We start from the raw sequence: 115343 nt of genomic DNA on the forward strand, positions 1-115343 counted from the left end.
CGCCGCATGAGCGTCATCGCCTCGGCCGCCGCCGTCGCCTCGTCCAGCAGGCTGGCGTTGGCCGTGGGCACGCCCGTGAGGTCGGCCACCATGGTCTGAAAGTTCAGCAAAGCCTCAAGCCGGCCCTGCGAGATCTCCGGTTGGTACGGGGTGTAGGCCGTATACCAGCCCGGGTTCTCCAGGACCCGGCGGATCACCACCGGCGGCGTGACGGTGTCGTGATAGCCGAGACCGATCATCTGGGTTTGGTCCTTGTTGCGCCGCGATAGCTGACGCAGCTCCTCCAGTGTCTCGATCTCGGTCGACGCCTCCGGAAGGTCGAGGCCGCTCAGCGTCCGGATCGTCTCGGGCACCGCCGCGTCGGTCAGGTCGTCGAGCGACTCGTAACCGACAGTCGCCAGCATCGTGGCGATCTCGTCATCGCGCGGTCCGACGTGCCGCGCGACGAACGGCGCGGCTGCAGACGTCTCCGAAAGGGGCTGATAGTGCGGCAACGTCGACATGTGTGGAGCTCCTCGGTCGGTCGTTCATCGATTCGCTCCCCCTCTGTCGCGCCGCCCGCGCCGTCCACGGGTACCCGTCGGCGCTCCAGAGTTGCCTGTCCCGACCGGTCCCTGGTGCCTGAGAGGTTGACGGGGAAGTTGCCCCTTCGGCGCTTCGCGACGCCGGTGACGCGAAGACTCTCCCGGCCGGGGTCGACGGCATCTGCCGACCAGCATAGCTCGACACGGGTGCCGAGCGGGACCCGGCATCTCAGGATGGAAGCATCCGACCTGCGCATCTCGGACATGACTACCGGCGAATTCCGCATTGTGACATCCGCGTGTCCGTCGCATTGCATGTGCGGTGTAGCGGTGTAATCTCGCGCGAGTGCACGGGGACCACTTGGGGCGCCACGATGGCTGGCTGGCCAGGCTGAGCCGGCGGCGGCCACATTTCACCCATCCGACTCAAGCGATCGTCGCCGGCTTCGCGGCCATGATCATTGTCGGAACCATCATCCTGATGCTGCCTATCTCCAGCACCGATCCGGATGGCGCCACGTTCGTGGAGGCGCTGTTCACCGCCACGTCGGCCGTGTGCATCGTCGGGCTCATCGTCGTCGACACGCCGGAGTTCTGGACGACGTTCGGCGAGGTCGCGATCATGGTCATGTTCCAGGTCGGCGGATTCGGCATCATGACGATGGGATCGCTGTTCGTCGTCCTCATCTCGCGCCGGATCAAGCTCAGCTCGCGGTTGACGGCGGCTGCCGAGACCAAGAGCCTGGGCCTCGGGGACGTACGCCGGGTCGTGACCGGCGTCGCCAAGGTGAGCTTCCTGTTCGAGTCCGCCACCTTCGTCATCCTCACCTTGCGGCTGGTGATCGGCTACGACGAGCCACTTGGCCGCGCGGCGTATGTGGGCCTGTTTCACGCCGTCTCGGCGTTCAACAACTCCGGGTTCTCGCTGTACTCGAACAGCCTCGAGGACTTCGTTGTGGACCCGTGGATCACCCTGCCCGTGGCCATCGCCGCGATCTGCGGTGGCATCGGCTTTCCCGTCCTGCTCGAACTGCGCCGCCAGATTGGCAACCCGCGTAACTGGAGCCTGCACACCAAGCTCACCGTGTCGATGACGCTCCTCCTGCTCCCGCTCGGCTCGGGCTTCATGATGCTCAGCGAGTGGAACAATGACGCCACCATGGGCACGCTGGACGTCCCCGGCAAGATCCTGTCCGGTTTCTTCCACGGCGCCATGCCCCGATCCACCGGGTTCAACAGCCTCGACGTCGAGCAGATGAACGAGGCCACCTGGCTCGGCACCGACGTGCTGATGTTCATCGGGGCCGGCAGCGCGGGCACGGGCGGTGGCATCAAGGTGACGACGTTCGCGTTACTCTTCTTCGTCATCTACGCCGAGATCCGCGGTGAGCCACGCGTCAACATCTTTGACCGGCAGGTCAGCCCGCGCGTGCAGCGCCAGGGGCTCACGATCGCCCTGCTCACGATCGCTCTGTGCGTCGGTCCCACCGTCTTCATCCTGCTCGTCGAGGATGCCTTTCCGCTCGACCGAGTATTATTCGAAGTGATCTCAGCGGCATGCACGGTCGGCCTGTCGACCGGGATCACCAGCGAATTGCACGGCGGTATCCAGGTGCTGCTCGTCGTGCTGATGTTCATTGGCCGGCTCGGCCCCGCGGTCGTGGCCACGGCGCTGGCGCTGCGCCAGCACACGCGCTTGTACGAACTTCCCGAAGGGAGACCGATCATTGGCTAGGAAGCGGCGCGACAGCAACGTCGTGGTCGTCTGCGGGCTCGGCCGATTCGGCAAATCGCTCGCACTCGAGCTGATGAAGGAGGACACCGAGGTCCTGGGCATCGACGCGGACGCCGACCGGGTGCAATCGGTGTCGGGCCGGCTGACGCACGCCGTGGTGGCCGACACCACCAAGGAAGAGGCGCTGCGCCAGCTCTCGGTGCACGAGTACTCGCGCGCCGTCGTCGGTATCGGATCGGATATCGAGTCGAGCATCCTCACCGCATCGGTACTCGTGGAGATGGGCGTGCCGAACATCTGGGCCAAGGCGATCAGCCACTCTCACGCACGCATCCTCAAGCAGGTGGGCGTCCACCACGTCACCCGGCCCGAACACGACATGGGGGCGCGCGTCGCCCATCTGGTACGCGGCCGGATGATCGACTACATCGAGTTCGACGACGGGTTCTCCATGGTCAAGACGACACCGCCCGCACACATCGTCGGGCTGCGCCTGTCCGACTCGAAGGTGCGCCAGGAGTACGGAATCACCGTGGTGGCCATCAAACGTCCCGGCGAGGGATTCACCTACGCCACTCCCGACACCATCATCCGGCCGGGTGACACCGTCATTGTCTCCGGGCTGGTGCGCGACACCGAGCGGTTCAGCGAGGCGTCCTGACTCAGGCCGGGCGCGACGCTCCCGTGGCCCGGGCGCGCCGCCGGGCGGCGAGCTGATCTCCCGGATGGTCCTGGGGCTCCTCCCCTGCGCGCTCGCCCGGAAGCTCGACCAGCACCGCCTCCACCTCGCGCCACACGCGCCCGACGGCGATCCCGAAGACACCCTGGCCGCCCTGGACGAGATCGACGACCTCATCCGCCGAGGTGCACTCGTAGACGCTGGCGCCGTCGCTCATCAAGGTGATGCTCGCGAGATCGTGGATACCGCGCTCGCGAAGGTGCTGGACCGCCTGGCGAATCTGCTGCAACGAGACCCCGGTGTCGAGGAGCCGTTTGACGATCTTCAGGACGAGGATGTCGCGGAAGGAGTACAGCCGCTGGCTGCCTGAGCCCGTGGCGTTGCGCACGGTTGGCTCGACGAGCCCGGTACGCGCCCAGTAGTCGAGCTGGCGGTAGGTGATGCCGGCGGCATTGCATGCCGTGGGCCCGCGGTAGCCGACGTCTTCGGGCACCGTGTTCACCACGGGATCGAACAGCTGGCCTTGAGCTTGAAGGGCGCTTCGCGCAGTGGGATCGCTATGACGCCCAGTCGATCTGGTGCCGGAGGTGCTGTCTGCGCTCACGCCGTCCCCTTCGTTAATGATGTGACACGAGTGACGGTAGGCGGGCGGCCCACGCCGGTCAACGCAACACGCGGGAATGCCTCAAGCTCGAGTTCAGGTTCAGCCTCCATGGCGGTGTCAGCGTTCCGGGGGCTGGCCGTGGAAGTCCTCGGGCGACACCTGATCGAGGAACTCGCGGAACTTCGCGACCTCGTCCTCGGAGACCTCTTCGGACTCGGAATCCGTTTCGGCCATGAGCACGCCCGCCTCTTCCAGCAATCCGTCTGTGGCGTAGATGGGCGTACCCGTCCGCAGCGCGAGCGCGATCGAGTCGGATGGCCGAGAACTGACCTCGACACCACCGGGGAACACGAGCTCGGCGTAGTACGTGCCTTCCTTGACCTCAGTGATACGCACTTGTTCCAGGGACGTGCCCACAGCCTCGAGCACATCCTTGAACAGGTCATGCGTCAGCGGCCGGGGCGGCACCACACCCTGCTGCGCAAAGGCGATGGCGGTAGCTTCGACTGCCCCGATCCAGATCGGCAGGCAACGCTGGCCGCCGACCTCACGCAGCAGCACTATCGGCTGGTTCGACGGCATCTCCACTCGGACGCCGATCACGTCGAGTTCGCGCACACCTCCAGACTACCTCTGTCAGCCCCTGGGTCCATGGGTCAGGCGGAGAGAAATCCGACACGCGTGTCTCGGGGCCGCGCATCTAGCGGGATTGCAGGCGCCGCACACCTGCGTCGACGAACGCCGCATGCAGCCGCGTGGTCAGCCGGGCGATCTCCGTGGCGACTTCTTCTGCCCGCCCGGCCGCCTCGGCACTGCGCTGGCGCAGCAATGGTGTCAGCACCTGCTCGACGAGGTCCACCGTCCGCTCCGCGGAGCTGCGCACTGACCGCAAGTGCCGCGGCTCCAGCCCGTAGCCGGCGAGCTCTCCCGCAGTTCGTGCCACCAGGAGGGCGTGCGCGTCATAGACGTCCCCCCGGCCGGGCCGGACCAGCGAATACGACTCCAGCTCGCGCAGCAGCTCCTCGCCGATTCCGGCCGCCTCCAGCAGCGACGAGCGGGTGAGCACGACCTCGTCCTCGCTCGTGTTCTTCGCCGAGACGGCCGTGTATGGTGTGATGCTCCGCTCGCCGTCGGCCACCAGCTCCATGCCGTGGTCCAGCTGATCTAGCTGTTCCTTGATCACCCGCAAGGGAAGATAGTGATCACGCTGTACCGTCAGCACGTACCGCAGCCGCGCGACGTCGTCGGGAGTGAAGCGCCGGTAGCCGGACGCCGAACGCTGCGGCTCGACCAGACCCTCGGCCTCCAAGAAACGAATCTTGGAAATGCTGATGTCGGGAAAATCCGGCCGCAGCTGCGTCAAGACCTCCCCGATGCTCATGGTCTGGCGAGCTGGCAGCGCCGAACTCACGCTGGCCCGCCCCCGAATCCGTGCTGGCTCGAGTAATAGACGAGCCGATACTTGCCGACCTGGACCTCGTCACCGTTGGCCAGAACGACCTCGTCCACGCGATCGCGGTTCACGTAGGTGCCGTTGAGGCTTCCCACATCGGACACCACGAACCCGCCGTCGAACCGCCGGAACTCGGCATGCCGCCGCGACACCGTGACGTCGTCGAGAAAGATGTCGGAATCCGGATGCCGGCCGACGCTCACGACATCCGAATCCAGCAGGAAGCGGCTGCCCGCATTCGGCCCACGGAGCACCACCAACAACGCGCTGCCCTCGGGCAGCGCGTCGACGGCGGCCTGATCGCTCGGTGCGAGGTCACCGCGCTCATCCCGCTCCGGCTCCTCACGCGGGATCATCATCGTGCTCGTGCTGTCGCCGCCGTCGGCATGCGACACACTCGTCGTCATCCTGGTCCCGCACTGTGAGCAGAACCTGGCGTCGCTCGGATTCTCATGCCCGCACTGGGTACAGAACGGCATCGGCTCGGCCTCCCGCCGCTGGTGTCCGCGGCTCAACGTCATCGGCGTGTCGAGAGTCTAGTGTCTAACCCTCGACTCTCGCCTGAGGGTTGCGAAAGATAGTGGCAACTTATGGCTGGAGCAGGCCCAGGGTCAACTTCCGCTCGCTCGCCCGGAAGCTCATCAACCTTCGACCTGGGCGCGGTATTCGTCGGCGCTCAACAACCCATCGAAGGCGTTGGGATCCGCCGGCACGATCTCGATCATCCAGCCCTCGCCATAGGGATCGCTGTTGATCTTCTCCGGTGTGGCATCGAGCTGCTCGTTGCGCGCGACCACCCGGCCGCTCACCGGAGCGTAGAGGTCGCTCACACTCTTGGTGGACTCGAGCTCTCCACAGGTCTCTCCGCCCGTGACCTCATCTCCCACTGCCGGCAGCTGGACGTACACGATGTCGCCGAGCTGCTCCTGGGCGAAGTCGGTAATCCCCACCCGGAGGCTGCCTTCGGCCTCGCCGGGGCTGCGCACCCACTCATGCTCGGCCGTGTACTTCAAGTCTTCGGGATACATGGGACGAACCCGCCTCCTTCGATATCGTCACGCCGCGCGTCTCCTGACGCGCACTGACCTGTGATGGTGTGCACGCCACATCATCACACGCCGGGCGTCACTACTCGTCCTCTGGTACCGGACGCAGATGCTCCGGCTCGCTCACCTCGTGCAACACATCAACCGTGAGCTCGTCGAACTGGGTGACCGTGGCCTCGGCACCTTCCGACTCGACCTTGCTCACCACGCCCTGGGGAAAGTGCATCGCCTCTTCAAGATTGACCGGATCTCCGATGGCGGTGATGACGTACGGGGGCACCATCTCGACACCGGATACGCGCAGCCTCCCGGATTCCAATGTGACGAAATACGTACTGGTGACCACCCGCACCGCCGACTCGTTGCCCAGGCCCTCGATCTGGATCGCCTCGGCCCCGGCCGAGCGCAACTCCTGGATGGCTCCGTAGATGATGTCCGAACGGACAACCCTGTCCGGGTCGCTGATGGTGAGCTGGATGCCCGGTCCCTCTGCCTCCGCCGTCCCGGCCAGGATCTCCGTCTGCAGCAGCCTTTCCTGGGCCTGTTCGAGTGCCACGTTCTCCGAGTCGGCGCTGCTGATCAGCTCGTCCCGGTTGCGCCGCAGTTCGGAGATCTCCTCCTCGAGCCGGTCGCCTTGCCGGGTGAGGCCGTCGTAGATCTGCAACAGTTCGTCGCGCCGCGCGTTCGCCAGCGCGTCCTCGTCGTCGCCCCGCACCTGTACGACCGCTGCGAATCCCAGCATGGCGACGAGCACGCCGACGGCCACGTGATTGCGCTGCGGCCGCTTGGTCATCGCCCGCCAGAAGCGCTTGGCCCCCGAAGGCTTCGCGGGCGTGAACCGGGGCTCGTCGGATTCGCGTTCCGGCGCGTCGTCAGGCATACCCGATCACGCTCCGAAGACCTCGCGCCGGATGCTGGCCACGTTGGTGAAAATCCGGATACCCAGCACGACGATCACGGCAGTCGACAGCTGCGCGCCCACCCCCAGCTGGTCACCGAGGAAGACGATGAGCGCAGCGATCAACACGTTCGCGACGAACGAAACGACGAACACCTTGTCGTCGAAGATTCCCTCCATGACGGCCTTGATGCCGCCGAACACCGCGTCGAGCGCGGCGACGATCGCAATCGGCAAATACGGCTGCAAGGCGAGCGGCACCGAGACGTCGAGCAGCAACCCGGCAATGACACCCGCCAGGAGTCCAATGGCGGGAATCACGATGCCTCCCGGGGATGCTTCGCATACAACAGGTCCATGCTCGCGGCCGGCAAGACCAGAGACTCTTCGGCGCGAACGAAAGACTCGACATCATAGCTGGCAGCTACCCGGAGCATGTCACCACCCGGGCCCTCGTTGAACTCGTGCGGCAATGTCTGCGAGTCTCCTATCGCCTTGACATGGTACGGAGGGCGCATCGGTTGATTCTGCACGTGGATGACGTTGTCCGCTATCCTGATCGCGCTCAGCGCGGTGAGACGCTGACCATTGATACTGATGGCCTCCGCTCCGGCCAGCCATAAACCGTTCACCACATTCCGCAGGTCGACGTCCAAGACGCGCGCCATGTCGGGGCGCTCCGCCGCCTCGGGGTTCTCTGCATCGTCGAGGATGACAGACACGCCGGGCCCGGAGACCGGCAGGGTACCGGCAGCCTGCTGAAGCCGCTGTAGCTCCTCGCGGACGCGCTGTCCCTCTGCCGTCTTGCGTAGCTCGACGTCTTCGAGCTCGTTGATCTCCGCCTGTAGCTCGTCGACCGTGTCCTGCAAACGTTCGGTCTGGCTCTCCTGGCTGCGGATCCGCTCGATCAGCCCTTCGCGCTCGGCCGACGCGATGCCCGCCTGCCCCTGCGCCTGCAAGGCCGCGACCGTCAGCAACAGGCCCAGGGCGAGCATCCCGATCACCAGGGCCGGAGAGAACCTGTTCTTCGATCGGGCGTGCGGATCCTCGCTCTCATTCCGGCGACGCTGCGCCGCCCGCTCGTACCCGGGCTCCAGCGGCTGCGCGAAGATGTTGTTGAGCAACGACATCGAGGCGTCGCGAGGACGCGTGCCGGCGGATTTCGCACCCGGCGCCGTCATGTCGTCCGCCCGTCGTCCCACGTCTATTGGCCTTCGCTACCTGGATGCACGTCCTCGTGTCACGCCGACGTCTCGCGCAATACGCGGCGCACCTGTTCGGCATAGAGAATGCCCGCCCACCAATATAAGGCCACTCCCCATATGGCAAATGCCCAACCGAACACCTGTGCCAACATAGGCAGCGTACCCTCGCCGATACTGAGCAGCAAGAGGGGAAATGCGTACAGCAGGCAGAAGGTCGCGGCCTTGCCGAGAAAGTGGACGGGAAGCGCGAACAGGCCACGCCGGCGGAGGAACGGGACCAGGCACACCAGAAAGGCGTCCCGAGATACCAGCAAGATCGCAAACCACAACGGAATGATCTCACGAATCGTGAACGCGCCCACCGTGGTCAGGATGTACAGGCGGTCGGCCAGGGGGTCGAGCGTCTCCCCCAGCTTGCTGACTTGATTCCAGCGCCGCGCCAGCTTTCCATCCAGGTAGTCGCTAAAGCCCGCGAACGCCAGTATGGCCAGCGCCAGGAAATCCCGCTCCTCGACGAGGATCAGCCACAGGAAGAGCGGGACACCGAGCAGCCGCAAGAGCGACAACAGGTTCGGTATGGTGAAGATCCGGTTGGTCCGTACCCCCGTCTCTTGGACATCCACGCGCGCCGCCCTCCTACCGCGCTCGCCGGTGCGCAGTCACCACCGTACATCGCAGTTCGTGCGCAGGTCATTCAGCCATCGCAGTCCACTCTAGGCACCAGTCGATGGCGCGTGGCGACACGGTCGCCATCACCACCTGAATGTCGTCTGTGGTTGGCCGGAACGTCACATCGATCAGGGCGGAGCGCAATGGCACGGCATCATTGACGTTCGCACGGCGATTCCCCGAGCGGCCGACAACACTTTGGCATACTAATGACCCAAAGTGGGCCCTGAGAGGCTAAGCTTCGCTCTCACGGACCGCTGCTCACCATCGCACCCGCATCTGGACGCAGAGGAGTTGCCCGTGAGCGTGAACTTGGCCGACGAACTGACGTCCATCGTCACGCGGGCCACGGCCGACGACTGGCGCGCCGCCATCACGCTCGCCGGCGACGGGCTAGTGGCCGGCGGCGTCGCCACCGAGGACTACACACGCGAGATGATCGAGACGGTCGAGGAGCACGGCTCGTATATCGTCATCGCTCCGGGTCTCGCCCTGGCGCACGCCCGCCCCTCACCAGCCGTCCTCAAGACCGGCCTGAGCTGGGTCGGTCTCGATACGCCCGTGGAATTCGGTCATCCGACCAACGACCCCGTCCGCCTGGTGATCGGTCTTGCCGCGACCGACCACGACGGCCACATCGCCATCATGGCCGCCTTAGCCCAAGCCCTCGTCGATCCCGTGCGCCGCGAGCGCCTGGCCGACGCCGCCGACGCCGATGAGGTGCGGGCACTGCTCGCCGACGATTCGCACTAGAACATGGAGCCGGCCGATCGCCGGCCGGACCGGCCACCAGGAGGGAGTTCCAATGAAGATCGTCGCAGTCTGTGGCATGGGGATAGGAACATCTGTCCTCCTCAAGATGAACACTGAGCAGGCGCTCCAGAGCCTGGGTGTCGACGCCGAGGTCGAGGCGGCCGACATCGGTGTTGCGCGGGGCGCGGCACGAACGGCTCAGATTGTGCTCACGTCCGCCGAGCTGGCAGACGAGATCGGTGACGTCCCGGCTACGGTCATCGTGGTCGACAGCTTCTTCGACGTCGACGAAATCAGCCAGAAGCTCCGGGACGCACTCGAGTAACACCTCCAGAAACCGACGCCAGACGTCCGAGAACAGGAGGCTCCACGATGGAGTGGCTCGCAGGAATCCTCGACTTCATAGGCCAGCAGATATTGAACGTGCCGGCCTATCTCATCGGCATTATCACCGCGGTCGGCCTCATCGCCCTGCGGCGTCCCGTTGGCCAGGTCATCGGCGGAGGCTTCAAGGCCGCCTTGGGTTTCCTCATCCTCGGCGCCGGTGCGGGAGTCGTGATCGAATCGCTGGATCCGCTCGGTGAACTGATCCTCGCGGTCACTGGTGCCCAGGGCGTCATCCCCACCAACGAGGTCATCACGGCGATCGCGTCCGAGCAGTACGGAACCACGAGTGCCTACGTACTGGTTCTCGGGTTCGTCGTCATGCTCCTGCTCGCCCGATTCACCCCATTGAAGTACATCTTTCTCACCGGCCACCACATGGTCTTCATGGCGCTACTGCTCTCCGTGGTGCTCACCGTGGGGTTCGGCACAGACCTCGACTGGCTTGTCATCATCATCGGTGCGTTGCTGCTCGGCGTGATCATGGTAGTCATGCCGGCGTTCGCGCACCCGTGGACCAAGAAGATCACCGGCGACGACACCATCGCCATCGGGCACTTCAGCACCCTCGGCTACATCGCGGCCGGCGCCACCGGGCAAGCCACGGGCCGGCGTAGCAAGTCGACCGAGGACGTCAACTTCCCGCAGAGCTTGCGCTTCCTGCGCGATTCAATGGTCGCGACTGCCGTCTCCATGGTGCTGATTTACATGGCGTTTGCCATTTGGGGGCTCGTCTCCCTGTCCGCCGACGAGGCCCTCGGTATTCTCGACTCCGAGAACCGAGGAGCATTCCTCATGGACGCTTTCGCCCAGGCGTTGCAGTTCGGCGTCGGCGTCGCGATCATCCTCTACGGCGTGCGCACCATCCTGGGCGAGCTCGTCCCGGCGTTCCAGGGAATCGCGGCCAAGGTGGTGCCCGGCGCCAAGCCTGCCCTAGACATCCCGATCGTGTTCCCGTACGCGGCCAATGCCGTGCTCATCGGCTTCCTGGCGTCGTTCTTGGGCGGTCTGGTGAGCCTGGCTGTGCTCGCAGCGTGGCTCGAGCCGGCCTTCGGTCTCGCGCTCATCTTGCCCGGCATGGTTCCCCACTTCTTCACGGGAGGCGGCGCCGGTGTCTACGGCAACGCGACCGGCGGGCGCATCGGCGCCGCACTCGGCGGATTTGTCAACGGCATCCTCATCACCTTCCTACCCGCCGGGCTGCTCGAGGTGTTGGGCGAACTCGGGGTCGAGAACAGTACGTTCGGTGACACCGACTTCGGCTGGTTCGGCATCATCATCGGCAGCGGACTGCTCGGCAGCACCGCACTCGGAGTCATCCTGAGCGTGCTCATCGGTCTGGTCCTCCTGGTCGGAGCCTGGATCTTCCAGGTCCGGCTGGTGGAGACCGGATGGGTACCCGGCGTCCGGCGCGACGCCTGGCTCGAAGAGCAGAAGGCGGCGGAGGAGCAACCGCGAAGCGAAAACCCGGACTCGGGCATATCCGAGGCCCACACGTCCGAATAGCCCCGGCGTGCGGTCCTGGCTCACCGGTGCTGGCGAGCCAGCACCGCACGCGCGGCCGATAGGATGGCATCACGGTGCATGCCGCGCCGGCGCATGACCGAGGGACCGTCCCCAGACTCGCCGAACTCGTCGACGCTGACCACCTCGCCGTCCCGTCCGGTCCAGCGGTACCAGGCGTCACCTCGTCCGGCCTCGACGGCCACCCGGGCCGCGAGCCCGGACGGCAGGACCGATTCCATATGCCCGGCGCCGGATTCGAGGAACCATTCCACGCATGGCATCGAGACCACCCGCACGGCCACTCCCTCGCCCGCGAGGCGGCGTGCCGCCTCGACGGCGAGATGTACCTCGCTGCCCGTGGCAATGATGGCGAGCGCATCACCATCGCGATATTGCCAGGCGACGTACCCACCGTTGGCCACCCCCGCCGCCACATCGGCGCTCCGGCAGCACCGGAACGTCCTGGCGGGACAGGATGAATGCCGTCGGCCGCTTGGTCTCCGTGTAGACACGTCTCCACGCGGCAATAACCTCGGCGGCATCGGCGGGACGCACCACGTCGAGCCCGGGAACCGTGCGCAGCGAGGCGAGCTGCTCGACCGGCTGATGGGTGGGGCCGTCCTCACCGACGGCCACGGAATCGTGAGTGAACACGTACACGACGGGAAGCCGCATGAGGGCGGCGAGCCGAATGGCAGGACGCATGTAATCGCTGAACACCAGATACGTCGATCCGTACGGCCGCCACGGTCCGTGCAGGGCGACGCCATTGAGCATGGCCGCCATGGCGTGCTCACGGACTCCGAAAGCCACGAACTCGCCACCAGGGTTCATCCGGGAAAAGCGTTTGCCGGCCACGGCCACGTTCGTCGAGCCAGACAGGTCGGCCGACCCGCCCCACAGCCGGCTACGTGGTGCCGATGCGTCGTGCATTGCCGAGATGACGGCACCGTTGCTCTTCCGGGTGGCCACGGACGTGCCCGGTTCCGGAACGGCAAGCGAGTCGAGCACAGTGCCGCCCGCTCCGTTGCTGTCGCCGTTCACCTCGTCGAGCCTGCCGGCGCGGAACGTGGTCCACTCGGCGACCGCGCACGCATCCCGTGCCGCCCATCGGTTGACCGCGGCGCGCCAGTCGGCTTCCAGCCGCGCACCGCGCTCCCGGGCCCGCCGGCCGAAGGCGAGCGCGGGCGCGGTGACAAGCTCGTCGAGTCCGGCATCGGCCGGGAAGCCGAGCTTCGACTTGACGGCGGCCACCTCATCGTCGCCAAAACCCCCGGCGTGAGCGGCCGGTGTTCCCGAGAACCGCTCCGATGGCCACCCGATGATGCTGCGGATGGGGACCAGGGTGGGCGCTCCCGTCCGTTCGGCAGCCTTGCCGAGCACGTCCTCGATGTGGTGAATATCGAGCGGGTCGTCGATCTCCAGGACGCGCCAGCCGTAGGCGCGGTAACGTGACCGCACGTCCTCGGTACACGCCTCGTCTGTGCGGCCGTCGATGGTCACGCGATTGTCGTCCCAGATCACCACCAGGTTATCTACCCCCAATGTCCCGGCCAGGCTGGCGGCCTCGGCGCTGACGCCTTCTTGCAGGCAGCCATCGCCCGCGACTGCCCAGATCGTGTGATCGAGCATCCCCGTACCGGAAGCGAACACGGCGGACTCATGCAGGCCAGCCAGGGCCATCCCGACCGCGGAGGCGACGCCCTGGCCGAGTGGGCCGGTGGTCATCGATACGCCCGGCGCGTGCCCGTACTCGGGATGTCCCGGCGTGCGCGGGTCGAGACCGCGGCTGGCGTCGAGATCCTCGAGCTCGAGCCCGTAACCGGTGAGATATAGCTGCATGTAGAGCAGGAGGCTGGCGTGCCCCGCCGACAGGACGAAGCGGTCGCGGGCCTCCCAGCGCGGGTTGGCGGGATTGTGCCGCATGACGCGGTGGAACAGCACGTGGGCGAGCGGGGCGAGGGCCATCGCGGTACCGGCATGCCCATGTCCCTTGTGCTGCACGACGTGGGCGGGAACGGCGACGGCGGCCGCAATGGCCGCGGCTTCGGCGGGATCGGACGACAGGCGTATGGGGGCTACGCTCACGATCGATACTTTGGTATATAGATATACAAAAGTCAATGTCAGTCCGACCTTGCGGCCCGTACGATATGAAGTATCCAAGACGAGCGGAGGTGTTGAGCATGGGGCGCGTCCTGGCCACGGGTTCGGGCGTCGTGCTTGACCTCATCCGATCCGGGCAGGCCACCACGCGGACCGACCTCGTCGACCATCTCGGCTGGTCACGGATCACGCTCTCGCGGCGCCTGAACGAACTGCTGGACGCCTCGATCATCGTCAGCGCCGGGCAGCTCAGCTCACGCGGTGGACGTCCACCGGAGGAGTTCGCTGTCCACAAGGATGCCGGCCTTTTGCTCGCGATCGACATCGGCAGCTCGCACACCCGGCTCGGGCTCACCGACCTCGTCTCCACGGTGCTCATCGAGGACGAAGCCGACATCGGGTTCCCCGAAGGGCCCGAGCGCATCGTCGAATGGGTAACACAGGTCGTCGACTACATGCTCGAGCAGCTCGGTACGACACGAGCCGACGTGCATGGCATCGGCCTCGGCGTGCCCGCTCCCGTCGACACCGCTACCGGACACATCACCACGCCAGACGTCGAACCAGTCTGGAAGGGCGTCGTCCTCCCGGATCTGTTCACCGGCGAGTTCCCGGCCGTGTGCGCGGCCGAGCGTGATGTCAATATTATGGCGCTTGCCGAATCCCGGCTGGGATGGCCGGATTATCGCCATCTCGTCGTCCTCAAGGCCGGAGTCGGGGTGAGCTGCGGGCTCATCCTCGACGGACGTATCTATCGCGGCTGGCAAGGCGGCGCGGGCGAGTTGAGCCGCCCCGCTCCCCCGGACGGGCGCCAACGCCGCGTGGAGTACGTGGCCAGTGGCGGCACCATCCGCCGGGAACTCCTCAGCCGCGGACACTCTGTGCGCACCAGTGCTGACATCGTCAGCCTCGCTTCCGCCGGCAACGACGATGCACTCGAGCTCCTCGCCGACGCCGGGTACACCATCGGCGACACCCTGATCGGCGTCGTCGCCGCGCTCAACCCGCAGGCGCTGGTGGTCGGCGGCAATCTCGCCGAGGCCGGTGACCCGTTCGTCATCGCCGTGCGCGAAGCGGTGCGCGCGGGCGTACCGGATGTCGCCGGCGCCGGGCTCGTCGTCGAGCAGGCGCGCCTGGGCGACAAGGCCGGTGTCATCGGCGCCTCACTCATTGCCCAAGACGCGCTCTTCGACCCGGACCGGATCAGCCGTATCACTCGCGACGCACGATGAACGGTGGAGTACTCACATGATGGTGATCCGCCGATGACGCCTGAGGATCTGAGCGATGGCTCGCCCGACGGGTTCGCCGTCTTCAGGACTTGCGGAGGCTATCGACTCGATCCGAACCTCGCATGTGTCGGGCTGACAGGATTTGAACCTGCGACCCCTTCACCCCCAGTGAAGTGCGCTACCAAGCTGCGCCACAGCCCGCTGTCCGACACCTGACCGGACCACCACGCACTCTACACCAGCCCGCCAGTTCACGGCGAGGCGGCCCGCGCTGGAATTTCGATCGAGTAGGCGCGAACATAATTGAGCTCGTAGTTTCATTTAGTGTAATGTACGCAACCATAGAGAAAATCCATCGTCACTGGTAGCAACAATTCTGCCACCAGTGACGGACAAATAGGAGAACAATCACGAATTCGTCTATCGCTAATGAATAAGGAGTTTTCTGCATGGAGAACAACGACGACACCTATTCGATTCGTGCTGTGCACCGCGTCTGCGACATCTTCGATCTCATCCAGAAGAGACCCGAGGGCATCACCCTTGGCGCGATCTCGGAACTCCGCGACTTTCCCAAGAGCACGGGGTATCGCTATCTGGCCAGCCTGGAACAGCGTCGCTATCTCACGCGCGAACCCGGAACCAACGTGTACCGCATGGGGCCGGCGTTCCTTCCATTGCAGACCAGGCAGATGAAAGTCCTCGCCGATCACCTTCGCCCGCACCTGCTCCGGCTACGCGACTTCTACAACGAGACCCTGAACATTGGAGCGCTCGACGGCACCCGGATCACCTACGTCGACATTCTCGAAAGTCCCAGCACCGTCCGGCTCGCTGCGCGCCCCGGTGACCGTGATTACGTGCACGCCACCGCCCTGGGCAAGGCCATTGCTGCGACACTGCCCGATTCCCGGGTTATGGAGATCCTCGAATCCGACGGCATGCCGAGGCGAACGGCCCGCACCATCACCACGCCCGGTGCCTTCTTCACCGAGCTGGAGAAGGTCCGCCAGCAGGGATTCGCCATCGATAACGGTGAAAACGAAGAGCACGGTTGCTGCGTCGCCGTCCCGCTGCCATATGTGGACCTGCCGGTTGCCGTCAGTCTCGCGGCGCCCTCGTCCCGGGTGGGCGTCGATGAGCTCCCGGGAATCGCCCACACGTTGCGCGACTCGATGCGGGTGGCGATGGACGGCGCGCGCGAAGGTGCGGGAGTGGCCGGCGACTCCTGAGCACCGAGGTTCACCGTATTGCATCACCGCGTCACCGCGAACGGCGCTCCCGGATGCGCATGGACAGCTCGATGGGCGTGCCGTCGAACCCGAACTCCTCACGCAGCCGCCGCTCCAGGAACCGTCGATACGAGGCCTCAAGAAAGCCGGTAGTGAACAGCACGAACCGCGGCGGGCGCGTATCGGCCTGCGTCGCGAACATGATCCGTGGTTGCTTGCCGCCACGCACCGGGTGGGGATGGGCGGCCACGACATCACCGAAAAAGGCGTTGAGCTTCGCCGTCGGCACCCGCGTCGACCACCCGTCGAGGGCGGTGTCCATCGCCGTCACCAACCGGTCAACCCGCCGCCCGGTCAGCGCCGAGACGTTGACCCTGGGAGCCCACGACACGTGCTTGAGCTGGCGATCGATCTCGCGTTCCAGCATGATCCGGCGCTCGTCGTCCAGCAGATCCCACTTGTTGTAGGCGAGAACCAGTGCCCGTCCGGCATCGACCACCATGGAGATGATCCGCAGATCCTGCTCGGACAGCGGCTCGCTCGCGTCGACCAGGACAATGGCCACCTCGGCTCGATCCAGCGCCGCCGAAGTACGCAGGGACGCGTAATACTCCGCTCCGGACGCCTCGCGCACCCGGCGGCGGATACCGGCAGTATCGACGAACCACCATTCCCGGTCCCCCAAGACGATCAGCTCGTCCACCGGGTCCACGGTGGTGCCCGCCACGGGATCGACGACGGCCCGGTTCTCGCGTGCCAGCGTGTTCAGCAGGCTCGACTTGCCGACGTTCGGCCGGCCGACGAGCGCCACGCGGCGCGGACCCTCCTCCTCGTCGAACGCTTCCTGTGGCGCATCCGGCAACGCGTCCAGCACGGCGTCGAGAAGGTCACCGCTGCCCCGCCCGTGCAGTGCCGACACCGCGTGTGGCTCGCCCAGTCCGAGGTTCCACAGTGCCGCCGCGTCGGCCTCGCCGGACGGACCGTCGACCTTGTTGGCCGCCAGGACCACGGGTTTACCGGACCGGCGCAGTACGCGCACCACGGACTCGTCCGCGTCCGTCGCCCCGACCACCGAGTCGACGACGAAGATCACCACGTCCGCCGTAGCGACGGCCATCTCGGCCTGCTCGGTGATCCGGGCGGCCATGCCCTGCGCGTCGGGGTTCCAACCGCCCGTGTCGAGCAAGGTGAACGCCCGGCCGGCCCACGCCGTCTCGTAGGCCACCCGATCCCTCGTCACACCCGGAACGTCCTCCACGACGGCCGCGCGCCGGCCCAGTATCCTGTTGACCAGCGTCGACTTGCCGACGTTCGGCCGGCCCACCACGGCGACCACGGGCAGCGGACCCTGCTCGGTCGCCGCCTGCATGGTCTCCACACGCTCGTTCACTCGTCTCTCCTCACCAGGGTCCCGTTCCGGAGCCCCGCAGCATGGCCTGTGCGCTCTCATGATGTGCCACGAGCTCGGTGCGCAGGTGTGACGTGGCCGCCTCGAGCGCCGCCTTACCACGCCGTCCGTCCGCCGACAGCGTGATCGGCTGGCCGAAGACCACGTCGAGTCGCTCCCGGAACCGGGGTATCGCACCGAGCGTGCGCCCGCGCCTGCCGGTGCCGCCGAAAACCACCGGAACGACGGGTGCACCGGAACGCAGCGCGAACCACGCCAGGCCGGTCCGCAGGTCCTGGAAGTCTCCCGCACCACGGGTACCTTCGGGGAACACGACCAGGACCCGCTCGTCTTCCAGCACACCCAAGCCGGCCTCCAGCAGATCGCGTCCCGGTCCGTCCCGGTCGAGGGGAATCTGCCCCACGGCGCGCAGGACCCAGCCCACCGGCCCGCGGAAGAGCTCCTTCTTGGCCAGCGTGTGCACCGGGCGCGGCGAGGTCGCCACCAACAGCGGCGCATCCATGAACCCGGTGTGATTCGGCGCCAAGATGACCGGGCCGGAGGCGGGCACGTGTTCCGATCCGTGGCAGTTCACCGACCACGCGAGCCGGGCCAGCATCCCGGCCAGGCGTCGGCCGACTGCTGCGCCCCGCCGTCCCGGCACCGGCGAAGCCGCGCTCATGGTGCTATCCCGGTCCGTTTCTCCACCAGCTCCAGAACGGCCGCGACAACGTCGTTCAAACTCATCTGGGACGAGTCCACCACGTCGACGCCCTCGGCGGCATCCTGGAAGCTGGCGACCGTGGAATCGTCCGCATCGCGCCGGAGTACCTCGTCACGGGTCGCGGCGACGGCCGAATCATCCACCGAGCCGTGCAGCTCGTGCGCACGCCGGGCGAGACGCTCGTCCTCGCTCGCGGTCAGTAGCACTCGTACCGGCGCCTCGGGGGCCACCACGGTGGTGATGTCGCGTCCCTCGATGATCACGCCTCCCTCGGCAGCGATCTCGCGCTGTCTGGCCACGAGATCCGCGCGCACCGTCAAGTTCGTCGCGATCTGGCTGACGGCCGCGGAAATGCGGCTCTCCCGGATCGCGGCAGCGACGTCGGTCTCACCGACATGGACCGTAGGCGAGGCGGGATCCATGCCCATCCGCACCGGAACCTGCCCCACCAGGGCGGCGACGCGCTCCGTGTCCGCGAGGTCGATGCCCTGGTCGAGCATCCACCACGTCACGGCCCGATACATCGCACCCGTATCCAGGTAGCGTAGCCCCAGGGCACTGGCGACTCGTCTGGCAACGGTGGACTTGCCAGAACTGGACGGTCCATCGATCGCCACGACCAGGTCAGCCGTAGCCGGATTCGAACGCGAAAGCACGACCAAAGGGTACTAGGCGTGCACGTGCCAGCCACGCGCGGTCAACGCCGCTCGTAGTTCGGTGTCGACGCCGGGTCGGACATCGATCTCCACCATGCCGACGGCCTGCCCCGGACTGTGGTCGATGCGCACGTCCTCGACATTGGAGCCGGCAGCGCCGACGTCGGCGAACAGGCGGGCCAGCTGGCCGGGTTTGTCGTCCACCACCACGGCCACGGTGGCGAACTCGGTGTGCGCCGCACCATGCTTGCCCGGCAGCCGCGACCTGCCGTCGACACCGGCGCGCATCAGCCGGTAGAGATCGGCTTGCGCCGGCTCGGCCGTGTCGAGAACGCCGATCAGCTCGTCGAGGTCGTCGCGCAGCTCGCCCAGCACCGAGCGCACTGCCAGTGCATTCGCCGTGAGGATCTCGGTCCACAGCCCGGGATCACCCGCCGCCACCCTGGTGACGTCGGCGATGCCCGGGCCCGCCAGGCGTACCTGGTGAGAGGGAGCGTCGACGAGACGCGCCGCCATCAGCACGCCCACCAGGTGCGGCACGTGCGACACCAGGGCCACCGCGGCGTCGTGCTCGCTCGCCGTCATCGTCACCGGCGCCGCGCCGACCATCCGCGCGACGCTCAGCGCACGCGTCACCGCTTGCTGATGCGTGTGCTCGTCCGGGCAGATCACCCACGGACGGCCCTCGAACAGGTCCGGCAAGGCCGCACCGGGCCCCGAGATCTCGCGCCCGGCCATCGGATGACTACCGACGTACCGTCCGAAATCGTGCGCGTGGGCGCGCACCTGGGTACCCGGCAGGACCTTCACACTCGCGACGTCGGTCGCGTACTCTGCCTCGCTCCGGCCGAGGACGCCGGCGACGACCTCGCCGACCGCCTCTGGAGGCACCGCCACCACGGCCAGCTGCGCGGTCTGATCGTCCGGCTCGGCTGGACGACCGGCGCCGCGGCGAACTGCCTCGGCGAGCATCTCGGGTTTGCTGTCGCGCAGCCGGACATCGACACCCGCGCTGGACAGGGCCAGACCGACGGAGGTACCCAGCAACCCCGCGCCGACGATCAGCACGCTCTCCAGGTCGTTGCGGGTGTCGCTCACCGATCGTCCTCGTTCGGGCCGTTCCCGGCGATGTCGTCCCGCAGCACCGTCGTCCCGTGCAGGTAGACATGCCGCATGTCTTCCCGCGGTCGGGGAGTTTCGATATGGGCCATCAGCCGCACCACACGGGGCATCGCGCCCGCGATGTCGAGCTCTTGGGCACACAACAGCGGCACGTCGGTGATGCCGAGCGCGCGAACCGCGGCGGCCGGGAACGCCGAACGCAGGTCGGGAGTCGCGGTCAAGAAGATGCTGATGACGTCGTCCGAGGTCAGGTCGTTACGCTTGAGCACCTCTTGCATGAGCTCCGACGTCCGGTTCAGCAGATGCTCATGCTCGTCGACGTCGAGCTGGGTCGCTCCTCGCACGGCTCGTATGTTCACCATTCCCCCGTTCGTCCATCCGCGAGGCCCGACCACGTCCGAGCCTGTCCGGCCATCCGGTCCCGCACTGCTGCATCATTCACGTAAAGCACGGTACCGTCATCGTCGCCGACATGGCGACGCGCCACGTGCTCGAGAGATGCTCAGAGCCCGACGTCGTGATACAGCCTGCCCGTCTCCTGCAGGGTCAGCTCCCGGGTCTGCCCCGGCGGGAGCTCACCAAGAGCGACCGGCCCGACGTGCGTGCGCACGAGGCGTCGCACCGGATGGCCGACGGCCTCCAGGAGCCGGCGGACGATGTGTTTGCGGCCCTCGTGCAACACCACCTCGACCATGGCCCGCGAGCCGAACCGCTCCCTCACCCGGAACGAGTCCACGCTCGCTTCGCCGTCGTCGAGCTCCACACCGGCGCGCAGCCGCCGCCCGACGTCCGGGCGAACGGGGCCGGGAACCTCGGCGACATACGTCTTCGACACGCCATAGCTCGGATGCGTGAGCCGGTGCGCCAACTCGCCGTCGTTGGTCAGCAGCAACAGTCCCTCGGTGTCCGCGTCGAGCCGGCCGACGTGGAAAAGCCGCTCCTCGCGATCCTGGACATACTCCGCCAGAGTGGGCCGGCCATGCGGATCGCTCATGGCGCTCACCACGCCTCGGGGCTTGTTCAGTGCCAGATACACCCTGCCCGACTCCGCGGTGGTGACCCGCAGGCCGTCGACCTTGATCACCGACCGCGCCGGATCCACCCGCGTGCCCATCACGTGGACCGTCTCGCCATCCACCTCGACGCGTCCCGCGGCGATGAGTTCCTCGCAGGCGCGCCGGCTGCCGACACCGGCCGCGGCCAGAACCTTCTGCAGCCGGACACCATCGCCGGCGTCACTCATCGGCGCTCGGGTCGGTGGACGTGAGCGCCGCCTGGCTGGGCACCGCGCGGCTCTCTCCGGGCTCGCTTTCGACGTCCTCGGCCTCCGGGAGGTAATCCGCCAGCGGCGGAAGCTCGTCGAGCGAGTTCATCCCCATCCGTTCCAGGAAGAACGATGTGGTGCGGTAGAGGATCGCGCCCGACTCGTGATCGACGCCGCCCTCTTCGACCAGGCCACGTGTGGTCAGCGTGCGCATCACGCCGTCACAGTTGACGCCCCGCACCGCCGAGACGCGGGCCCGGCTGACGGGCTGCCGGTACGCGACGATCGCCAACGTTTCCAGGGCCGCCTGGGTCAGTTTCGCCTGCTGCCCGTCCCGGATGAATCGCTCCACCAGCGCCGCGCAGTCCGGATGGGTGTAAAAGCGCCACCCACCGGCCACCGACCGCAGGTCGAACCCGCGCCCGGCGTCCGCATACTCCTGAGCCAGCGCCTGAAGTGCCGCCTCGACCTCAGCGCGCGGGGTCTCCAGGACCTGAGCGAGGGTGACCTCGTCGATCGGCTCGTCGGCCACCATGAGGATCGCCTCGAGTGACGCGTGCAAGCCCGGCTCGCCCTGCTCGCCATGTTGGCGGTGCTCGCCGTGTTCGCCACCGTCCCGGCCGTCCACATGTGGCTGGCCGTTCGGCTGCTCACTGCTCACTCGTTCTCCCCCACCAGCTCTGGTTCGTCGAACTCGTCACTCACCCCGACCGGAGTGTCGTCATCGTCGTCGCCGATCCACCGGATAGTCAGCTCGCCCAGCGGATTCACCTGTTCGAACGCCACCACGCGCTCACGGTACAGCTCCAGCAAGGCGAGGAAGCGTGCCACCACGTGCGTCGTGGACGGGCAGTCCGCAGCCAACGCCCGGAAGGTGACCTGACGCGCCGCGCGCAGCCAGTCGACCACCACACTGGCCTGCTCGCGCACGCTTACCCGGGGCTCGTGCAAGTGCGCCATCCCGACCTTCGGTTCCGGGCGCGGAGCGAGCACCTTGCCGGCGAGCTGGGCCAATTCGTGGGGACCGAGCCCGACCACCACTTCCGGCAAGAGATTCGCATACCGCTCTTCGAGACCGACCGCACGTGGGAAGCGCAGCGCTTCCGCCGCCATCCGGTCCGCGAAGACACCGGACAGCTCCTTGAACGCCTTGTACTGCAACAGGCGAGCGAAGAGCAGGTCGCGGGCCTCCAACAGCGCCAGATCTTCCTCGTCCTCGACTTCGCCGCTGGGCAGCAGTCGGGCCGCCTTGAGATCGAGCAGCGTGGCCGCCACGAGCAGGAACTGGCTTGCCTCGTCCAGATCCCACTCCGCAGCCCGGATGTAATCGATGAACTCGTCCGTGACCTGCGACAGCGCCAGCTCGGTGACATCCAGCTTGTGCTTGGAGATCAGGGTGAGCAGGAGGTCGAACGGCCCCTCGAAATTGTCGAGGTGGACCGTGAACCCCTCGCCGTCGTGCTCGCCCTCGGCGCCGGACCCCGCATCGTCGACGTCGAACAGCAGCTCGGGCTCGGTGTCGCTGGTCACGGCCAACGAGCCAGCACCTCCCTGGCGAGCTGCTGGTACGCCCGGGCACCGGGAGATGTCGGGGCGAACGTGGTGATCGGCAAACCGGCGACCGTCGTCTCCGGGAAGCGGACGGTGCGGCCGACAACAGTGTGGAACACGCGATCGTCGAATCCTTCGATCAGCCGGTTGAGCACCTCCCGGCCGTGCACGGTCCGGGCGTCGTACATCGTCGCCAGCAGGCCCTCGATGGTCAGCTTCGGGTTGAGACGGTCGCGGACCTTCTCGATGGTCTCCTGCAGCAAGGCCACGCCGCGCAACGCGAAGTACTCGCACTCCAAAGGAATGATCACACCATCCGAGGCGCTCAGCGCGTTGACCGTCAGCAGCCCGAGCGAGGGCTGGCAGTCGATGAGGATCACGTCGTAATGCGCGACGAACGGCTGCAGCACGCGTGCCAGCGCCTGCTCCCGGCCCACTTCGGTGACCAGCTGAATCTCCGCCGCGGACAGATCGATGTTGGCCGGCAGCAGATCCATCCCGTTGATCGGTGTCTTCTGCATGATATCGGCGGCATCGAGCGAGCCGTCCATCAGCACGTTGTAGATCGACAGGTCCAGATCATGCGCGTCCAGGCCCAAGCCGACCGACAGCGCACCCTGCGGATCGAAATCGACCAGCAGGACCCGCCGGCCATAGTCGGCCAAGGCGGCACCGAGATTGATGGTGCTGGTGGTCTTGCCGACGCCACCCTTCTGGTTGCACATGGCCACGATCCGCGCCGGACCATGCTTCTGGACGGGGCCTGGCGGCGGGAATTCGACACGCGGACGCTGGGTCGGGCCAAGGTCGAACTCTTCATCCTCGGCCGAAGCATCCGAGGCGGCGCCGACGCCTTCGAGCGGAAGCACACCGCCCGAAGCGTCTCGGGTCGACGATGCCACGGCTTTCAGAGCTCCTCCGTGTGATGGTCATACGGTCTCAGAGTGAGCCTACTCGCTGTGTCCACCTGTGCACGGTAGACGCCCCGCGGGAAATTCCAGATCATTTTCGGCGGCTGCGCCACGCCCGCGTGGTCGTCGACGATCGTGCACATGTCCATGGAGGCGATCGTTGACGATCAGTCATGGGATGCGCCAACGCCACACCTGCCAGGGCTGGCGTCAGTCGTTCGTGGCGGCACCGCGCAGGTGGGCGATGACCTTTTCGGCGCCGTCACCGAGTGCGTCGAGCTGCTCCGGGGTGAGCAGGTCGATGAAATTCCGGCGTACGGACTCCACGTGCCTGGGAGCGGCCTCGTCCATGAGGCGCAGGCCCTCCGCGGTGAGCACGGCATCGATGGCGCGCGAGTCCTCGGGATGCTTCTCGCACTCCTCGCGTCGTACCAGCCCGCGCCGCTGCATCCGGCTGAGCTGGTGCGAGAGCCGGCTTTTCGACCACAGCGTCCGACGCGCGAGCTCGATCAGACGCATCCGGTGGCCCGGCGCTTCGGAGAGCACGGTGAGGACGGTGTAGTCGGCGTCGGACAGCCCGCTCTCCTGGTTCAGGTCGCGGGCGATCTGCAGATCCAGAAGATCGCGCATCTGCCGGTAGCCACGCCACGCCCGCGCCTCACGCTCGTCGAGCCATCGCGGTTCATCCATGAGGTGTCACTGTAATCCGGCCGGGTTGACGTGTCAACTCAACGCTCCTAGGCTTTGAGTTGACACATCAACCCGCAAGGAGGCGTCATGCCACAGCTCGCCGTCATCGTCGCGAGTACCCGACCAGGCCGGGCCGGCCCGGCCATCGCCGACTGGTTCCTCGCCCGGGCCAAGGACCACGGCGAACTCGACGCCGGCCTCGTCGACCTCGCCGAGGTGAACCTGCCGTTCCTCGACGAGCCCGAGCACCCGTCACGGGGCCACTACCTGCACCCGCACACCAGGCGATGGAGCGCGATCGTCGCATCGACGGACGCGTTCGCGCTGGTCCTGCCCGAATACAACGGCGGCCTGCCAGCGCCGTTGAAGAACGCACTGGACTTCCTCTACGAGGAATGGGCGCACAAACCGGTCGGGCTCGTCAGCTACGGCATGGGATCGGCCGGCAAGCACGCGGCTGGCATGGCCGAGCAGGTCGTCACGGCGTTGCGCATGCGGCCGGCACCGACGAGGGTGGCCGTTCCGCTGCGAGAATGTTTCGGCGGCGAGGCGGTGCACCCGAACGAGGCCATGGAGTCCGCAGCCCACGGCATGCTCGACGAACTCACGTCGATGACCGGGGCGACACGCGAGGAAGGCAGTGGTGTCCGATGAAAGCGGTGGTCTTCGACCGGCACGGAACGCCGGACGAGCTGCATCTCGCTGATATGGAGCGGCCGCATCCCGGACCCGGAGAGGTCCGAGTCCGGGTGCGCGCCGCGGGGATCCAACCCTTCGACGTCGGAGTCCGCGGCGGATCGCTCCCGTTCCCGGTGACGTTCCCCCAACAGCTCGGCAACGAGTTCTCCGGGGTGGTGGACCGCGTCGGCGACGATGCCGGCGAGTGGGCCGCGGGTGACGAGGTGCTCGGATGGGCATTCATGAGATCCCTCGCCGAGTACGTGGTCACCGGCGCGGACTCGATCGTGAGCAAGCCCCCGGACATGCCGTGGGACGTCGCCGGCGGGCTGTCCTCGTCGGGCGCGACCGCGTACACCGCGCTGCGCGTGCTCGACATCCGTCCGCGTGACACGCTGCTCGTCCACGCCGCGGCCGGCGGGACGGGAACGATCGCCACCCAGCTCGCCCGCGCGTGGGGTGCCAGCGTCATCGGCACGGCCAGTGAGGCCAACCACGCGTATCTGGCGCAGCTGGGCGCGACGCCGGTCTCGTACGGCGACGGCCTGGTCGAACGGGTGCGTGCCGTGGCACCCGACGGCGTGGATGCCGCACTCGATGCCGTGGGCGGGCAGGCGCTGCACGATTCTGTCGACCTCGTCCGGGACAAGAACCGGATCGCCACGCTCGTCGACCACGAGCTGGCCGACGAGCTCGGTGTCGTCGGGGTGCGTGCGCAGCGTGTTCCCGAACAGCTCGGCGACCTCGTCTCCCTATACCAGCGGGGTGCGCTGCGCATGCCGATCCGGGAACGATTCCCCCTGGCCGCGATCGCCGATGCGCATCGCCTCGTGGAGACCGGGCACGGCCGGGGAAAGGTCGTCGTTACGCTCGATGATTGAGGGCCGTGCGGGGTGACGGTGGCGACTTCGATACTCACACGTGCGAGAACTTCGCCGGATCGGCGAATTGATGCATGTTTCGGCATCGAAGTCACGTCACCACCAGAGCGTGCCGCAACTGGCCCCGTGTAGTCCGTGGCCAGCCCGTCCGCCGCTGCCGTGTTCGCACTGTCAACCGCGGCAATCCGCAGGAACGCGAACCAACGGTGATGGGCAGACGAGGGAGTTCTTCCGTCCCTCTAGCGCGGTCGGTTCCTGGCCGGGTGTGCTCGTCGCCCGCCGGTGGTCATGAAGAACTGGGCGGCGGTGAGCTGCACACCCTGTGACCAGGTGGGATAGGCATGCGTCGCCGCGGCCAGCCGCCCGGTGAACATGTGGGTGGCCATGGCCAGCGCCGGTTCGTGGATCATCTCGCCGGCACGCTCGGCCACGATGGTGGCGCCCAGAACGCGTCCGCCGCCGGTCCCCCGCAACAACCGGCGGGGACCGGCGACGAGCTTGATGAAGCCGTCGGTGCTGCCGGCAGCGAGAGCACGATCCACCTCAGCCATCGGCAGGTACGCCACCCGGGCACCCGCGCCCGCCGCGTCCTCCGTCACCCCCACCTGGGCGACCTCTGGCGTGGTGAAGGTGACCCACGGCGTCGGCTCGGGCCGGTAGCGACTCCGGCGCCGGCGCAACGAGTTCGCCGCTGCGAGGCGACCCATCTCATAGGCAGCGTGCGTGAACGGCAGCCGGCCGGTGACATCACCCGCGGCGTACACGCCACGGGTGGTGGTGGCCAGGTACTGGTCGGTGACGACGCGGCCGTCCTCGTGGCATTCGACACCGGCTGCCGCGAGGCCGAGCTCATCGGAGATGGGCACGCGCCCGGTGGCGACCAGTAGGCGTTCCGCCTCGACGGTCGTCGCATCGGACAGCGAGACCCGCACGCCGCTACGGGCACGCGCCGCCCCGGTTACCCGGGTGCCGGTGCGGACGTCGACGCCGTCACATGCCAGCACCTCGCCGACGACGTCCGAGGCCTGCGCTTCTTGTCGGGGCAACAGCCGAGCGTCCGCTTCGACGAGCGTCACGGCCGTGCCGAAACGTGCGAAAGCCTGTGCGAGCTCGCATCCGATGGGTCCACCGCCGAGCACCACGAGGGAGGCGGGACGGTCGGTGAGATCGAAGATCGTCTCATTGGTGAGGTACGCCGATCCGGACAGCCCAGGCACGGCCGGGACGGCCGGGCGCGAGCCGGTGGCGACCACGGCTCGCTTCGCGGGCATCGTCGTGCCTTCCACGGTGACCTTGCCCGGCGCGGTGAACGCGGCCTTGCCGAGCACGACGTCGACACCTTCCGCACGCAGCGATTCGGCGTTCTCGGTGGCAGCGATCCGCGCCACGACATCGTGCAGCCGTTGCGTGGCGTCGCCGAACGGCACTCCCCGGTTAGCCGCTTCGATCAGGGTCTTCGAGGGCACGCAACCGTGGAACGTGCAGTCCCCTCCCGGCTGGCCGTCAGACACGAGCACCGTACGAGCTCCGCGACGCGCCGCGGCACGGGCCGCGCCCAGACCGGCCGCTCCCCCGCCAATAACGATCAGGTCGGGATCACGCACGCCGGTGTCTCGGCCCCACCTCACGAGAGATCACGCAAGGCGTCCTCGATGCCCCGGTGAAATGTCGGGTAGGCGTAGATCATGTGGCGCAGCCGCTCCACGGGTACCTCACCGTGCACCGCCACCGCGAGGGCCCCCAGGACCTCGCCGCCGGTCGGCCCGGCCGAGGTGGCGCCGACGAGGACACCGCGCTCGGCATCCGCGACCAGCTTGATAGCGCCGTCGTTGCCGGCCTTGTGGATGAAACCACGCGCCGTAGACGGCACCTCGGCGACACCGGTCTGCACGGCGAGGTTGGCCTCGCGTGCCTGCTGTTCCGTGAGACCGACCGCGCCGATCTCGGGATCGGTGAACGTCACCCTCGGCAGCGCCCGGTAATCGGCCAGGGGCCCGTCCTCACCGAGGATCTCCCGGACAACGATGCCGGCCTGATACGTCGCGACATGGGTGAAGGCACCCCGCCCGGTGACATCGCCCACGGCCCACAGATTCTCACCGGCACGCAGGCGATCGTCGACGGCGACACGCGGCGCGGACGGATCCAGGCCCACCGTGTCGACACCGAGCCGTCCGAGATCGGCACGGCGCCCGACCGACACCAGCAGCCGCTCCGCATCCAGGCCGCTCCCGTCCTGCAACGTCAGGGTGAAACGGTCGCCGTCGCGCCCGACCTTCGCGGCGCGGCTGTCCGTGTGCACGGCAATCCCGTCAGCTTCCAGGGCCGTCCGGGCGATCCGCGACGCCTCCGGCTCCTCGCCCGGCAACACGCGATCCTGCGCCTCGACCACCGTCACCCGCGAACCGAACCGGGCATAAGCTTGCGCCAATTCCAGGCCAATCGCGCCACCGCCAAGCACCAGCAGCGACTCGGGCACCTCCGCGGCCTCGAGCGCCTGGCGGTTCGTCCAATACGGCGTGCCGGCCAGCCCGTCGATCGGCGGGATGATCGGCGACGTGCCCGCTGCCAGCACCACGCCGCGCCGCGCCTCGAACGTGGTGCCGTCCACCTCGACCCGGCCCGGGCCAGCTAGCTTTCCCCAGCCCCGGACGAGCCGGCCTCCCCGGCCGGTGAACCGCTCTGCGGCGATGCGATCGTCCCAGTTCGTGGTGGCCTCGTCCCGGATCCGCCGCGCCACCGGCGTCCAATCCGGGCTCACCTCGGCCCGCCCGGACATGCCGTTGGCCCGGCGCGTCTCGGCAACCAGGTCTCCCGCGCGTATGGCCATCTTGCTGGGAATGCATCCCCAATACGGGCACTCGCCGCCGACCAGCTCGCCCTCGATGGCAACCACGTCGAGACCAGCATCCGCCAGGGACCCAGCGACCGTCTCCCCGCCGACACCCATGCCGACAACGACGACGTCGACCTGCTCGTTCATCACACCTTCTCCTCATCCACGATTTCGATGCCGCCATAGAACGCGACATACTTCTTGATCTTGCGGGCCAACGGGAACGGCCTGCGGTAGCTCCACGCTGCGTCCGGGAGCTCGACCCCGTCGACCGAAACCGTGTAATACGAGGCAATACCCTTCCACGGGCACAAGGTGCGTGTCCGGGTCGCAGTGAAATACTCCGGGTTGATCGCGCCTGGCGGGAAATAGCGCTGGCCTTCGACCATCGTCGTCTCGTCGCTCTCGGCGACGACGGCGCCGTTCCATATCGCGCGAACCATGGCGAGTCTCCTCCGCGTGTTGGCTGCACCAGGTAAACGAGTACGGAACGGCAACCGCCAGGGTGATTGTCAGGCCGCTGACACTCCACCCGCGTTTTCGATACCGCGTCCATGGTTCTGGGGAGTTTGCCCTCTGCCTCGATCCCCACCCGCCGACGGACGACCCCACCGACCTCGGCTTCCCGCCGGGCAGCCCGGCCGGTGTCGTCCTCACGTTGATCCTTGAGGCGGGATAATGTCATCTACGACGGGCGCATAGTACAGTCGAATTCGTGGCAGATCGCGCGCGAGAGCTGAGCAATCTCTTCGGTCCCCTCGGTGCCGAGGTCATGGACACGTTGTGGTCCTCGGACGAGCCGATGACCGTTCGTGCGGTGCTGGAGGGGCTCAACCGGCGCCGCACGGAGCCACTCGCCTACACGACCGTGATGACCGTGCTCGGCCGATTGGCCGAACGCGGAGCCGCCACCCGCACGCGGTCCGGCCGGGGCTACGTCTACCAGCCCGCGGTGCGAGACGCTGCCGAACTCGCGGTGCGTGATGTTGTCCGTGATCACGGCGATGCTGCCATCGCCCACTTCGTCGATCAGGCGAGCGCCGACCCCGAGCTGCGAGATCGTTTGCGGGCACTGCTGGAGCCAGGGGGTGAGCCGACATGAGGTCACACGCCACCCGGCACCTGGCGCACGGCGTCCTGCTGGGGGCGCTCGCTGTCACGGCGGTCGACGGCCTCGTCATACTGGGCAGCTATCTCGTGATGCTGACCTCGGTGATCGGTGGGCCTGCTTCGCTGCCCGAGCTGACGCCGTCGGTGGTGGCGTTCGGGGTTCTAATGATCACGTTCTGGTCGAGCGTGGCGTTCGGTGGGCTGAGCGCGCTCGCACGGCAGGGCACGCGCACCGTCAGGCTGGCGCGCTGGGTCGCCCGGGCCGCGGTTCCCGCCTCACCGAAGCTTGCCGCCGCGGCCGGCCGTGCCGAATCGCCGGCACCTGTCCTGGAGATTCCTGACCAGACGCCGTACGCGTTCACCTACGGAATCTGGCGCCCGCGTGTCGTCGCCAGCGCGGGTCTGGTAAACTCGGCGACGCGCGACGAGCTCGCCGCCGTGCTGCGGCACGAGAGCTACCACGTGCGCCACCGGGACCCACTCAAGGTACTCGCCCTGCGTACGTGGGCCGCGGCGCTCTTCTTCGTTCCGCTCGTGAGCCGCTTTCTTGCGCGTGTTCTCGATCACCAGGAGCTCAAGGCCGACCGCGCGGCCATGCACGATTGTGGCGTGCCTCCCGTCGCCGGCGCGTTGCTCAAATCCGCCGGCGAGCCATCCACGATGCCGGGCACCGCCGTGGCGGCAATGGGTGGCCCGGCACTCCTCGACACGCGCGTGGCCCAACTGGAGACCGGTCACGCCCCGCGACTCTGCCGCCCCGTTCCGCCGTCCGTGCTGTTCACCAGCCTTCCGGGGATCGCGCTCATCGCCAGCTACGGCGTCCTCCTCTATCACGTCTGCATCGCTTCCCAGATGTGCTGCCTGGTCTGAGCCGACGTGACATTCCGCGTGGCACGACGTAGCAAGTACTATAAGTTTATAGTACTATATCTGAATAGTAATTCAGTCGGGCAACAACACCGATACGGAGGCTCCGACATGTCCACCCGTCCAGACCACCACGAACCCGAAGGCGCTACGCACGCCGTCGCCCGCCAGCGCAAGCTCTGGAACCGGCAGGCTCCCCGATACGACCGCCAGATCGCGTTCTGGGAACGGCATCTCTTCGACGATGCCCGCGCGTGGACCTGTGCCCGCGCGTCCGGCAGCGTCCTGGAGGTCGCTGCCGGAACCGCCCGGAACCTGCCCTACTACAGCGCGGACATCCAGTTCACCGGACTCGACGTCAGCCCGGCCATGCTGGACATCGCCGCCGACCGCGCCCGCGACCTCGGCCGCACGGTGCAACTCGACGACGGGGACGCCCACGCGCTCCCCTACGACGACGCCACGTTCGACACGGTCGTCTGTACCTTCTCGCTGTGCAACATCCCCGACCATCGTCGCGCCATCACCGAGATGTATCGGGTCCTGCGCCCGGGCGGCACGCTCCTGCTCGCCGACCACGTGGTCAGCACGAGCCGCCCGATCGCCGTCCTGCAGAAAGTGATCGAGAAGGCGACGTTCTGGCTGGTCGCAGATTCACAAACCCGCAGGCCCATGCCGCTCGTCGTCGACACAGGCTTCGTCATCGACGAGCAACGCCGGTACAAGAAAGGAATCGTCGAGCTCATTCAGGCGCACAAGCCCTCGTGACGAGGTGGCGAGCTCCTGCAGCTAGCCGTTGGCGCGCGCCGCGTGGACAGCTTACCGGGGAACATGTCCCGTGCCGGCTCGCATGTGGTGCTCGGTGACCGCGAGCCGCTCCGGCGCCGAGGAGCTCAAGTCCTCCGTGCGGCGGGCGAACCGCCGCGCCCAGGGAACGGCGGACAAGCCGTGCGCGTAGACGCTCAGGACGACGGTCGTGCCGGCTACCAACATGATCGTGTCGGCATGCGCGATCCCGGTTCGCTCCACCACGAGAAGCGCGAACAGGATTGACGCGAGACCACGCGGACCGAACTACCCCAGGAAGATCACCGTCTCGACCTGGACCTTCGACGCGATCATCGCCACGGCCACCGCAAGTACGCGCACCACCGCCAGGCTCAGCACCGCGTACGCGACGACCCGCCAGTCCAGGTCGGCCAGCCGGGGCCCGGCGATCACCGCACCGAACATGGCGAACGTGAGCATCGCCAGCAGCTCGCCCTCGGAGAACTCGTGAACGTGCGGGCACTGCTCGCGAGCTACGGTGCCGAAACACAGCCCGGCCACGAACGCGGCGATGAATCCATTGCCGGTGGTCGACTCGGCGAGCGCATACGCCAGCACCGCCAGCGCCAGGACGGACAGGCGCCGGTAGGTCGACGTCATCGATCCCATCGCGTCGAGGCGTTTGAGCATCCACCCACCCGCCGTGCCTGCCAGGACGCCCGCGGCCGCACCGAGGCCGATCTGCCGCACGGTGAACCACACCCACTCGCCGGCGGAGCCGTTCGCTCCCTCGCCGGTTGCCACCACGGCGGCCAGCAGCACCACCGGCAGGGCGAGCCCGTCGTTGAGGCCGCTCTCCACGTTCAGCGTTTGCCGGATCCGCACCAGTAGCCGCCGATCAGAGATCACAGCCGCGCCGAGTGCCGCGTCGGTGGGGACAGTCCGGCAGCCCCGCCATATTCGCCGATCAGTTCGGCTCAACCGGTCGACGCGGCACGCGCATGCCCGCGATGATGTTTCTAACGCGCGCCGATCAACGTGTGCTGGATCACGGAGCGGCCACGGCAGGCTGTACCAGGCTGCTCCGAGTTTCCGGCAGGTTCATCCCCAGGGCTATCCGGTGCGGAGGTGTCGATGGTGGATTCGCGGGCATTACATGATCACGCGGCGGTTCGCGGCTATGTCGAGCAGATCTGTTTCAAGACCGGACCGCCGCGCGTGGTGGGCGCCGAGCTGGAGTGGCTCGTCGCCGATCCCCGCAGACCCGATCAACCCGTACCGATCGACCATCTCCGCGACGTCCTCAACAGGGCCGGCCCGTTCCCCGGCGGCAGTACCGCCACCTTCGAACCCGGCGGCCAGGTCGAGCTGAGCTCCCCGCCGCTGAACCTCTCCGCCTGCTGGCACGCGGTGGATGCCGACGTCGGCCACCTGCGCCACGCGCTCCGCGACGCGGGCTTCTCGCTCGTTCCATCGGCGATCGATCCGTGCCGCCAGCCCTATCGCCAGATCAACCATCCGCGCTACGACGCGATGGAAGCGTACTTCGACCGCCGCGGCCATCGCGGCCGGGTGATGATGTGCAGCACGGCGTCTATCCAGATCAATCTCGACGCCGGGGCCGACCGTGCCGACGTCGCCCGGCGATGGCACCTACTGAACGCGGTGGGGCCGGCGATGGTGGCCGCCTTCGCGAACTCCCCGATGCACGCCGGACGGGTGACGGGCTGGAAGTCCACCCGCCAGGCCGTCTGGCAGCTACTCGACCCGCCGCGCACCCGTCAGCCGCCGGGACCGGATCCCGCAGGGGCGTGGACGCGTTACCTGCTCGACGCCCCGCTCATGCTACTGCGCACCGGTGAACCGCCGTGGACACCCGATCCCGGTGTCACGTTCGGGGCATGGATGAACGCCAGCACGGCGGGTACGAACGGCGACGGTGTCTCGACGCTGCCCTCCCTGGCGTCCCTATCGTTGCCGCCTTCCCAGGATGATCTCGATTACCACCTCACCACGCTGTTCCCTCCCGTACGTCCGCGAGGCTGGCTGGAAATCCGCTACGTCGACACCCAAGCACCCGAGTTCTGGGCCGTACCGGTGGCAGTCCTGACGGCGCTGGTCGGTGTCCCGTGGGCCGGCGAGATCGCCATGGCGGCAGCCGAACCCGTCACCGGTGCGTGGCTCGATGCCGCGCGGCACGCGATGGATCACCCCGGACTGGCACGTGCAGCACGGACCTGCTTCGACGCGGCCGTCGCCGCGTTGCCCACGATCGGCGCCGATCCGCGACTGGTCGCGCTCGTCGAGTCCTTCCTCGAACGATATGTCGCCCAAGCCCGATGCCCGGCCGACGACGCCCGCGCGGGCACGCCATCTGTGACCGCCGCCGTCCCCGTCACCGAATCCGAGGAGCTCACATGAAGCCGATCACACCCGCCGCCGCGGCACCCGCCGACGCCGACGAGGAACGCATCAAGGCCACCGTCGCCGACGAGCTCGAACGCGTGCGGCAGCGCAGCTTCGGCCTGACCACGGCCGTCCTCGACGAGGACGAACTCGTCGCCCAGCATTCTCAGCTGATGTCACCGCTGGTGTGGGACCTTGCCCACGTCGGCAACTACGAAGAGCTGTGGTTGCTGCGCGCCGCCGCCGGTATCGAACCGATGCGCCCGGAGATCGACGACCTCTACGACGCGTTCGAGCATCCCCGCGCCGAGCGCCCGTCGCTGCCGTTGCTCGGTCCGAGCGAGGCCAGCGACTACATCGGACTCGTCCGGCGCAAGGTCTTGGACTCGCTCGACGGCCTGCGGTTGACGCCGGATCGCTCGCTCATGGACAGCGGCTTCGTCTACCGCATGGTGATCCAGCACGAGCACCAGCACGACGAGACCATGCTCGCCACCCACCAGCTACGCCGCGGCGAACCGGCGCTCCCCGCCACGGACCCGCTGCCCGCGCCCCACGACGGCCACGTACCGGCCGAGGTGCTGGTCGAGGCCGGCGAGTTCGTCATGGGCACGTCGGCCGATCCGTGGGCCTACGACAACGAGCGTCCCGCGCACCAGGTCGACGTCCCGGCGTTCTGGATCGACACCGTGCCGGTGTCCAACGGCGCCTACGCCGAGTTCGTCGTCGACGGCGGCTACGACGATCCGCGCTGGTGGAGCGCCGACGGCTGGGAGTGGCGGAACCGGTCAGGCAAGCGCGCCCCCGCGTTCTGGATCCGCGACGGCGAGCAGTGGTGCCGCCGGCGCTTCGGGCGGGTGGAGCCGCTGCCGGCCGACGAGCCCGTGCAGCACGTCTGCTGGTACGAGGCCGACGCCTACGCCCGCTGGGCCGGCAAGCGACTGCCCACCGAGATCGAGTGGGAGAAGGCCGCCTCCTGGGAGCCGTCCACCCGCACCAAGCGGCGCTTTCCCTGGGGCGACGACGCGCCCACCGCCGGGCACGCCAACCTCGGCCAGCTTCGCCATCGGCCCGCACCGACCGGCTCGTTCCCCGGCGGGTCGTCGCCGGTGGGCGCCCGGCAGATGCTCGGCGACGTCTGGGAATGGACGTCGAGCGACTTCACCGGCCACCCCGGGTTCTGCATGTTCCCCTACCCGGAGTATTCCGAGGTGTTCTTCGGCGCCGGGTACAAGGTCTTGCGGGGCGGCTCGTGGGCCACCGACCCGGTAGCCTGCCGAAACACGTTCCGCAACTGGGACTACCCCATCCGGCGGCAGATCTTCGCCGGATTCCGCTGCGCGAGGGATGCCTGATGTGCCGCCACCTGGCCTACCTCGGCACGCCGGCATCCCTGGCCGCGCTCCTGCTGGACCCGCCGCACTCGCTGGTGCGGCAGTCCTACGCGCCCGCGCTGCAACGGCACGGCACCGTCAACGTCGACGGGTTCGGCGCCGGCTGGTACCCGCAGCACCGTACCGATGACCCGCAGCACCGCACCGCCCCGGTTCGCTACCGCCGCGCCCAGCCGATCTGGTCCGATGCGTCGTTCGCCAGCCTGGCGCCCGCCGTGGAAGCGCGATGCGTGCTCGGCGCCGTGCGCGGCGGCACACCCGGCTTTCCCGCCGACGAGTCCTGCGTCGCGCCGTTCACCCACGGACCATGGCTGTTCAGCCACAACGGCAAGGTCACCGACTGGGCGCGGGTGCGCAAGACCCTCCGCGAGGCCGTGGCCGACATCCCGGACGCGCTGGCTCCGGTCGATTCGGCGTTCCTCTTCGGCCTGGCCGTGGCCCGGTGGGAGGGCGGCGACACGCTGGGCGGCGGGCTTGCCGGCGTGATGAGCGACGTCGCCCGCGCGGGCGGCGGATGGCTCAACCTGCTCGCCACCGACGGCCACCACCTGGCCGCCACCGTGCATGGTGACACCCTTTACCTGCGCACCGACCCGGGCTCCGTCGTGATCGCCTCCGAACCCGTCGACGACGACCCGGCCTGGACCGAACTGCCGCCCGATTCGCTCGTCGAGGCAAGTCTCGACGGTGTGACCCGCACCGACCTTCGTGTGGAGCACGTATGACCATCCTCGGCATCGACCGCCATCTCGACGACACCGACCTCGCCCGCACCCTGGCCGTCGACGTGCGTGCGGGCCTGACCGCCACACCCAAGACGCTGCCACCGAAGTACTTCTACGACGCGCGGGGCAGCCAGCTGTTCGAACAGATTACCCGCGTGCCGGAGTACTACCCGACCAGAGCCGAGCGGGCGATCCTCACCGCACACGCCGACGAGATCGCGCTGCTCGCGGGCGCCGACACGCTCGTCGAGCTGGGCTCGGGGTCGTCGGAGAAGACGCATCTGCTGCTCGGCGGCATGCGCACGGCCGGCGCGCTACGGCGCTACGTCCCCGTCGATGTCAGCGAGAGTGCCCTGAACGGGGCGGTGAAGGAGCTGGACGCCGACTACCCCGAGCTCGACATCCATGGTGTCGTCGCCGACATCGAGCACCACCTGCACCTGCTGCCGCGACGGGGCCGGCGGCTCGTCGCGTTCCTCGGCGGCACGATCGGCAACCTCTTCCCGTCGGAGCGACACCGATTCCTGGCGGACGTGCGCGCCTCGCTCCGTCCGGGCGATACGCTGGTGCTCGGCACGGACCTGGTCAAAGATCCACGACGGCTCGTCGCCGCCTACGACGATGCCGCCGGCATCACCGCCGAGTTCAACCGCAACGTGCTCCACGTCATCAACCGCTCGCTGGGCGCCGACTTCCTTCCCGAGACGTTCGACCACGTTGCCACCTGGGATGCCACGAACGAGTGGATCGAGATGCGCCTGCGTGCTGGCTCCGATCACGTCGTACGGATCGCCGAACTCGGCGTGACCGTCGAGTTCGCCAACGGTGAGGAGATCCGCACCGAGATCTCGGCCAAGTTCCGCCCGGACACGGTGGCATCCGAGCTCGCCCTCGCCGGCTTCGCCGTCCGGTCGTGGTGGACCGATCCGGACGGCGATTTCGCGCTCACCCTCGCCACCCCCACCGAGCCCACCTAGCCCACCGAGCCCCGCCCTACCCCCGCTGATCATGAACACTAAGCGACCTATGTAGCCGCATAGTGTTCATGATCAGCGGGGACGGGGTGTGCACGTTGGGATGCACGATGTCTGCGTAGTACTATATGTAGATAGTAATATTATGGTGCTCGAATGGAACGGTGGTAGTGCTATGGGCGACATGGGGGACATGATGAACGGCATGGGCGCCTGGATGGCCGTGTCGGCCGTATTCTGTGTGGCCCTGCTCGCACTGGTGGTGTATGGCGCCGTAGCGGCCACCCGGGCCTTTCTCCAGCACCGGCGTTCCATCGGCAGTGGATCCCGTGCTACCAGCACCGAGTCGCGGGAGCCACGCGAGATCCTGCAACGTCGCTACGCCGCCGGCGAGATCGACGAAGACGAGTACTTCCGCAGGATCTCCGGCCTGGAACAGCCGTGACCACTGGCAGCCACCACGACCCGGCACCGTCCTGCTGATCATGAACACTATGCGGCTACATAGGTCGACTAGTGTTCATGATCAGCGGAAAAGGAGGTGGTGCTGGAACCATGCCAGCGTGGAATCGAGCAGCACCGTGCGAGCGTCCACGGACGTCACCACGTGCCCCTCCCCTTCGAGCAGGACCAGCTCCGCCGGCACCCCCACCTCGCGCAATCCCCCATACAACATCCGCGCCTGATCAGCCGGGATCTTGCGATCCCGGTCACCGTGCACGACGAGCGTCGGCGTCCGGCATCGATCGAGATACGACATCGGCGACGCCGCGTCGAATTCGGCACGGCGCGGATAGGCGGCGCCCGGGAAGAACGCCCGCCACGCCGGACCCATCGGCGACGAACCGACGAAGCTGTAGACGTCGGCGATACCGGCCCCGACGACGGCTGCCGCGAACCGCTGCGTCTGGGTCACCGCCCACGCCGTGAGGAAACCCCCGTAGCTCCAGCCGCCGATACCGAGCCGCTTCTCGTCGGCGATCCCGTCGTCTACCAGCATGTCCACCCCGTCGAGGACATCGCGCAGTGGCAGCGTCCCCAGCGACCCCCGGACCGCGTGCGCGAACTCCCAGTCCCGTCCGGTCGAACCCCGCGGGTTGGGCAGCAAGACGGCGAACCCGTTCGAGGCGAGCAGCTGCGCCCAATCCACCCACGAGCCCAGCCACCCGGCGCACCAGTGGTAGTGCGGGCCACCGTGCACGTTGACCACCGTCGGCACCGGGCCATCCACCCCGCCGGGAGGCAGGGCCAGCAGGCCGTGGATGCGAGTACCGTCGTGGCTGCTCGGCCACGACACCTCCTGCACGCTGCCCAGCCGGAGCTCGCGCAGCCTCGGGTTGAGGTCGCTGAGCTGGCGTGTCGTGCCGTCGGCGGCGCGCACCCACACATCGGGTCCGGCGTGCTCGCCGCTGGTCAGAAACGCCGCCCGCGTCCCCTGCGCCCCCAGCGAGAAGCGCGGGTAGCCGGCACCGACGGGGCACAGCTCGCGGGTGGTGCCGTCCACGATGTCGTGCTCCACGAGTACCGAGCCGGTCCCTCGGAAGACCTGCGCGACCACGCGCCGCCCGGCATCGCCCCACTCCGCCTTCAGTACGGTGCCGCTGCGGCCCTGCCAGAGGGACCGCACGACGCCGCCCTCGGCAGGAACGACGGCCGGGCCATGCCCATCGTCAGGTCCGCCGTGACTGAACAGGACGTGCGTGCCGTCCGGAGACCAGGCCAGCGTCTGATCGCGCGTGGTCGGGATGCGCGCCGCGGTGCACAGAGTGCGCGACACCGCGCCCGAGGCCACATCGACGACGCACAGGCGAGCGCCGGAGCCGTCCATGCCACCGAGGTCGTCGGCGTCGTGCCCGGTGTCGTGATCGGCGTCGTGATCGGCGTCGTGATCGGCACCGCCGGCCACGACGACGAGCTCGGCACCGTCGGGCGCCGGTGCGACGTGGGCGACGTCCAGCCGTGCGGTGCTCAGCGGCCGTAACGCCGGGACCGAGAAGTCGACCAGCCACAGCTGGCCGGTCGTCTCCGCCGCCCCGGTTCGCATGCGCAGCAGCACGACGGCGCGGTCGCCGCCCGGAAGCCACGTCAGCGCGCTCGCCCCCGTCGCCTTGACCGGCAGGGTCACCGTGCGGCTAGCCAGGCCACGGGGCACCTCGAAGCGGGTCGCCACCAGCGATGCCCCGTTCCACTCGACGTAGCCGATCGCCGTGCCGTCGTCGCTCCAGCACGGTCCCGCCGCCAGGCGCACCCGCCCGACCACCGGTTCGGCCTTGGCGTCCCCGTCGGCGGGCGCCAGCCAGAGCGACGCGTACGGACCGTCCTCGGCGGTGGTGACGGAGAAGGCGACCCATTCGCCGTCTGGCGACAGCGCCGGCGCGCCGGGCTCGGCCAGGTTGGCGAAGTCCGCGCTCACCGGCCGCATCACGACTCCGGAACCGTCCCGTCGAGCAGCGCGCTGCCGGTGTCGTCCAGGATCCGTTCCGCCGCCGGGACCGAGCCGCAGTTGAACCACCACCCGGTGTCGACGGCGTAGGCATTCCCGGAGCGCACCGCGTCCATCTCGGTCCACAGCGGGTGGTTGGAGACCTGGTCGTGGGTGGCCTCGGCATCGTCGGGGTTGGTGCCCGTGGAGCCGACGAAGTAGAAGAGATGGGCCGCGTCGGCGTCCGTGAGCCGCTCGATGCTCAGCCGCACGGCGTTGTCGCCGTCCTCGGTCTCGTCGGACAGGTGCATCTCCAGCCCGACGTCGGTCAACACGGCAGCCGCGCACGATCTGGTGTAGACCCGCAGATCGTCGAGTGCCCGGATGTTGAGCAGTGACACCGGCTCGCTCGCCACTCCGGCGTCGGCCAGCTCCTCCTCCAGCTCGCTCGCCTCGTGCTCGTACTCCTGCAGGCGGTCGGCCACCTCGTCGGATCGGCCGATGGCCCGGCCCACCGTCTCCAGCGTGTCCTTCCACACCATGTCGTCCAGCGGGAGCGCGATCGTCGGCGCGATCTCGGACAGATCCTCCTCGTACGGCTCGATGAACGACACCAGGCCGACGATGACATCCGGCTCCAGCGCCGCGATCCGCTCCACGTTCAGGTCGGTGAACCAGCCGACGTCCTCGGCCTCGCCTGCCAGCTCGGCGTCGACGTACTCCGGGAACGGCTCGCCGAATGGCTGATAGGACGTCCCGACCACGGTGGCGCCCGCCTCCAGGGCCGTGGGCAGCGACGCGTAGGGGTCGAGCGCCACCACTCGCTCGGGATCCCCGGGCACCTCCGTCTCCCCGAGCTCGTGTTCGATCGTCCGGTCTCCGGCATCCGGCGCATCGGCATCTGTCGCATCGGACGTGCCGTCGTCACTGCCGCTGCACGCGACCAGGAGCAGTCCGGCGGAGATCGCGGCAACCGCGGGCCGGACGGTGGTGATGCTAGGGCGTATCATCATGTCCCTTTCGTCTCTGGCAGGTCAGGTCGGGTCAGGTTTGGCAGATCGGCGGTAGGTCAGGTCGGGCGGGTCAGGATGCGCTGGCGGACACCGGCGCCGCCTTGCGGCCCAGCGGAACCACCAAGGGCGTGTGTGCGACCGGATCGTCGATGATCTGGCAGTCGAGGGCGAAGACGTCGCGCACCAGCGTTTCGTCGACAATCTCGGTGGGAGCGCCGCGAGCGACGACACGCCCCTCCGAGAGCGCGACCAGGTGGTGCGCATACCGGCACGCCTGATTCAGGTCATGAAGCACGACGACGATGGTGCGGCCCTCGTCCTCGTACAGCTGATGCAGCAGCTCCATGACCTCGACCTGGTAGGCGATGTCGAGGAACGTGGTCGGTTCGTCCAGCAGCAGCGTGCCGGTCTGCTGGGCCAGCGCCATCGCGATCCAGACCCGCTGGCGCTGCCCTCCGGACAGCTCGTCCACCACGCGATGGCGCAGCTCGCTGGCACCGGTCAGCTCCAGCGCCTTCTCCACCGCGAGTTCGTCCTCCCGGCTCCACTGGTCCAGCCAGCTCTGATGCGGGTATCGGCCGCGCCCCACCAGGTCGAGAACCAGCAGCCCGTCGGGAGCGCTCGGCGACTGCGGCAACAGGCCCAGCCGCTGGGCGAGCTTCTTGCTCGGCAGCCGCGAGATCTCCCGCCCGTCGAGGTAGATCGCACCCCGCTCGGGTTTGAGCAGCCGGGCCAGGCCACGCAGGAGCGTGGACTTCCCGCACCCGTTCGGGCCCACGAGGGCGGTGATCTTCCCTTCGGGCAGGCTGACCGTGAGATCCTCGATCACCGCGGCCTTGTCGTAGGCCAGGCTCAAGTTCTCGGCTCGCAGCGCGTGCACTAGGTAACCTCCTCGTGACGGCTCGCGCGAAGCAGCAGGTACAGGAAGTACGGCGCGCCGATCAGCGGTGTGATCACACCGAGTGGTAGCCCCACGGGAACCGCGTGCTGCGCGATCAGGTCGGCGAACAGGAACAGGAAGGCGCCGATCGCGGCGGCGACAGCGAAGATGGACGGTCCCGGCGCGCGCGCCATCCGGCGAGCCAGGTGGGGCGAGATGAACGCGACGAACGCGACCGGGCCGCAGATCGCGACGGCGCTGGCCGCCAGCAGCACGCCGACCACCAGCACGGCCAGCCGCGTGCGCTCGACCCGGACGCCGAGGGCGCGGGCCGCGTCGTCGCCCAGCTGCACGTTCTCCAGGGCGCGTCGCAACACCATCGCCGCCGGTCCCAGCACGGCCAGCATCACCAGCAGGAACCGCACCGACGCGTCGTCGGCCCGGTGCAGCGAGCCGACCATCCACAGCACCGCCGTCTGCGCCTGGGTGCTCTCGCCCTGGACGAGGAACAGCGAGATGCCGGCACGGCAGAACGCGTCGGTGCCGATGCCGATCAGCACCATCCGGTACGGCGACAGGCCCTTGCTCCGCGCGCACAGGTACACGAGGACGGCCGCGCCGATCGCACCGGCAAACGCGCCGAGTTCCAGCAGGTGCCGGTGGCCGGCGTACGTGGTGAGCAGCGCCACGGCGACGAGTGCCGCACCCGTGTTGACGCCGATGATGTCCGGCGAGACCAGGGGGTTTCGCGCGAAGCTCTGGAAGATCGCTCCGGACAGGCCCATTGCGGCACCCGCGCACACGGCAACGGCCACCCTGGGCAGCCGGAGGTCAAGGACGATGAACTCGTGACCGTCCGTCCCCTGGCCCAGCAGCGTGAGCCACACGTCGCCGAAGGGCACCGGGTAGTCGCCGAGCGTCATGCCATAGGCGGCGATCGCCCCGCACGCGACGATCGTCGCGACGAGCACGGCGACGACGCGGAGGTCCACCCGCCGGGAGAATCCCAGCCGGGTGTTGCGCAGCACGGCTCGCCGCCGGGCGCCGTGCGCGTTCTTCGTATCGTGGCCGTCATGCGTATCGCGGCCGTCATGCGCGCCGCGGCCGTCATGCGCGCCGTGCGCGTCATGGTGCGTGGGTGTCCTGGCCATTACACCCGCCCCAACTGCCGCCGCCGGGCCAGCACGATGAACAGCGGGGCACCGACGATCGCGGTGGCGATGCCCACTTGCAGCTCGGCCGGCCGGATCACCAGGCGGCCGACGACGTCGGCGGCCAGCAGTATGACCGGGCCGCCCAGGAGCGAGTAGAGGAGGATCTTCCGGTAGTCCGGCCCGACGATCAGGCGCACGATGTGCGGCACGGCCAGCCCCATGAAGGCGATCGGGCCGGCCGCCGCGACGGCACTTCCAGCCAGCAAGACGACCGCTCCGGCGACGGCCAGGCGTACCCGGGTCACGTTCTGCCCGAGCGAGCGCGCCACCTCGGCGCCGAGCACCAGAACGTTGACCGAACGCGACATCGCGAGCGCCAGCACTAGCCCGGTCACCATGAACGGTGCCACCGCCGCGGCGACGGCCATGTCACGGCCGGCGATGGAGCCAACCATCCAGAACCGGAACTGGTCGAGGCTGCGCTCGTCCAGCAACATGATCGCCGACGTGAACGAGCTGAGCAGGGCCGCGAGGACCGCCCCGGCGAGCGTGACCTTCGTGGGTGTCATCCCGCCACGCCCGCCCGAGCCCAGCGCGTAGACGGCGGTGGCCGACACCGCTGCTCCGGCCAGGCCGAACCAGACGTACGATGTCGGCGCGGAGATTCCGAGGACGAAGATCGCCACGATGATGGCCAGGGATGCTCCGGCGTTGACACCGAGGATGCCCGGATCGGCTAGCGGGTTGCGGGTCACCGCCTGCATGAGCGCACCCGCGACGGCCAGCGAGGCGCCGACACCGAGCCCGATGAGGGTGCGGGGAACGCGCAGCTCGCGCACGATCTGCTCGTCCGTTCCGGACAGCTCCGTGAACGAGCGGATTACCGTGGCCCAATCGAGCGAGACACTGCCGTAGCGCAGGCTCACGAGCAGGCTGGCAAGCAATAGACTGACGGCGGCCACGGTCCAGGGCACGCCGGTCGATCGCATCCCGGCGAGATTAGCATAGCCTAGCCTAATATTCTTCGTCGGCTGCGATGCCCGAGGATGTGACGATGAGGCAACCACGCGTCGAGATCGAATACTGCACGCAATGCCGGTGGCTGCTGCGAGCCGCGTGGACGGCGCAGGAGCTGCTGACCACGTTTTCCGACGAGCTCGGCGAGGTCGCGCTGGTGCCCGGGACCGGTGCCGTGTTCAACGTGCGCCTGGACGAGGAGATGCTCTGGTCACGCCAGGAGCAAGGCGCACATCCGGACCTGGCAGACCTCAAACGTCTGGTCCGCGATCGGATCGCGCCCGGGCGCAGCCTCGGCCACACCGACCGACGCTCCCCTCCGCCCCCTCCCGCTGATCATGAACACTAGGCCACCCATGTAGTCGCTTAGTGTTCATGATCAGCGGGAGAGGGACCTGGCGCGGCGGAGCGGGTGGAGGAGGTGGCGACGCCAGGACCGCGCCCAGTAGATCGCGGCGCCCAGCAGGGCCAGGCCGCCGGCCACCACGGCACTCTTCCAGTCGTCGTGAGGCCGCGCCGAGAACTCCCACCACACGTAGGTCGAGCCGGTATCCATGCCCCAGAACAGCAGGATCGCCACGCTGACCAGCGGGAGGAGCCAGCTGCGTGACCAGCCGAACATCCGTCCTGATAGCAATGCCAGGCCCAGCCACGCGATCATGGCACGCAGGGCGATCAACGCCGTATCACCACCCAGGCCAAGCCACGCGACCACGGTGAACGAGCCCAGGTACAGCACCACCGATCCGGCCAGGTAGAGGTGCTGGACACGCCAGTACTCCCGGACCGCCGCGCTTTCGAGCTCGCCCAGCGGGCTGTGCAGGAGCACCGCGGGCATGATCGCCACGATGAGTGACAGCAACCGCCACACCGGCAGCGTCGCGACGCCCTCGGCGATCGGTACCGGGTTCGCCACCTCGTGGTGACCGACCACCACGGTCACCACCGACACCAGGGCAACCACCACCGGGCCGAACCAGCAGCGACGTAAGAACAGGAAGGTCCGCAGATCTTCGATGCTCACCGCGGCCCGGCCCTAGCTCTGGCCATCCCGGGGGCAGATCGAGCGGTACTCCTCGACTTGCTCCTCGGCCCACTCGAACTGCTCCTCCCGGGAGAGGTCGCCGTTGGCGACGTCGAAACCGCGCTGCAACTGCTCCCCCACCTCGGGATCACCGGCGGGGATCTGCCCCGGGCTTCCACCACCGGCGAGATAGTGCTCCAGCCAGCTGTCTATTCGCAAGGTCACATCCCGCGCCTCGTCCACCTCGCGCGCGCACTCACCCTGGTAGCCGCGCCACGAGATCATTCGTGCGATCTCCCGCGTGATTGCCCCCGGGCTGCCGTCGAAGATCTCGAACGTCGAGCTGCCCTGTTCTTCGTCTCCCAGGTCGACGGTGCCGTCATCCAGCCGGTCAACGCGATAGCGCAGTCCATATTCCCAGGCCACGTCTTCCTCGCGGACGAAGATGTCCGGTAGCGCCTCGACCCGCTGGCTGATCTCTGCCACCACCGGTGCGTACTTCTCGTGCTCTGGCCACAAGCACAGCTTCATCTGGTCACCGCGGCACAGCGGGTCCACGGCAGCACGTTCGGCGATCGCCGGGCCCGCGGCGCGGCCAAGGGCGAAGACCGAGATCATCACTACGACACATGCCGGAACCAGCACTAACGGCCGCGCCCACGGGTAGGAAGGCTGCTCGGCACCACGCAACGAGCGCGGCTTGCGCACGGGGAGCAGGATCGCGACGGCACACAGCGCGACGGCCGCAGCCACCCTGGTCAGGACGACGAAGAGATCGACATGCGTGTCCGGATACCCGGATATCACGACGATGCGCTCGCCGCCGATCTCACCGAAGTAGGCGAACGCCAGGAAACCGCCGATACCGGCCACCACGGCAGCGATCGCGGACGGCAGGTACTTTCCCAGGATCCAGCCAGCGCCGACGGCCGCGAGCATCGGGAACAATCCGAGCAGCCAGTAGCCGGGAACGAGCGAGAATCCCGGCGGACTCTGCGGGAGCGTGCGTGCGAGCGCGACGACGAAGCCCACGCAGTAGGCGACGACGGTCACCGCCGCGATCGACGCCACGCCCAGCAGCTCGCGCTGCCATCGCGGGCGCACCGAGGCTTCGAGCTGCTCGGCCAGTCCCAGACGTTCCTCGCGGCGGGCGGTCCACGCGGCGTAGGCCGCCGCGAGCATGGCGAGGAACATGGCCGGCATCTGTGCGGCGACGGCCGTCTCGGGCCACACCCCGACCCAGTGATCGTCCCGCAGGAAGATCATGGATAGGTCGACGGCAATCAGAAACGGAAGCAGCCACAGCGCGTTCGCGTGCCGCAGGACGCCGATGAGCCTCATATAGCCGTCGCCTCGGCATTCTCCAGCACGCGGATGTAGCCGCGCTCGAGTGGGGTTGCACCCGTGGACGGCGCATCGCCGAGCGCGGCCAGCTCGTCTTTCGTCCCGTGGAAGAGGGCACGCCCTTCGTTCATGACCACGACGTCACCGCCGAGAGCGTCGACGTCATCGACGAGGTGAGTGCTCAGCACGACGGTGGCCTGCTGGCCACAGCGCGACACGATCTCCCGGAAGGCCACGCGTTGCTGGGGGTCCAGCCCCACCGTGGGTTCGTCGAGCAGGACAACGGCGGGCTCACCGACCAGCGCCCACGCGATGCCGGCCCGGCGGATCATCCCGCCGGACAGCTTGCGCATCTTCGTCTTGGCGTGCTCCGCGAGCCGCACGTCGTCGAGCACCGAGGCCACATGCGAGGAGCGCTGCTGCCGGGGCACACCCCGGATCCAGGCGGCATAGTGCACGAAGTCCTGGACGGTGAGGGATGGATCGTAGCCAAAGGCCTGGGGTAGGTAGCCGATGCGGTGCCGCGCCTGCTGAAGCGCCGCAGGGCTGTCGATCACGTGCCCGTCGACGCTGAACGTTCCCGACGTGGGTGGCTTGATCGTCGCCAGCGTGCGCAACAACGTCGTCTTGCCCGCACCGTTCGGCCCCAGCAGCGAGACGATGCCGGGGCCCAGACGCACGGACAGGCCGTCGATGATCACCCGCCCGCGATAGCTCTGCCGCAGGTCACAAGCCTCGATCATGTCCACCCCGTGCGTCGACTCGCATCGCGTGAAAAGACGGACCCCCGCATGTCGCCCCTCACTCCGGCACCACATCTACCATGCCATCGCGTGCCGGGGCACGGATCCGTCCACCAGCGTGACGATCACATACGAGGATGCTGTATCAGTGTGCCCGGAGGGCATCGGCGAGTATGGCGGCCTGGCTGAGGTCCGGATCCTTGGTTGCGGTCAGCAAGGTCACCGGCTGCTCTCCCGCTACCGCCCGCAGGCGTTCCAGCGCCTCCGCCCGCTCGGGTTCGCCGAGCTCGGCGCGGTAGTGCCGGGCGAACTCCGCGAAGCGTTCCGGGTCGTGGCCGTACCAGCGACGCAGCTCCGTCGAGGGAGCCACCTGCTTGCACCATTCGTCGATCTGCGCGTGGTCCTTGCGCAGCCCACGCGGCCAGACCCGGTCGACCAGCACCCGCCAGCCGTCGGCGGCACGTGCTGGCTCGTAGATTCGGCGAACGTTCACCTGCCGCTCGCTGCTCATGGCGCCAGCCTATGCGCGCTCCAGCGCCGGATTCACCGATCACCAACCATTCGCCTGGTGGTTTCCATGAGCTGTTCACGTAGCTGTGCCGACGCCTTGCCGGGCTCGTCGAAACGTTCCAGGATAAGGCCGGTGAGCTGCGGCAGGGTCGAGGGCCATGCAGCCAGCCCGATCAACGTGATCAGCATCGTAGCGGCGTGCACATCTGCGGGAGCGTCCAGCGCGTCCGCGAGCGCCTGAACTTTCCTGGCATAGTGCCGGGACCGCTCCTCGTGTCGCGGTAGCGAGCCCTGATCACCGTAGTGCAGGGCTTCCCACATGAGCAGCCGCAGGAGCTGGGGGTTCTCGCGGTGAAAGTCGTAGATGCGGCCGACGTATGCCGCCAGATCCCCGGACGGCAGTCCCAGGGCGGCGGTGTGTTCGTGCAGCACGTCGACCATCACTTCCTCGAAGAGGGCCTCCTTGCTGCCGAAGTGACCGTATATCCGCTCCTTGTTCACGCCTGCACGCTCGGCTATGCGCGCCACACGGGCACCGCCGACGCCGTGTGCGGCGAACTCGTCGCGCGCGGCCGCCAGAAGCTCGGCGCGCGTGGCAGACGGATCGCGAGGCATGCCGTTCACGGTATCGAACGCGAGCGACAGGTCGCGGCAGCCCACCGTTTGAAGTGTTCCCCTCACGGTCACGATGGCCGCTCTCACGTTTGCCAACCAACTGGTTGGTTGGTTACGTTCGGGACATGACCACGACGACTTCCCCGTCCTCCTCGCGCGCTTCCACGGCGACACCATGGGCTCCGACCCTGCGCACCACCGTGTTCCTGACGATCTGCGGCATCCTGATGGTCGGCCAGCTCTACACGGTGCTGGCCCTGCTCGAACCGATGAGCACGTCATTCGGCGTGGACGCCGAGACGGTGACATGGACATCCACGGCGTTCGCGCTGGCCTACGCCGTGGGATTCCTGATCTTCGGTCCGCTGTCGGATCGATTCGGCACACGCCGGATCATGACTGTGGGCATGGCGGCGACAGCTGCCACGACGGCACTGGTCGCCGCGGCCCCCGGCATGGAAGCCGGCGTTGGCCTGCGCGCGCTTCAAGGGCTGACTGCCGCGTCGCTGGCGCCGGCGGCGTTTTCCTATGTCGCCGCACGCATCGCGCCGAACCGTCGCCCACTCGTGCTGACGTGTTTGACCAGCTCCTTCCTGGCGTCGGCACCGATCATGCAGGTGGGCGCGCAGGGCCTCGCGCGGGCGACGAACTGGCAGGCGGTCTTCCTGACCTGCGCGCTGTTGATCGCGGTCGTGGCACTGATCATGCCGGCGGTCTTGCGCCCGGATCACACCCAGAAGGTGGGAAGCGTCAGCGCGGCCTTCACGGCCATGCCAGCACTGTTGGCGAATGGCCGCCTGCTGGCCCTGTTCGCCGCGACGACGACCCTCCTCGGCGGCTACGTCGCCATCCTGACAGCCGTCACGATCGCCGGCCCTCCCGCGATGGCCGACGACCCGGCAACGTTGCTCGTCCTGCGCGCGTCGGGCCTTCCGGTGATGATCGTGGTGCCCGTACTCATGCCCCTGCTCACTCGCCTCCACCCGCACGTCCGCATACCTGGCGGGCTGGCGCTCGCCGCCGTCGCCGCGTGGAGCGCCTCGCTTGCCGGGCACGACGTCCTACCGCTCGCCGCGACGCTGATGGCGTTCGTGGCCGGGATACTCGTCGCGGCACCGGCTCTGGTCCAGGCGATCGCGGGGATCGCCGGCCACCGCCAGGGCGCCGCTACCGCGCTGTACGCGTTCGCCATGTTCGTGGGAGCCAGCCTGGGGCCGCAGCTTGCCGGCAGCCTGGCGGCGCGGGGATTCGCCGGCATCGTCCAGCTGGTTGCCGTCGTCGCCGCGCTTGGCGCGCTGGTCTCGCTGGCCGGCAAGAAGGCAAGCGGGCGAGCCAACCCGTGATCAGTGAGTCCCGTCGAGGTGCGTGTGATATTCCAGGACCCGGCCAAGGAGCGAGGCCAGGTGCGCGCGTTCCTCCGGGGAAAGCGGCTCGAACAGGTCGTCCTGAGCGAGGCGTACCTGCTCATCCAGGTGCCGCAGCATGCCGCTGCCCTCGGGTGTGAGCGAGACGGTGTTGCGCCGCCGATCGGTCTCGTCCGGACTTCGCACCACCAATCCGCGCGCCGCGAGATCGTCCACGGCAGTGACGATGTCGCTACGGTCCATCCGGCACATCCGGCCGAGCGCTGCCTGACTACAGGGGCCTGCCTCGTCCAGCGCAGCCATGACGGCGTAGTGATGCGTGCGAAAGTCCGCCAGCCGGTGCGCCACGATGCGGTGCGCATGCGCCGCTGCCTGCGTCAACTGCCGGCTCGGTATGCGCCGCAGGCGTTCGGGTGTGGGGTCGTCGATGGGCATCATCCGCAGTCTAGGCTTTGTTGGACCTACCAACAATCTGCTAACGTGGCGTAATCGTTGGGACCACCAACGATTACGCCACGATCAGGAGTACGGACATGACCACGGAGCACTCCCCTGACCGCATCAACGAGCTCGAGCAGCGGCTCGCCACACTCGAAGATCACGCCGAGATCACCGATCTGCTCGCCCGGCACGGGCGGTGGCTCGACCAGAAACGTTTCGACGACGCGCGTTCCGTCTTCACCGAGGATGCTTCCATTCTCGTCGCATCCGGCGACGTGCGCGGCGCCGATCGGCTCGCGGAGCTGGCACGGAAGAGTCATGGGGACTTTTCACTGACTCACCACATGACGACGAATCCGCAGATCGAGATCGACGGTGATCACGCGACCGTGGTCGCCCAGCAAATCGCGGCCTTCTGCCGTGACGGCAGTGAGCCGGAGTTCATCGTCGGCGAGCAGTACCGCATGCAGGCCGTTCGTACCCGGCATGGCTGGCGGTTCTCGCGCGTGCAGGGCGAGCAGCTGTGGCGGATCCCAAGTTCGCCCGAAACGGCACTCACGGCCTCGTAGACCCCCAATCCCGGAAGGCCGCTTTCTCGGCGCGACAGAATGCGCCGATATCCCATCTGGTGGAACCAGAATGTGCGGTTTGGCCGAGATTCGGAAATTACTGGGGGCCAATTTCCGAAATGTCTGATTTCAGGCATTGACGCCAACGCAAATCCCCACTAAACAGCCTCTCGGCATAATTCCAGTTAGGGGGGACATGTTGAGAAAGATCATGATGGCAGTGCCCATGGCACTGGCACTCGCCGTGGGTGGCACGACCGCAGCCGGGGCGAGCACGAGCGAGATCGAGCCGAGTGTGGACGTCGCGTGCGAGGACGGCACGCCCACCATCGGCGTCGACGATCTGCACGACGCCGAACGCTGGCACATCGTCACGGTCGGCGGCGACGACGCCGGCACCACGATCCTCTCGGACGAGGACGGCACCACGAGCGTGTCGGTGGAACCCGGCCAGTACGAGCTGGCGTGGTGGGTCGACGAGCAGCTTCCGTACGAGACGCTCTCCATCGACGTTCCCGCGTGTGACGAGGACGAGGATGAGCAGGACGAGGATGAAGAGCAAGAGCAGGAAGAACAATGTGTCGACGTCAACACGGCCGGTCTCGAAGAACTGCAACTGCTGAAGCACATCGGGCCGGATCGCGCCGCACAGATTCTCGACCTGCGGCCGTTCACGTCCATCGCCGACCTCGACCGTGTCGACGGGCTGCGCGCCGGTGGCGAGCGGCTGCAGGAGCTGGTTGCCGGCGGTAACGGCTTCCTGCCGCTGTGCCCGTTCGACGACGACGCAGATGACGAGAAGGAGGAGGACGACGACACCGGAGGCGAGGCCCTGCCCGACACCGGAGCTCCGGCACTGCTCGCGCTGGTCGGCCTGGGCGTGACCGGAATCGGCGGCGGCCTGGCCATGCTGCGGCGTCGCTTCATCTGATCGCGCCGCATTTCCTGACCGAACGATCGGCGTCGCCCTGGCGGGCGTCACCTCCCCCGGAGGGACCGCTCGCCAGGGCGTCACCATGTCATCGTTGCCGCAACTCCCGCGTCGAGCGATCCAGTTCGCCGAGAGCGTCCTGCAGATCGCGATCCACCTCGGAGAGGCGCTCCTCGAACTCGTCGAGCAGGCTTTCCATCGCCTCGTAGAGCTCACGCCCGGGTTGCCCGCCGTGACGCTCCGCCGTACCGCTGGCTGGCATCTCCCCGGCGCCCGGTGCGTCGGCGTCATCGGCCGCCCGGAGCCGGGTCGCGATGATCGTCGTCACCGAGCGGGTGGACAAGGGCTGGCGCAGCGGCCACCCGTGCTGATCGAACCCGGTGAACAGCGGCCGTCCCGCGTACGGCGCCGTGGTGGGCAGCGGCCGCTCGCAGTCGTGGCGCTCGGGATGGTGCCCCATCGTGTCGAACTCCCCGGCGAGCCACTCGCGTGTCCCCCGCCAGCCGGTGGCGTGCCCGCACCTGGCGAGCCGGAGCCACCGGGTGTACGCGCAGACCGGACATGCCGCCGCCACGTCGGTGCGTTCCAGCGATGCCACGGGACCGGGAAGTCCCCGCACCGCAGACTCGTCGACACGCAGCAAGCCGAGAGCGAGGTCGCAGACCTGCCGTCGGGTCAGCCCACCCAGGCACACCAGGGCCAGCACGGCGGCGTCGCGGCGGCCGGCGAGCGCGCGTGGCCAGGCGTGCACCGGTATCTGCGCGAGCGCGGTCATCACCCGCGTCGTGTCGAATCGCGTCGCGGGCTGCACCGGCTGGCCCGCCATCGCACGTATGTGGCCTCGGATCGCCTCGTCGTGTCCTGGCGCCGGCAGCCCGGCGCGCTCGTGCATCACGTTGATCTCGCGTACCCGCCGGGCCAGCGTGGCGGGCGCCGCCGGGCACTCGCGCAGGAACCGCAGCACGGTGTGGGCATCGGCGCCCAGCGGCTCGATGTCCCACGAGGCGCACCAGTCCACGTAAAGCGACGTGCTCACAATCCCAGCTCCAGGACGGCGTTGCCGACCAGCGGCACGTACTCGCGGTCGTAGACGTCCACCATCGCGTCCGACCCGTGCCTGGTCTGGCGGCGGATGGCACGTGGATCGGCACCGTTGCGCCGGGCCTGGGTGACGAACCCGGCGCGCAACGAGTGGAACCCGATGTCGTGCGTGAAGCCCGCCTCGGCGGCCCGGCGCTTGACCATGACGTGCAGCGCGTCGCCGCTGACCGCCGACGGGTTGAGCCTGCCGCCGCGGAGGATGCCGCGCAGCAGCGGCATGTCCCGCGCCAGTTCGGGACCGCCCGACCGGCACACGTGCTGCCACTCCTCCCACGGCGGCTGGGATCTGACTGCCCGCATCGCCGCTGGCCGGCCCCGCTCGGAGGCATCGACGACGCGGAGCCAGCGCACCCACGCACACACCACACACGTGTGGGGGTAACGCCCGTACGGCAGGGCGACTGTCGCGCCCTGGCCGGTCTGGTCGGTCTTCGACGAGGGCAGGAACACGTGCAGGCCGTCGTGCGGGTGCCAGGTGACCTGGCCCGTGGTGAGCCCGGCCAGCTCGCTGCGGCGAAACGCACCGGCAAAGCCGGCAAGCAGCACGAAGGCGTCGCGCGCCGCGGAAAGCCCGGCGGGCCAGGTGGGATAGCTCATCGCGGCCAGAATCGTCTTCACGTCATCCAGCAGGAGCGGCCGCATGCGCCTGGGCCGGTGCTGGCGCCTGCGTTCGATGCCGTTGATGACATCGCGCACCTGTTTGTCCCGGGTGGGGCTCGGATGCCCGCCGTCGCGGTGATGGCGGCTGATCGCCGACAGTCGGCGCTCCATGGTGGTCGATGTGAAGGCCGGATTCCCCTCCTCGTCCACCTGAAGCGACATGTCGGCGAGATAGAGCATGACGGTCTCGACATCCGCGGGAAGCGCCGTTCGTCCGGCGAATTCGCACCACGTGACGAAGTGTTCCCAGTCCTTGCTGTAGAGCTGGCGTGTGCGCTGGGAAATGCTGTTTTCCCGATGTTCGGCAGCAGTAGAGCGCAGCAGATCGAGTATTGCCTCTGGTTCGGATATTTCAGCCGAGTTGGCGCCTGAGTGAACGGTAGAACCGTCAGTATGCGGCGATGGTCGGCTGATTGCCTGTGTTGGGTGCGAGCGCTCGACAGCCATGAACCTTCCAGCATCTGTGTCAGATATACTGATATTATCGCGTGTCTTAACCGCAACACGAGAAGCGAGAATCCCGCAAGACCGCTTTATTGGCGTTTGTCATATTTCATCCGTTACATACCGATCTGGGCGGCTACTCGTCCCCGACGAGCGTCCATATTGAGCACGGAAACGATGATGTTGATCGTGCGTCGAGTCCAGGACTCGCCCCCACGATCTGCCCTACGCGGAGTGCGGCCTAACAGCCCTGGCAGTACCCGGAAATCAGCGACCTTACGAGCGATCCACGGCCAGCTGTCGGGCGGCCGTAGAGATCCATACGCCAACTTCGATATTCAGACATGCGAAAATCTCGCCGCATTGGCGGATACGTGCATTTTTCGGTATCGAAGTCAGCCCGCCACCACGGCATACTTGCCGGGTCGGGGCAACGCCGCGATAAGCCGCGACGGAGCCCGCACCGGGTCAATGTCGCGGCTTATCCCTGCGTTGACCTGGCGCGGACTTCGTTCGGGTGGCTACAGCCCCACGGCACCGTCGATCCGTTCGCGTAGCAGGTCGGCGTGGCCGTTGTGCCGGGCATACTCCTCCACCATGTGGAACAACACCCAGCGCAACGAGACCTGGCCACGATCCGGCTCATCGCCGAGTATGTCGAGATTCGGCGCGTCGGCCACGAACTGCTCGGCGAACGCGATCTCGGCTCGCCACAACCGCCATGCCTGCGCAACGGTCTCCGGATCGGCTACGGCGCCATGGAAATCCGCGTCCCGGTCGGCTGTCGACCAGAAGTGCGGCGGCGCATCCTGACCGGCCAGCCGACGCCGAAACCAGAGACGTTCCACGTCCGCCATGTGCCGGATCAACCCCAGCAACGACATCGGCGACGGCTCGACGCTGCGGCGAGCCAGCTCCTCGGAGCCGAGACCGGCACACTTGAATTCCAAGGTCTCGCGCTGAAACCGCAGGAAACCCGCCACCGTCGCCCGCTCGTCGGCCCGCAACGGCGCGTCTACGCGCGGGTCGGCATCGGTCTGGTTCGATATCTCAGCAGACATGGCGACATGCTACGCGGGCCGATCCCAGCGGACTCCAGGATTTTTCGGGGTCGATCACGATTCCGGCACTTTGATGCCGAGACGTGCGCCAAAACGCTGATCCGTCGTGATTAATGCATGTTTCGGTATCGAAGTCGGCCCGCCACCACTGCGTTGACCTGGCGCGGCCCCCGTTCGGGTGGCTACTCCCCGACGGCACTGTCGATCCGTTCGCGTAGCAGGTCGGCGTGGCCGTTGTGCCGGGCGTACTCCTCCACCATGTGAACCAACACCCAGCGCAACGAGATCTGCCCCCGCTGGGACCCGCGGCCAATGACATCGAGTTCCGGCGCGTCGGCCACGACCTGCTCGGCGAACGCGATCTCGGCTCGCCACAACCGCCACGCCTGCGCGACGATCTCGGGATCGGCTACGGCGCCATGGAAACCCGCGTCCCGGTCGGCCGTCGACCAGAAGTGCGGCGGCGCATCCTGGCCTGCCATGACCTGGCGAAACCAGATGCGCTCCACATCGGCCAGGTGCCGGACCAAGCCGATCAGAGCGATTCGAGCACGAACCAGATCCCCACGGCGGGCTCCATGCCGTCGTTGCGGTAACCGTGCGGCGTGGTGGAGTCGAAGGACACGGCGTCGCCGGGTACGAGCCGGTGCTCGTCGAAACCGAGGGTGAGAACCAGCTCGCCGTGGACGACGTAGCCGTACTCCACGCCCGGGTGGCGCATGAGCCGGCCGTTGCCGGCCGAGGTGCTGCCGGGCTCGTAGGTGATGCGCAGGAAATCGACGTGGGCTCCGGGCACCTGGCCGAGGCGTTCCCAGGTCACGCCGGAGTCGAGGGTCAGCACTTCACGCTGCGCGGGCTGCACCACGGGCCCGACCCGTCGCCCCCGGTCCGGTCCCGTCACCCGCAATCCGGAGCCCGCAACGCTCTCGCCCGCCACGCTCTCCCCCGCTGCGGCGGCGACCGCGGCGATTCCGGCGGCACCGTGCTCGAACGGGCTCTCGCCGCGCACCCCTGCCCCCGCGCTCGCTCCGGCGCTGCCTGGTTCACCCGATCCGGCCAGCGCCTGATCGGGACGCTCGAACAGGTCCTCGACGGACACGCCGAGCACGTTGGTGATCGCGTAGAGCGTGCTCACTGACGGGCGGCTCTTGCCGGTCTCGATCTGGGAGATCAGGCTGGGCGACACCCCGATCTCGCGGGCCAGCGCGCGGGCGCTGATGCCGGTGCGCAGCCGCTCGGCACGAAGTCGATCTCCGATGTCGAGCGCAGATTCGCGGGTCACCCGGCGCACTCCTCTCCCCGGCTGATCAGTACAAGTTAACACTCTACGCCATGCCGTCCGTCTTTGATGCGAGAACCACGGGCTTCACGTATTGACGGCACCGCCCGCGTGTTCAATGATGATTAGCACTACTGCACACATGCCTTAACACTCCCTCCCCGAAAGAGGTGACGGGCGATGGCGATTCGAACCTTCGGCCCCAACGCCGTGGACTGGGAGGAGCGAGTCGATCTCGACCGGCTGCGCCGCGCCCGCCTGGATCGGTTGCGCGCCACGCTGGACGCCTCGGATCTGGGCGCCGTGCTCTCGTTCGACTTCTCCAACATCCGCTACATGACCTCGACCCACATCGGCACGTGGGCGATGGACAAGCTCATCCGGTTCGCCCTGCTGCCGCGCGGTGGCGAGCCCGTGGTCTGGGACTTCGGCTCGGCCGCGAAGCACCACCAGCTGTACAACCCGTGGCTGGACGGCGAGCAACGCGCCCGCGCGGGCATCTCCACGCTGCGGGGTGCCTTCCACCCCGACGCCGGTATCGCTGCAGACGTGGCTACGAAGGTCGCGACGGTCCTGCGCGAGCACGATCTCCACCGTGAGCCGCTCGGCATCGACGTCGCCGAGATGCCGGTGCTGGAGGCACTTCGAGCGGAAGGGCTCGACGTCGTCGACGGCCAGCAAGTGTTCCTGGAGGCCCGCCGGATCAAGACACCCGACGAGATCACCTTGCTTACCCAGGCCTGTTCCATGGTCGACGCCGCCTACGAGGAGCTGTACACGTTCCTACGGCCCGGCGTGAAGGAGAACGAGTGCGTCGGCGTGGTCAGCAAAGTGCTCTACGACCTGGGCAGCGAGTTCGTCGAAGGGGTCAACGCGATCTCCGGTGAGCGCTGCTCACCACACCCCCACGTCTACAGCGACCGCCTCGTCCGCCCGGGCGACCCCGCGTTCTTCGACATCCTGCACAGCCACCTCGGCTATCGCACCTGCTACTACCGCACCTTCGCCGTCGGCAGCGCGTCGCGGGCCCAGCGCGACGCCTACGTCCGCTGCCGCGAGTACATGGACCGCTCGATCGAGCTCGTCAAACCCGGTGCGACGACGGCGGACATCGTGTCCGTGTGGCCGCGTGCCGAGGAGTTCGGCTTCCCCGACGAGACGGCGGCGTTCGCGCTGCAGTACGGGCACGGCGTGGGGCTGTCGATCTGGGAGAAGCCCATCTTCAGCCGGCTCGTCTCGTTCGACCACCCCGAGACGATCGAGGAAGGGATGGTCTTCGCCCTGGAAACCTACTGGCCCGCCGCCGACGGCTGGTCCGCGGCACGCATCGAGGAGGAGGTGGTCGTCACGGCCGACGGATGCGAGGTCATCACCAAGTTTCCGGCCGAAGAGCTCCTCGTGGCCGGGCGCAAGTACTGGACTGTGGGAGGGGAGCTCGACACCGCACGTGAAGCGCAGTCGCACCTCAACACGCGGGGAGGTGAGCGGCGATGACGGCTGCCAGCGACTCCCCTGCCAGCACCGGGGCGGCCCTGGGCGCCACCGAGCTGCTCGCGCTCTACGAGCAGATGCAGGTCATCCGCCGCGTCGAGAAGGCGGCCCACGACCTGTTCATGTCCGGCCTGGTCAAAGGGACCACGCACCTCGCCGCCGGGCAGGAGGCCGTCGCCGTCGGAGCCAGCGCGGCGCTGCGGCCTGACGACTACGTGTTCGCCACCTATCGCGGCCACCACCATGCCCTCGCGCGCGGGGCAACACCGCAGGAATGCCTGGCCGAGCTGATGAGCCGGGCCACCGGCCTGTGCCGGGGCAAGGGTGGGTCGATGCACCTGACCAAGGCGTCCACCGGCATGCTCGGCTCGTACGCCATCGTCGGCGCGCACCTGCCGATGGCCGCCGGGGCCGCGTGGTCGGCGCAGCTGCGCGGCACCGGCCAGGTCGCCGTCGCGTTCTTCGGTGACGGCGCCACCAACATCGGTGCCTTCCACGAGGCGCTCAACCTCGCCGCGATCTGGCGGCTGCCGGTCCTGTTCATCTGCGAGAACAACCTGTACATGGAGTACACGCCGATTGACACCGTCACCTCGGTGACCAACCCCGCGGCCGATCGGGCGGTGGCCTACGGGCTTCCCGGCCACGTCGTCGACGGCAACGACGTCGTGCTGGTCCACGACACCGTCGCCGGCGCCGTCAGCCGCGCCCGCGCGGGCGAGGGCCCCACGGTGATCGAGGCACGGACCTACCGGCACTACGGGCACAGCCGGTCCGACCCGGCGAAGTACCGGCCCGCCGACGAGGTGGAGCGCTGGCTCGCGCACGATCCCCTGACCCTGGCTCGCACCCGGCTCGAATCACTCGGTGTCGCGGCCGCGGAGCTTGACGAGGCCGAGACCCGGGCTTCGGGCATCGTCGACGACGCGATCGACGCCGCGAAGAACGCGCCCGAGGCCGACCCGGCCGAGGCGTTCACCGACGTGTGGGCGGATGGAGGCAACACATGGCGGACCTGATCACCTATCGCGAGGCTGTGGCCGAGGGCATCGCACGCGAGATGCGCCGCGACCCGAGCGTGGTCTGCCTGGGCGAGGACATCGGCGCCGCGGGCGGCGTGTTCAAGACGACGGTCGGGCTGCTCGACGAGTTCGGCCCCGGGCGCGTGTGGGACACTCCCATCTCCGAGCAGGCCATCACCGGAGCCGCCATGGGCGCCGCCATGACCGGCCTGCGACCCGTCGCCGAGATCATGTTCAGCGACTTCCTCGCGTGCTGCTGGGAGTACCTGGCCAACGAGATTCCCAAGGTCCGCTACATGACCGGCGGCCAGGTCACCGTGCCGCTGGTGGTGCGCACCGCCAACGGGGGCGGGCTCGGCTTCGGTGCCCAGCACTCGCAGGCAGTGGAGAACTGGGTGTTCACCGTGCCCGGCCTCAAGATCGCCGCGCCGTCCAGCCCGGCCGATCTCGTCGGGCTGACGGCGGCCGCGATCCGTAGCGACGACCCCGTGGTCGTGTTCGAACACAAGGGCCTGTTCGCCAGCAAGGGCGCCCCGGCGCCCCCGGATCACGTCGTCGAGCTGGGACAGGCCAGCGTCATACGCGAGGGCAGTGACGTCACGCTCGTCGCTCTCGCCTCGACGGTGCGCACGGCCGTCGAGGCGGCCGAGCGCCTCGCCGCCGAGGACATCTCGGTCGAGGTGATCGACCTGCGCTGCCTGGTGCCGCTCGACGTTCGCACCGTGCTCGCCTCGCTTGAACGAACCTCGCGGCTGGTCGTCGTCGAGGAGAACCCGTACCAGGGCGGATGGGGCGGCACGCTGGTGTCGCTCGTCGCCGACGAGGGATTTCACTTGCTCGACGCGCCCATCAAGCGGGTCGCGTCAGCGTGCGTCCCCCTCCCCTTCGCCGATGCTCTCGAAGAGCGAGTCATCCCCACCGCCGACGGCGTGGCCGACGAGATCCGCGCGCTCGCCGCCTACTGATCCGCAACATCACTCATCCGCCAGCTTCACCAACCGCCCACGACACCCGTCGAGCAACGCCATTCCTCAGTCAACGCGGACGCAGGAAGAGGTACCGCAGATGACCCACCGCACACTGATCCGTGGTGGCCACATCCTCACCATGGACCCGCACCTGGGCGACCTGCCCCACGGCGACGTCCTCGTCGAGGACGACACGATCGTCGCCGTCGACCAGCACATCGACGCCGACGCGGAGGTGATCGACGCCACCGGCCACATCGTCCTCCCCGGATTCGTCGACACCCACCGGCACACCTGGGAGTCCGCCATCCGCGGATGTGCGCCCAACTCCACCCTCGACGATTATTTCGTCGACGTCCTCGATACGTTCGCTCCCGCGTATCGCCCCGACGACGTGTACGCCAGCAACCTGGCCGGCGCGCTGGAATGCCTCAACGCCGGCATCACCACGCTGGTGGACTGGTCGCACATCAACAACACGCCGGAGCATCCCGACGCCGCCATCACCGCGCTGCAGGAGACGGGTATCCGTGCCCAGTACGCCTACGGCTCGGCCAACACGTCGCTGGCCACGTACTGGTTCAACAGCTCCGAGGTGATACCCGCCGACGACGTCCGCCGGGTCCGCGAGACCTACTTCCCCGGCGACGACGGGCTGCTCACTCTCGCGCTGGCGACCCGCGGGCCGGGATTCTGCCAGGACGACGTGGTGACGACGGAATGGGCGCTGGCCCGTGAGCTTGGCATCCCCATCACGGTGCACGTGGCCATGGGCCGCATGGCCGGCCGGTTCGCCATGGTCGAGCAGCTCGACCGGCTCGGCTTGCTCGGCCCGGACACCACGTACGTGCATGCCTGCTACTTCAGCGACCACGAGTGGCAGCGCGTCGCCGACACCGGCGGCACGGTCTCCATCGCGGCCCAGGTCGAGCTGCAGATGGGGCACGGCTGGCCGCCGGTGAACAAGTCGTACCAGTTCGGCCTGCGCCCGAGCCTGTCGGCGGACGTCGTCACCACCGTGCCCGGCGACATGTTCACCCAGATGCGGGCGGCTTTCGGCGGGGAACGCGCCCGGGTCAATGCCACCTGCTGGGAGGCGAACACTCCCGTGCCGGACACGATGCTCACGGCCCGGCAGATGCTCGAGATGGGCACCATCAACGGGGCGCACGTCGCCGGCGTCGAGGATCGCACCGGGTCGCTCACGCCCGGCAAGCAGGCCGACATCGTGACCATCGACGCGAGCGCGATCAACGTCACCCCGGTCATCGACCCGGTGGCGGCCGTCGTGCTCTGCGCCGATGTCAGCAACGTGGACACGGTGCTGGTGAGCGGCACCGTCCGCAAGCGTGACGGCAAGCTCGTCGGCGACATCGACCGTGCCCGCGAGCTTGTCGAGGCCTCGCGTGACTACCTCGTCGACGCCACCGCCACCAAGGAGGCCGCCTGATGGATAGCCGGCATCTGGTGCACCGGGCAGCGCAGGCGTCATACCAGGCGCCGCCCGGATGGTCGGACGTCGCGACTGGCTACCGCCGCTGGACCGTGGTGGGGGAAGGTTCCGGATCCGTGCACACCGGGTTCGGGATCTGCGAGCTGGAGCCCGGCGGCATGGTACCGGCGCACGTCCACTCGTTCGAGGAAAGCTTCCACGTGCTCGACGGCAGCGCGATCATCGAGACCTCCGACGGTTCCTACCGCGTGGGGCCCGGGGACTACGGGCTGATCCCGGTCGGCGTGCCGCACGCCTGGCGCGTGGATGCCTCGGCGGACAGCGTCGTGCGCTGGGCCGAGATGCAGGGCCCGCAGCCGCGTTCCCGCACCGGTGAGGACACCTTCCTGGTGCCGCCGCTGCCGAAGCACGATCCGATACCCGTGGACGTGCGTGACCCGCGAACCCGCGGCCTGGGCACCATCTCCCCCGCCCACATGGACCCGACCAAGCAGAGCCAGGACCTGCTCGCGGTGTCGGCCAGCATGCGCACCGCGCTGCTTGTCTACAGTGGCATCACCGTGAAGATGATGGTCGACAGCGACCTGGGCGCCCAGCTGACCTCCATGTTCATGGTCCAGTACGAACCCGAGGGCGTGGCCGGCGCGCATGACCACCCCTTCGAGGAGACGTACCTGATCCTGGAAGGGGCCGTCGAGGCGAGCTTCGACGGCGAGCGGCACGTGCTGCAGCCGGGCGACGTCGCCTGGGCCGGCGTCGGCTGCGTGCACTCGTTCAAGAACGTCGGCGACGGGCGGGTGCGGTGGCTGGAGACCCAGGCACCGCAGCCACCGCCCCGGCACTCCTACCGGTTCGCCCGGGATTGGGACTACCTGCGAGAACAGCTCGCCACGCACGCCGAAGGGAGCATGCCATGACACAGCCGCGCGCCGTTCTGGTGATCGGCGGCACCTCGGGAATCGGGCTGGAGGTGGTCCGGCATTTCGCCGCCGCCGGCGACGACGTCGTGCTGACCGGCAGGGACGGTGAACGCGCGGAGTCGATCGCGAAGTCGGTTGCCCAGGAGCTCGACGGCCGGGTCCGTGGTATCGCGCTCGACCTCACCCGCGTGGACGAGATCGCGGCGGCGCTGTCCGGGATCGAGAGGGTCGACGACATCGTGCTCGCCGCCGTGGACCGCGATCACAACACCGCTGCCGACTACGACACCGCCGCAGCGCAACGGCTCGTGACCCTCAAGCTCGTCGGCTACACCGAGGTGGTCCACGCGGTGCTGCCCCGGATGAGCGACGACGGGTCGATCGTGGTGTTCGGCGGGCTCGCCAAGGACCGGCCATACCCGGGCTCGACGACCGTGTCCACGGTGAACGGTGGCGTGATCGGGATGGTGCACACGCTGGCCAACGAGCTGGCACCCATCCGGGTCAACGCCGTGCACCCGGCCATCGTCGGCGACAGCCCGTTCTGGAGCGGCAAACCCCCGGAGATGTTGGATGGATTTCGATCCCGGACCCCCACCGGGCGGCTGACCGCGATGGCCGACGTCGTCGACGCTGTGGCGTTCCTGCTGCGCAACGGGTCAGTCAACGGTGTGAACCTGAACGTGGATGGCGGGTGGTTGCTGAAATGACCGCACCGGAGGACGGCACACACCACGCCCGGATCGCCGTCGTGGGAACCGGCCGTATGGGCGCGGCCATGGCGGTGCGGCTGCACGAGCGCGGCACCGACGTCGCCGCCGTGCACAACCGGACTCCCGCCAAGGCGGAGGCGGTGGCCGGGCGGTTCGACCCGCAGGCCCGTCCCCGAGTGGCGGCCACGCCGCGCGAGGCCGCCGCGCTGGCCGACGTCGTCATCGTGTCGCTGGGCGACGATGACGCGGTGCGCGGCACCTATGCCGGTCCCGAGGGCTTGGCCGCCGGGCTGCGTGATGGGTCCACGGTCGTGGAGACCAGCACGATCGACCCGCGAACCGTGCACGAGCTCGAACGGATGGTCGAGCCGGGCGGCGGGGCGCTGCTCGACGCCCCCGTGTCCGGCAGCGTGCCGCTGGTCGAGAAGGGCGAGCTCACCTTCCTGGCCGGTGGTTCGGCGGATCCGCTGGAGCGGGTCCGGCCGGTACTCGACGCGCTGGCTCGGCGGGTGTTCCACGTCGGCGGTACGGGCACCGGCGCGGCCATGAAGCTGGCCGTCAACGCCATGGTGATGGGGCTGAACCAGGTGCTGTCGGAGGCGCTGGTGCTCGCCGAGAAGGCCGGTGTGGAGCGTGGCACCGCGTACGAGGTGTTCCAGGCCAGCGCTGTCGGCGCGCCGTTCGTGCACTACAAGCACGATGCCTTCGTGCACCCCGATGAGACGCCGGTCGCTTTCAGCCTCGACCTCGTGGCCAAGGACCTCGCCCTCATCACCGGCCTCGCCGAGCGCCTCGGCGTGCGAATGCAGCAGACCGAGACCAACCGGCACGTGGCCCGGGCCGCGATCGAGGCCGGCCTCGGCGGGCAGGACATGAGCGCTATCGCGGGCTTCCTCACCGACGGTCCCGGCGACCGATCCGGCCGGGCAGGCGACTGATCCGGCCGGGCAGGCGTTCACCCGCGACGGTACGGCACGCGGCGTCTGGTCCTCACCAGCGCCCGGTGTCGCGGCACTTCGATGGCCAGACGTGCACGAAAACGCCGTTCAGCCGCAATTAGCGCATGTTTGAGCATCGAAGTCGGACCTGCCCGGCCGTCTGATGGCGAGTGCGGATTCCGGATCTCACCCGACGACGCGGTACTTGATATGCGTGACGCCCGGAGCGTCGATGGCGCGTACCTGTTCCACCTCGAGGCCGTCCACGTTCTCGAACAGGCGCTCGCCGCCGCCGAGCAGAACCGGCGTGACGTGCAGCTCGAACTCGTCGACCAAGCCTGCCGCGAGGTACTGCTGGACGACGTTGGCGCCGCCGGCCAGCGAGACGTCCTTGTCACCTGCGGCGTCGCGTGCCTGCGCGAGCGCCGACTCGATCCCGTCGGTGACGAAGTGGAACGTGGTGCCACCCTCCATCGTGAGCGGCTCCCGAGGATAGTGCGTGAGGACGAACACCGGAGCGTGGAAGGGAGGGTTGTCGCCCCACCAGCCCGTCCACGGTTCCTCTCCCCACGGGCCCGGGCCTCCCCCGAACATGTTCCGGCCCATCACGACGGCCCCCACGTTCGCCTGCGCCTCCTCGACCACGGGAGTGCTGGCGTTCACCGTGCCGCCCTCCAGGCCCTGTGCCCGGCGCCACGCCTCCAGTCCGAAAACCCACTGGTGCAGGCGCATACCGCCCACGCCGATCGGGTTCCGCTCGCTTTGCTCCGGTCCCGCGACGTACCCGTCCAGCGAGATGGCCAGCTGGAACCTGAACTTTCCCATCGAATCTCCTTCGCTCGGTCCGGTTCACCCGTCGACTCCCGCGTCGACGCTTCTTCCGCATCACCGGATACAGACCGGCCGAGTTCGCGAAATTCATCGCGGGTGACAGCACGGCATTCCGAGCTCGATCGCCTCGCCGGCGGCAAGCACGCCACAGATTACCCCGGCATCGTGATGTCCGGGCCGTCGAACTCCACGACCAGGCCGTCCACGTCCAGCTCCGCGCCCAGCGAGTAGTCGCCCCCCGGCAGGCCACTGAGCATGTACAGGTACCGGCCGAACACCCAGCGCATGTCGTAGCGCTGCACCACGGCGCCCCCGCGGTCGCGGACCACCAGTACCCCGGACTCGGCGGGTGCCCCCGTCGGGGCGCCGTCCCGGTCCACTCCGTCCAGCTCCAGCATCACCGGCCGGGTCCGCCCGCTGCCGGCCACGTGCCACTCCGGTTTCCAGCCCGCGGCCCGGTGCTCGGCCGCGCCTGCCCATCGCACGGCGTTGACCAGCAACCGGGAACCGTCCTCGGTCCATCCAAGCCCGGGGCCGACGGTGTCGGTCACCGCGCTCGCCGACAGCACCACCTCGATGCTGCCCACGGTGCGCCAGTCGTACCCGGCGGCCAGCCCGGTCACCGGGTCCTCGCCGTCGCGCTGCACCGACAGGTCCGCCAGCGGTTGCCCGGCGTAGGAGTCGAGCACGCTGTAGTACCCGCCGTCGACGATCAGCCGGGCCGGGTCGGAGAGCCCGGCGAACAATTCGTGTTCGCCGCCGAACCCGGTCAGCTCGACCGGCCCGTCGCCGTAGCCGTGGGCGCCGACGTCGACGCGGTCCGTGTGGCGCTCCAGCAGCCGCACGCCTCCCCGGTCGGTGCCCCACGTCCCGGTGAACACCACGCTCACCTCCGCGTCGTCGGCGGCGGAGAGCATCGTGTCGAACGTCTCCCCGTCCGGTGAGCCGCCGTTGATGACGAGCACGTCATACCGGTCGAGCGTGCCGGCACTCTCCCACTCCCGATCCCACGCCACCGGAGCGGCCGCCTCCCCGGCTTCGCGCAGCAGGCCGATCACCGCGCCGTCGACGTCTCCCAGGACGCCCACGTCGACGGGGCGCAGCTCGACGTCCAGGGTGGCCGGCTCCTCCGCCGTGATCGTGACCTCGGCCGTCGCCGGGAGGAACCCGTCGGCGGTGACGGTGACCTCGTAGTCGCCCTCCAGCAGGTCGCCGGCGGCGTACGCGCCGGCGTCATCCGTGCGTGCCGACCAGTCCGACGTGCCCTCCGGGCCGGACCCCGCCAGCGCCGCTCCCGCCACCGGCTCGCCGTCCGCCGCGGAGGTCACCGTGCCGACGACCTCGCCGCGTGGCAGCGGTGCCAGCTCGACGTCCAGCGTCGTGGTGCCGGACTCCGGCACCTCCACGGTCCGTTCGGCCACCTCGAACCCGAACGCCTCGACCCGGATCGCGTGCGTCCCCGATGGCAGGCCCAGGACGTAGGTTCCATCGTCGCCGGTGGTGGTGCTCGCGCCACCGTCCACGGCGGTGACCGTGGCGTCCGCCACCGGCTCGCCATCCGCCGTCACCACGCCGGCCACCTCGGCCTGGCGGGCCTCGACCGCCCACGCCACCGCATTGCGGTAGATGCGCTCCGCATCGGTGGTCCAGCCGTCGCCGGGACGGCCGTACGAGCTGGCCGCCAGCCCGGAGAGCAGGATCTCCACGCTGGACGGCGAGCTGAACCGGTACCCCACCGCCTCGCCGAGATCGTCGCCGTCGGTCTGCGAGCGCAGGTTCGCGATGGTGGTGCCGCTGTAGTCCGCGTACGACAGCCACTGCTGGTTACCGCCCGGATTGGTGATCAGCTCGATCGGCTCGCCAGCGGGGTAACCGGCGAAAATCGGGTGCCCGTCGCCGGAACCGGGCACGTACTCCACCGCCTCGGGGACGAACCCGTCGTCGACACTGGCCGGGTCCCCGCGATAGTCGGACAGCTCGCCGATCGAATAGCCGCCCCACTGGCCGGCGAACAGCACCGACACCTGGGCCTCCCCGGCGGCATCCACCACGGCTTCGAACCCCTCGCGGTGTGACGACAGGATGGTCCCGTTGAAGATGACCAGATCGACGTCACCGGCCTGCCCGAGGCGCGTGGCCAGCTCGCCGAGTCCGGAACCGGCGACCTGCTCCACGTCGTAGCCGTCCGCGTCGAGCAGCTCGGTCACCGAATCGCCGAGGTCACGAACCACCGCCACGGTACGCGATGACGTCAGGGCGACGTCCATCGCACGCGTCTCGCCCCCGGCCACATCGACCCGCTCCTCGTGGGCCTGATACCCGTCGGCGGTGACGCGCAGCGTCCACTCCCCCTCCGGCACGTCTTCGATGACGTAGCCACCCTCGTCGTCCGTGGTGGTGGACAGCGGCGTGCCGGAGAGCGCGACCTCGGCACCGGCCACCGCGTCGCCGTCCGGACCGGTCACCGTGCCGCTGACGGTGCCCATCGGCTGCGGCGCGAGCTCCACGATCGGACGGACGACCTCGCCTGCCTCGACGCTGACCGTGACCTCCTCGGTGACGTAGCCGAAGCTCGCCGCTTCGAGCGTCCACTCTCCGGGAGCCAGCGGGATGACGAAGCTGCCGTCGCCCTCGCGCGCCGGATACGTCTGTCCGGTTTCCGCCACGGTCACCTCGCCGCGCAGGGGCGTTCCGGCCGTGCTGCCCGGCTCGCCGACCAGCGTGCCCCGCACGTCGGCCCCGAGGTCCGCCCCGTCCAGGGCGTAGCCGAGCGCGTTGCGCAGCAGCCGTTCCGCGCCGGAAGTCCAGCTGTCACCAGCGACGTCGCCGTGGGCCGGGTAGCCGTACCTGCTGACCGACAGCGTCCCGAGCAGCACGTCGACCGCTCCCGCGCCCCGGTGGCGCACCCCGGCCAGCCCGCGCCCGTCCTCGTCGTCGCTGCTGACGGTCGCGACGGTGGTGCCGCTGAACCCGTCGAACCAGGAGTACTCCGCGCCGTCCTCCACCAGCGGGAAGGATTCCTCCAGCCCGGCCAGCAGGGCGTGGCCGGGCTCGGCCGCATGGGCCGACACCTCACCATCGCTACGACCCTGACCGGCGACGGCCGGGTCGCCGCCGTAGTCCGACAGGTACCGGAACGATCCCCGGCCGTACTGGTCCAACCAGAGCACCGGGACGCTGGCCCGGGTCGCCGCGTCGTCGAAGGCGGCCAGCCCGTCCGCGCCGGGATCGAGCCCCGGGTACGAACCCATGTTCGCCACGACGAGATCCAGATCGCCCACGCGGCCGGTGTCGTCCCAGCTCAGCGGTTCCGGCGTGTAGCCCCAGTACTCCAGGTACCCGGCGAGGCGCTCGTCATAGTCGTCGATGATCCCCACGATGGGCGACGGCCGCAGCTCGACGTCGGCCGGTGCGACCTCGCCGGCAACGACGGTCACCGGCACCCGGGTACGCACGTGGCCCTCCGCCCGGATCTCCAGCTCGTACTCGCCGGGTTCCACCAGGTCGAGCGCATACGAGCCGTCCTCGTCGGTGGTGGCTTGCAGCGGGGTACCGAGCAGGGACACCAATGCCCCCTCGACCGGCTCGCCCCCCGCGAGCGGCCCGGTACCGATCTCGTCGCCGGCGGTCACCGTTCCGGACACGGATCCGGTATCGGCCGGTTCCAGCTGCACGTCCAGCGACGTCGCGGCGTTGCGCTCGACACTGACGGCGCGTTCGGCCACCGCGTAGCCGAACGCGGAGAACCGCAGCGTGTAGTCACCGGGCTCCAGCGCCACCACGTACGAGCCGTCGGCGTCCGTCTCGGCCCGCGCCCCGGTCTCCACCACCTCGACGGTGGCCGGCAGCGGGGTGCCATCGACCCCCACCACCGCGCCGTCGACGCTGCCCAGGCCGGGAGCTGCGGCCCAATCGATCGCGTTGAGGTAGAGCTGCCGCCCGTCATCGGTCCAGTCTTCGCCCGGTCCCTGGAAGAAGCTGGCCGCCATGCCGCCCAGCAGCAGGTGCACGCTTCCCGGGGTGCGGGGAGTGTAGGCGGCTCCCACGCCCCGCGTGCCGCCCTCCTCGGTGACAAGGTCGGCCAGGGCGGTGCCCGAGTACTCGACGAGCGCGGCAGCGTACCGGTCCGCGCGCAGGATCTCCGGCCGGTCCGCGACACCCTCGAAGAGGGGGTGCTCCGGCACGCGCGGCGCGTAGCTGACGATCCCTTCCCGGCTGACCGGTTCGCTGCCCGCCGGATCCTCCAGGTATTCGCGCAACAGCCGCGCGCCGCCGTAGGAGCCGAACCGGTCATCCGGGAAGATGCCGCTCACCTCGGCGGCGTCCATAGCGTCCAGGAAGTCGCGGAACCCGGCCTCGCCCGGGTCGTCGGGATCGTTGAAGACGACGACGTCGAACTCGCCGACACGATCCACGTCACCCCAGCCGATGTCCTCGGCCGCGATCTCCGCCGCCGTGAGGACGTCGACGACGGGATCGCTCGCGTAGTCGCCGAGCACCCCGACCCGCGCGGCGGCGTCCAGCTCGACGTCGACGACGGTTTCCTCTCCTGCCTCGATCTCCACCTCGTCGCTCGCGCTGAGGTGGCCGCCGGCGCTGACCTCCAGCTCGTAGGTGCCGCCGGGGACGTCGTCGATCCGGTACGCGCCGGCATCGTCCGTTGTCGTTTCCAGATCCGCCCGGGGCAGCGAAACCCGCGCGCCCTCGATCGGTTCGCCGTCACGTGCGCTGGTGACGGTGCCGCTCAGCGCACCGGCTCCGGAGTCCGCGAGCTCGACGTCCACGGCGCGGGACTCCCCGGCTTGCACCGTCACGTCTTTCTCGACCGGTGTCGTGCCGACCCGGGAAAAGCGCAGCGTGTGCTCGCCGGGCGGCAGGAAGATCCGGTACGTGCCGTCGTCGGCCGTCATGACCGTTTCCCCGGTGGTCACGGCCTCGACCGTCGCCGCCAGCGGCTCGCCGCTCGCGGCCGTGACCGTGCCGCTTACCTCGCCGAACTCGGCGTCCATGGCGTAGGACACCGCGTTGTCGACGACGGTCTCCGCTGCGGGCAGCCAGTCCGTCTCGGGATCACCCCACGACGCGGCCGCCGCCAGCGAGCCGAGCAGCACGTGCACGCCGTCGGTGCCGCGTGGTGCGTAGCCGATGCCGCCGCCGGTGACACCGTGGTCGTCCGTATGCAGCTCCGCGACCGTCGTGCCGGAGTAGCCGTCGAAGGCCGACCACGCGGTTCCCGGCACCAGGATCCCGGTGCGCTCCCCGGGAACGAGGCCCTCGGTCAGGGGGTGTTCGGCCGTGGCCACGAGCGACACCCGGCCCGCTCCCATGTGGTCGTCCGGGGCGGATTCGGGATCGCCCACGTGATCGATCAGGTGGTTGATCGCACCCCAGCCCAGCGACCACTGATCCAGCCAGACGACGCTGGTTCCGGCCGCGTCGGTGGCGTCGAGGAACTCGACGAACGTCTCCTGGCCCGGGTCGGTGTCCCGCGCGCCGTTGGCGACCACGGCGGAGAAGTCACCCGGGCGGGAAGCCACATCGGCGTAGCTGGTCGGTTCCGTCGCATACCCCAGGTCTTCAAGCACGGCACGGATCTTGCCGTCATGGTCACCCACCACCGCCACGTCATAGCGGGTCAGGGTCAGTTCCACCTGGGCGGTCTCCCCGGCGGTGACCTCCACCTCCTCGTGGACCGGGGCGTATCCGGTCAGCTCGGCCGTGAGCCCGTAGCTGCCGGCCGCGACCTCGCCGAAGCCGAAGGCGCCGTCGGCGTCCGTGCTCACCGGATCGTGCGGCGCACCGCTGAGCGTGATCGTGGCATCCGGCACGGGCTCCCCGGCCTCGTCACGGACCACTCCGGTCACGCCGCCGTCGTCGACGGCCGCCAGCTCGGCGTCGACGGTCACGGTGCGGCCCGCCACCACGTCCACCGCCCTGCTCTCGCCGGTGAGCCCGTAGGCGGAGATCTCGACGGTGTACTCGCCGGGCGGGTGGGCGAGCTCGAAGTGGCCGCTCTCCGGGTCGGTCCGCACCTCGGGGCCGGTCTCGGTGACCGTCACTCTCGCCTCGATCGGACCGTCCGGGCCGGTGACCGTGCCCTCGATGGTTCCCGTGGGGTGGAAGGCGTAAAGGTTGCCCCGCGCGTCCGCCGTGACCAGCCGCCCGTCCGCGTAAGCCGCCGACGAGGTCACGTTGCCGCCGGTCTCGGCGTCCCACACCAGCTCGCCCGTGGCGGCGTCCAGCGCCCACACCCGGTGGTCCAGCTGCGAGCCACCCACCACGTAGCCGTCGTCGCTCACCATCACCGACGCGCTCACCACGCCCGAGACACCGTGATGCCAGACCGGCTCGCCGGTCTCGCGATCGTAGGCGACCACCGTGCCGCGCCCGTGCGAGCCGGCGATCACCAGATCGCCATAGACGGCCGGGGTGCTGCCCTGGCCATCGCCGTGCGAATCGGCCTCCCACAGCACCTGTCCCGTGTCCGCAGCGATCGCGAGCATGCTGCCGTCGCCGTCGCCGTCCGTCGTGGGGACGTAGACCGTGCCGTCGACGACGCTGGCGCCACCGATGAAGTAGTCGTCCTGGCGGGCCAGCGTCCAGACCCGCTCGCCGGTCTCCACATCGAGGGCGATCAGCTCGCCATCGTCAGCGTTGCCCACCACCGCCATACCGTCCCCGACCGCCGGACCGGCGAACACGGACGTGCCGACGTCGGCCGACCAGAGCTCCTCGCCGGTCTCGGCGTCGAGCGCGAGCACCGTATCCTCCCGGGCCTGCGTGGGACCGGTCGCGGCATAGACCACGCCGCCGACGACGCTCGGTGCGGTGTAGACCGTGCGCCGGTCGGGTGTGGACACCGACCACAGCTCCGCGCCGGTCTGCGCATCCAGGGCGTAGATGCCGCCGTCGAGCCCGCCTCCGGTGTAGACGGTGCCGCCGGTGCCGTCGCTGCCGCCGGTGCCGTCGCTGCCGTCGGTCACCGCGGGTGCGCCGCGCAGGGTGCCGCCCGCCTGGAAGGTCCACTGCCGCTCCCCCGTGCCGGCGTCGCGCGCGGCGAGCTGGCCGCCGTCCGAGCCGTGCACCACCAGGCCGTCGGCGATGACCGGCGAGGCGAACACCACGTCGCTTCCGGCGTCCGCGGTCCAGCTCGGCTCCAGCGTGCCCGCGGCCAGGCTGTCACCGGACAGGCCGCTGCGCGTGGCATTGTTCTGGTACTGGGCCCAGCCATCGGCACTGGGCTGGGTCAGCGGCTCCAGCGTGATCGCCAGCTCGGCGTCGCCGTCCACGGTGACGTCCAGCTTGGCCGGTTCGTGCCCGGCCGCGGAAACCCGCAGCGAGTACGTCCCGGCCGCCACGTCCAGGGCGAACCGGCCATCGTCGCCAGTCCGCACCGGATCCAGCGGCGTGCCGGGCAGGCTGACACGCGCATGCGCGAGCGGCTCACCGTCGTCGACGCCGGTCACGATGCCCGAGAGCTCGTGTTCGGCCGCAACGTCGAGCTCGGCGTCGAGCGTGCTCGTCTCCCCGGTAGTGATGGTCACCCCGGCCGCGTGCTCGGCGTAGCCATACGCGCTGATGGTGACCGTGTGCTCCCCTTCGGGGACATCCAGCTCGTAGGCGCCGGTCTCGCCGTCGCTCTCGGTGCTGGCCGCCGCGGCGCCATCGCCGGCGGTGACCGTCGCCACCAGCGGGCCGTCGGGACCGGTGACCGTGCCAGACAGCGTGCCCGAATGGGCGACGCGCGTGACCGCCGCGTGAGCGTCAACGATGCCGGCGCCGTAATCGTCGTCGGGGACCTCACCCATGTGCGGCTCCGCCCGGGCGGTGTCCTCAAGCTGCTCGCGGATCTCCTCGATGGTCAGCTCCGGCGCGGCAGAAAGCATGAGCGCGACGGCACCCGTGGCGTGCGGCGCGGCCATGGAAGTGCCCGAAATAGTGTGATAGCCGCCGTCGATCAAGTGCCGTGGCCAGGCCGAACGGATCCGGTATCCGGGAGCGCTGACCTGCGGCTTGCGGTATGTCTCGCCGTCCCAGACGGCCGGGCCACGGCTGGAGAAACCCACGACGAGATCGTTGACGTCCGTCGCCCCGATGCCGATGGCGTTCGGGAAGCTGGCCGGCGAGCCGACCGTGCCCGGTGCCGGGCCGTTGTTGCCGTTCGCGAACACCGGGACGATTCCCGCCGCCTCCCACGCGGCGACGTCGTCCCAGAACTCCGTGCTGGTGGTGGCATCCGAGCCCCACGAGTTGTTCACCACGTCCGGCGCGGCCCCGGGATCGCCGCCGGGAGCCAGCATCCACTGGAAACCGTCGTGAATGATGGACGCGGATGTGGAGCCGGAATCGCGGAAGATCTTCGCGGCGATCCACTCCGCGTCGGGGGCGACGCCGGTGAGCTCGCCCGGGGCGTCGCCAACGATGCTCCCGGCCACGTGCGTCCCGTGACCGCCGCCGTCGCCGGGCGTCGGGTAGTTCTCGCCGGTGGCCGCATGCCAGCTGGCCTCGGGGTCGCCGTCGGTGCCCCGCCAGGACGCGGCGAGCGCCGGATGCTCCCCGTCCACCCCGCCATCCATGATGCCGACCACCACATCCTCGCCGCGCACGCCGTACTCGCCCCAGACGTCGGGCGCGTTCACCGACTCCAGACTCCAGCTCGGCAGGAGTGGCTCTCCGGGCTCGGGTTCGACCGGTTCGGGAAGGGTGATCTCCTCGTCGAGAGTGACACTGGCGACGTCGGGGTGCTCGGCGATCTCGCGTAACGCCTCGCCGTCGACGGCGGCGGCGAAACCATTGAAGATCCAGAACGACGTGACGCCGTCCGCGCGTCCCCCGGCCTCGTGTTCATCGAGGAGCTGGCGCACACCGTCTTGGCCGGCGTCGGCCGTCTCCTGTAACTCCTCGACTACCGTGCGGGCGCGGGCCTCCTGCGCCCGTTCCGCGACGGCGTTCAGGTCCTCGCTGGTGACGGCGTCGTCGCGGGTGCCGTCGCTCGCGTCGTCGCGGGTGTTGTTGCTGGTGTCGTCGGCGATGTCGCCACTGGTGCCGTCGCTGATGTCGCGGTCCGCACGGGCGCGGGCGGCCGCGTCGTCGGCGGCGTCCGCCGCTTGCTCGGCCAGGGCACGCATGTCGACCTGATCGCGCAGCCGGATGATGACATCCGCCGTGCCATCGGCGTCGAGGGTCTCGTGAACCTCGTCATCCACGCCTGTTGGTACGTCAGATGTCCCCGCAGGGAGATCCTCGGCTCGCGACGCGCCCAAGGTGTCCGGCTCGATCGGGAGGCCGGTGGTCAGGTCGTGGGCGTCGCTCGCCTCACTCGCATCCGCCTCACTCGCATCCGCCTCACCCGAATTCGCCTCACTCGCATTCGTGTCGCCGCTGGTGTCGCTGGTATCGGGCGTCTCGTCCGTTCGCGTCGTCTGGTCAGCGCTGGTGAGCCGCGCCGCGGGTGGGTCGGCCGCTGCGGGAGCGGTCGTGGCTGCTACGAGCGTGACGCCGAGGAACACGGCCGCGATGCGGTGAGCGGCCGTGCGGGCAGGAAAGAAACGCGTGACCATCACGTCTGACCTCCACGACACAGGTCAGCGATCTCTCCCCCGACAGCCGTTCAACGCTAGAGACCGGCCGAGCGGTTTTCATGTGATCCGTCACGGTATAGACCACTATCACCGCCTGTAAAGGGTGTGATCATCACTTCTTGGGTGTGCGGAACGTCCAGGCGGCTATAACGGGCTCTGGACGTTCCGCACACCCAAGAAGTGGCACGCTCCGATTCGCCGCTTACGACGGAAACGCGTCCGTGCGCTCCGCGTGCCGCAGTTCTTCTTGCAAGCGTGCCACGTGCGCTCGCCCGGCATGCTCGGCAGCTTCCGGGTCGCGGGCAGCGACAGCGTTGAAGATGGCCCGATGCTCGGCCACCGTCTGGGGCAGCCCTCCGAGCGAGCGGTGCGTGGTGAACATCCCGATGCGGATCTGGCCTTGCAGCACGTCCAGGGATTCGACCAGGCGGCGGTTTCCCGCCACCCGGCGGATCTCGGAGTGGAACCGTTGGTCGAGTTCATAATGCCGTTCGACATCGTCGACGGCGGCGGCCTGCTCGTGCTCCTCCATCAGCTGCCGCAGCCGCGTGACGTCGTCGTCGGATGCACGCTGGGCAGCGAGACGAGCAGCCAGACCCTCCAGCACCTCGCGAAGCGCGTAGATCTCGACCAGATCCTCGGATCGGATGTCCGCCACGACCGCCCCTTGATGAGGCTCCAGGCGAGCTAGCCCTTCGTGTGCGATGCGGGTGATCGCCTCCCGAGTGGGGCTCCGGCTGATACCCAGTTGACGGGCCAACTCGGGCACGGAGAGTCGATCTCCGGGTTCGAGCTGATGACTCAATATGGCGTCGCGCAGGGCCACATAGGCCTGTTCTGCCAGTGCGCCGCTTCGCTTGGGCTGTCGTAGCTCCACTCTCAACCTCCACCAGAGGCACACAGCGTGTGACATGCGATCTTCGTGGTCAACCCTTGACGTAGAACATTACATGCACCATGCTACGTGTAATCAATCGGAGATGCGGCCATGCCGTCTCCAACTCGTCACACGCGTGGGAACGCGACAGGCACACGAACAGAGCACAACGGCTCGTGCGAAAGGATCACGCGGATGCCGACACGGCGAGAATTCCTACTCACCACCGCAGGCGCCGGGGCAAGTCTGTTCCTGGTGAACTCGTGCAGCGACCAGGGCTCTTCGGGAAGCAACTTTCCGCAGCGTCCCATCACCCTGGTCGTGGGATCTGCGGCAGGAGGCAGCACCGACCAGACCGCGCGCGCACTGACCGCGAACTTCCAGCTCGACGCGGACATCAGTGTGCAGAACCGCGAGGGAGGGAACCAGACCATCGCGCTGGCCGAGGTCGCCAACGAGGATCCCGATGGCTACACCCTGATCCTCGCCTCGAACGGGCCGTTCTCCACCGAGATGACGCTTCGGGAAGTGCAGTACACCATCGACGACTTCGTGGCCATCACCGGAGTCATCCAGGAACCCCAGGCCATCGCGGTACGTGCCGACTCCCCGTGGGAGAGCCTCGACGATCTGCTGCAGGTGGGCGCCTCCGAACAACCGCTGCGGGCCGGGCAATCCGGCTCGGGAAGCTGGCTCCGGCTCGTCCACGACGCCCTTTACAACCGAGGCGGCGTGGACGCCAACAACGTGCCGTTCGACGGATCGGCCCCGGCGATCCAGGGCTTGCTGGGCGACGAGATCGATTCTGTGGTTGCCAGCCTGGCCGAGCTCAAACAGTACGTCGATTCCGGCGACGCCCGATACCTGGGCATCTTCTCCGAAGAGCGCAGCGACCTGGATCCCGACGTCCCCACCGTGCAAGAACAGGGATACGACGTTCCCGCGGTCACCGTCACCAAGTCCATCCTCGCCCCGGCCGGCGTTCCCGACGACGTCGTGCAAGCACTCCGGGACGGCTTCGCGGACACCTTCGACACCGACGACTACCAGGCATTCATCGACGAGAACCTTCTCGAACCCCGGGAGATCGGCGGAGACGAGGTCATCGACGGGCTGAAATCCGATCAGGAGAAGGCCCAGACGCTCATCGAGGAACTCGACGTTGACGTGGACGGATAAGGCAGCTGTCCGCCTGAGCGACCGGACAAAGGATCGCTGCAGCGGGATCGTGCTGTTCGTCGCCGGTCTGGGCCTGTGGTTCTACTCCGCCCATTCGCTGCAGCGGGGACTCAGCGGCCCGACGGAGATCGGGCCCGAGTTCTTCCCCCAATTCTTGGCCGTTGCGTTGATGGTGCTCAGTCCCGGACTGGTGATCAAGAGCTTCCTCAAACGTGACACCGAGTACCGGCGGCCGCAGGAGCGCGACGAGCGCACGAAACAGGACAATCCGAACGCAACCTTCTACGTGTTCGCGTTCACCGGAATGTACGTGCTGCTCGCCGAGCCGCTCGGCTTCGTCCCGGCGACCCTGCTGACCATGGCGCCTCTCATGTGGCTGCTGTCGGTTCGCCGGTGGTACTTCTACGTCGCGCTCGTGATCTTCGTGCTCGGCGTCCAGCACGTATTCCAGACGTACATGTACATCCAGCTACCGTAGCCGTCGACGGGGAAGGCAGACGCGTGGCAGATCAGATCATCGGTGGCCTCACAACCCTCCTCGAACCGGCGAACTTCGTCTTCATGTTCGTCGGTGTCGCGATCGGAATCGTCTTCGGTTCCCTTCCGGGTCTCACGGCCACGCTCGGCGTCGCCGTGATGCTCACGTTCACCTTCGGAATGGCGCCGGTTCCGGCGGTCATGCTCCTGATGGGCGTGTACGCGGGCGGGATCTATGGCGGTGCGATATCGGCGATTCTGATCAACACGCCCGGCACGCCGTCGTCGGCGGCAACGGTGCTGGACGGCTACGCGCTCACCCGCCAGGGACGCGCGGGCGAAGCGCTGCGCATCGCCACGTTCGCCACCGCGTTCGGCGGCATCCTCAGCGCCCTGGTCCTGCTCTTCGGCGCTCCCCAGCTGGCCAGGGTCGCCCTGGAGTTCGGGCCGGCCGAGTTCTTCGCGCTGGCGTTGTTCGGTCTCGCTGTCATTTCCGGCGTCAGCGGCGGCTCCTTGCTCAAGGGCCTCCTCATGGGAATTCTGGGGCTGCTCATCTCTACCGTCGGGCTGGACCCCGTCGGTGGCCTCCCCCGGCTGACCTTCGGTATGGACAACCTCCAGGGTGGCGTCGAGCTGATCCCCGCCCTCGTCGGGCTGTTCGCCATCGCCGAGTTGATGCGGCGCGCGCCCGGCGCACATCTCGGCGCGCAACGATTCGAAACAGCTGATACCCCGTTCCCCTTCACGCGGGCCTTTCGATATACCCGCACACTGGTCAAATCCAGCGCGATCGGCACCTTCATCGGTGCCATCCCCGGCGCCGGGCCGGGTATCGCGTCGTTCCTGAGTTACAACGAAGCGCGGCGAAGCTCGAAGAACAAGGAGAAGTTCGGCAAGGGCGCACGTGAAGGGGTTGCCGCGTCCGAAGCGGGCAACAACAGCGCCACCAGCGCCACCCTCATCCCGCTGCTCACACTCGGCATCCCGGGCGACACCGTCACTGCCGTCCTGCTCGGTGCGCTGGCGCTACAGGGCCTGCGACCCGGTCCCGAGCTGTTCGTCGATCACGCCGACATCGTCTACGCCATCATGCTCGGCCTGATCATCATTCAGGTCATGCTGTACGTCCAGGGCCGGATCGCCGCACGGTTGTTCGCCAGGGTTGCCACCGTTCCCCCGAACCTCCTGATACCGGTCCTGATCGTGCTCATGTTCGTGGGCGCGTATTCGGTGAACAACACCGTGTTCGACACCCGCGTGATGATGGTGTTCGGCCTCGTCGGCTATATCGCGCACAGATTCGGATTCCCGGTTGTGCCCATGCTGCTGGGCATCGTCCTCGGCCCCATCGCCGAAACCGGCTTCCGGCAGGCGCTCCTGCAATCGGGCGGCGATCCGGGCGTCTTCTTTACCAGGCCACTTTCGCTCACGTTCATCACCCTGGCCGTGCTGTTGTTCGTTGCGCCCCTGATCGCGCAGGGGGTCAGCCGGCTCAGACAGCGTGACCGAGTCAGCACGTAACACCCGACGGTCGCGGTGCCTGCCCTCGCCTCCCTGCGGTGCGAGGGTGCGAGGGTCGGCACCCGTCCCCTACTGGAAAGGCAGGCCCGTGCGAATCACGAAGATCGAAACAGCGCTTCTGGACGCCAACTTCGAGTGGCTCCTGGTGCGCGTGCGTACCGATAGCGGTCTGACCGGAGTGAGCGAGGCGCACTGGGGGTTCGGTGTGCGCGACGCCATTCACCGGTTCGCCCAGTACCTCGAAGGACGCGACCCGCGCCACGTCGAACGACTCTGGCGCGAGATGTACGAGCTCGTCAGCGGTGCAGCCTGGCAAGGCTCGACCATCTGCGCCATGAACGGCATCGAGATCGCACTGTGGGACCTGCTGGGCAAATATCTCGGGCAGCCGGTGTGGCAGCTGCTGGGCGGCACGTACCGCGACGACGTGCGCATCCTTCTCGACCTGCACGCCGGGGAAAGCTACAAGCTCGGCGACAAGACCAAGGTCGGCTGGAGAAACCCGGAAGCGGCGTACGAACCCTCCGCGTATGCCGAGCGAGCTCGAAACGCCGCCGCGCGCGGATTCACCGCGCTCAAGTTCGACATCGACATACCCACGATCCGCGAGCTGGACCCCTTCAACCACTGTGTCACCCCGGGCCAGGTGGATCAGATCGTCGAGATCGTGGGCGCGGTGCGCGACGCCGTCGGCCGCGACGTCGACGTCGCCATCGATTGCCACTGGCACTACAACACCGCGGATGCGATCCGCATCGCCAAGGCCCTGGAACCGTTCGACCTGTTGTGGCTGGAAGATCCCGTACGGCCGGAGAACGTCGCCGCCATGGCCGAGGTCACCAGGAACACCGCCACCCCGATCTGCACGGGCGAGAACCTGTACCTCTCGCACGGCTTCCGGGAACTGCTCGGCACGAATGCCTGCCGGATCATCGAACCCGACTTCCCGCGCAGCGGGGGTATCAGCGAGTCGAGACGGATCGCGCACCTGGCGGAGATGAACTACGTGCCGTTCGCGCCGCACAACGTCGGCGGTCCGCTCGCCACGATCGCGGCGTCACACGTCTGCGCGAACGTGCCGAACTTCCTGGTGCTGGAGTTTCACGCCGACGACATACCGTGGTACAGCGATCTGATCACCGGCGACGTTCCCGCCTTCACGGGAGGGGCGCTGCCCGTCACCAGCTCCCCCGGATTCGGCGTCGACATCAACGACGACGTGGCGAAGGAGCACCAGAAGTATCCCGATGAACCGTTGTGGCAGTAATATCCGCTCGGGCTCTGCCGTACCAGGATTTCTTGGGCCGTAACACGTCTACAGCCGTGTTACGGCCCGAGAAAGCGTGCCAAACATGATCATTCGGAGGGATCAGGCGTAGGCGGCGCCGGTCTCCACGTCGAACAGGTGCGCGTACGCGCCGTCGGTGGTCAGCTTCACGGATTCCTCGATCTCGACGCGCTGGTCGCGGGATGTCCGGGCGGTGATCACCGCATCGTCGATGTTGACATGCACGTAGTATTCCGAGCCCAGCTGTTCCACCATTTCCACGGTGCCCGACAGCGTGCCGGAACGCGCGGCGGTCTGGTCGAGATACAGCCGCTCCGGGCGGACTCCCACCTCGACCGTGTCCACGTCCGCCGGTATCGCCGCGGCTCGCTCCCTCGGCAACGGAATCTGGACACCCGGGCTCACCAGCTCCGTGTCACCATCGGCCGACCTGCGCACCGAGCAGCGGAGGAATCCCATGGCCGGCGTTCCGATGAAGCCCGCCACGAACCGGTTGGCGGGATAGTCGTAGAGATGGTCAGGGGTTCCCACCTGCTGGATCATGCCGTCACGCATGACCACGATCCGGTCGCCCATGGTCAGCGCCTCGACCTGATCGTGCGTGACATACACGGCCGTCGCGGTCACCGTCTTGTGCACCTTGAGAATCTCGGCGCGCATCTGCACCCGCAGGTGCGCGTCCAGGTTGGACAGCGGCTCGTCCAGCAGGAACGCCGACGGATCCCGCACGATCGCCCGCCCGAGCGCGACCCGCTGGCGCTGTCCCCCGGAAAGCTGCTTCGGGCGGCGGCGCAACAGGTCGCCGATCCCCAAGAGCTCGCCCGCCTGGCGCACCCGCTCGTCGATCTCGGACTTGGAAATCTTGCGGCGGCGCAGGCCGAACGCCATGTTCTCGTAGACGCTCTTGTGCGGGTAGAGGCCGTAGTTCTGGAACACCATCGCGATGTCGCGGTCTCCGACGTCGATGTTGTTGACGCACACGTCGTCGAAATACACGTCGCCACCGCTGACGGGTTCGAGCCCGGCGATGATGCGCAGTAGTGTCGTCTTGCCCGAGCCCGACGGCCCGACCAGCACGACGAACTCGTGATCGTCGATGTCCAGGTTGCAGTCCCGCAGGACCAGCTCGGAACCATAGCTCTTCTCGACATCGCGCAGCGAGATCTTAGCCATCGTCAACCTTCCAACGTGCCCGGGCCGTGCCCGTGGTCATGGTCTCGTTCACGTCTCACTCACCTGCCACGGCGCCGGCCGTCAGTCCCCGCACCATCGACCGCTGGATCGCGAAGAAGGCGATCAGGAGCGGAATCGACGTCAGGACCGATGCCGCCATCATGCCGCCCCAGTTCGTCTTGAACTGCCCGGTGAAGCTGAGCATCAAGCCCGACGGCAGCACCTGGTTCTCGATGGTGTTGATGAGCGCCAGCGGATAGATGATGTTGTTCCATACGTCGATGAAGATGAAGGTGGCGGTGGTGAGCAGCCCGGGAATCGTCAGCGGCAGGGCCACTCGTAACAAGATCTGCCAGCGCGGATAGCCGTCGACCCGGGCTGCCTCGATGACTTCCTTGGGAACGCCGTCGAAGAAGCCCTTCATCAGCCACACGCCGAAGGGCACCGCGAACGAGATGTAGCCAATGATCAACCCGAGCATCGTGTTGATCAGATTGGCATTCAGCAACAGCAAGTACAGCGGCCCCAGCAGCACCACCAGGGGAAGCATCCGGGTGAGCAGGATCAGGAAGCTCATCGGCTCCCGCAGGCGGAAGTTGCCCTTGGAGAGCGCGTAACCCCCGAACGCCGAGAGCACGAGCGAGATGAGCGCCGCCGCCGCGGCGGTGATGACGCTGTTCACGACGAACGAGCCGAAGGGCATGGCACCGTTGAACAGGCTCTGGTAGTTGCCCATCGTGTACTCGTTCGGCAACAACGACGGATCCGACTGCGTTGCCTCGAGTTCCGGTTTGAACGACGTAGACAACATCCAGTAGATCGGCGCCAGGGCGAAGAACAGCGCGACGGCGATGCCGACGTTGCGGGCGGCCCGTCCACCGCGCTGGCGCCGTGCACGCGGCGCCGGCCGGGCCGCTGGCGCGGATCGCTCGGACACGGCCACGGCCATCAGGATCCCCTCCTCAGCATGCGGGCATAGGCGATGGCGAAGAGCAGGAGCAGCACCAGCCAGATCACACCGACGGCCGAGGCGTAGCCGAGTTCGAAGCTGGTGAACGCCAGCCGGTACACCCACACGACGAGTGTGGTGGTGGCATATCCCGGTCCGCCTTCGGTCATCGCCCAGATCTTGCCGAAGTCGTTGAAGTTCGCGACCACCATCAGCAGGCTCGCGATCAGCGCGGCGTTGCGCATGTACGGCAGCTTGATGTGCCGCGCCATCGCCAGGCCCCGGGTGCTGTCCACGCGCGCCGACTCGATGACCTCGTTCGGCACGGCGGCGAGCGCGGCGCCGAAGACGAGCACGAAGAACGGCGTCTGCGCCCACACGTTGGCCGCGACCACCGTGGGCAGCGCCCACGTCGACGAGACGAGCCAGTCCACCGGCTGATCGGTGATGTTCAGATCCATCAGCAGGGCGTTTATGACGCCGCTCTGCGCGTCGAACATGTACCGGAACAGGAACGCCACGACCACGAACGGCACCGCCCACGGCGTCAGCAAGAGCGTCTTGACGACCCGTGCCCGGCCGCTGAGGTTCTCCACGAGCAACGCCACCATGGCACCGATGATCGCTGCGATCGCCACCGATCCGAACGTGTAGATGGCCGTATTCCGCAGCGCTTCCCAGAAGATCGGATCATCGACCAGCTGCTCGAAGTTGGCGGTGCCGACCGGCGTGGGGTCGGCACCGGCCAACGGATTGAACTCGGTGGTCGACAGCTGGATGGCACGGACGATCGGATACCCGATCACCACGCCGATGGCGATCAGGGCCGGCAGGATCATCCAGTCCATCCACGGCCGCCGGCCCAGCCCCGTTCGCCGCCGCGGCTGCCGCGGCGCAATTGCGGTGTTCGTCATCCTCAATCGAGTGCCGATTCGAGCTTGCTCTGGATGTCCTCGGCGACGTCGGCCGGGTCAGCACCGCTCGTGACGATCTGTTGCAGACCGGCCATAACCGGACCGTATCCCGCGGAGAACGTCTGACCGTACGGCGGAACCGTGAACGTCGGGTTGATGTCCTCGATGAACGACTGCCGCACCGGAGTGTCCATCAGTTCGGCGACTTCCCCTTCCGGTTCGGTGACCGGTGGCAGCGCCAGCGCGGTGTCCATGGTGTAGTCGACGATCGCATCCTCCGAGGTGGACAGGTACTCGATGAGCTCTGCGGCGGCTTCCTTGTTCTCGGAGTTGTTGAAGATCACGAGCTGATGGCCCTGATTGACCGAGTACGGCTCCCCGGACGGCCCGGTGGGCAGGGTCGTGACCCCCCACGCCTCGAAGAACTCCTCGTCCGACATGCCATTGGTGTCCTGCACCACGCCCTGGAAGACGTCCTGATCCCAGATGAACGCGACCTCGTCCTGCGCGGCCTGGGGCCGGAACTCGCCGATCTTGCGTCCCGGCTCGATGTAGTCGTTGCTCGCCAGCTCGCTCATCCAGGACAGGTACTCCACCATCTCCGGGCTGTTCGCGTTGGCGCCCGATTCGCCGAAGGGCTCGGCCCCGAACGTCTTCATCCACGCCCAGTTCGCGCCCAGCCCGAAGGGCCGGTTCGTCACATCAAGACCCAGGGGCGTGATGCCGGGGAACTCCTCCTTGATGGCCGCCAGCGCGTCCATGAGCTCGTCGATCGTCTCGGGCGGCTGCTCCGGATCCAGGCCCGCGTCGGCCATGAGGCCCTTGTTGTACCAGAAGCCTTGCGGCGAATCGATCCACGGGAACGCGACGAGCTCGCCCTCGTACGTGCCGCCCTCGACGTCCGCCGGGTTCACCGCGGAGATGGTCTCCTCGTCGAGGTGCTCCCCGAGCGGGGCGAGCGCCTCGGTGGAGGCGACCGCGAACGTGTCGTTGCCGGCCAGCTGCGCCACGTCCGGCGGATTGCCCGCCTGCACTCGCTGCACCATCTGCTGGCCGATGTCGCTGAACCCGATACCCTCGCTCTCGATCTTGATATCGGGGTGTTCCTCTTCGAACTGCTCCAGCGTTTCCTGCAGGCCGGGCCGCGTGGCGTCCTCGGTGTCCGCCCAGTTGGCGAAGGTCAAGGTGACCGTGCCGTCCTCCGATGTCCCGGCATCGTCACCACCACACGCGGCCATCAACAATGCGAGAGCACCCGCGCCCGCCAGCGCCCGCAGGCCCAGCGGGGGCGACAGCGGGTGATGCCGCCGCGCCCGGTTCGTGCTCGTATTTTCTCGATCGGAATAGCGTTGCATGTCGCTCTCCTCACGTCAGCTTGGGAGAGAGGTTAGACCTCTGGCGTCTGGCACGCAACATGTCGTGATGTGGTCGCAATGCGATGGCCGAAGAGCGCGTTTCGCGTGCAGCGCGACAGATCTACTGTTCGCCCTTCTCGGCCGCGATGCGTTCCAGCGCGGCGTGGTGAGCGCTCCGAATGTGCCTCCGGGCGGCCTGACCGGCCTCCGACGGATCGCGGTTTTCCAGCGCAGCCACGATGCTTTCGTGCTGCTTGCGGGCCTTCTCCCGCCGCCCGGGAATCAGCAGTGTCGTCTGCATGCCTTCGATGAGGATGTCGTGCAGCACGTCCGTCGTCTGCCGGAGGAACCGGTTGCCCGCCGCTTGCGCGATGGCCAGGTGAAAGGTCGCGTCGAGGCGGGCCAGCCGCTGGAAATCGCCGGAATCGTCGAACGCCGAATCGAGCTCGTCCAGGATTTCCCGGAGATCGACGATCTGCTCGTCGGTGATCTGCTCGGCGGCCCACTGCGCCGCCGGCACCTCCAGCACCTCGCGCATCGCGAAGAGTTCGTTGACATTCACCTCGGGATTGCTCAGCGCCGCGCCCAGCGCCTGCTTCGTCTGCGACTCCGCGACGAACACGCCACGCCCGTGCCGCACGATCAACCGTCCCTGAGCCTGCAGGATCCGTACGGCCTCGCGCACGGAGGGGCGGCTGGTGCCGAGCAGTTCGGCCATGTCCCGTTCCGTGGGCAGCCGGTCACCCGGTTTCAGGGCATCCTTGGCCAGGAGGTCTTCGATCTGCGCGACGATGCGCTGGGAGACATTTCCCGCCTGGTTCACCGGTTCCCACACTGTGACTCCCCTCACGTCAGGCGACTCCGGTCCGGAGCTCGCGCCGCACTGTGATGGCGCTGATGGGCGAGCATAGCTGGCCAGAGCTCTGGACACATCAATCGTAACCGGCACGGCGGCGCGCTGGGCACGCTTCCACAGACTACCTTGCTTCACTTATCGCCGGACGATAGTGTTCAGAGGTCAAGCCACTTACCACGTGGAAGGATTCGGCGGATGCCCGAGGAACACACCAAAGCAGTGCCCCAGTTTCTCGCCCACAAGGAGGGTGACCACGTCGCCGTCGCCGTCCAAGACGTCTCGCCCGGAACCGCGCACGGTTGCATCCTGCATGGCGATCAGGATCTGACGGTCGACGTCCAGGACACGGTCCCCCTCGGGCACAAGATCGCCCTGACCGACCTGGCGGAGGGCGTCGACGTCATCGAGTACGGCGTCCGGGTCGGCATCACCACCGCGCCGATCACGGCCGGCCAGTATGTCCACACCCACAACGTTAGGAGTGCCCGGTGGCAGAGCAGCGTCGCCCACTGACCGGATACCGCCGCCCCGACGGGCGGGTCGGGATCCGGAACCACGTCATCGTCCTCCCGGTCGACGACCTCTCCAACGCCGCGTGCGAAGCAGCGGCAAACATCGTTCCCGGTACGCTCGCCATCCCGCACGCGTACGGGCGTCTCCAGTTCGGCGAGGACCTCGAACTGCACTTCCGTAGCATCATCGGCACCGGCGCCAACCCGAACGTGGCCGCCGTCGTCGTGATCGGAATCGAACCCTCGTGGACCGAGCGGGTGGTCCAGGGAATCGCCGCCACCGGGAAGCCGGTGGAGGGATTCTCCATCGAACGCCACGGCGATCTGCGGACCATCGAAAAGGCGGCTCGCACGCTGGCCCGGTTCCACCAGGACGCCTCGGAGCTCCAGCGCGAACCCGTCGAACGCGGCGAGCTCATGCTCAGCATCAAGTGCGGCGAGTCGGACACGACCAGTGGCCTGGGCTCCTGCCCCACCACGTCCGAAGCTGTCGATCGCTGGGTCGACGCCGGCGGCACCGTCCTGTTCGGCGAGACCAGCGAGCTCACCGGGGGCGAGCACCTGATCGCGGAACGCTGCGTCAACGACGAGGTGCGCAAGAAGTTCCAGGGCCTGTACGACCGCTACCTGGCGCGGATCGAGGCTGAAGGCGCGAACCTGCTCGGCTCGCAGCCCACGCAGGGCAACATCCGCGGCGGCCTGTCCACCATCGAGGAGAAGGCGATGGGCAACATCGCCAAGACCGGCTCGGTGCCCGTCGTCGACGCCCTCGAACCGGCCGAAGCGCCCACGGTCCCCGGGCTGAACTTCATGGACACCTCCTCGGCCGCGGCGGAGTGCGTGACGTTGATGGCCGCGGCGGGAGCGGTGCTGCACCTCTTCCCCACCGGGCAGGGCAACGTCATCGGGCATCCCATCGAGCCGGTGATCAAGCTCACCGCCAATCCCGTCACGGCGGAGACGATGACCGAGCACATCGACCTCGACTGTTCTGGCCTGCTGCGCCGGGAATACCCGCTGCCGCACGCGGGCGACCAGCTCATGGACATCTGTGACCGCACGATCAACGGCCGGCTGACCGGCGCCGAGCTCATGGGACACCGCGAGTTCGCGCTGACCCGGCTCTATCCAAGCGCATGATGGAAGCCAACTACATCGCCGGCGAGTGGCGACCGGGAGCCCGCGACGCCATCGCCGTACGCAACCCCGCCGACGGCTCGGTGCTCGCCGAGCTCGGATACGGCACCGCCAACGACGCCGTGACCGCCGCCGACGCCGCGTCGGACGCCTTCGGCGACTGGGCCGCGCGCCCGGCACGGGAGCGCTCGGACATCCTCGTCCGGGTCGCCGACCTGCTCGCCGAACGCGCGGAGACGATCGGCCCGCTTCTCGCCCGGGAGACCGGCAAGCGCCTCCCCGAGGGAATCGGCGAGATCCGCCTGTCCGCCGAGTTCTTCCGCTGGTTCGCGCACGAGATCCGGCAGCCGCACGGCGAGCTGCTCACGCCCGAGGCCGGAGCCCGGCGCCAGGTGGCCCTGAGCCGGCCCGCGGGAGTGGCGGCCTGCCTGACCCCGTGGAACTTCCCGGTCTCGATCCAGGCGCGCAAACTCGCCGCCGCCCTCGCTGCCGGATGCACCACGGTGTCCCGCGCCTCGGAGAAGGCGCCGCTGGCCGTCGTGGAGATGTTCCGGCTCCTGTCCGAGGCGGGAATTCCACCCGGGGTCGCCAACCTCGTGCACGGCCCGGCCGCGGAGATCACCGACACGCTGCTGGACCACGCTGGCGTGCGGGTCGTCAGCTTCACCGGATCGACGACGATCGGCCGGCAGATCATGGCCAAGGCGGCACCGCGCATCGTGCGTCCCGCGCTGGAGCTCGGCGGCGACGCCGCCTTCGTCGTGTGCGCCGACGCTGACGTCGAACAGGCCGTCGAGGGCGCCATGATCGCCAAGTTCCGCAACAACGGCCAGTCCTGCATCGCCGCCAACCGGTTCCTGGTGCACCGCGACGTGTACGAGGAATTCCGCGACCGGCTCGTCGCGAAGGTGGACGCGATGACCGTCGGCGATCCGGTGGCCGACCCGGTGCCAGACCTCGGGCCACTCATCGATGACGGCCAGGTCACGGCGGTCGACGAGATCCTGGGTGAGGCAGCCGCCGCTGGCGCGAGGCGGCTGACGCGCGACATCCCGGTTCCGGACGGCGGGAGCTACCTCGCCCCGTCCATCTGGGAGAACGTGCCCGACAGCAGCCGGATGGTGAGCTCCGAGATCTTCGGGCCGGCGGCCGCGCTCATCCCCTTCGACACGGACGACGAGGCGATCCAGCGTGCCAACCAGACCGAGATGGGCCTGGCCGGATACGTCTACACCAGGGATGCCGCGCGGTCGTGGCGCTACATCGACGAACTCGACGTCGGGATCGTCGGCTGCAACAACCCGGTTCCCCCGGCGGTCAACGCCCCTCTCGGCGGCGTGAAACAGAGCGGTCTCGGACGCGAGGGCGGTGCGCTGGGCCTCGAAGAGTTCCAGGTCACCCGGTACGCCTCGTGGCAGCTGGTGTAGGCGGCGCCGTGGGCACAGACAGCCACAGTTACGACGTCGTCGTCTCCGAAGACGTCTGGGGCGAGCCGTTCGATGGCCTGGCACGTGAGCGTTCCGTCCTCGCCGGTGCCGACCTGTGGTCGGACCGCACCCGGTTGACGCGCGTACTCGAAACCGCGCAGGCACTGGTGGTGCGCAACCGCACCACCGTCGATGCCGAGCTCATCCGGGCGGCGCCCGGCCTGAAGGTGATCGCCCGCGCCGGTGTCGGGCTCGAAAACATCGACGTGCAGGCCGCCGACGAGCGTGGCGTGGTGGTCGTGTCCCCGCGCGGCGCCAACTCGCGCAGCGTCGCCGAGTACACGATCGGTTCCGCGCTCGCGTTGCTGCGCGGCCTGCTCCCGCATGACCGGGCCGTCCGGGACGGGGCGTGGAACCGGCATCCCGGGCGGGAACTGTCCGGGCGCACCTGGGGCATCCTCGGTGCGGGCTCCACGGGACTTGCCGTGGCGCGCCTCGCGCGCGGCTTCGGCATGCCGGTGACCGGATACGATCCCTACGTCGACGACGACGATCCGCAACTCGCGGCGTCCGGCGTCCGGCTCGTGTCCCTCGATGCGCTCTGTCGCGAGGCGGACGTGATCAGCGTGCACCTTCCCGGCGGCCCGGAGACCTCCGGGCTGGTGGATCGCCGCCTGATGAAGCTCATGGGCAGCGAGACGATCCTCATCAACGTCGGGCGAGGCGAGGTGGTCGACGAGGAGGCGCTGGCCGAGGCCCTGGAGAACGGAGATCTCGCGGGTGCCGCGCTAGACGTCCGGGCGAGCGAGCCGCCGGTTCCGGCCGCGCTCGAACGGCTCGACAACACCTTGTTGACGCCGCACATCGCCGGGATCACCGAGGAGTCACAGGACCGGATCGTGCACGCTCTCGTCGCCGACATCCGCGCGGTGCTCGCCGGTGATGAGGCCGCGCACGCCGTCGGGCGGGCGCGCGCGGTTTCTGGCGAGCCCGCCGATGGCCCGGGTGCCCGGCCATGACAAGCAGCATGACGACGGTCGGCGAGCTCACGGCGGTCGCCACGCGGCTGCTGCGGCAGGCCGGGATGCCCGACGAGCCGGCACGGCGAAGCGCCGAGCTGCTGGTGCTCGCCGACGTCTGGGGAATCGGCTCGCACGGTCTGCTGCGGCTGCCGTACTACCTGGCGCGGTTCCGCGGCGGCGGCCTCAACCCGGCCGCGGCGCTGCGCGTCCTGCGTGACACGGGGCCGATCGTCTCGTACGACGGTGCGGATGGCCTGGGCCATTGGCAGGTCTGGCATGCCGCCGAGGCGGGCGTGGCCCGGGCACGTGAATACGGCGTGGCGATCGCGTCGGTCGGGTCGTCGTCACACTGCGGCTGTCTCGGGCTGTACACCCTCCCGGCGGTCAACGCCGGCCTGATCAGCCTGGTTTTCTCCACCGGCCCCGCGGTGATGGCCGCACCGGGTACCGCCACGCCGTTGCTGTCCACGAGCCCCCTGGCTGCCGGAGTCCCGAGCCAACCGCGTCCGGCCATCGTCGACCTCGCCACCACGGCTGTCGCTCGCGGCAAGATCGCTGCCCATGCCCAGCGCGGCGAGCCGCTGCAGGAGGGATGGGCCGTCGACGCCACGGGCACGCCCACCACCGACGCCCGGGCCGCCCTGGAGGGCATGCTGGCCCCGCTTGGCGGCGGCAAGGGGTTCGCGCTGGCCTTCATGGTGGAAGCGCTCGCCGCGGGGTCGGTCGGTCCCGCGCTCTCCGGCGACGTCCCCGACATGTTCAACCCGCACAGCAACGCCGAAGCGCAGCGAATCGGCCACCTGGTGATCACCTTCGATCCGTCCTTCGTCGCCGTCGACGGCAACGCGCAGCACCGCCTGGACGCGCTCGCTGCCCGGGTCACGGCGGCAGGAGGCCGCATTCCCGGCGCGTCCCGGACCCTGCCATGGGACATCACCGAAGACACGCCGGTCGAGATCGCCGAGTCCGTCCGTGCCGAACTCGCGTCGTGGGAGGCGAGTCTTCACACGTGATCGGCCGCGCCGGTGCGAAGGTGTACCGAGGAGGAATTTGATGAACGTTGAGCGGATCGCCGGCCACGTCGCCGTGGTGACCGGTGCCGGCGGGGGCATCGGGCGTGCCACGGCGCTCCGGCTGGCCACGGAGGGCGCGCGGGTGCTCGTCGTCGACGTCGACGAGGCGGGCGCGGCGCAGACGGTGGCCCAGATCGAGGACCGCGGGGGTACGGCATCGGCAGCCGCCATCGACCTGGCCGACCCGGACCAGCGAGCGTCGGCCATCCCGGCCGCGATCGAGCGGTTCGGCCAGGTCGACGTCCTCGTCAACAACGCCGCTTACCACGGCCTGCGCACTCCCCTGCTGGAACTGTCCGACGACGACTGGAACCGGGTGCTGACCACCAACGTGACCGCCACGATGGCGCTGTCGCGAGACGCCGGTGCCGACATGGCCCGCCGTGGCCGGGGCGCCATCGTCAACCTCACCTCGCTGCACGAGCGGCTGCCGCTGATCACCTACGCGGCCTACGCCACCAGCAAGGGCGGCATCGCCGCACTGACCAGATCCCTCGCCGCCGAGCTCGCGCCGTACGGCGTCCGGGTCAACGCCGTGCAGCCCGGCGTGATCAGCACCGCGTCGCTGGACGAAAGTCTCGGGGCGGATGCCAGCCACGTCCCCGCCGCCACACTGCTCAGGCGCCCGGGGACACCGGACGAACTTGCCGCCGCGATCGCGTTCCTCGCCTCCCCGGACGCGTCCTTCATCACGGGTGTGGAGCTTCCCGTCGACGGCGGCCGCGGTATCAGCCGCCTTCCCGACCCGTTCGCCGACCAGCACAACCGGGGAAGTGAGCAGGCGTGACCGACTCGACCATACGCACCATCGAGACGTTCCAAGTCCCGCCGCGCTGGATTCTCGTCCGCGTGTCCACCGACGACGGGCGTGCCGGCTGGGGCGAGTGCATCATCCCCAAGCGCGCTCGGGCGGTACGCGCCGCCGTCGCCGACATCGGTGACAACCTCATCGGCGCCGACGCGCGCCGCATCGAGGACATCTGGCAGCGGATGCATCGAGACGGGTTCTTTCGCGGCGGTCCGGTGCTGATGACTGCCGCGGCGGGCATCGAACAGGCGCTGTGGGATCTGAAGGCACGGGCCGCGGACCTGCCGGTCTACGACTTCCTCGGCGGCGCCGTGCGCGAACGCGTCCGCACCTACGCGTGGATCGCCGGTGACCAGCCAGACGACGCACTCCAGCACGCCCGGCAACGCGTCGACCAGGGATTCACCGCCGTCAAGATGAACGCGACCGCGGCGTCCGACCATCTCGACCGGTTCGCCACCATCGATCATCTCGTCGGCCAGGTCGCCGCCATCCGCGAGGAGTTCCCCGACCTGGGCATCGCCCTGGACTTCCACGGCCGGGTACACCGCAGCGTCGCGAAGATCCTCCTGCGCGAGCTGGAACCGTACCGGTTGATGTGGGTGGAGGAACCCACCATCGCGGAGAACGAGGACGTCCTCCCCCACCTGCGCGACGCCGCCGGAGCGGTGCCGATCGCCACCGGCGAGCGCCTGATGTCGCGCTGGCAATTCACCCGGATCCTGCAGGAAGGCACCGTGGACATCATCCAGCCCGACGTCTCCCTCACCGGGCTGTTCGAACTGGAAAAGATCGCGCGCATGGCCGAGGCGTACGACGTCGCCGTGGCGCCGCACTGCCCGAACGGCCCGGTCTCGCTGGCGGCATCGCTCCAGGTCGCCTACTGCTGCCCGAACGTCGTCATCCAGGAACAAAGCGGCGGCATCCACTATCACCAGGGATATGACGGGCTCCCGTCCGGCGAGCTGTTCGACTATGTCACCAGCGGCGAGCTGATCGAATCACGCGGCGGGTTCTTCGCACGCCGCGCCGAGCCCGGGCTGGGTATCACCGTTGACGACACGGCCGTGCGCTCCGCGGATTCCAGCTGGCGGCTACCCGATCCGAACTGGCGGCACGAAGATGGGCGGTACGCGGAATGGTGACCACCACAGACCTGCGCGGCGTTCACGTCGCGCTGCTCACTCCCGTGAACGATGCCGGCGAGCTCGACCCCGACGGGCTGGAGCGGCTGGTGAACCGCGCCCTGCGGGGCGGCGTCACCGCTGTCTGCCCGGTCGGCTCCACCGGCGAGGGCCCGCGCCTGACCCGGAGCGAGCGGAGCACGGTCACGGCGTGGACACGAGCGATCGTCGATGACGCCGATGATGTCGCCGACGCCGCTGGCACCGGCGGCACCGCCGGTACCGGCGGGACCACCGGCACTGCCCGTTCTGGTGACGTGGCCGACACGCCCGTCATCGCGGCAATGTCCGCGCTCACCGGCACCGACGCCGTCGCCGAGATCGCGCAGCTGGAACAGGCCGGCGCCGACGCCGTGCTCGCCGCGCCGCCGTCGTACTACCCCATGACGCCCGACGAGATCCAGCGCTTCTACGTCCACCTCGCCGAGTCGTCGCCGATCCCGCTGCTGATCTACAACATCCCCGCGATGACCAAACACGCCGTCCCACCCGACGTCGTGGGCACGCTGGCCACCCACCCGCAAGTGATCGGGATCAAGGACAGCAGCCGCGACCTGGAGTACCTGCAGGCCGTCGTCTACGCCACGGAAGGCGCCGACTTCTCCGTCCTGACCGGCACCGACACCATGCTCGTGGCCAGCCTGACCATGGGTGCTGTCGGCGCGATCGCCGCCAGCGCCAACGTGGTGCCCGAGCTGAGCCGGCGCGTGCTCGATGCCTATCACCAGGGTGACCTACCCGCCGCGTTGTCGGCACAACGGCAGTTGTACGACGTCGTCCACGCGTGCCGCGCGGCCGGTGTCCCGGCAGGCTGGAAAGCCGCCGCGTCGCTGGCGGGCAGCTGTGGACCCGCCATGGTGTCGCCGGCGCGCGCCCTCGACAAGGAACAGGAGGCCACCCTCGCCGCGCGGCTACGTGCCTGCGGGGTGGTCGGCTGATGTCGCAGCCCGTCCCGATCACCGAACCGGTCGCGCTCGGCGAGGGCCCCCTCTGGGACCCCGACACGTCGAAGCTGATGTGGGTGGACATCTCCCAGCACGCGGTCCACGAGTACGATCCCGCGACCGGTGACGATCGCGTCGTCCAGTACGACGTGCCCGTCGGCGCCATCGTCAAACACGCCCACGGTGGCTACGTCGCCGCCGCCGGCATGGGCTTCGCCGCCATCTCCTGGCCCGGCGGCGAGCTGGCCTGGCTCGGCGACGTGACCCGCGGCGAGCGCATGAACGACGGGGCGTGCGATCCGGTCGGCCGGTTCCTGGCCGGGACCATGGTGACCGGCGGAGGCACCGGCGCCGCGCTGTATCAGCTCGATCGCGGACACGTACGGCTCCTGCTGGAGTACGTGTCCATCTCGAACGGGCTGGACTGGAGCCCGGACGGGCAGACCATGTACTACGTCGACACGCCGTGCGAACGCGTCGACGCCTTCCGCTACGACGTCGAGACGGGATCGATCAGTGCGCGCCGCACCCTGATCGATCTGCGTGACACGCCCGGCCGGCCCGACGGGCTCACCGTCGACGCCGACGGCGGGATCTGGGTGGCCATGGCGCGCGGCGGCGGTTGCGTGCGCCGCTTCACCCCGGATGGCGACGCTGACGACGTGATCGAGCTACCGGTCCCCCACGCCACGAGTCTCGCGTTCGGCGGCGACGATCTACGTGACCTGTACATCACGACGTCCCAGCTCGGTCTCGACGCCGACGATCTCCGGCACTGGCCGCTGGCCGGCGCGTCGTTCCTGGTCAGTGACGTCGGTGTGACCGGCCGAGAGCCCTTCTCCTACGTCCCGTAGCGCCCGCTCTCAAGCCCGGCGCACGATGCCGTTCTACTGTGACCTGGGCACAGCGAACCGACATTCTGTTAGATGTGACGGAATGTCAGTTTCATGCCGATTTATGTATTGATGCATGTCATCTCCCGTGGCACGATCTTCTTTACCATCAGTAGGGCGAGAGGGGGCCATCCGCCATGGGGGGGGGTCAATTCCTGGGCACTGCTGTGCGCAATGTGGCTGTTATCTCCAGTGTCGGTCTGCTAGCTGCAGGATTATCGGTGCCGTCGGGTGCTGGAGATTCTCAAACTAACGGCGTTACCGCTGCCGCAGAAAACGATGCGGACCAGAGCACTGAAAGCAGCTCGAGCGGCCGGAAAGTTCACGACGTAGATAAACGCCCGTCGCCGCCGGAGCTGGTCCCAGCAGAGGACCGAATTCCCGGAATCGGCGCAATCGAAGATTCTGATCTCGTGCTTGACCATGATGACGCGCGCGAACTGATGTCGGCGTCTGACGATCTAGCACAAGAGCCTGAACCTCACGAGGACTTGCCCACGCCGATTATTGTCGGGTACGAACCGGAGGATCCGATACCAGGGTGCAACACCTGGGGCGTCCTTGTGTGGGCTCATCCGGAGGATGATTCGGATAATCCGATAGTTGGTGGCAACTATCACGTGGAACTCTTCCGTGCCTCCGATGACGAACGTGTCTGGGATATGGAATTCCCAGGTTGGGTCCGTGGCATCCGTGTCCTGAGCAATGTATTCGAGGACAGTTGCAGGCTGGGAACTGACTATCCGATGCCGGGTCCCCCATTTCTCGAGGTCGGCAAAGAATATTATGCTTCAGTCACTTTTGTGGGAAGTTCAGACGACCCCCCACGTAGCGATCCGGCGTACAGCGACACCCATGAGGCGTATGGCTTTCCTGGTTTGCCTGAGGAGTCGACGCGTGGGGATTGTTATTGTGTGACGTCGACGGGGCGGCTTTTCCCGTTGAATCAGTTCCGTGGTAACCCGGTCAACACGGCCACGGGGGCGTTGACCGAATCGGCCACGGATGCCGAGATCGCAAGTATCGGGCAAGGGTTCAGCGCGACCCGATCGTATAACTCGAACAACGAGTCGGTCGGTGTGCTGGGCAAGGGGTGGACGTTCCCGTACTTTGCCCATCTGGATATCGGGGCTGATGGCTCGTCGGTGCGCTACATCGCAGAAGACGGCCAGGAGATCACCTATGAGGAGAACGGCGATTCGTTCGAGCCTCCGGAGGGGCACGCCACGCGGCTGGAATCGACCAGCGATGGCTTCGCGCTTGCCACGAAGGAGCACGAGTCGATCGAGTTCGATTCGGATGGGCGGCTGTCCCGTGTAGAGGAATCGTCCGGTCAGGGTGTGTCTTTGGCGTATTCGGGTGATCGTCTGGAGACGGTGACCGATGCGTCGGACCGGGATTTCGACATTGACTACAACGCGGACGGGTTCATCTCGTCGATCACTCTGCCTGATGGTGAATCGATCTCGTACGAGTACGACGGTGATCTGCTCACGTCGGTGACCGATGTCCGCGGCGGCGTGACGGAGTACGAGTACGACTCCGAAGGCCGTTTGACGTCGGTCACGAACGCGTTGGGGCACACGGTCACGGAGTCGACGTATGACAGTGCGGGCCGGGTCGTGGAACAGGTCGATGCCCACGGCGGTGTCACCGAGTTCGAGTACGAGCAGGACGGGGAGTATCTCACCACTTACACCACGGATCCGCTCGGCAACGTCACCCGCGATCACTACTACGACAACGTGCTGATCGAAGAGGAGACGGCCGAAGGCGCGGTGACGACGTATGAGTACGACGATCGGCTGCGGCTGGTCGCCGAAACGGATCCGCACGGGCTGGTCACCAGGCACGAGTACGACGAGGACGACAACCGGATTCGTACCGAGTATCCGAACGGCGATGTCGAGGAATTCACCTATTCCGATGATGGTGAGTTGCTGAGCGAGACGTCGCCGGAGGGGCACGTCACGGAGTACGAGTACGACTCGTCGCATCGGGTCACGACGATGACGGATCCGGAGGGCGGCGAGACGTCGTATACGTACACCGCCAAGGGCCAAGAAAAGACGGTGACCACGCCGGAGGGCCGCACGAGCACGTACGAGTACGACGAGGACGGCAACCGGATCGCCGAGATCAGCCCGGAGGGCCGGAAAACGTCGTCGGAATACGACGCGCTGGGTCGCGTGGTGTCCGAGACGTCGGCGCGGGGCCACGTGGATGGTGCGGATCCGCAGGATTTCACGAGCACGTACGAGTACGACAAAGCGGGCAATCTCATCGCTTCCAGCGATCCGGCGGGCAATGTCACCGAGTTCGAGTACGACCTGGTGGATCAGCAGGTCGCGGAGACCGACCCGCTCGGGCGGCGCACCGAGATGGAGTACGACGCCGTCGGCAATCTGGTGCGGGTCACCGATCCCACGGGCGCGGTGACCACGCACGAGTACGACGCGGTCGGTAATCGGATCGCGACCACGGATGCTGAGGGTGCCACCACCACGTGGACTTACGACGGTGACGGGCGCAAGATTTCGGAGACGAAGCCGCGTGGCAACGAGCAGGGCGCGGACCCGGCTGAGCACACGTGGACCTACGAGTACGACGGCCTCGGCAACCTGATCTCCGAAACCGATCCGGAGGGTCGCGAGACCACGTACGAGTACGACGAGCGCTATCGCCAGATCTCGGTCACCGATCCGCTCGGGCAGACCACGACAACCGAGTACGACGGTGACGGAAACGCCGTGGCCACCACGGATCCGCTGGGCAACACCACCGAAACGGTCTACGACGGGCGTGGCCTGGCGGTGGAGCAGATCGACGCGGCCGGCGAGGTCACGACGACGGAGTACGACGGCGACGGGCTGGTGCTGGCGGAGACGACTCCCGAGGGGCACACCACGACGTATTCGTACGATGACGACGGGCTCATGCTCACCCGCACCACGCCACGCGGGAACGAGGCCGAGGCGGATCCGGACGAGTTCACCTGGACACACGCGTACGACGCGGACGGCAACCAAATTTCGGTGACGGACCCGCTGGGTGGTGAGCAGACCACCACGTACGACGCGCGCGGCCTCGTGACCGAGACGACGGACGAGGTCGGTGCCACCACCACGACGAGCTACGACGCGGCCGGCCAGGTCACCAGCGTCACCGGACCGGATGGCGCCGAAACATCGTATACCTACACCGATGCGGGCGAGCTGAAAACGGTGACCGACCCGAACGGCGGCGTCACCACTTACGGCTATGACCAGGTGCACCGGCGCGTTTCGGTCACCGATCCCCTCGATCGCACCCGCACGTTCAGCTACGACGCCGACGGCAACCAGGTCACCGAGGTGCTCGCCCGGGCCGAGGAGCACGACGATCCCGACCGGTGGACCATCACCACCGACGTCGACGAGCGCGGACTACCGACGGCGGTGACGACCGGCTCGGCGTCGTCGTCGCGGTCCTTCACCTACGACGACGCCGGCCGGCTGGTCGAGTACGCCGACGCGTCCGGCACCACGACCCAGGACTACGACGCGGCAGGCCGGCTCGTCTCGGTGTCCCGCGATCACGCCGACGGTGGTGTGGACGAGTACAGCTACACCTACGACGCGCGTGGCCTGCTCACCGAGATCGGCTATCCCGACGGCACGGGCGTACAGCACGAGTACGATGCCGACGGCCTGCGCACCATGACAACGCTGCCGGAAGGCTTTCGTGAAAGCTACGGCTACGATGCCAACGCGAACCTGACCAGTACGTCTTACCTGCTTCCCGAAGGAAGCAAACCCTTGCGGGTCTACCGCCAGCGCCAGAAGTACGACGCAGCCGATCGGATCTCGCGGGTATCCCACAGCTACGGAAACGCGTTCATGCCGTACATCTCCTACACCCGCGACGCGGCCGGACGGCCCATAGAAAGGGCACGCGGCAAGGAGGCACTCGGAGTCGACGCGGCACAGTCATACACCTACGACGACGCTGGCCGGCTCGACCGGGTGTGTTTCTTCGAGGACACCGAACCCGAACAGTGCACCACCAGCGCGGGTGAGTACATCGACTATGACTACGACGGCAGCGGCAACATTCTTGCCGAAGACCGGCACGGCGTCGACGATCCCGGGCTGATCACCTACGAATACGACGCCGCCCACCAGCTCGTCTCCGTCGACGGGCAGGAATACACCCACGACGCGGACGGCAACCTCACCAGCGACGGCACCACCACGTGGACATACGACGCGTTCGACCAGATCGTCGAAGCCGAACACGAGGGCGATGTGGCCGAGCTCGCCTACGACGCGCAAGGCAATCGCATCTCCGTCACCACTGGCGGCCAGCAGCGCAACCTGAGCTGGGACATCAACGGCGAGCTGCCCATGCTCACCACCGTCGACGATCCCGACGGACAGACCACATACCGCTACGGCCCCACCGGGCTGCCCACCCGAATACACCTCGACGACGACACGCAGTTCCTGTTTACCGATGCGCTGGGCACTGTCACCGACGCCTACGACGGCGACATTACTCCCAGCTGGCACAGCGAATACGAACCATTCGGGGCGCGGCGCAACACCACCGAAGACGGCCTGACCACCGACGATCTCGGACTCGGGTTCACCGGCGAATACCACGACCCCGCCACCAACCTGCTACACCTGCGCCTGCGCGACTACAACCCGAACCTGGGCCGCTTTACCGGCACCGACCCCGTCACCACACCCACCGGAACACCCTGGACATCCCCATACGCCTACGCCGGCAACCAACCCACCCTGCTCACCGACCCCACCGGTTCCTGTCCGTGGGACTGGTGCAAAGACCTCTTCGGCTCTGACAACTTCATGCCAACGATGCCGTTCATGCAGGACGCGCTCGTTGGTGCCTCCGGTGCCTACCAAACAGAAGGCTTCCCCTCACGCAACGAAATATTTGGTGGGTTCGCACTCGGCGCGGTCAGCGCCGGCGAATCGGCAGCCCACGATCTCGCATCCCGAGGCCGCGGCGCCCACTTCTCCGAAATGACAGGCTGGAACGGCCAATGGCTTGCCGGCCAGATCGACGACTTCAACAGCGACTGGTACCCCGTCACCGCCAGGCTCGGCGAAGCCGGATTCTACGCAGGCAGCATCGCCGCAAGCCTCCCCTTCGGAGCCCGCACCACCGCCACGGGCCTCACAACGCGCTACTGCCCACCCGGCTTGACGAGTAACGTTAGGTCGCCACAGCAGCCAGCTCCCGTTGCTCCCAAGGCACTTCCTCGTGGCGGTGTTATAATAAAAGAATCAGACATGCGGCACATAATGGAAAATCATGGCCCTGAAAGCACTGTTCCCGGCAAAGGAAAATTCTCAAAAGGAACTTCTGAATCTGACATTTCTGCTATGATCGACAGAACGGTCCGCCATGGCTCATCTAGAGAGAATACCAAGAATCGCCCTGGAATGATCTACGAGTATAACTTTGGATCGCAAATAGGTGTCGATTACCTAGGAAGTATGAGCACAAAACTCAGGGTGGTGGTTCGGCCGAACAATACGGCGCGTACCGCATTCCCGTATAATTGATAAGGCGAATATTTGATGATCGAAATTGGTTACAGTTTATCCGATTCGAACAACAAAGTCGACCGGAAAACTCTGATCGCAGTAGATCAAATAGATCTCATGTACGAATATTTTATGGGGGATATCGTATTTCGACTTGGAGATCTCGATCTCAGCACGTACCCGTGGGGATCGATTACCGTCTTGGATTTCGCTCTCGTGATCGATGCTATCGCTCAGGACTTGGGCAAATCTCAAGAGGTGACCGAGGTGTTCGAGTATACGGAGTCGGAAGCATCGATTACATTTCACCGGATAGGTGCGAACGTGGTAGTAACGTCCAGCTACGTTTCCGGAGCGGCGACCGTGCCATATGAAGCGTTGCGTACCAGCGTCCGCGCCTTCTTGAAGGTGGTTCTAAGGGATCTAATTCAGAAGTATCCCGAGCTGGGCGAGAACCCCTACATCGACGAGAAGCTGACAGAGATCGACGGACGGGGCGGATAACGTCCGACCGTAGTTCCAGAGTGTCAGAAGACCCACCGAAAGGTCTCGTTTAAACACGTAGAAGAAACTGTAAGAAGGTACGAGGCAGTCAGACCAGACTCTTGCAAACTTCTTAGGCATGCGGAACGGCCAGCGGCCTGAGTCCGGCTCTGGACGTTCCACAGAGCCAACAAGCGCGGCGGGCCGCGCCCGCGCCGCGCAGCTACACGCGGGCACTATCACTGGCGATGATCACATCGGCCACCCCAGCCAGCGCCGAGCATCGCTACATCGGTGAGGCATCAACGGAAACACCATGCTCCGCTGCTCCGCACCGGTCATCTGCCACACGGGCGTAAACAGCGACGACGGATGCAGCTCCAAACGACGACTCACCACCGCCATCGGCGCGGCCGGTGACTGCCGGCCGCGGGCGCGGCGGGTCTATTCTGAGTATCCAGAGATCTTGAGAGCGTTGGAGTTGTGATGAGTAGCGAGTACGTTGCGTTGTCCGCGAAGCGTAATCGGGGGTGGCCGTGGCCGGAGGAGTCGTGGGGTTTGACGCCGATGTTTGGTGAGGAGGGTTGGTGTCACTCCTGTGGGATGCCGCAGAAGGGGCAGCACGGTTCGCTGGTGCTGCGCCGCAAAGGTCTGGAGCGGTGTGCGGGTGCTTGGATGCCGTACTGGCGGTATGACGTGATCTGTTTGGAGTGGTCGCTGGCCGAGCAGGTGGCTGAGCGGTTCGACGTCGAGCTGCGCGAGGTCGCCTGGCATGTCACTCCTCCCGGCGAAGCATGGCAGATCGTGGCGCCCACCGTCGGGCATGCCTGGTTCGATCCACACGAGGTGCGCCAGGCGGCAATCGCGCGGCATGGTGAGACCGGTGCCACGTGTGTCGAGTGTGGTGTGTGGCGATGGATGCCGATGCTGTTTCGCAGCCTGCCGCCGCTGCGTATCCAGCCAAGCCTCGGCCACGTTGATGTCGCAGCCAGCCCCGAATGGTTCGGTGCTGGCTGGAAGGCGTTCCGCCAGATTCTCCTCCGCCGCGAACTCGCCGAACTCATCGCCGCAGCCAGCCCTCGAGACTTCAAAATACGAACCGTCACATTCACCGCCGACTGACACACCAATGCATTCGTGACCGTCCGACAACTGTCTACGAGATTGATGTGCTGACGAGTGCTCAAACTATGGCACCTCCGGCAGAAAACAACTCGCGACGGGCCAGGAATCGACGCGTAGACCGCCCTCTTCAGGACTTCCCCGCCTCAGGTCTGCACTTGTTGGTTCTGCGGAACGCCCAGGGGCCCAAATCTGGGTCTGGGCGTTCCGCAGACCCAACAAGTGTGATCGGCCCGCTAGGTATATCGCGATCAGGCTCTAATCCGCCGGCATGGCAGCCGGCAGGGCTCGGGCCATGGGCGGCGCCACGCCACGCCGACCCGCGTCGCCACCAACAACCCCGTGCGCACGGCCACCGACGTCACTCGCCCGGCTGGATCGCGAGGCAGCCGGTGACGTGCCGCGAGGCGCGAGCGATTGAGCAGGCGCTGATCATGGAGAGCCGGGCCCCGCATCGCGAACAAGATCAATAACACCAGCCCGCCGTCGCGCACTCGCCGGCTGTCGACGCCGGCATGACCTCCTCTTTAGCCGCATCCATCGTAAAAGACCGCGTCAACCGCCTGACGATATACCGGTTAATTGAACAAAACTAGCCGATCTTCTGTTGACTTACCTTCAAAAGTCCTTCTAGTGTGCCATGCCATGAGAAGTCGGCCCCCTGCTCTCAACGGTGCGCGTGCCCCGATCACCACCGAATGGAGACTTCCATGGCTGAGACCAACCCCCGGAACAGCCCACCCCGACGACACATGTCCCGCCGCTCCATGCTCGTCGGCGCCACGGCCAGCATGGCCGTTCCCGCAATAGCTGCGACCAGCGCCGACGCGGCACCGCCCGCCGCCACTTCGCGAGGGCGCGGAAAGGGTTCCGGCGAGACCCGCAGCATCACGATGTACGCCGAAGAGCTCGACGACGGCCAGATCGGATACGGACTCGAACCGGGTGAGGCCACGATCCCCGGCCCGATTCTGGAGATGTGGGAAGGCGACACGCTTGAGATCGATCTGGTCAACAACACCGACGAACGCCTCTCGATTCACCCGCACGGCGTCGACTACGACGTCGATTCCGACGGCAGCCCGCTCAACGATTCCTTCAATGAACCCGGCGAGCGGCGCACCTATGTCTGGACCACCCGGGAACCATTCAAGGGCCCGAAGAGTATGTGGATGCCGGGCAGCGCGGGTTACTGGCACTACCACGACCACGCGATGGGCACGCCACACGGCACGAAGGGCATCCGCAAGGGTCTGTACGGCGCGCTGATTGTCAGGCGCAAGGGCGACATCCTTCCCGACCGCCAGTTCACCGTCGTGTTCAACGACATGACGATCAACAACAAGATGGCGCCGGACGCTCCGGTGTTCGAAGCCCGGCTCGGTGAACGGGTGGAGTTCATCGCCATCGGCCACGGAAACACCTTCCACACGTTTCACATCCACGCGCACCGCTGGGCGGACAACCGCACCGGCATGCTCGAAGGCCCGAACGATCCGAGCCCGGTGATCGACAACAAGGACCTCAACCCGGGTTCCTCGTACGGCTTCCAGATCATCGCCGGTGAGGGCGTCGGACCCGGCGCCTGGATGTACCACTGCCACGTGCAGTTCCACTCCGATGACGGCATGGCCGGGATCTTCCTAGTCCGCAACGAGGACGGCACCCTTCCCGACGGCGCGCAGGAGGCATTGGACCGATACCACGGGCACGGGTCGGACGAGTAGCTGAAGGAGGAGCGATGGACCGCGCAGGTTTCTTACGCTCAGACAGCAAGACACGAACGGAACCGAGATCATGGCGAGGCGCGATCGCCCTGGCAGCCAGTGCCGCACTGGCGTTGGGTATGTCGGCCGTGCCCGCACTGGCAGAAACTGGAAACTCCCCACAACCCGAACCGTCCCCGGCCTCGACGGCACCTGCCGCGCCCGGGGGTTCCGCCGCATCAGATGGTGGCCAGGGCACGGCAGCATCCACGGCGGCCGCGGCTCCCGCGGCGAGCGACTCGGTGAACGTGCTCGTGTTCCACGGCGCGGCCGACGAGCAAGAGGACCCGGTCGCCGAGGCCACACAAGCGATCGAGGAGCTCGGTGAGCAGCACGACTTCACGGTCGAGGCATCAAGCGATCCCGAGGTGTTCTCCCGGCAGAATCTGAGCGAATACCGCGGCGTCGTTTTCCTTTCCGCCGAGGGAACCGAACTCACCGGTGCACAGGAGGATGCGCTCCAGTCCTATGTCCAGGCCGGCGGCGGCTTTCTCGGCATCCGCGACGCCGCCCGCGCGCAAGAGCGTTCGGAGTGGTTCACCGGCTTGATCGGTACCCGCCCCGTCGGCAGCTTGCCCGACCCCGAGCACGTCGCCGAGGTAACGGCCAGCGCCAACAACCCTCCGAACGAGACGGAGGAGAATCTGATCGACGGCGATGTCGACACCAAGTGGCTCGCCTTCGAACCGACGGCGTGGATCGTCCTGCAGCTCGCCGAACCCGCGGCCGTGTCACAGTATGCGCTGGCATCGGCGAACGACTTCCCTGGCCGCGATCCGCAGGACTGGACCCTGCAGGGCTCGCAGGACGGGGAGAACTGGACGGACCTGGACAGCCGATCCGGCGAGGAGTTCCAGGAACGCTTCCAGACCAAGGACTACGAGTTCGAGAACGACGAGGAGTACAAGTACTACCGGCTCGACATCACCGCCAACAACGGCGACGGCCTGACGCAACTCGCCGAGTTGCAGCTCTTCGCCGGCGACGTGACCGAGCCCGAGCCGGAGATCGACGAGCAGGAGGCGACCGTCAGCGTCGTCGACGATCAGCATCCGGCCACCGAGGACCTGCCGCGCACCTGGACACGCACCGACAAGTGGATCAACTGGGCACCCAACCCGGTCGGGGACGTGCACACCGTCGCGCAGGTGCAGGAGAAGACGTACGACCCGGGCGATGGCGCCAACGGTGCGTTCCACCCCGTCTCGTGGTGCCGCGACTACGACGGTGGCCGCTCGTTCTACACCGGCATGGGCGGCACCGAGGAGAGCTACTCCGACGACGGCTTCCGCAGCCACCTGCTTGGCGCCATCCAGTGGACCACCGGCATGGTACGCGGCGACTGCCAGGCCACTATCGGTGACAACTACACGATCGAACGGCTGACGGACGAGAACCAGGAAGGCGAGCTCGACCAGATCGGCGAGCCGCACGGCCTGGACGTCGCTCCCGACGGCACGGTCTTCTACATCGGCAAGGCGGCCTGCCCATCTGGACCGGTCCCCGACTGGGACGACCCGGACGTCGGGCTGGGATGCGGCACCATTCACCAGTGGGATCCGGACACCGAGGAGGCGAAGCTGCTCACCACGCTGGACGTGTTCGGTAACCGCGGAAGCGGTGGCGAGCTCGTCAAGAGCGAGGAAGGGCTGGTCGGCATCACGCTGGACCCGGACTTCCAGGAGAACGGGTGGATCTACATCATGTGGATGCCGCACGAGTCCATCGACGTCGACGCCCGGATCGGCCAGCGCACGGTGTCCCGGTTGACGTACGACTTCGAAACGGAGTCGATCGACCAGAGCACCCGCGAGGATCTGCTGCAATGGGACACCCAGATCCATAGCTGCTGCCACGCCGGCGGTGGCATGGACTTCGATTCCGACGGCAACCTCTACGTCGGCGTCGGGGACAGCAACTCGTCGCAGGGTTCGCAAGGCTACTCGGGCAATAACTGGGAGCAGGACTACAAGGGCGTCTCCTTCCAGGACGCGCGCCGCACGTCCGGCAACACCAACGACCTCAACGGGAAGATCTTGCGGATCCACCCCGAGGACGACGGCTCGTACACGATCCCCGAGGGCAACCTCTTCACCGGTGACGAGGAAGGCGGCGGCAAGACCCGCCCGGAGATCTACGTCATGGGCGTGCGCAATATCTCCACGCTGAGCATTGACCGCGAGCACGACTGGCTCAACGCCGCCTGGGTCGGGCCGGACGCCCCGTCGCCGAGCCCGGAGCTCGGCCCGGCGAAGTACGAGACCGCGACGGTCATCACCTCCGCCGGCAACCAGGGCTGGCCGTACTGCATGGGCAACCGGCAGCCGTACCGGGACCGCAGCAACGAGGACCCGGACGAGCTGACCGGCTGGTACGACTGTGACGACCTGAAGAACGAGTCGCCACGCAACACCGGCCTCGTCGACATTCCCGATGCCCGGGACAACATGATCTGGTACTCGCCTAACGGCGGCGGCCCGGTCTTCCCGGAACGCGACGACGGCAGCGGGGTGCCGACCTACGAGGAGGAGGACGCGACCTACACGCAGCCCTATCTCAAGGGCGGCTGCCAGGCGGTCATGTCCGGACCGACGTACCACGCGTCGCAGGTCGACACCGACAGCGGAGTCGCATGGCCCACGCACTGGGAGGACAAGTGGTTCATCGGTGACGAGTGCAACTCGAACAACAGCATCGCCGTGACCCTCGATCCGGACGGCATCGAGGATCAGAGCCCACCGCTGTTCGCCGAGAGCCTGCGCTCCATCATCCGCGGGGGCACCGGCGACGACCGGCTCCAGAACTGGATGATGGACGCCAAGTTCGGCCCGGACGGTGCGCTGTACATGCTGGACTACGGCGGCGGGTTCTTCAGCCTGACCGACAACCAGAAGCTGATCCGCGTCACCTACGACGGCGGCCCGGCCACGCCCGAGGCCACCGCGTCGGCGACAGCCGTGCAGAACAAACCACTCACCATCGCCTTCACCGGCCAACGCTCCGGCGGCGTGGCGTACGAGTGGGACTTCGGCGACGGCAACGGCTCCGACGAGGCCAACCCGCGGCACACCTACGAGACACCCGGCACCTATACGGCCACGCTCACGGTGATGTATGCGGATGGTGAAACGGCGACCACCACCACGGAGGTCACCGTCGAGTGTGCGGTGCCGGACACCCGCGACACCGTCCAGATCCGCGACGCCGGCACCGGCGTGCCCAACCACGAGGTCGGCGGTGACTGCACCATCAACGACCTGATCGACGACGAGGGTGACTGGTCGAGCCACGGTGCGTTCGTCGAGCACGTCAACGACGTCGCCAACCGGCTGAAGTCGGACGGCGTCATCTCCGGCAAGGAGAAAGGCATGCTGACGAGGACGGCCGCGAAGTCCGACATCGGCAAGAAGGGCGACACCGGATACGAGGCCATCTTCGATGGGACGGCCGAGTCGCTGCTGGGATGGTCCCAGGCGCCGGGTGGCCACTTCGAGCTCCAGGACGACGGGACGCTGCTCTCCCAGGGCGGCCTGGGCATGCTGTGGTACTCGGCCGAGGAGTTCGACGATTTCTCGGTGCGCCTCCAGTTCCGTGATGTCGCACCCGAGGGTCATCACGCGAACAGCGGCGTGTTCGTGCGGTTCCCGGACCCGCGCACGCCGGTGGAGGAGCGCCCGGAGTGCGGCACGACCGGTGCTGCGGAGACCTCCCAGGCGTGGGTCGCGATCTACTGCGGTCAGGAGATCCAGATCTACGACGGCGAGTCCGGTGAACCGCAGAAGACCGGCTCGATCTACAACTTCGACCCTGTCGGTCTCGACGACGCCGGAGCGACCCCGAAGGGTCAGTGGAACGACTACGAGATCCGGGTAGTCGATCAGCAGTACACGATCATCCGCAATGGCGAGGTGATCAACGAGTTCGACAACTCGCCCGGTCAGGAATCGTCCAGGGACGGTGATCCGCCGACGGATCTGCGCCAGTTCGCCAGCGGGTTCATCGGGCTGCAGAACCATGGCAACGACGATCTGATCGAGTTCCGCAACATCCGGGTCCGCGAGCTATAGCCGAACGGCTGGCCGGTGCGGCGCGTTCGTGCCGCACCGGCCAGCCGCGGCTCTCGTCAATCCCCCGGGACGTTTCCAATTCCGAGGATCCCCCGAGGAACCGAGAAAGGTGTCTCTCATGTATCGACGACTATCCGCGGCCTTGCCCCACCGCCGCTCGCGTGCGGCTCGCGGCCTGGCCGTGACTGTGGTCAGCGCCGTGTTGGCCACGTTGTGCCTCCTCCCCACGTCGTCCGCCACCCAGAATTCGGCCACCTTCCAGAGCGACGAGTCGCCGGCTGCCGCGCAGGAACAGGTGCTCACCTGGACCGCCGACGACAGCACGACCGAGTACGCCTCCGCCCCCACGACCGCGACGGCGGGGCCCGCGACTCTCGTGTTCGAGAACAGTACGGACACGGGCAACACCACGGGCATGCCCCACACGCTGACCTTCGACACCTCGAACCCCGACTACAACCAGGACGTCGACGTCGACATCCTGGCCAGCCCGTCCGATTCCAACGGCGGGCGGTACGAGGTGGACGTGGTCCTCTCCCCCGGTGAATACCGCTACTTCTGTGACATCCCGGGTCACGGTCAGATGGAGGGCGTACTCGTGGTCACCGATGACGGCGGCGAGGACACGACTCCCCCGGATGTGTCGGCCGAGGTGAGCGGCGACCAGAACGACGACGGCGACTACGTGGGGGCCGCCACCGTGACCCTCGCCGCCACCGACACCGATTCCGGCGTCGACACCGTCGAGTATCAGATCGACGACATGGGTTTCGAGCCCTACACCGAACCGGTGACGGTCGACGAGCCCGGGGACCACTCGGTTCAGTACCGCGCCACCGACAACGCTGGCAACACGTCGGACACCGGCACGGTCAGCTTCACGGTGGTCGAACCCGACCCCGGTGACACGACTCCCCCGGACGTGTCGGCCGACGTGAGCGGCGACCAGAACAGCGACGGCGACTACGTGGGGGCCGCCACCGTCACCCTCACCGCCACCGACACCGACTCCGGCATCGACACCATCGAGTACAACCTCGATAACGCCGGCTTCGAGCCCTACACCGACCCCATCACCATCGACGAACCCGGCGACCACACCGTCGAATACCGCGCCACCGACAACGCCGGCAACACCTCCGACGTCAAATCCGTCATCGTCACCATCGTGGAACCCGACCCCGGTGACACGACTCCCCCGGACGTGTCGGCCGAGGTCAGCGGCGACCAGAACGACGACGGCGACTACGTGGGGGCCGCCACCGTCACCCTCACCGCCACCGACACCGACTCCGGCATCGACACCATCGAGTACAACCTCGATAACGCCGGCTTCGAGCCCTACACCGACCCCATCACCATCGACGAACCCGGCGACCACACCGTCGAATACCGCGCGACGGACAACGCTGGCAACACCTCCGACGTCAAATCCGTCATCGTCACGATCGTGGAGCCCGATCCGGGTGACACGACTCCCCCGGACGTGTCGGCCGAGGTCAGCGGCGACCAGAACAGCGACGGCGACTACGTCGGCTCCGCCACCGTCACCCTCACCGCCACCGACACCGACTCCGGCATCGACACCATCGAGTACGACCTCGACAGCACCGGCTTCGAGCCCTACACCGACCCGGTGACGGTCGACGAGCCCGGCGACCACACCGTCGAATACCGCGCCACGGACAACGCCGGCAACACCTCCGACGTCAAGTCCGTCATCGTCACCATCGTCGAGCCCGACCCGGGCGAGTGCTCGGACACCAGGGACACGGTGATCATCGGCTCCATCGACACCACGGTGGAGAACGCCGATGTCGGCGACGGCTGCACCATCAACGACCTCATTGACGAGGACGGCGAGTACGCCAACCATGGCCAGTTCGTTAAGCACGTACGAGACGTCACCAAGGAGCTGATGAAGGAGGGCATCGTCTCCGGGAGCGAGAAGGGCCGCATCATGAGCGCTGCCGCCCGCTCCGACATCGGCAAGTAGCGAATCACGACGCCGGGCCCGTGCACGTGGAGGCACGGGCCCGGCGTCGTGTCCGGGCGACGACGTCATGCACGGCGAACGTCAGGGCTGCAGGACGTACCTTCCGCGTATCCCGCCCTTGGCGACCGCGACGTGGGCGGCGGCGACCTCGTCGAGCGGCACGACAGCATGCACCCGCGCTGGCAGGCGGCCGCTCGCGGTGGCGTCGAGCAGCCCGGCGAGCCGGGCACCGTCGGGCTCCGTCACCACCACGTGGACAGTGACGCCGCGTGTTTCCGCCGGCACGGCACCCGGCTGCACGCCGACGAAGATGCCGCCGTCACGCACGAGCGCGAAGCCTTGCTCCTGGAATGCGGCAGCATCCGCCACCGCATCCCAGCCGGGTGCTGCCTCCGTGGTGAAGCCGGCCCCGAGTCCCCGCACGAACTTCTCGTCGTCGGCCCGGGCCAGCCCGGTGACGCGCCAGCCGCGATCCTGCGCGAGTGGAATGAGGTACCCACCGACGGCGCCCGCGGCCCCGGTCACCAGCAGGCTGCGTCCCCCGCCGTCGCCGAGCAGGTCGAGCATCTGTGCCGCGGCCAGGCCGTTGAGCGGGATGGTCGCTGCCGTGGTCAGGTCGATACCGTCGGGCACGAGGGCGGCGTCGCTCGCGGATACGATCAGCTGCCCGGCGTACGTGCCGTAGTCGCGGTCGAACCCGCCGACCAGGCCGGCCACGCGGCTGCCGACCGGGATATCGACGCCAGGACCGGCTGCGGCGACGGTTCCGGCGAAATCCCAGCCCAGCCCGGTGTGGTCGGGCTGGTCGATCAGCCCGAGCTCGTGGAACACGCCGTTGGCAACCGCCAGGTCGACAGGATTGACCGCGGCGGCAGCGATCTCGACGCGGATCTGGTTCGGCCCGGGCTCGACGACGGGGACGTCGATGATCTCGATGGAGTCGGGACCGCCCGGGGTGCGCACGACCGCGCTGCGGAATGTGGTGGACATGTTTCGCCCTCCTGTGGAGAAATCGGTTCTGCTCCACCACAATGGATGGGTAACTCTCCAATGGGAAGTACGCACTTCAAAGTGCGTATGTCACCACGCGGTAGGAAGGAGCGGTCGATGCCGACGATGACGGCGGCCCAGAAGCGGGCACAGGCGAAGGTGGAGTACGACGCGTTCCTTGCCCGGTGCCCGAGCCGTCAGCTCCTCGACCGTATCTCCGACAAGTGGGTCGCCCTGGTCCTGGCCGCGCTCGGCAGCGACGGCCCGCATCCCGGCGAGGAGGACTGCGACGGCGACCCGCGACCGATGCGCTATTCCGAGCTGTCCCGCCGGCTGGCCGGAGTCAGCCAGAAGATGCTCACCCAGACCCTGCGCTCCCTGGAGCGTGACGGCTTGCTCACCCGCACGGTGACGCCCACCGTGCCGGTCACGGTCACCTACGAGCTGACCGACCTGGGACTCTCGCTGCACGAGGTCATGCGTGGCCTCAAGGTGTGGGCGGAGGCGCACATGGACGACGTACTCGCCAACCGCGAGGCGTACGACACCTCCGAGCGCGACGGACACGACACCGCCGACTCGTGACTTCGATGCCGAGACGTGCACCTATTCGCCGATTTGGCAGTTTTCTCGCACGTCTGGCCATCGAAGTCGGCGCTGTAGGGCCTGATCAGCGAAAGACCGGTCCGTCCTCGTCGCGGCATCGCCGGAAGACCGCACCTCCTGATCGCGGCCTTGACATGTCCAGCCACTGGGTATACTAATATACTCAATTCGCCTGGGACCGTCTGACCAGGCATGAAGTGCCACTAGGCCGAGGAGGGTGTGACCATGAGCCCGGCGAATATCGAGCACCACGGCCTCAGCACGATCTACGAGCCGGCCTCGGGCATCGCGGCGTCCTTCCGGCCGGTGGGCACGAACCTCAATTCCGGAGGGCTGTACGGCAGCGTGGTCCAGACCCTCGGACGCCGGATCGCCACCGGGGAACTGCCGGCGGGTACCCGGCTCCGGGTGGAGGACCTGTCGGTGGAATTCGGCGTCTCCCGGACGATCGTGCGCGAGAGCCTGCGCTCGCTGGAGGCCAAACGCCTGGTCGGCGCCCGGCCCAGGGTCGGAACCCTGGTCCTGCCCGTCGATCAGTGGAATCTACTCGATCCCGACGTCATCGGCTGGCGGCTGGGCGGGCCGTCTGCCGACGCGCTCATGACCGAGCTGCTTGACCTTCGCCGCGCGGTGGAACCGCTCGCGGCGCGCAGTTTCGCGAATCACCCCGACGACGAGGGTTTGCGTGCGCTGCGTGAGAGCGCCGAGCAGATGCGCCGGGCCGTTGACGACGGCGACTTCGGCCTGTTCAGCCAGGCCGACAGCCGATTTCACCGGATCGTCGTCGCGCATTCCGGCAGCCAGGTGCTGGGACAGCTGGTGGATGCCGTCGTAGCCGCGCTGCAGGCACGTGAACAGCTGCTGCTGATGCCCGAGCATCTAGACGAAGCTGTCGTGCGCTCACACGCGGCGGTGGTCGAGTGCATCGCCAACCAGGATCCCGACGATGCCGAGCATGCCGCCCGGCTCATCGTCGACGTGGCGTCGGACGAGGTCGCCCGCAAGCTGAAGGAGGGCACTCCGTGACAGAAGACCCCAGCGCATCCACCGGCCGGCAGTTCCACGAGCTGTCCCGGGTGCCCGTCGATCCCGACGCCGGCGTGGTGTACGAGTTCGGCTGGCAGTCGTGGTCGCCGAGCACGGCCTACCCCGTGTCGGCTGGCGGCGGGTTCCGCCCGACGCGCCCCGAGCTGCAAACGTCGTACTATCGCCGGGAGAAGCCCGCACCGGCAGCCGCCTTTCAAGGTGAGGGCCTGCTCGCGATCGAGCCGGCACCGGGCGAGCCGGTCCACGTCGTCGCCCTGCGCGACGGCCGGGCCGAGGTGCCGACCATCCGGGCGGAGCGCCGGTCAGACACTCTCCACGTCGCGGCCGACGGCGCCGTAGACCAGGTCGTCGACGACGGTCCGGGCGGCCTCTACGGCGCCCTCGCCCGGTTCGCCGACCGCTACATCGCGGCCGTGGGCACGCCGACGCTGCGGGACGTCCCGCCGATGTGGGCCAGCTGGTACCAGTACTTCACCGGGTTCACCGAAGACGACCTGATCCGCAATCTCGACGCGATGGACGCCCTCGACCTGCCGGTGGGCATCGTCCGCCTGGACGACGCCTTCCAGGCAGGTATCGGCGACTGGCTCGCCCCGTCGGAGGGGTTCTCGTCCCTGGACGGAATGATCGGGCGCGTTCTCGACCGGGGACGCCGGGCGGGAATCTGGACCGCTCCCCTGCTCGTGGGCGCCGAGAGCCGGACGTTCGCCGAGCATCCGGACTGGCTGGTCCGCGATGCCGCGGGCCGGCCGATCGTCGCGCAGCACAACTGGAACCAGGACTGCTACGTCCTCGACGCCACGCATCCTGCCGCCGCTGACTATCTGCGCGAGGTGTTCACCACGTATCGCCGATACGGCGCGACCTACTTCATGGTCGATTTCATGTACGCGGGCGCCATCGAGGGCGTCCGGCACGCCGACGTCGACGGCATCACCGCCTACCGCGACGCCCTCCGGCTCATCCGCTCCTGCATCGGTGACGACGCGTTGCTCCAGGCGTGCGGCGCGCCGATGTTCCCCTCCGTCGGTCTGGTCGACACCATGCGTGTCGGCACCGACGTGGCCCCGCACTGGTTCCCGCCCGGAGGCGAGATGTCCAGCCCGGCCACCCGGGCCGCCGTCGTGTCCACCGTCGGGCGCGCCTTCACCCAGGGACGGTTCTGGATCAACGATCCCGACTGCCTGGTGGCGCGCCCCCAGATCGAAGGACGGGAACGATGGGCCGAGGTGGTGGACCGCTACGGCGGGGTGCGGATCAGCAGTGACGGCCTGGACCAGCTCGACGATTGGGGCCTGGAGACGACACACCGGCTCCTGGTGCCGGCCCGGACGGCGCCGTTCGACCCCTCCCGGGTGCCGCTCGACACGAGCCTGTTCCAGGACACCCCGCCAACCGTCGAGCATTCGGCAGGTGCACCACGATGACATCCCCCGACCAGCCCACGACCGATCCCGAGGCCGGATCCGGCGCGCCCGCGCAGCTGCGTAGCCGCGTATGGTTCGCCGATCCCGGCAAGACCGGTTTCATCGCGCGATCACACCTGCGCGCGGCCGGCCTGACCGACGAGGCGTTCGACGGCCGTCCCGTCGTCGGCATCGCCAACAGCTGGTCCGAGCTGAACCCGTGTAACGGGCATCTGCGCGATGTCGCCGCCGCGGTGCGCCGTGGCGTGCTGGCCGCTGGAGGGCTCCCGCTGGAGTTTCCCACCATGTCCCTCGGTGAGCCGCTGATGCGGCCCACCACCATGCTCTACCGCAACCTGATGAGCATCGATGTCGAGGAAACGCTGCGGGCCAACCCGGTGGACGCCGTCGTGTTGCTCGGCGGGTGTGACAAGACCACGCCGGCGCAGTTGATGGGTGCGGCGAGTGTCGACCTCCCCACCCTCATGGTCACCGGCGGGCCCATGGTCTCCGGCTCGTTCCGGGGCGAGCCGATCGGCAGCGGCACCGATCTGTGGCGCTTCAGCGAGGACGTCCGTTCGGGACAGATGAGCTCCACCGATTTCACCGAAGCCGAGTCCTGCATCCACCGCAGCGCGGGACACTGCATGACCATGGGAACCGCATCGACGATGGCCTGCCTGACCGAAGCGCTCGGTATCCAGATGTCGGGTGGGGCGGCATTCCAGGCCGTCGACAGCGGTCGCCGCCAGCTCGCCGAACGGTCCGGACGCCGCGCCGTGCACATGGCCGGGCACGGCCCGCGGCCCTCGGCGGTGCTGACGCGGCAAGCCTTCGAGAACGCGGCGCGGGCGAACGCGGCCATCGGCGGCTCGACGAACGCCGTGCTGCACCTGCTCGCGCTGGCCGGGCGGGTCGGTGTGGATCTCACGCTGGACGACCTGGACCGGCTGGGCCGTGACGTCCCCCTCCTCGTCGACCTCAAACCGAGCGGCACGTACTTGATGGCCGAGTTCGAACAGGCCGGCGGCATGCCAGCCTTGCTGCACGAGCTCCTCCCCCTCCTGCACGCGGACGCGATCACCGTCGACGGGCCCACCCTCGGCGACGCGGTCCGGCATGCCGAGCGGTACTGGCCGGAAGTCATACGCGGTCTCGACGAGCCGGTGCTGCCTTCGGACACGGGAACGGCTGTGCTCCGCGGGAACCTGTGCCCGGACGGTGCCGTGATCAAGCAGTCGGCGGCCGAACCCCGGCTCCTGAAACATCGTGGCCGCGCTCTGGTGTTTGACGACGTCGAAAGCTACCTGCGGGCCGCCGAAGACCCGGCACTGGACGTCGACGCCGACTCCGTGCTCATCGTCCGCAACTGCGGCCCGCGTGGGTATCCGGGCATGCCAGAGATCGGCAACCTCCCGATTCCGGTCCGCCTGCTGGAGTCCGGCGTTACCGACATGGTCCGCATCTCCGATGCACGCATGAGCGGAACCTCCTACGGAACCGTCATCCTGCACGCCGCCCCGGAAGCCGCCGCGGGTGGGCCGCTGGCGCTCGTCCGGAACGGCGACATGGTGGCCCTCGACGTCTCCTCGCGGCGCCTCGACGTCGAGATCGACGATGCCGAGCTGGAACGCCGACGCGCGGAATGGTCGCAGCCCCCTCCGTCCCAGGATCGTGGATGGGCCAAACTGTACGTCGATCACGTGCTGCAGGCCGATCAGGGAGCCGACCTCGACTTCCTGGTCGGCAGCAGCGGCGACGCCGTTCCCCGGGTGCCGTTCTGATGTCCGCGCAGCCGGCCACATCTCCCGACCGGTCCGCACCTCCCCGGGGTATCAGCCCGGTCCTGCTGACGCCCTTCACCGACGACGGCGGCATCGACGAGTCCGGCTTCGTCCGCGTCGCCGACCACGTCCTGTCCCTGGGTGTGGGTTCGGTGATGTTTCCCGGGTTCGCGTCGGAAATGCTGGCCCTCTCCGAGCACGAGCGCGACACGCTCACCCACCTGCTCGTCGATCGGGCGGCCCGGTACCCCGGCGCCACCGTCATCGCATCCGTTCCCGACCACGCGACGTGGCACGCGACGCGGCGCACGGCGTCGCTGGTGGAGGCCGGTGTCGGCGCGCTCAACCTGCTGCCGCCACACCAGCTCGGCCCGCCGGGCGACGCCGTCATGGCACACATCGAGGCCGTGCTTGCCGCCGCATCACCCGTCCCGGTCATCCTGCAGTACGCGCCGGTGCAGACCGGGACCGTCCTCGATGTCGGCACCGTGTCCGCCCTGGCCGCCCGGCATCCGAACCTGGTGGCAGTGAAGGTCGAGTCACAGCCACCGGGCCGCACGGTCGCGGCCCTGCTCGGCGCCAGCCCGCCGCTCCCCTCGCTCGTCGGCTACGGCGGTGTGCAGATGCTCGACGCTCTGACCCGCGGCGCCGTGGGGGTGCAGCCGGGCTGTTCGTTCACCGAGCTCTACCTGGCGGTCTGGGCGCACCGGGAGGCCGGAGACCATGCCGCTGCCCGGGAGCTGCACACCCGCATGCTGCCGTACCTGTCCTACTGGATGCAGGACGTCGGCCTGATCGTCGCCGCCGAAAAGCTCATCGCCCACCGGCGAGGACTCATTCGCAGCGAGCATTGCCGCGCACCCGCCCGGCAGCTCGATGATGTCGAGCGGGACATGGTCGAGCTCTTCTGCACCGAGTTCGCCGACACGCTTCCGGAGGTTCCGTGATGACCAACCCGCACGACACCGGCGGCGCCGCGCACCAGGGCAGGCTCGCTGGCGAGGTTGTCCTGGTGACCGGCGGCGCACGCGGGATCGGCCGGGCGATCGCCGAGGCGGCGCTCCGTGAGGGTGCCCGGGTGGTGGCCGCCGACATCGACGACGACGCGGGAGCACGCCTCGTTGCTGACTTCTCGGCCAGGAGCGACGACCTCTGGTTCCGGAACGTCGACATCACCGACGAGGCCGCGGTGACGCAGTTGGTCGCCGAGATCGAGGACGGTCTCGGGGCCGTGTCCGTACTGGTGAACAATGCCGGGCGCAACGTCTACGACGATCCCGTCACCATGAGCGAACAGGATTGGGACAGCGTCTTCACCGTGGACCTCAAGGCCCCCTGGATCTGCGCGAAACACGTGCTGCCGGGCATGATCGCCGCCGGGTCCGGCTCCATCGTCAACATCGCGTCACTGCACGCGACGTTGACCATCGGTGGCATGTTCCCCTATGCGGCAGCCAAATCCGGGCTGGT

At 67.9% G+C, this 115343-nt stretch carries 103 protein-coding genes, 1 tRNA gene, 1 pseudogene and 1 riboswitch (2 of these 106 running past the window's edge); of the genes and pseudogenes, 53 read left to right on the top strand and 52 right to left on the bottom strand.

Annotated features, from left to right (window positions below; genetic code table 11):
• Window positions 1-503, bottom strand: partial view of an aminomethyl-transferring glycine dehydrogenase gene (gcvP, locus tag DPM12_RS05825; RefSeq protein ID WP_112257337.1) — the 5' portion only. It extends 2392 nt beyond the left edge of the window; the window shows 503 of its 2895 coding nt (coding positions 1-503); its start codon is at window positions 501-503; its stop codon lies off the left edge, out of view.
• Window positions 504-598: 95 nt separating this feature from the next.
• Window positions 599-698, bottom strand: a riboswitch (glycine riboswitch).
• A 172-nt stretch (window positions 699-870) separates the two neighbouring features.
• Here gcvP and DPM12_RS05830 point away from each other — a divergent pair.
• Window positions 871-2259, top strand: a complete 1389-nt coding sequence (locus DPM12_RS05830) for a TrkH family potassium uptake protein (protein ID WP_211658504.1) — start codon at window positions 871-873, stop codon at window positions 2257-2259.
• The gene (locus DPM12_RS05835; protein WP_245951205.1) at window positions 2252-2920 is read left to right on the top strand and encodes a potassium channel family protein; all 669 of its coding nucleotides are present in this window, start codon (window positions 2252-2254) and stop codon (window positions 2918-2920) included. The genes DPM12_RS05830 and DPM12_RS05835 overlap by 8 nt, the downstream gene beginning before the upstream one ends.
• A 1-nt stretch (window position 2921) precedes the next feature.
• Here the strand turns inward: DPM12_RS05835 and DPM12_RS05840 are convergent, their stop codons facing one another.
• From DPM12_RS05840 to clsA, 9 genes are all read right to left on the bottom strand, one after another.
• Complete coding sequence (locus DPM12_RS05840; protein ID WP_211658545.1) at window positions 2922-3455, bottom strand: MerR family transcriptional regulator; 534 nt, start codon at window positions 3453-3455, stop codon at window positions 2922-2924.
• 204 nt (window positions 3456-3659) lie between these two features.
• On the bottom strand, window positions 3660-4160 hold the full coding sequence (locus DPM12_RS05845) for a bifunctional nuclease family protein (protein WP_112257340.1): 501 nt from the start codon (window positions 4158-4160) through the stop codon (window positions 3660-3662).
• 82 nt (window positions 4161-4242) lie between these two features.
• Window positions 4243-4923 carry a transcriptional regulator FtsR gene (gene ftsR, locus DPM12_RS05850; protein WP_112257503.1) on the bottom strand — a complete coding sequence of 227 codons (681 nt, stop codon included), beginning with the start codon at window positions 4921-4923 and terminating at the stop codon, window positions 4243-4245.
• Between the two features lie 26 nt (window positions 4924-4949).
• Window positions 4950-5474, bottom strand: coding sequence for a double zinc ribbon and FHA domain-containing protein (locus DPM12_RS23790; RefSeq protein ID WP_112257504.1), 525 nt, complete (start codon window positions 5472-5474; stop codon window positions 4950-4952).
• 162 nt (window positions 5475-5636) lie between these two features.
• Window positions 5637-6023, bottom strand: a complete 387-nt coding sequence (gene gcvH, locus DPM12_RS05860) for a glycine cleavage system protein GcvH (RefSeq protein ID WP_112257341.1) — start codon at window positions 6021-6023, stop codon at window positions 5637-5639.
• 100 nt (window positions 6024-6123) lie between these two features.
• A complete protein-coding gene (locus DPM12_RS05865) occupies window positions 6124-6921 on the bottom strand; it encodes a DUF881 domain-containing protein (protein ID WP_112257342.1) in 798 nt (265 codons plus the stop codon).
• A 6-nt stretch (window positions 6922-6927) separates the two neighbouring features.
• The gene (locus DPM12_RS05870; protein WP_112257343.1) at window positions 6928-7260 is read right to left on the bottom strand and encodes a small basic family protein; all 333 of its coding nucleotides are present in this window, start codon (window positions 7258-7260) and stop codon (window positions 6928-6930) included.
• Window positions 7257-8141 (bottom strand): DUF881 domain-containing protein, encoded by an 885-nt coding sequence (locus DPM12_RS05875; RefSeq protein WP_123788471.1) that lies wholly within the window; start codon window positions 8139-8141, stop codon window positions 7257-7259. The genes DPM12_RS05870 and DPM12_RS05875 overlap by 4 nt, the downstream gene beginning before the upstream one ends.
• A gap of 38 nt (window positions 8142-8179) precedes the next feature.
• The gene (gene clsA, locus DPM12_RS05880) at window positions 8180-8767 is read right to left on the bottom strand and encodes a cardiolipin synthase ClsA (protein WP_112257345.1); all 588 of its coding nucleotides are present in this window, start codon (window positions 8765-8767) and stop codon (window positions 8180-8182) included.
• A gap of 346 nt (window positions 8768-9113) precedes the next feature.
• On the opposite strand from clsA, the gene DPM12_RS05885 reads away from it, so the two are divergent.
• The 3 genes from DPM12_RS05885 to DPM12_RS05895 are packed head-to-tail and all read left to right on the top strand — an operon-like array spanning window position 9114 to window position 11456.
• Complete coding sequence (locus DPM12_RS05885) at window positions 9114-9566, top strand: PTS sugar transporter subunit IIA (protein WP_112257346.1); 453 nt, start codon at window positions 9114-9116, stop codon at window positions 9564-9566.
• Between the two features lie 52 nt (window positions 9567-9618).
• Window positions 9619-9891, top strand: coding sequence for a PTS sugar transporter subunit IIB (locus DPM12_RS05890; protein ID WP_112257347.1), 273 nt, complete (start codon window positions 9619-9621; stop codon window positions 9889-9891).
• Between the two features lie 47 nt (window positions 9892-9938).
• The gene (locus tag DPM12_RS05895; RefSeq protein WP_112257348.1) at window positions 9939-11456 is read left to right on the top strand and encodes a PTS ascorbate transporter subunit IIC; all 1518 of its coding nucleotides are present in this window, start codon (window positions 9939-9941) and stop codon (window positions 11454-11456) included.
• A gap of 20 nt (window positions 11457-11476) precedes the next feature.
• Here DPM12_RS05895 and DPM12_RS05905 read toward each other — a convergent pair.
• Window positions 11477-13544, bottom strand: a pseudogene (locus DPM12_RS05905) (transketolase family protein).
• Window positions 13545-13642: 98 nt separating this feature from the next.
• Here DPM12_RS05905 and DPM12_RS05910 point away from each other — a divergent pair.
• A complete protein-coding gene (locus DPM12_RS05910; RefSeq protein ID WP_112257506.1) occupies window positions 13643-14794 on the top strand; it encodes an ROK family protein in 1152 nt (383 codons plus the stop codon).
• Window positions 14795-14921: 127 nt separating this feature from the next.
• On the opposite strand, the gene DPM12_RS05915 is transcribed toward DPM12_RS05910, so the two are convergent.
• Window positions 14922-14995: transfer RNA gene (locus tag DPM12_RS05915), tRNA-Pro, on the bottom strand.
• A gap of 248 nt (window positions 14996-15243) precedes the next feature.
• Between DPM12_RS05915 and DPM12_RS05920 the strand changes: the two genes are divergently transcribed.
• A complete protein-coding gene (locus DPM12_RS05920) occupies window positions 15244-16026 on the top strand; it encodes an IclR family transcriptional regulator (RefSeq protein ID WP_112257350.1) in 783 nt (260 codons plus the stop codon).
• Window positions 16027-16057: 31 nt separating this feature from the next.
• Here DPM12_RS05920 and der read toward each other — a convergent pair whose 3' ends face one another.
• From der to DPM12_RS05970, 10 genes are all read right to left on the bottom strand, one after another.
• Window positions 16058-17395, bottom strand: a complete 1338-nt coding sequence (gene der, locus DPM12_RS05925) for a ribosome biogenesis GTPase Der (RefSeq protein WP_342778755.1) — start codon at window positions 17393-17395, stop codon at window positions 16058-16060.
• A gap of 31 nt (window positions 17396-17426) precedes the next feature.
• The gene (locus DPM12_RS05930) at window positions 17427-18095 is read right to left on the bottom strand and encodes a lysophospholipid acyltransferase family protein (RefSeq protein WP_112257352.1); all 669 of its coding nucleotides are present in this window, start codon (window positions 18093-18095) and stop codon (window positions 17427-17429) included.
• Window positions 18092-18793, bottom strand: a complete 702-nt coding sequence (cmk, locus tag DPM12_RS05935; protein ID WP_112257507.1) for a (d)CMP kinase — start codon at window positions 18791-18793, stop codon at window positions 18092-18094. The genes DPM12_RS05930 and cmk overlap by 4 nt, the downstream gene beginning before the upstream one ends.
• A gap of 12 nt (window positions 18794-18805) precedes the next feature.
• Window positions 18806-19891 carry a prephenate dehydrogenase gene (locus DPM12_RS05940; RefSeq protein WP_112257353.1) on the bottom strand — a complete coding sequence of 362 codons (1086 nt, stop codon included), beginning with the start codon at window positions 19889-19891 and terminating at the stop codon, window positions 18806-18808.
• Complete coding sequence (gene aroH / locus DPM12_RS05945; RefSeq protein ID WP_112257508.1) at window positions 19888-20274, bottom strand: chorismate mutase; 387 nt, start codon at window positions 20272-20274, stop codon at window positions 19888-19890. The genes DPM12_RS05940 and aroH overlap by 4 nt, the downstream gene beginning before the upstream one ends.
• Window positions 20275-20417: 143 nt before the next feature.
• On the bottom strand, window positions 20418-21158 hold the full coding sequence (locus tag DPM12_RS05950; RefSeq protein ID WP_112257354.1) for a pseudouridine synthase: 741 nt from the start codon (window positions 21156-21158) through the stop codon (window positions 20418-20420).
• Window positions 21151-21714 (bottom strand): SMC-Scp complex subunit ScpB, encoded by a 564-nt coding sequence (gene scpB / locus DPM12_RS05955; RefSeq protein ID WP_112257509.1) that lies wholly within the window; start codon window positions 21712-21714, stop codon window positions 21151-21153. The genes DPM12_RS05950 and scpB overlap by 8 nt, the downstream gene beginning before the upstream one ends.
• Before the next feature lie 122 nt (window positions 21715-21836).
• Entirely contained in the window at window positions 21837-22709 is an 873-nt protein-coding gene (locus DPM12_RS05960) for a segregation and condensation protein A (protein ID WP_245951215.1), read from the bottom strand.
• Window positions 22706-23632, bottom strand: coding sequence for a ParA family protein (locus DPM12_RS05965; RefSeq protein WP_245951208.1), 927 nt, complete (start codon window positions 23630-23632; stop codon window positions 22706-22708). Before DPM12_RS05965 ends, DPM12_RS05960 begins: the two co-directional genes overlap by 4 nt.
• 219 nt (window positions 23633-23851) lie before the next feature.
• Window positions 23852-24331 (bottom strand): MarR family winged helix-turn-helix transcriptional regulator, encoded by a 480-nt coding sequence (locus DPM12_RS05970; protein ID WP_112257355.1) that lies wholly within the window; start codon window positions 24329-24331, stop codon window positions 23852-23854.
• An 87-nt stretch (window positions 24332-24418) separates the two neighbouring features.
• Between DPM12_RS05970 and DPM12_RS05975 the strand changes: the two genes are divergently transcribed.
• Window positions 24419-24985 (top strand): NADPH-dependent FMN reductase, encoded by a 567-nt coding sequence (locus tag DPM12_RS05975; protein ID WP_112257356.1) that lies wholly within the window; start codon window positions 24419-24421, stop codon window positions 24983-24985.
• Window positions 24982-25890, top strand: a complete 909-nt coding sequence (locus tag DPM12_RS05980) for an NADP-dependent oxidoreductase (RefSeq protein ID WP_112257357.1) — start codon at window positions 24982-24984, stop codon at window positions 25888-25890. Before DPM12_RS05975 ends, DPM12_RS05980 begins: the two co-directional genes overlap by 4 nt.
• Before the next feature lie 239 nt (window positions 25891-26129).
• Here the strand turns inward: DPM12_RS05980 and DPM12_RS05985 are convergent, their stop codons facing one another.
• From DPM12_RS05985 to DPM12_RS05995, 3 genes are read right to left on the bottom strand one after another with little or no spacing between them, the layout of a single operon-like run.
• Window positions 26130-27518, bottom strand: a complete 1389-nt coding sequence (locus DPM12_RS05985; RefSeq protein ID WP_211658513.1) for a dihydrolipoyl dehydrogenase family protein — start codon at window positions 27516-27518, stop codon at window positions 26130-26132.
• Complete coding sequence (locus DPM12_RS05990; protein WP_112257358.1) at window positions 27515-28873, bottom strand: dihydrolipoyl dehydrogenase family protein; 1359 nt, start codon at window positions 28871-28873, stop codon at window positions 27515-27517. Before DPM12_RS05990 ends, DPM12_RS05985 begins: the two co-directional genes overlap by 4 nt.
• Window positions 28873-29169: a DUF427 domain-containing protein gene (locus tag DPM12_RS05995; RefSeq protein ID WP_112257359.1), complete on the bottom strand. Its 297-nt coding sequence runs from the start codon at window positions 29167-29169 to the stop codon at window positions 28873-28875. The genes DPM12_RS05990 and DPM12_RS05995 overlap by 1 nt, the downstream gene beginning before the upstream one ends.
• Before the next feature lie 272 nt (window positions 29170-29441).
• Between DPM12_RS05995 and DPM12_RS06000 the strand changes: the two genes are divergently transcribed.
• The 3 genes from DPM12_RS06000 to DPM12_RS06010 all read left to right on the top strand — a co-directional run bounded on the left by DPM12_RS06000 (window position 29442) and on the right by DPM12_RS06010 (window position 31471).
• Entirely contained in the window at window positions 29442-29828 is a 387-nt protein-coding gene (locus tag DPM12_RS06000; protein ID WP_211658515.1) for a BlaI/MecI/CopY family transcriptional regulator, read from the top strand.
• Window positions 29825-30706: a M56 family metallopeptidase gene (locus tag DPM12_RS06005; RefSeq protein WP_112257360.1), complete on the top strand. Its 882-nt coding sequence runs from the start codon at window positions 29825-29827 to the stop codon at window positions 30704-30706. Before DPM12_RS06000 ends, DPM12_RS06005 begins: the two co-directional genes overlap by 4 nt.
• A gap of 108 nt (window positions 30707-30814) precedes the next feature.
• On the top strand, window positions 30815-31471 hold the full coding sequence (locus DPM12_RS06010) for a class I SAM-dependent methyltransferase (RefSeq protein WP_112257361.1): 657 nt from the start codon (window positions 30815-30817) through the stop codon (window positions 31469-31471).
• Window positions 31472-31522: 51 nt separating this feature from the next.
• Here the strand turns inward: DPM12_RS06010 and DPM12_RS23535 are convergent, their stop codons facing one another.
• Both DPM12_RS23535 and DPM12_RS06015 read right to left on the bottom strand, forming a co-directional pair.
• A complete protein-coding gene (locus tag DPM12_RS23535; RefSeq protein WP_211658517.1) occupies window positions 31523-31735 on the bottom strand; it encodes a hypothetical protein in 213 nt (70 codons plus the stop codon).
• Between the two features lie 42 nt (window positions 31736-31777).
• A complete protein-coding gene (locus DPM12_RS06015; RefSeq protein ID WP_211658519.1) occupies window positions 31778-32452 on the bottom strand; it encodes a cation:proton antiporter domain-containing protein in 675 nt (224 codons plus the stop codon).
• Window positions 32453-32605: 153 nt separating this feature from the next.
• Between DPM12_RS06015 and egtA the strand changes: the two genes are divergently transcribed.
• The 5 genes from egtA (at window position 32606) to DPM12_RS06040 (ending at window position 37415) form a co-directional block, all read left to right on the top strand.
• Window positions 32606-33892 carry an ergothioneine biosynthesis glutamate--cysteine ligase EgtA gene (gene egtA / locus DPM12_RS06020; RefSeq protein WP_112257514.1) on the top strand — a complete coding sequence of 429 codons (1287 nt, stop codon included), beginning with the start codon at window positions 32606-32608 and terminating at the stop codon, window positions 33890-33892.
• Entirely contained in the window at window positions 33889-35232 is a 1344-nt protein-coding gene (egtB, locus tag DPM12_RS06025; protein WP_112257362.1) for an ergothioneine biosynthesis protein EgtB, read from the top strand. The genes egtA and egtB overlap by 4 nt, the downstream gene beginning before the upstream one ends.
• On the top strand, window positions 35232-35996 hold the full coding sequence (gene egtC / locus DPM12_RS06030) for an ergothioneine biosynthesis protein EgtC (RefSeq protein ID WP_112257363.1): 765 nt from the start codon (window positions 35232-35234) through the stop codon (window positions 35994-35996). Before egtB ends, egtC begins: the two co-directional genes overlap by 1 nt.
• A complete protein-coding gene (gene egtD / locus DPM12_RS06035; protein ID WP_112257364.1) occupies window positions 35993-36973 on the top strand; it encodes an L-histidine N(alpha)-methyltransferase in 981 nt (326 codons plus the stop codon). The genes egtC and egtD overlap by 4 nt, the downstream gene beginning before the upstream one ends.
• A 142-nt stretch (window positions 36974-37115) precedes the next feature.
• Window positions 37116-37415 (top strand): SHOCT domain-containing protein, encoded by a 300-nt coding sequence (locus tag DPM12_RS06040; RefSeq protein WP_112257365.1) that lies wholly within the window; start codon window positions 37116-37118, stop codon window positions 37413-37415.
• 81 nt (window positions 37416-37496) lie between these two features.
• Here the strand turns inward: DPM12_RS06040 and DPM12_RS06045 are convergent, their stop codons facing one another.
• The 5 genes from DPM12_RS06045 to DPM12_RS06065 form a co-directional block, all read right to left on the bottom strand.
• Window positions 37497-39392 (bottom strand): S9 family peptidase, encoded by a 1896-nt coding sequence (locus DPM12_RS06045; protein WP_112257366.1) that lies wholly within the window; start codon window positions 39390-39392, stop codon window positions 37497-37499.
• Window positions 39392-40405, bottom strand: coding sequence for an iron-siderophore ABC transporter substrate-binding protein (locus DPM12_RS06050; protein WP_112257367.1), 1014 nt, complete (start codon window positions 40403-40405; stop codon window positions 39392-39394). The genes DPM12_RS06045 and DPM12_RS06050 overlap by 1 nt, the downstream gene beginning before the upstream one ends.
• 70 nt (window positions 40406-40475) lie before the next feature.
• Window positions 40476-41285 (bottom strand): ABC transporter ATP-binding protein, encoded by an 810-nt coding sequence (locus DPM12_RS06055; RefSeq protein WP_112257368.1) that lies wholly within the window; start codon window positions 41283-41285, stop codon window positions 40476-40478.
• Window positions 41285-42436 (bottom strand): FecCD family ABC transporter permease, encoded by a 1152-nt coding sequence (locus tag DPM12_RS06060; RefSeq protein WP_112257369.1) that lies wholly within the window; start codon window positions 42434-42436, stop codon window positions 41285-41287. Before DPM12_RS06060 ends, DPM12_RS06055 begins: the two co-directional genes overlap by 1 nt.
• Entirely contained in the window at window positions 42436-43428 is a 993-nt protein-coding gene (locus DPM12_RS06065; RefSeq protein ID WP_112257370.1) for a FecCD family ABC transporter permease, read from the bottom strand. Before DPM12_RS06065 ends, DPM12_RS06060 begins: the two co-directional genes overlap by 1 nt.
• 65 nt (window positions 43429-43493) lie before the next feature.
• Between DPM12_RS06065 and DPM12_RS06070 the strand changes: the two genes are divergently transcribed.
• Complete coding sequence (locus DPM12_RS06070; RefSeq protein WP_112257371.1) at window positions 43494-43805, top strand: Rdx family protein; 312 nt, start codon at window positions 43494-43496, stop codon at window positions 43803-43805.
• 30 nt (window positions 43806-43835) lie between these two features.
• Here DPM12_RS06070 and DPM12_RS06075 read toward each other — a convergent pair whose 3' ends face one another.
• From DPM12_RS06075 to DPM12_RS06095, 5 genes are all read right to left on the bottom strand, one after another.
• Window positions 43836-44480, bottom strand: coding sequence for a hypothetical protein (locus DPM12_RS06075; RefSeq protein ID WP_112257372.1), 645 nt, complete (start codon window positions 44478-44480; stop codon window positions 43836-43838).
• A 12-nt stretch (window positions 44481-44492) separates the two neighbouring features.
• Window positions 44493-45821: a hypothetical protein gene (locus DPM12_RS06080; RefSeq protein WP_112257373.1), complete on the bottom strand. Its 1329-nt coding sequence runs from the start codon at window positions 45819-45821 to the stop codon at window positions 44493-44495.
• Window positions 45818-46567, bottom strand: coding sequence for an ATP-binding cassette domain-containing protein (locus DPM12_RS06085; RefSeq protein ID WP_170313665.1), 750 nt, complete (start codon window positions 46565-46567; stop codon window positions 45818-45820). The genes DPM12_RS06080 and DPM12_RS06085 overlap by 4 nt, the downstream gene beginning before the upstream one ends.
• Before the next feature lie 145 nt (window positions 46568-46712).
• Window positions 46713-47078, bottom strand: coding sequence for a DUF488 domain-containing protein (locus tag DPM12_RS06090; protein ID WP_112257375.1), 366 nt, complete (start codon window positions 47076-47078; stop codon window positions 46713-46715).
• Window positions 47079-47110: 32 nt separating this feature from the next.
• A complete protein-coding gene (locus DPM12_RS06095) occupies window positions 47111-47692 on the bottom strand; it encodes a TetR/AcrR family transcriptional regulator (RefSeq protein WP_112257515.1) in 582 nt (193 codons plus the stop codon).
• 125 nt (window positions 47693-47817) lie between these two features.
• Here DPM12_RS06095 and DPM12_RS06100 point away from each other — a divergent pair, with 125 nt between their 5' ends.
• Window positions 47818-49035 (top strand): MFS transporter, encoded by a 1218-nt coding sequence (locus DPM12_RS06100; RefSeq protein WP_112257376.1) that lies wholly within the window; start codon window positions 47818-47820, stop codon window positions 49033-49035.
• Here the strand turns inward: DPM12_RS06100 and DPM12_RS06105 are convergent, their stop codons facing one another.
• The gene (locus DPM12_RS06105) at window positions 49036-49491 is read right to left on the bottom strand and encodes a MarR family winged helix-turn-helix transcriptional regulator (protein ID WP_211658520.1); all 456 of its coding nucleotides are present in this window, start codon (window positions 49489-49491) and stop codon (window positions 49036-49038) included.
• A gap of 98 nt (window positions 49492-49589) precedes the next feature.
• Between DPM12_RS06105 and DPM12_RS06110 the strand changes: the two genes are divergently transcribed.
• Together DPM12_RS06110 and DPM12_RS06115 are read left to right on the top strand one after the other, a co-directional pair.
• Window positions 49590-50066, top strand: coding sequence for a nuclear transport factor 2 family protein (locus DPM12_RS06110; RefSeq protein ID WP_112257378.1), 477 nt, complete (start codon window positions 49590-49592; stop codon window positions 50064-50066).
• 196 nt (window positions 50067-50262) lie between these two features.
• Entirely contained in the window at window positions 50263-50997 is a 735-nt protein-coding gene (locus tag DPM12_RS06115) for a ComEA family DNA-binding protein (RefSeq protein ID WP_112257379.1), read from the top strand.
• A gap of 88 nt (window positions 50998-51085) precedes the next feature.
• Here the strand turns inward: DPM12_RS06115 and DPM12_RS06120 are convergent, their stop codons facing one another.
• The 5 genes from DPM12_RS06120 to DPM12_RS06140 form a co-directional block, all read right to left on the bottom strand.
• Complete coding sequence (locus DPM12_RS06120; protein WP_112257380.1) at window positions 51086-52033, bottom strand: hypothetical protein; 948 nt, start codon at window positions 52031-52033, stop codon at window positions 51086-51088.
• Entirely contained in the window at window positions 52030-53205 is a 1176-nt protein-coding gene (locus tag DPM12_RS06125; protein ID WP_112257381.1) for a site-specific integrase, read from the bottom strand. The genes DPM12_RS06120 and DPM12_RS06125 overlap by 4 nt, the downstream gene beginning before the upstream one ends.
• Before the next feature lie 518 nt (window positions 53206-53723).
• Window positions 53724-54263, bottom strand: coding sequence for a DinB family protein (locus tag DPM12_RS06130; RefSeq protein WP_112257382.1), 540 nt, complete (start codon window positions 54261-54263; stop codon window positions 53724-53726).
• Between the two features lie 182 nt (window positions 54264-54445).
• A complete protein-coding gene (locus tag DPM12_RS06135) occupies window positions 54446-54793 on the bottom strand; it encodes a DinB family protein (protein WP_211658522.1) in 348 nt (115 codons plus the stop codon).
• Between the two features lie 5 nt (window positions 54794-54798).
• On the bottom strand, window positions 54799-55545 hold the full coding sequence (locus tag DPM12_RS06140) for a helix-turn-helix domain-containing protein (protein ID WP_112257384.1): 747 nt from the start codon (window positions 55543-55545) through the stop codon (window positions 54799-54801).
• A gap of 177 nt (window positions 55546-55722) precedes the next feature.
• Between DPM12_RS06140 and DPM12_RS06145 the strand changes: the two genes are divergently transcribed.
• The 7 genes from DPM12_RS06145 to DPM12_RS06175 all read left to right on the top strand — a co-directional run bounded on the left by DPM12_RS06145 (window position 55723) and on the right by DPM12_RS06175 (window position 63047).
• Complete coding sequence (locus tag DPM12_RS06145) at window positions 55723-57036, top strand: M24 family metallopeptidase (RefSeq protein WP_112257385.1); 1314 nt, start codon at window positions 55723-55725, stop codon at window positions 57034-57036.
• The gene (locus DPM12_RS06150) at window positions 57033-58052 is read left to right on the top strand and encodes a thiamine pyrophosphate-dependent dehydrogenase E1 component subunit alpha (RefSeq protein WP_112257386.1); all 1020 of its coding nucleotides are present in this window, start codon (window positions 57033-57035) and stop codon (window positions 58050-58052) included. The genes DPM12_RS06145 and DPM12_RS06150 overlap by 4 nt, the downstream gene beginning before the upstream one ends.
• On the top strand, window positions 58040-59020 hold the full coding sequence (locus DPM12_RS06155) for an alpha-ketoacid dehydrogenase subunit beta (RefSeq protein WP_112257387.1): 981 nt from the start codon (window positions 58040-58042) through the stop codon (window positions 59018-59020). The genes DPM12_RS06150 and DPM12_RS06155 overlap by 13 nt, the downstream gene beginning before the upstream one ends.
• A 100-nt stretch (window positions 59021-59120) precedes the next feature.
• A complete protein-coding gene (locus tag DPM12_RS06160) occupies window positions 59121-60473 on the top strand; it encodes an amidohydrolase family protein (RefSeq protein ID WP_112257388.1) in 1353 nt (450 codons plus the stop codon).
• Window positions 60473-61393, top strand: coding sequence for a cupin domain-containing protein (locus tag DPM12_RS06165; RefSeq protein WP_112257389.1), 921 nt, complete (start codon window positions 60473-60475; stop codon window positions 61391-61393). Before DPM12_RS06160 ends, DPM12_RS06165 begins: the two co-directional genes overlap by 1 nt.
• Window positions 61390-62106 (top strand): SDR family NAD(P)-dependent oxidoreductase, encoded by a 717-nt coding sequence (locus DPM12_RS06170; protein WP_112257390.1) that lies wholly within the window; start codon window positions 61390-61392, stop codon window positions 62104-62106. Before DPM12_RS06165 ends, DPM12_RS06170 begins: the two co-directional genes overlap by 4 nt.
• Window positions 62103-63047, top strand: a complete 945-nt coding sequence (locus DPM12_RS06175; protein ID WP_112257391.1) for an NAD(P)-dependent oxidoreductase — start codon at window positions 62103-62105, stop codon at window positions 63045-63047. Before DPM12_RS06170 ends, DPM12_RS06175 begins: the two co-directional genes overlap by 4 nt.
• Before the next feature lie 186 nt (window positions 63048-63233).
• On the opposite strand, the gene DPM12_RS06180 is transcribed toward DPM12_RS06175, so the two are convergent.
• The 3 genes from DPM12_RS06180 to DPM12_RS06190 form a co-directional block, all read right to left on the bottom strand.
• Window positions 63234-63872 carry a dihydrofolate reductase family protein gene (locus DPM12_RS06180; RefSeq protein ID WP_112257392.1) on the bottom strand — a complete coding sequence of 213 codons (639 nt, stop codon included), beginning with the start codon at window positions 63870-63872 and terminating at the stop codon, window positions 63234-63236.
• Window positions 63873-64030: 158 nt separating this feature from the next.
• Window positions 64031-73438 carry a carboxypeptidase regulatory-like domain-containing protein gene (locus DPM12_RS06185; RefSeq protein ID WP_112257393.1) on the bottom strand — a complete coding sequence of 3136 codons (9408 nt, stop codon included), beginning with the start codon at window positions 73436-73438 and terminating at the stop codon, window positions 64031-64033.
• 223 nt (window positions 73439-73661) lie between these two features.
• A complete protein-coding gene (locus tag DPM12_RS06190) occupies window positions 73662-74336 on the bottom strand; it encodes a GntR family transcriptional regulator (RefSeq protein ID WP_158542779.1) in 675 nt (224 codons plus the stop codon).
• Window positions 74337-74531: 195 nt separating this feature from the next.
• On the opposite strand from DPM12_RS06190, the gene DPM12_RS06195 reads away from it, so the two are divergent.
• From DPM12_RS06195 to DPM12_RS06210, 4 genes are all read left to right on the top strand, one after another.
• Window positions 74532-75515 (top strand): tripartite tricarboxylate transporter substrate binding protein, encoded by a 984-nt coding sequence (locus DPM12_RS06195; protein WP_158542781.1) that lies wholly within the window; start codon window positions 74532-74534, stop codon window positions 75513-75515.
• A complete protein-coding gene (locus DPM12_RS06200) occupies window positions 75499-75993 on the top strand; it encodes a tripartite tricarboxylate transporter TctB family protein (RefSeq protein ID WP_158542783.1) in 495 nt (164 codons plus the stop codon). The genes DPM12_RS06195 and DPM12_RS06200 overlap by 17 nt, the downstream gene beginning before the upstream one ends.
• A gap of 23 nt (window positions 75994-76016) precedes the next feature.
• The gene (locus DPM12_RS06205; protein ID WP_211658524.1) at window positions 76017-77513 is read left to right on the top strand and encodes a tripartite tricarboxylate transporter permease; all 1497 of its coding nucleotides are present in this window, start codon (window positions 76017-76019) and stop codon (window positions 77511-77513) included.
• Window positions 77514-77601: 88 nt separating this feature from the next.
• On the top strand, window positions 77602-78780 hold the full coding sequence (locus tag DPM12_RS06210) for a mandelate racemase/muconate lactonizing enzyme family protein (protein ID WP_158542785.1): 1179 nt from the start codon (window positions 77602-77604) through the stop codon (window positions 78778-78780).
• 102 nt (window positions 78781-78882) lie between these two features.
• Here DPM12_RS06210 and DPM12_RS06215 read toward each other — a convergent pair whose 3' ends face one another.
• The 5 genes from DPM12_RS06215 to DPM12_RS06235 form a co-directional block, all read right to left on the bottom strand.
• Window positions 78883-79974: an ABC transporter ATP-binding protein gene (locus DPM12_RS06215; RefSeq protein ID WP_112257398.1), complete on the bottom strand. Its 1092-nt coding sequence runs from the start codon at window positions 79972-79974 to the stop codon at window positions 78883-78885.
• Between the two features lie 55 nt (window positions 79975-80029).
• Window positions 80030-80923: a carbohydrate ABC transporter permease gene (locus tag DPM12_RS06220; protein ID WP_112257399.1), complete on the bottom strand. Its 894-nt coding sequence runs from the start codon at window positions 80921-80923 to the stop codon at window positions 80030-80032.
• Window positions 80923-81837 carry a carbohydrate ABC transporter permease gene (locus DPM12_RS06225; RefSeq protein WP_112257400.1) on the bottom strand — a complete coding sequence of 305 codons (915 nt, stop codon included), beginning with the start codon at window positions 81835-81837 and terminating at the stop codon, window positions 80923-80925. Before DPM12_RS06225 ends, DPM12_RS06220 begins: the two co-directional genes overlap by 1 nt.
• A gap of 2 nt (window positions 81838-81839) precedes the next feature.
• Window positions 81840-83192: an ABC transporter substrate-binding protein gene (locus tag DPM12_RS06230; protein WP_112257401.1), complete on the bottom strand. Its 1353-nt coding sequence runs from the start codon at window positions 83190-83192 to the stop codon at window positions 81840-81842.
• A gap of 121 nt (window positions 83193-83313) precedes the next feature.
• Complete coding sequence (locus DPM12_RS06235) at window positions 83314-84042, bottom strand: FadR/GntR family transcriptional regulator (protein WP_112257402.1); 729 nt, start codon at window positions 84040-84042, stop codon at window positions 83314-83316.
• Between the two features lie 201 nt (window positions 84043-84243).
• Here DPM12_RS06235 and DPM12_RS06240 point away from each other — a divergent pair, with 201 nt between their 5' ends.
• From DPM12_RS06240 to DPM12_RS06310, 15 genes are all read left to right on the top strand, one after another.
• On the top strand, window positions 84244-84561 hold the full coding sequence (locus DPM12_RS06240) for a UxaA family hydrolase (RefSeq protein ID WP_112257403.1): 318 nt from the start codon (window positions 84244-84246) through the stop codon (window positions 84559-84561).
• A complete protein-coding gene (locus DPM12_RS06245; protein ID WP_112257404.1) occupies window positions 84537-85700 on the top strand; it encodes a UxaA family hydrolase in 1164 nt (387 codons plus the stop codon). Before DPM12_RS06240 ends, DPM12_RS06245 begins: the two co-directional genes overlap by 25 nt.
• On the top strand, window positions 85700-87124 hold the full coding sequence (locus DPM12_RS06250; protein WP_211658526.1) for an NAD-dependent succinate-semialdehyde dehydrogenase: 1425 nt from the start codon (window positions 85700-85702) through the stop codon (window positions 87122-87124). Before DPM12_RS06245 ends, DPM12_RS06250 begins: the two co-directional genes overlap by 1 nt.
• A gap of 8 nt (window positions 87125-87132) precedes the next feature.
• The gene (locus DPM12_RS06255) at window positions 87133-88143 is read left to right on the top strand and encodes an NAD(P)-dependent oxidoreductase (protein ID WP_112257406.1); all 1011 of its coding nucleotides are present in this window, start codon (window positions 87133-87135) and stop codon (window positions 88141-88143) included.
• Window positions 88140-89159, top strand: a complete 1020-nt coding sequence (locus DPM12_RS06260; protein WP_211658528.1) for an Ldh family oxidoreductase — start codon at window positions 88140-88142, stop codon at window positions 89157-89159. Before DPM12_RS06255 ends, DPM12_RS06260 begins: the two co-directional genes overlap by 4 nt.
• 40 nt (window positions 89160-89199) lie before the next feature.
• The gene (locus tag DPM12_RS06265; RefSeq protein WP_112257408.1) at window positions 89200-90006 is read left to right on the top strand and encodes an SDR family NAD(P)-dependent oxidoreductase; all 807 of its coding nucleotides are present in this window, start codon (window positions 89200-89202) and stop codon (window positions 90004-90006) included.
• The gene (gene dgoD / locus DPM12_RS06270; RefSeq protein WP_211658530.1) at window positions 90003-91172 is read left to right on the top strand and encodes a galactonate dehydratase; all 1170 of its coding nucleotides are present in this window, start codon (window positions 90003-90005) and stop codon (window positions 91170-91172) included. Before DPM12_RS06265 ends, dgoD begins: the two co-directional genes overlap by 4 nt.
• The gene (locus tag DPM12_RS06275) at window positions 91166-92149 is read left to right on the top strand and encodes a dihydrodipicolinate synthase family protein (protein ID WP_112257409.1); all 984 of its coding nucleotides are present in this window, start codon (window positions 91166-91168) and stop codon (window positions 92147-92149) included. The genes dgoD and DPM12_RS06275 overlap by 7 nt, the downstream gene beginning before the upstream one ends.
• Window positions 92149-93009, top strand: coding sequence for an SMP-30/gluconolactonase/LRE family protein (locus DPM12_RS06280; RefSeq protein ID WP_112257410.1), 861 nt, complete (start codon window positions 92149-92151; stop codon window positions 93007-93009). Before DPM12_RS06275 ends, DPM12_RS06280 begins: the two co-directional genes overlap by 1 nt.
• A 953-nt stretch (window positions 93010-93962) precedes the next feature.
• Window positions 93963-98624, top strand: a complete 4662-nt coding sequence (locus tag DPM12_RS06285; protein WP_158542787.1) for a DUF6531 domain-containing protein — start codon at window positions 93963-93965, stop codon at window positions 98622-98624.
• A gap of 15 nt (window positions 98625-98639) precedes the next feature.
• Window positions 98640-99110 (top strand): hypothetical protein, encoded by a 471-nt coding sequence (locus DPM12_RS06290; RefSeq protein ID WP_112257412.1) that lies wholly within the window; start codon window positions 98640-98642, stop codon window positions 99108-99110.
• A gap of 465 nt (window positions 99111-99575) precedes the next feature.
• Complete coding sequence (locus DPM12_RS06295) at window positions 99576-100211, top strand: hypothetical protein (protein WP_146751898.1); 636 nt, start codon at window positions 99576-99578, stop codon at window positions 100209-100211.
• A 710-nt stretch (window positions 100212-100921) separates the two neighbouring features.
• On the top strand, window positions 100922-101938 hold the full coding sequence (locus DPM12_RS06300; RefSeq protein WP_211658532.1) for a multicopper oxidase domain-containing protein: 1017 nt from the start codon (window positions 100922-100924) through the stop codon (window positions 101936-101938).
• Between the two features lie 14 nt (window positions 101939-101952).
• On the top strand, window positions 101953-106044 hold the full coding sequence (locus DPM12_RS06305) for a ThuA domain-containing protein (RefSeq protein ID WP_170313666.1): 4092 nt from the start codon (window positions 101953-101955) through the stop codon (window positions 106042-106044).
• 118 nt (window positions 106045-106162) lie between these two features.
• On the top strand, window positions 106163-108040 hold the full coding sequence (locus DPM12_RS06310; protein ID WP_112257414.1) for an OmpL47-type beta-barrel domain-containing protein: 1878 nt from the start codon (window positions 106163-106165) through the stop codon (window positions 108038-108040).
• 81 nt (window positions 108041-108121) lie between these two features.
• Here DPM12_RS06310 and DPM12_RS06315 read toward each other — a convergent pair whose 3' ends face one another.
• The gene (locus tag DPM12_RS06315; RefSeq protein WP_112257415.1) at window positions 108122-109030 is read right to left on the bottom strand and encodes an NADP-dependent oxidoreductase; all 909 of its coding nucleotides are present in this window, start codon (window positions 109028-109030) and stop codon (window positions 108122-108124) included.
• 117 nt (window positions 109031-109147) lie between these two features.
• Here DPM12_RS06315 and DPM12_RS06320 point away from each other — a divergent pair, with 117 nt between their 5' ends.
• The 6 genes from DPM12_RS06320 to DPM12_RS06345 form a co-directional block, all read left to right on the top strand.
• A complete protein-coding gene (locus DPM12_RS06320; protein WP_112257416.1) occupies window positions 109148-109615 on the top strand; it encodes a winged helix-turn-helix transcriptional regulator in 468 nt (155 codons plus the stop codon).
• A gap of 246 nt (window positions 109616-109861) precedes the next feature.
• Window positions 109862-110662: a FadR/GntR family transcriptional regulator gene (locus tag DPM12_RS06325; RefSeq protein WP_123788467.1), complete on the top strand. Its 801-nt coding sequence runs from the start codon at window positions 109862-109864 to the stop codon at window positions 110660-110662.
• Window positions 110659-112110 carry a glycoside hydrolase family 36 protein gene (locus tag DPM12_RS06330; RefSeq protein WP_211658534.1) on the top strand — a complete coding sequence of 484 codons (1452 nt, stop codon included), beginning with the start codon at window positions 110659-110661 and terminating at the stop codon, window positions 112108-112110. Before DPM12_RS06325 ends, DPM12_RS06330 begins: the two co-directional genes overlap by 4 nt.
• Window positions 112107-113873, top strand: coding sequence for a dihydroxy-acid dehydratase (locus tag DPM12_RS06335; protein ID WP_112257418.1), 1767 nt, complete (start codon window positions 112107-112109; stop codon window positions 113871-113873). Before DPM12_RS06330 ends, DPM12_RS06335 begins: the two co-directional genes overlap by 4 nt.
• The gene (locus DPM12_RS06340; RefSeq protein WP_112257419.1) at window positions 113873-114820 is read left to right on the top strand and encodes a dihydrodipicolinate synthase family protein; all 948 of its coding nucleotides are present in this window, start codon (window positions 113873-113875) and stop codon (window positions 114818-114820) included. Before DPM12_RS06335 ends, DPM12_RS06340 begins: the two co-directional genes overlap by 1 nt.
• A protein-coding gene (locus DPM12_RS06345) for an SDR family NAD(P)-dependent oxidoreductase (RefSeq protein ID WP_112257420.1) crosses the window boundary here: on the top strand, window positions 114820-115343 show its 5' portion. The gene runs 280 nt beyond the window's last position; only the first 524 of its 804 coding nucleotides appear in the window; it begins with the start codon at window positions 114820-114822; its stop codon lies off the right edge, out of view. Before DPM12_RS06340 ends, DPM12_RS06345 begins: the two co-directional genes overlap by 1 nt.

Origin of the sequence: Phytoactinopolyspora halophila, from assembly GCF_003287285.1 — a bacterium.
Lineage (GTDB): Bacteria > Actinomycetota > Actinomycetes > Jiangellales > Jiangellaceae > Phytoactinopolyspora_A > Phytoactinopolyspora_A halophila.

What these genes read in the sequence shown, in the direction of transcription:
- DPM12_RS05975 (WP_112257356.1), top strand. Translation starts at nt 24,419, where the DNA reads ATGCCACAGCTCGCCGTCATCGTCGCGAGTACCCGACCAGGCCGGGCC.
- DPM12_RS06275 (WP_112257409.1), top strand. Translation starts at nt 91,166, where the DNA reads ATGGTGACCACCACAGACCTGCGCGGCGTTCACGTCGCGCTGCTCACT.
- egtC (WP_112257363.1), top strand. Translation starts at nt 35,232, where the DNA reads ATGTGCCGCCACCTGGCCTACCTCGGCACGCCGGCATCCCTGGCCGCG.
- DPM12_RS06095 (WP_112257515.1), bottom strand. Translation starts at nt 47,692, where the DNA reads ATGCCTCGCGATCCGTCTGCCACGCGCGCCGAGCTTCTGGCGGCCGCG.
- DPM12_RS06220 (WP_112257399.1), bottom strand. Translation starts at nt 80,923, where the DNA reads ATGGCCGTGGCCGTGTCCGAGCGATCCGCGCCAGCGGCCCGGCCGGCG.
- egtD (WP_112257364.1), top strand. Translation starts at nt 35,993, where the DNA reads ATGACCATCCTCGGCATCGACCGCCATCTCGACGACACCGACCTCGCC.
- DPM12_RS05980 (WP_112257357.1), top strand. Translation starts at nt 24,982, where the DNA reads ATGAAAGCGGTGGTCTTCGACCGGCACGGAACGCCGGACGAGCTGCAT.
- DPM12_RS06335 (WP_112257418.1), top strand. Translation starts at nt 112,107, where the DNA reads ATGACATCCCCCGACCAGCCCACGACCGATCCCGAGGCCGGATCCGGC.
- DPM12_RS06005 (WP_112257360.1), top strand. Translation starts at nt 29,825, where the DNA reads ATGAGGTCACACGCCACCCGGCACCTGGCGCACGGCGTCCTGCTGGGG.
- DPM12_RS06310 (WP_112257414.1), top strand. Translation starts at nt 106,163, where the DNA reads ATGTATCGACGACTATCCGCGGCCTTGCCCCACCGCCGCTCGCGTGCG.
- DPM12_RS06295 (WP_146751898.1), top strand. Translation starts at nt 99,576, where the DNA reads ATGAGTAGCGAGTACGTTGCGTTGTCCGCGAAGCGTAATCGGGGGTGG.
- DPM12_RS06110 (WP_112257378.1), top strand. Translation starts at nt 49,590, where the DNA reads ATGACCACGGAGCACTCCCCTGACCGCATCAACGAGCTCGAGCAGCGG.
- DPM12_RS06145 (WP_112257385.1), top strand. Translation starts at nt 55,723, where the DNA reads ATGGCGATTCGAACCTTCGGCCCCAACGCCGTGGACTGGGAGGAGCGA.
- egtB (WP_112257362.1), top strand. Translation starts at nt 33,889, where the DNA reads ATGAAGCCGATCACACCCGCCGCCGCGGCACCCGCCGACGCCGACGAG.
- DPM12_RS06065 (WP_112257370.1), bottom strand. Translation starts at nt 43,428, where the DNA reads ATGCGATCGACCGGCGTGCCCTGGACCGTGGCCGCCGTCAGTCTATTG.
- DPM12_RS06305 (WP_170313666.1), top strand. Translation starts at nt 101,953, where the DNA reads ATGGACCGCGCAGGTTTCTTACGCTCAGACAGCAAGACACGAACGGAA.
- DPM12_RS06160 (WP_112257388.1), top strand. Translation starts at nt 59,121, where the DNA reads ATGACCCACCGCACACTGATCCGTGGTGGCCACATCCTCACCATGGAC.
- DPM12_RS06225 (WP_112257400.1), bottom strand. Translation starts at nt 81,837, where the DNA reads ATGACGAACACCGCAATTGCGCCGCGGCAGCCGCGGCGGCGAACGGGG.
- DPM12_RS06060 (WP_112257369.1), bottom strand. Translation starts at nt 42,436, where the DNA reads ATGGCCAGGACACCCACGCACCATGACGCGCACGGCGCGCATGACGGC.
- DPM12_RS06300 (WP_211658532.1), top strand. Translation starts at nt 100,922, where the DNA reads ATGGCTGAGACCAACCCCCGGAACAGCCCACCCCGACGACACATGTCC.
- DPM12_RS05970 (WP_112257355.1), bottom strand. Translation starts at nt 24,331, where the DNA reads ATGGATGAACCGCGATGGCTCGACGAGCGTGAGGCGCGGGCGTGGCGT.
- DPM12_RS05865 (WP_112257342.1), bottom strand. Translation starts at nt 6,921, where the DNA reads ATGCCTGACGACGCGCCGGAACGCGAATCCGACGAGCCCCGGTTCACG.
- DPM12_RS06090 (WP_112257375.1), bottom strand. Translation starts at nt 47,078, where the DNA reads ATGAGCAGCGAGCGGCAGGTGAACGTTCGCCGAATCTACGAGCCAGCA.
- DPM12_RS06280 (WP_112257410.1), top strand. Translation starts at nt 92,149, where the DNA reads ATGTCGCAGCCCGTCCCGATCACCGAACCGGTCGCGCTCGGCGAGGGC.
- DPM12_RS05890 (WP_112257347.1), top strand. Translation starts at nt 9,619, where the DNA reads ATGAAGATCGTCGCAGTCTGTGGCATGGGGATAGGAACATCTGTCCTC.
- DPM12_RS06155 (WP_112257387.1), top strand. Translation starts at nt 58,040, where the DNA reads ATGGCGGACCTGATCACCTATCGCGAGGCTGTGGCCGAGGGCATCGCA.
- der (WP_342778755.1), bottom strand. Translation starts at nt 17,395, where the DNA reads ATGCAGGCGGCGACCGAGCAGGGTCCGCTGCCCGTGGTCGCCGTGGTG.
- DPM12_RS06215 (WP_112257398.1), bottom strand. Translation starts at nt 79,974, where the DNA reads ATGGCTAAGATCTCGCTGCGCGATGTCGAGAAGAGCTATGGTTCCGAG.
- DPM12_RS06115 (WP_112257379.1), top strand. Translation starts at nt 50,263, where the DNA reads ATGTTGAGAAAGATCATGATGGCAGTGCCCATGGCACTGGCACTCGCC.
- DPM12_RS06050 (WP_112257367.1), bottom strand. Translation starts at nt 40,405, where the DNA reads ATGATGATACGCCCTAGCATCACCACCGTCCGGCCCGCGGTTGCCGCG.
- DPM12_RS06230 (WP_112257401.1), bottom strand. Translation starts at nt 83,192, where the DNA reads ATGCAACGCTATTCCGATCGAGAAAATACGAGCACGAACCGGGCGCGG.
- DPM12_RS06250 (WP_211658526.1), top strand. Translation starts at nt 85,700, where the DNA reads ATGGAAGCCAACTACATCGCCGGCGAGTGGCGACCGGGAGCCCGCGAC.
- DPM12_RS06130 (WP_112257382.1), bottom strand. Translation starts at nt 54,263, where the DNA reads ATGTCTGCTGAGATATCGAACCAGACCGATGCCGACCCGCGCGTAGAC.
- DPM12_RS06320 (WP_112257416.1), top strand. Translation starts at nt 109,148, where the DNA reads ATGCCGACGATGACGGCGGCCCAGAAGCGGGCACAGGCGAAGGTGGAG.
- DPM12_RS06010 (WP_112257361.1), top strand. Translation starts at nt 30,815, where the DNA reads ATGTCCACCCGTCCAGACCACCACGAACCCGAAGGCGCTACGCACGCC.
- DPM12_RS06070 (WP_112257371.1), top strand. Translation starts at nt 43,494, where the DNA reads ATGAGGCAACCACGCGTCGAGATCGAATACTGCACGCAATGCCGGTGG.
- DPM12_RS06260 (WP_211658528.1), top strand. Translation starts at nt 88,140, where the DNA reads ATGACAAGCAGCATGACGACGGTCGGCGAGCTCACGGCGGTCGCCACG.
- DPM12_RS06045 (WP_112257366.1), bottom strand. Translation starts at nt 39,392, where the DNA reads ATGCGGCCGGTGAGCGCGGACTTCGCCAACCTGGCCGAGCCCGGCGCG.
- DPM12_RS05950 (WP_112257354.1), bottom strand. Translation starts at nt 21,158, where the DNA reads ATGAGTGACGCCGGCGATGGTGTCCGGCTGCAGAAGGTTCTGGCCGCG.
- DPM12_RS05910 (WP_112257506.1), top strand. Translation starts at nt 13,643, where the DNA reads ATGGGGCGCGTCCTGGCCACGGGTTCGGGCGTCGTGCTTGACCTCATC.
- DPM12_RS05895 (WP_112257348.1), top strand. Translation starts at nt 9,939, where the DNA reads ATGGAGTGGCTCGCAGGAATCCTCGACTTCATAGGCCAGCAGATATTG.
- egtA (WP_112257514.1), top strand. Translation starts at nt 32,606, where the DNA reads ATGGTGGATTCGCGGGCATTACATGATCACGCGGCGGTTCGCGGCTAT.
- DPM12_RS06290 (WP_112257412.1), top strand. Translation starts at nt 98,640, where the DNA reads ATGATCGAAATTGGTTACAGTTTATCCGATTCGAACAACAAAGTCGAC.
- DPM12_RS05995 (WP_112257359.1), bottom strand. Translation starts at nt 29,169, where the DNA reads ATGGTTCGCGCGATATGGAACGGCGCCGTCGTCGCCGAGAGCGACGAG.
- DPM12_RS05920 (WP_112257350.1), top strand. Translation starts at nt 15,244, where the DNA reads ATGGAGAACAACGACGACACCTATTCGATTCGTGCTGTGCACCGCGTC.
- DPM12_RS05990 (WP_112257358.1), bottom strand. Translation starts at nt 28,873, where the DNA reads ATGAACGAGCAGGTCGACGTCGTCGTTGTCGGCATGGGTGTCGGCGGG.
- DPM12_RS06185 (WP_112257393.1), bottom strand. Translation starts at nt 73,438, where the DNA reads ATGGTCACGCGTTTCTTTCCTGCCCGCACGGCCGCTCACCGCATCGCG.
- DPM12_RS06150 (WP_112257386.1), top strand. Translation starts at nt 57,033, where the DNA reads ATGACGGCTGCCAGCGACTCCCCTGCCAGCACCGGGGCGGCCCTGGGC.
- DPM12_RS06105 (WP_211658520.1), bottom strand. Translation starts at nt 49,491, where the DNA reads ATGCCCATCGACGACCCCACACCCGAACGCCTGCGGCGCATACCGAGC.
- DPM12_RS06265 (WP_112257408.1), top strand. Translation starts at nt 89,200, where the DNA reads ATGAACGTTGAGCGGATCGCCGGCCACGTCGCCGTGGTGACCGGTGCC.
- DPM12_RS06340 (WP_112257419.1), top strand. Translation starts at nt 113,873, where the DNA reads ATGTCCGCGCAGCCGGCCACATCTCCCGACCGGTCCGCACCTCCCCGG.
- DPM12_RS06080 (WP_112257373.1), bottom strand. Translation starts at nt 45,821, where the DNA reads ATGAGGCTCATCGGCGTCCTGCGGCACGCGAACGCGCTGTGGCTGCTT.
- ftsR (WP_112257503.1), bottom strand. Translation starts at nt 4,923, where the DNA reads ATGAGCATCGGGGAGGTCTTGACGCAGCTGCGGCCGGATTTTCCCGAC.
- scpB (WP_112257509.1), bottom strand. Translation starts at nt 21,714, where the DNA reads ATGGTGGCCGACGAGCCGATCGACGAGGTCACCCTCGCTCAGGTCCTG.
- DPM12_RS06195 (WP_158542781.1), top strand. Translation starts at nt 74,532, where the DNA reads ATGCCGACACGGCGAGAATTCCTACTCACCACCGCAGGCGCCGGGGCA.
- DPM12_RS06180 (WP_112257392.1), bottom strand. Translation starts at nt 63,872, where the DNA reads ATGGGAAAGTTCAGGTTCCAGCTGGCCATCTCGCTGGACGGGTACGTC.
- DPM12_RS06240 (WP_112257403.1), top strand. Translation starts at nt 84,244, where the DNA reads ATGCCCGAGGAACACACCAAAGCAGTGCCCCAGTTTCTCGCCCACAAG.
- DPM12_RS06100 (WP_112257376.1), top strand. Translation starts at nt 47,818, where the DNA reads ATGACCACGACGACTTCCCCGTCCTCCTCGCGCGCTTCCACGGCGACA.
- DPM12_RS06170 (WP_112257390.1), top strand. Translation starts at nt 61,390, where the DNA reads ATGACACAGCCGCGCGCCGTTCTGGTGATCGGCGGCACCTCGGGAATC.
- DPM12_RS23790 (WP_112257504.1), bottom strand. Translation starts at nt 5,474, where the DNA reads ATGCCGTTCTGTACCCAGTGCGGGCATGAGAATCCGAGCGACGCCAGG.
- DPM12_RS06040 (WP_112257365.1), top strand. Translation starts at nt 37,116, where the DNA reads ATGGTGCTCGAATGGAACGGTGGTAGTGCTATGGGCGACATGGGGGAC.
- DPM12_RS06325 (WP_123788467.1), top strand. Translation starts at nt 109,862, where the DNA reads ATGAGCCCGGCGAATATCGAGCACCACGGCCTCAGCACGATCTACGAG.
- DPM12_RS06315 (WP_112257415.1), bottom strand. Translation starts at nt 109,030, where the DNA reads ATGTCCACCACATTCCGCAGCGCGGTCGTGCGCACCCCGGGCGGTCCC.
- DPM12_RS06165 (WP_112257389.1), top strand. Translation starts at nt 60,473, where the DNA reads ATGGATAGCCGGCATCTGGTGCACCGGGCAGCGCAGGCGTCATACCAG.
- DPM12_RS06085 (WP_170313665.1), bottom strand. Translation starts at nt 46,567, where the DNA reads ATGATCGAGGCTTGTGACCTGCGGCAGAGCTATCGCGGGCGGGTGATC.
- DPM12_RS06125 (WP_112257381.1), bottom strand. Translation starts at nt 53,205, where the DNA reads ATGGCTGTCGAGCGCTCGCACCCAACACAGGCAATCAGCCGACCATCG.
- DPM12_RS05930 (WP_112257352.1), bottom strand. Translation starts at nt 18,095, where the DNA reads ATGAGCGCGGCTTCGCCGGTGCCGGGACGGCGGGGCGCAGCAGTCGGC.
- gcvH (WP_112257341.1), bottom strand. Translation starts at nt 6,023, where the DNA reads ATGTATCCCGAAGACTTGAAGTACACGGCCGAGCATGAGTGGGTGCGC.
- DPM12_RS06175 (WP_112257391.1), top strand. Translation starts at nt 62,103, where the DNA reads ATGACCGCACCGGAGGACGGCACACACCACGCCCGGATCGCCGTCGTG.